99 protein-coding genes (1 of these 99 only partly in view) are annotated in these 115343 nt (G+C 34.0%); 58 read left to right on the top strand and 41 right to left on the bottom strand.

Annotated features, from left to right (window positions below):
- Nucleotides 1–19: 19 nt before the first annotated feature.
- The 6 genes from AC2DGP_RS09250 (at nucleotide 20) to AC2DGP_RS09275 (ending at nucleotide 5223) form a co-directional block, all read left to right on the top strand.
- Nucleotides 20–346: a nucleotide pyrophosphohydrolase gene (locus AC2DGP_RS09250; RefSeq protein WP_484489774.1), complete on the top strand. Its 327-nt coding sequence runs from the start codon at nucleotides 20–22 to the stop codon at nucleotides 344–346.
- Nucleotides 347–348: 2 nt separating this feature from the next.
- A complete protein-coding gene (locus AC2DGP_RS09255) occupies nucleotides 349–609 on the top strand; it encodes a hypothetical protein (RefSeq protein ID WP_484489775.1) in 261 nt (86 codons plus the stop codon).
- A gap of 1 nt (nucleotide 610) precedes the next feature.
- Complete coding sequence (locus AC2DGP_RS09260) at nucleotides 611–1822, top strand: 3-phosphoshikimate 1-carboxyvinyltransferase (RefSeq protein ID WP_484489776.1); 1212 nt, start codon at nucleotides 611–613, stop codon at nucleotides 1820–1822.
- Nucleotides 1823–1970: 148 nt separating this feature from the next.
- Nucleotides 1971–3020: a tRNA preQ1(34) S-adenosylmethionine ribosyltransferase-isomerase QueA gene (queA, locus tag AC2DGP_RS09265; protein WP_484489777.1), complete on the top strand. Its 1050-nt coding sequence runs from the start codon at nucleotides 1971–1973 to the stop codon at nucleotides 3018–3020.
- Between the two features lie 107 nt (nucleotides 3021–3127).
- On the top strand, nucleotides 3128–4177 hold the full coding sequence (gene rlmN, locus AC2DGP_RS09270; protein ID WP_484489778.1) for a dual-specificity RNA methyltransferase RlmN: 1050 nt from the start codon (nucleotides 3128–3130) through the stop codon (nucleotides 4175–4177).
- A 68-nt stretch (nucleotides 4178–4245) separates the two neighbouring features.
- A complete protein-coding gene (locus AC2DGP_RS09275; RefSeq protein ID WP_484489779.1) occupies nucleotides 4246–5223 on the top strand; it encodes a polyprenyl synthetase family protein in 978 nt (325 codons plus the stop codon).
- Between the two features lie 11 nt (nucleotides 5224–5234).
- On the opposite strand, the gene AC2DGP_RS09280 is transcribed toward AC2DGP_RS09275, so the two are convergent.
- Nucleotides 5235–6407: a carboxypeptidase-like regulatory domain-containing protein gene (locus AC2DGP_RS09280; RefSeq protein ID WP_484489780.1), complete on the bottom strand. Its 1173-nt coding sequence runs from the start codon at nucleotides 6405–6407 to the stop codon at nucleotides 5235–5237.
- Nucleotides 6408–6456: 49 nt separating this feature from the next.
- Complete coding sequence (locus tag AC2DGP_RS09285; protein WP_484489781.1) at nucleotides 6457–7995, bottom strand: GH3 auxin-responsive promoter family protein; 1539 nt, start codon at nucleotides 7993–7995, stop codon at nucleotides 6457–6459.
- Between the two features lie 202 nt (nucleotides 7996–8197).
- Here AC2DGP_RS09285 and AC2DGP_RS09290 point away from each other — a divergent pair, with 202 nt between their 5' ends.
- The 3 genes from AC2DGP_RS09290 to AC2DGP_RS09300 are packed head-to-tail and all read left to right on the top strand — an operon-like array spanning nucleotide 8198 to nucleotide 10354.
- On the top strand, nucleotides 8198–8992 hold the full coding sequence (locus tag AC2DGP_RS09290) for a DUF2797 domain-containing protein (protein WP_484489782.1): 795 nt from the start codon (nucleotides 8198–8200) through the stop codon (nucleotides 8990–8992).
- Between the two features lie 5 nt (nucleotides 8993–8997).
- Nucleotides 8998–9945 (top strand): GSCFA domain-containing protein, encoded by a 948-nt coding sequence (locus AC2DGP_RS09295; RefSeq protein WP_484489783.1) that lies wholly within the window; start codon nucleotides 8998–9000, stop codon nucleotides 9943–9945.
- A 58-nt stretch (nucleotides 9946–10003) separates the two neighbouring features.
- A complete protein-coding gene (locus AC2DGP_RS09300) occupies nucleotides 10004–10354 on the top strand; it encodes a hypothetical protein (RefSeq protein ID WP_484489784.1) in 351 nt (116 codons plus the stop codon).
- Between the two features lie 47 nt (nucleotides 10355–10401).
- Here AC2DGP_RS09300 and AC2DGP_RS09305 read toward each other — a convergent pair whose 3' ends face one another.
- Nucleotides 10402–10689 carry a rhodanese-like domain-containing protein gene (locus tag AC2DGP_RS09305; RefSeq protein WP_484489785.1) on the bottom strand — a complete coding sequence of 96 codons (288 nt, stop codon included), beginning with the start codon at nucleotides 10687–10689 and terminating at the stop codon, nucleotides 10402–10404.
- Nucleotides 10690–10878: 189 nt separating this feature from the next.
- Between AC2DGP_RS09305 and gpmI the strand changes: the two genes are divergently transcribed.
- From gpmI to AC2DGP_RS09320, 3 genes are all read left to right on the top strand, one after another.
- Nucleotides 10879–12396, top strand: coding sequence for a 2,3-bisphosphoglycerate-independent phosphoglycerate mutase (gene gpmI, locus AC2DGP_RS09310; RefSeq protein ID WP_484489786.1), 1518 nt, complete (start codon nucleotides 10879–10881; stop codon nucleotides 12394–12396).
- A 177-nt stretch (nucleotides 12397–12573) separates the two neighbouring features.
- Nucleotides 12574–13041, top strand: coding sequence for a hypothetical protein (locus tag AC2DGP_RS09315; RefSeq protein ID WP_484489787.1), 468 nt, complete (start codon nucleotides 12574–12576; stop codon nucleotides 13039–13041).
- Nucleotides 13041–14315 carry a YHYH protein gene (locus tag AC2DGP_RS09320; RefSeq protein WP_484489788.1) on the top strand — a complete coding sequence of 425 codons (1275 nt, stop codon included), beginning with the start codon at nucleotides 13041–13043 and terminating at the stop codon, nucleotides 14313–14315. Before AC2DGP_RS09315 ends, AC2DGP_RS09320 begins: the two co-directional genes overlap by 1 nt.
- 112 nt (nucleotides 14316–14427) lie before the next feature.
- Here the strand turns inward: AC2DGP_RS09320 and AC2DGP_RS09325 are convergent, their stop codons facing one another.
- Nucleotides 14428–15141 (bottom strand): T9SS type A sorting domain-containing protein, encoded by a 714-nt coding sequence (locus tag AC2DGP_RS09325; RefSeq protein WP_484489789.1) that lies wholly within the window; start codon nucleotides 15139–15141, stop codon nucleotides 14428–14430.
- 225 nt (nucleotides 15142–15366) lie between these two features.
- Here AC2DGP_RS09325 and AC2DGP_RS09330 point away from each other — a divergent pair, with 225 nt between their 5' ends.
- From AC2DGP_RS09330 to AC2DGP_RS09340, 3 genes are all read left to right on the top strand, one after another.
- A complete protein-coding gene (locus tag AC2DGP_RS09330) occupies nucleotides 15367–15774 on the top strand; it encodes a BT0820 family HAD-type phosphatase (RefSeq protein WP_484489790.1) in 408 nt (135 codons plus the stop codon).
- Between the two features lie 86 nt (nucleotides 15775–15860).
- Entirely contained in the window at nucleotides 15861–16679 is an 819-nt protein-coding gene (map, locus tag AC2DGP_RS09335) for a type I methionyl aminopeptidase (protein ID WP_484489791.1), read from the top strand.
- 12 nt (nucleotides 16680–16691) lie between these two features.
- Nucleotides 16692–17453, top strand: coding sequence for a class I SAM-dependent methyltransferase (locus AC2DGP_RS09340; protein WP_484489792.1), 762 nt, complete (start codon nucleotides 16692–16694; stop codon nucleotides 17451–17453).
- Nucleotides 17454–17664: 211 nt separating this feature from the next.
- Here the strand turns inward: AC2DGP_RS09340 and AC2DGP_RS09345 are convergent, their stop codons facing one another.
- Both AC2DGP_RS09345 and AC2DGP_RS09350 read right to left on the bottom strand, forming a co-directional pair.
- Nucleotides 17665–17976 carry a hypothetical protein gene (locus AC2DGP_RS09345; RefSeq protein ID WP_484489793.1) on the bottom strand — a complete coding sequence of 104 codons (312 nt, stop codon included), beginning with the start codon at nucleotides 17974–17976 and terminating at the stop codon, nucleotides 17665–17667.
- Nucleotides 17977–18199: 223 nt separating this feature from the next.
- A complete protein-coding gene (locus AC2DGP_RS09350; RefSeq protein WP_484489794.1) occupies nucleotides 18200–19201 on the bottom strand; it encodes an FAD:protein FMN transferase in 1002 nt (333 codons plus the stop codon).
- A gap of 104 nt (nucleotides 19202–19305) precedes the next feature.
- Between AC2DGP_RS09350 and AC2DGP_RS09355 the strand changes: the two genes are divergently transcribed.
- The gene (locus AC2DGP_RS09355) at nucleotides 19306–20151 is read left to right on the top strand and encodes an OmpA/MotB family protein (protein ID WP_484489795.1); all 846 of its coding nucleotides are present in this window, start codon (nucleotides 19306–19308) and stop codon (nucleotides 20149–20151) included.
- A 76-nt stretch (nucleotides 20152–20227) separates the two neighbouring features.
- Here the strand turns inward: AC2DGP_RS09355 and AC2DGP_RS09360 are convergent, their stop codons facing one another.
- The 4 genes from AC2DGP_RS09360 to AC2DGP_RS09375 all read right to left on the bottom strand — a co-directional run bounded on the left by AC2DGP_RS09360 (nucleotide 20228) and on the right by AC2DGP_RS09375 (nucleotide 25162).
- On the bottom strand, nucleotides 20228–20809 hold the full coding sequence (locus AC2DGP_RS09360) for a MiaE family protein (protein ID WP_484492494.1): 582 nt from the start codon (nucleotides 20807–20809) through the stop codon (nucleotides 20228–20230).
- A gap of 91 nt (nucleotides 20810–20900) precedes the next feature.
- Nucleotides 20901–22355 (bottom strand): sulfatase-like hydrolase/transferase, encoded by a 1455-nt coding sequence (locus AC2DGP_RS09365; RefSeq protein WP_484489796.1) that lies wholly within the window; start codon nucleotides 22353–22355, stop codon nucleotides 20901–20903.
- A 168-nt stretch (nucleotides 22356–22523) separates the two neighbouring features.
- Nucleotides 22524–23579 (bottom strand): 3-isopropylmalate dehydrogenase, encoded by a 1056-nt coding sequence (gene leuB, locus AC2DGP_RS09370; protein WP_484489797.1) that lies wholly within the window; start codon nucleotides 23577–23579, stop codon nucleotides 22524–22526.
- Nucleotides 23580–23632: 53 nt separating this feature from the next.
- Nucleotides 23633–25162 carry an alpha-isopropylmalate synthase regulatory domain-containing protein gene (locus AC2DGP_RS09375; RefSeq protein WP_484489798.1) on the bottom strand — a complete coding sequence of 510 codons (1530 nt, stop codon included), beginning with the start codon at nucleotides 25160–25162 and terminating at the stop codon, nucleotides 23633–23635.
- A 300-nt stretch (nucleotides 25163–25462) separates the two neighbouring features.
- Here AC2DGP_RS09375 and AC2DGP_RS09380 point away from each other — a divergent pair, with 300 nt between their 5' ends.
- Nucleotides 25463–25723 (top strand): hypothetical protein, encoded by a 261-nt coding sequence (locus AC2DGP_RS09380; RefSeq protein ID WP_484489799.1) that lies wholly within the window; start codon nucleotides 25463–25465, stop codon nucleotides 25721–25723.
- A gap of 132 nt (nucleotides 25724–25855) precedes the next feature.
- On the opposite strand, the gene AC2DGP_RS09385 is transcribed toward AC2DGP_RS09380, so the two are convergent.
- The 3 genes from AC2DGP_RS09385 to leuC all read right to left on the bottom strand — a co-directional run bounded on the left by AC2DGP_RS09385 (nucleotide 25856) and on the right by leuC (nucleotide 28494).
- Nucleotides 25856–26395 carry a hypothetical protein gene (locus AC2DGP_RS09385; RefSeq protein WP_484489800.1) on the bottom strand — a complete coding sequence of 180 codons (540 nt, stop codon included), beginning with the start codon at nucleotides 26393–26395 and terminating at the stop codon, nucleotides 25856–25858.
- An 86-nt stretch (nucleotides 26396–26481) separates the two neighbouring features.
- Entirely contained in the window at nucleotides 26482–27081 is a 600-nt protein-coding gene (gene leuD, locus AC2DGP_RS09390; RefSeq protein WP_484489801.1) for a 3-isopropylmalate dehydratase small subunit, read from the bottom strand.
- A gap of 12 nt (nucleotides 27082–27093) precedes the next feature.
- Nucleotides 27094–28494: a 3-isopropylmalate dehydratase large subunit gene (gene leuC, locus AC2DGP_RS09395; RefSeq protein ID WP_484489802.1), complete on the bottom strand. Its 1401-nt coding sequence runs from the start codon at nucleotides 28492–28494 to the stop codon at nucleotides 27094–27096.
- A gap of 472 nt (nucleotides 28495–28966) precedes the next feature.
- Between leuC and AC2DGP_RS09400 the strand changes: the two genes are divergently transcribed.
- From AC2DGP_RS09400 to AC2DGP_RS09480, 17 genes are all read left to right on the top strand, one after another.
- Nucleotides 28967–29977 carry a T9SS type A sorting domain-containing protein gene (locus AC2DGP_RS09400; RefSeq protein ID WP_484489803.1) on the top strand — a complete coding sequence of 337 codons (1011 nt, stop codon included), beginning with the start codon at nucleotides 28967–28969 and terminating at the stop codon, nucleotides 29975–29977.
- Between the two features lie 221 nt (nucleotides 29978–30198).
- A complete protein-coding gene (locus AC2DGP_RS09405; protein WP_484489804.1) occupies nucleotides 30199–32466 on the top strand; it encodes an alginate lyase family protein in 2268 nt (755 codons plus the stop codon).
- Between the two features lie 2 nt (nucleotides 32467–32468).
- Entirely contained in the window at nucleotides 32469–32843 is a 375-nt protein-coding gene (locus tag AC2DGP_RS09410) for a cupin domain-containing protein (protein ID WP_484489805.1), read from the top strand.
- A gap of 439 nt (nucleotides 32844–33282) precedes the next feature.
- Nucleotides 33283–36342 carry a SusC/RagA family TonB-linked outer membrane protein gene (locus AC2DGP_RS09415; protein WP_484489806.1) on the top strand — a complete coding sequence of 1020 codons (3060 nt, stop codon included), beginning with the start codon at nucleotides 33283–33285 and terminating at the stop codon, nucleotides 36340–36342.
- Between the two features lie 22 nt (nucleotides 36343–36364).
- Nucleotides 36365–37897 carry a RagB/SusD family nutrient uptake outer membrane protein gene (locus AC2DGP_RS09420; protein WP_484489807.1) on the top strand — a complete coding sequence of 511 codons (1533 nt, stop codon included), beginning with the start codon at nucleotides 36365–36367 and terminating at the stop codon, nucleotides 37895–37897.
- A gap of 159 nt (nucleotides 37898–38056) precedes the next feature.
- A complete protein-coding gene (locus tag AC2DGP_RS09425) occupies nucleotides 38057–38872 on the top strand; it encodes a cupin domain-containing protein (RefSeq protein WP_484489808.1) in 816 nt (271 codons plus the stop codon).
- Between the two features lie 351 nt (nucleotides 38873–39223).
- Nucleotides 39224–42352: a SusC/RagA family TonB-linked outer membrane protein gene (locus AC2DGP_RS09430; protein WP_484489809.1), complete on the top strand. Its 3129-nt coding sequence runs from the start codon at nucleotides 39224–39226 to the stop codon at nucleotides 42350–42352.
- A 12-nt stretch (nucleotides 42353–42364) separates the two neighbouring features.
- Nucleotides 42365–43810 (top strand): RagB/SusD family nutrient uptake outer membrane protein, encoded by a 1446-nt coding sequence (locus AC2DGP_RS09435; RefSeq protein WP_484489810.1) that lies wholly within the window; start codon nucleotides 42365–42367, stop codon nucleotides 43808–43810.
- Between the two features lie 42 nt (nucleotides 43811–43852).
- Nucleotides 43853–44776 carry a PKD domain-containing protein gene (locus AC2DGP_RS09440; protein ID WP_484489811.1) on the top strand — a complete coding sequence of 308 codons (924 nt, stop codon included), beginning with the start codon at nucleotides 43853–43855 and terminating at the stop codon, nucleotides 44774–44776.
- An 18-nt stretch (nucleotides 44777–44794) separates the two neighbouring features.
- Nucleotides 44795–46030, top strand: coding sequence for a PKD domain-containing protein (locus tag AC2DGP_RS09445; RefSeq protein ID WP_484489812.1), 1236 nt, complete (start codon nucleotides 44795–44797; stop codon nucleotides 46028–46030).
- A 97-nt stretch (nucleotides 46031–46127) separates the two neighbouring features.
- On the top strand, nucleotides 46128–47051 hold the full coding sequence (locus AC2DGP_RS09450; protein WP_484489813.1) for a polysaccharide lyase family 7 protein: 924 nt from the start codon (nucleotides 46128–46130) through the stop codon (nucleotides 47049–47051).
- A gap of 20 nt (nucleotides 47052–47071) precedes the next feature.
- A complete protein-coding gene (locus tag AC2DGP_RS09455; protein WP_484492495.1) occupies nucleotides 47072–47992 on the top strand; it encodes a polysaccharide lyase family 7 protein in 921 nt (306 codons plus the stop codon).
- 181 nt (nucleotides 47993–48173) lie between these two features.
- Nucleotides 48174–48878 carry a FadR/GntR family transcriptional regulator gene (locus AC2DGP_RS09460; RefSeq protein ID WP_484489814.1) on the top strand — a complete coding sequence of 235 codons (705 nt, stop codon included), beginning with the start codon at nucleotides 48174–48176 and terminating at the stop codon, nucleotides 48876–48878.
- 269 nt (nucleotides 48879–49147) lie between these two features.
- A complete protein-coding gene (locus AC2DGP_RS09465; protein ID WP_484489815.1) occupies nucleotides 49148–50443 on the top strand; it encodes an MFS transporter in 1296 nt (431 codons plus the stop codon).
- 40 nt (nucleotides 50444–50483) lie between these two features.
- Nucleotides 50484–51248, top strand: coding sequence for an SDR family NAD(P)-dependent oxidoreductase (locus tag AC2DGP_RS09470; RefSeq protein ID WP_300325496.1), 765 nt, complete (start codon nucleotides 50484–50486; stop codon nucleotides 51246–51248).
- Between the two features lie 161 nt (nucleotides 51249–51409).
- The gene (locus tag AC2DGP_RS09475; protein ID WP_484489816.1) at nucleotides 51410–52627 is read left to right on the top strand and encodes a 6-phosphofructokinase; all 1218 of its coding nucleotides are present in this window, start codon (nucleotides 51410–51412) and stop codon (nucleotides 52625–52627) included.
- Nucleotides 52628–52649: 22 nt separating this feature from the next.
- Entirely contained in the window at nucleotides 52650–54953 is a 2304-nt protein-coding gene (locus AC2DGP_RS09480) for a chondroitinase-B domain-containing protein (protein WP_484489817.1), read from the top strand.
- Between the two features lie 58 nt (nucleotides 54954–55011).
- On the opposite strand, the gene AC2DGP_RS09485 is transcribed toward AC2DGP_RS09480, so the two are convergent.
- Together AC2DGP_RS09485 and AC2DGP_RS09490 are read right to left on the bottom strand one after the other, a co-directional pair.
- Complete coding sequence (locus tag AC2DGP_RS09485) at nucleotides 55012–55185, bottom strand: hypothetical protein (protein WP_484489818.1); 174 nt, start codon at nucleotides 55183–55185, stop codon at nucleotides 55012–55014.
- 168 nt (nucleotides 55186–55353) lie between these two features.
- Nucleotides 55354–56091: a metallophosphoesterase family protein gene (locus AC2DGP_RS09490; protein WP_484489819.1), complete on the bottom strand. Its 738-nt coding sequence runs from the start codon at nucleotides 56089–56091 to the stop codon at nucleotides 55354–55356.
- A gap of 128 nt (nucleotides 56092–56219) precedes the next feature.
- Here AC2DGP_RS09490 and AC2DGP_RS09495 point away from each other — a divergent pair, with 128 nt between their 5' ends.
- Nucleotides 56220–56756, top strand: a complete 537-nt coding sequence (locus AC2DGP_RS09495) for an RNA methyltransferase (protein WP_484492496.1) — start codon at nucleotides 56220–56222, stop codon at nucleotides 56754–56756.
- Here the strand turns inward: AC2DGP_RS09495 and mgtE are convergent.
- The 5 genes from mgtE to AC2DGP_RS09520 all read right to left on the bottom strand — a co-directional run bounded on the left by mgtE (nucleotide 56745) and on the right by AC2DGP_RS09520 (nucleotide 61712).
- Entirely contained in the window at nucleotides 56745–58097 is a 1353-nt protein-coding gene (mgtE, locus tag AC2DGP_RS09500) for a magnesium transporter (RefSeq protein WP_484489820.1), read from the bottom strand. The genes AC2DGP_RS09495 and mgtE overlap by 12 nt on opposite strands.
- Nucleotides 58084–58857 (bottom strand): 16S rRNA (adenine(1518)-N(6)/adenine(1519)-N(6))-dimethyltransferase RsmA, encoded by a 774-nt coding sequence (gene rsmA / locus AC2DGP_RS09505; protein WP_484489821.1) that lies wholly within the window; start codon nucleotides 58855–58857, stop codon nucleotides 58084–58086. Before rsmA ends, mgtE begins: the two co-directional genes overlap by 14 nt.
- 64 nt (nucleotides 58858–58921) lie before the next feature.
- Entirely contained in the window at nucleotides 58922–59248 is a 327-nt protein-coding gene (locus tag AC2DGP_RS09510) for a DUF4286 family protein (protein WP_484489822.1), read from the bottom strand.
- Nucleotides 59249–59397: 149 nt separating this feature from the next.
- On the bottom strand, nucleotides 59398–60672 hold the full coding sequence (gene serS, locus AC2DGP_RS09515) for a serine--tRNA ligase (protein WP_484489823.1): 1275 nt from the start codon (nucleotides 60670–60672) through the stop codon (nucleotides 59398–59400).
- A 113-nt stretch (nucleotides 60673–60785) separates the two neighbouring features.
- Entirely contained in the window at nucleotides 60786–61712 is a 927-nt protein-coding gene (locus AC2DGP_RS09520; RefSeq protein WP_484489824.1) for a bifunctional riboflavin kinase/FAD synthetase, read from the bottom strand.
- A 178-nt stretch (nucleotides 61713–61890) separates the two neighbouring features.
- Between AC2DGP_RS09520 and AC2DGP_RS09525 the strand changes: the two genes are divergently transcribed.
- The 4 genes from AC2DGP_RS09525 to AC2DGP_RS09540 all read left to right on the top strand — a co-directional run bounded on the left by AC2DGP_RS09525 (nucleotide 61891) and on the right by AC2DGP_RS09540 (nucleotide 70451).
- On the top strand, nucleotides 61891–65220 hold the full coding sequence (locus tag AC2DGP_RS09525) for a reprolysin-like metallopeptidase (RefSeq protein WP_484489825.1): 3330 nt from the start codon (nucleotides 61891–61893) through the stop codon (nucleotides 65218–65220).
- Nucleotides 65221–65322: 102 nt separating this feature from the next.
- Nucleotides 65323–68223 carry a TonB-dependent receptor gene (locus AC2DGP_RS09530; RefSeq protein ID WP_484489826.1) on the top strand — a complete coding sequence of 967 codons (2901 nt, stop codon included), beginning with the start codon at nucleotides 65323–65325 and terminating at the stop codon, nucleotides 68221–68223.
- Nucleotides 68224–68556: 333 nt separating this feature from the next.
- Nucleotides 68557–70068 carry a F0F1 ATP synthase subunit beta gene (gene atpD / locus AC2DGP_RS09535; protein WP_484489827.1) on the top strand — a complete coding sequence of 504 codons (1512 nt, stop codon included), beginning with the start codon at nucleotides 68557–68559 and terminating at the stop codon, nucleotides 70066–70068.
- An 89-nt stretch (nucleotides 70069–70157) separates the two neighbouring features.
- Nucleotides 70158–70451, top strand: coding sequence for a FoF1 ATP synthase subunit delta/epsilon (locus AC2DGP_RS09540; RefSeq protein WP_484489828.1), 294 nt, complete (start codon nucleotides 70158–70160; stop codon nucleotides 70449–70451).
- Nucleotides 70452–70507: 56 nt separating this feature from the next.
- Here the strand turns inward: AC2DGP_RS09540 and AC2DGP_RS09545 are convergent, their stop codons facing one another.
- A complete protein-coding gene (locus tag AC2DGP_RS09545) occupies nucleotides 70508–72127 on the bottom strand; it encodes a DUF1501 domain-containing protein (RefSeq protein WP_484489829.1) in 1620 nt (539 codons plus the stop codon).
- 11 nt (nucleotides 72128–72138) lie between these two features.
- Nucleotides 72139–73842, bottom strand: a complete 1704-nt coding sequence (locus AC2DGP_RS09550) for a DUF1800 domain-containing protein (protein ID WP_484489830.1) — start codon at nucleotides 73840–73842, stop codon at nucleotides 72139–72141.
- 221 nt (nucleotides 73843–74063) lie between these two features.
- On the opposite strand from AC2DGP_RS09550, the gene AC2DGP_RS09555 reads away from it, so the two are divergent.
- The 7 genes from AC2DGP_RS09555 (at nucleotide 74064) to AC2DGP_RS09585 (ending at nucleotide 81878) form a co-directional block, all read left to right on the top strand.
- On the top strand, nucleotides 74064–75188 hold the full coding sequence (locus AC2DGP_RS09555; RefSeq protein WP_484489831.1) for an aminotransferase class I/II-fold pyridoxal phosphate-dependent enzyme: 1125 nt from the start codon (nucleotides 74064–74066) through the stop codon (nucleotides 75186–75188).
- 1 nt (nucleotide 75189) lies between these two features.
- Complete coding sequence (gene bioD / locus AC2DGP_RS09560) at nucleotides 75190–75807, top strand: dethiobiotin synthase (RefSeq protein ID WP_484489832.1); 618 nt, start codon at nucleotides 75190–75192, stop codon at nucleotides 75805–75807.
- A 69-nt stretch (nucleotides 75808–75876) separates the two neighbouring features.
- Nucleotides 75877–77142, top strand: a complete 1266-nt coding sequence (gene bioA, locus AC2DGP_RS09565) for an adenosylmethionine--8-amino-7-oxononanoate transaminase (RefSeq protein WP_484489833.1) — start codon at nucleotides 75877–75879, stop codon at nucleotides 77140–77142.
- A gap of 206 nt (nucleotides 77143–77348) precedes the next feature.
- The gene (locus tag AC2DGP_RS09570) at nucleotides 77349–78272 is read left to right on the top strand and encodes a T9SS type A sorting domain-containing protein (protein ID WP_484489834.1); all 924 of its coding nucleotides are present in this window, start codon (nucleotides 77349–77351) and stop codon (nucleotides 78270–78272) included.
- Nucleotides 78273–78383: 111 nt separating this feature from the next.
- Nucleotides 78384–79394 (top strand): recombinase RecA, encoded by a 1011-nt coding sequence (recA, locus tag AC2DGP_RS09575; protein ID WP_300323799.1) that lies wholly within the window; start codon nucleotides 78384–78386, stop codon nucleotides 79392–79394.
- A 142-nt stretch (nucleotides 79395–79536) separates the two neighbouring features.
- On the top strand, nucleotides 79537–80904 hold the full coding sequence (gene rimK / locus AC2DGP_RS09580) for a 30S ribosomal protein S6--L-glutamate ligase (RefSeq protein WP_484489835.1): 1368 nt from the start codon (nucleotides 79537–79539) through the stop codon (nucleotides 80902–80904).
- Nucleotides 80905–80909: 5 nt separating this feature from the next.
- Entirely contained in the window at nucleotides 80910–81878 is a 969-nt protein-coding gene (locus AC2DGP_RS09585) for an ABC transporter ATP-binding protein (protein ID WP_484489836.1), read from the top strand.
- On the opposite strand, the gene AC2DGP_RS09590 is transcribed toward AC2DGP_RS09585, so the two are convergent.
- From AC2DGP_RS09590 to AC2DGP_RS09600, 3 genes are read right to left on the bottom strand one after another with little or no spacing between them, the layout of a single operon-like run.
- Complete coding sequence (locus tag AC2DGP_RS09590; protein WP_484489837.1) at nucleotides 81875–83164, bottom strand: APC family permease; 1290 nt, start codon at nucleotides 83162–83164, stop codon at nucleotides 81875–81877. The genes AC2DGP_RS09585 and AC2DGP_RS09590 overlap by 4 nt on opposite strands.
- Before the next feature lie 58 nt (nucleotides 83165–83222).
- Nucleotides 83223–83894 carry a tRNA (guanosine(46)-N7)-methyltransferase TrmB gene (trmB, locus tag AC2DGP_RS09595; RefSeq protein ID WP_484489838.1) on the bottom strand — a complete coding sequence of 224 codons (672 nt, stop codon included), beginning with the start codon at nucleotides 83892–83894 and terminating at the stop codon, nucleotides 83223–83225.
- Nucleotides 83895–83903: 9 nt separating this feature from the next.
- Nucleotides 83904–84113, bottom strand: coding sequence for a DUF6341 family protein (locus AC2DGP_RS09600; RefSeq protein WP_484489839.1), 210 nt, complete (start codon nucleotides 84111–84113; stop codon nucleotides 83904–83906).
- A gap of 42 nt (nucleotides 84114–84155) precedes the next feature.
- Here AC2DGP_RS09600 and AC2DGP_RS09605 point away from each other — a divergent pair, with 42 nt between their 5' ends.
- Nucleotides 84156–85085: a DUF6427 family protein gene (locus AC2DGP_RS09605; RefSeq protein WP_484489840.1), complete on the top strand. Its 930-nt coding sequence runs from the start codon at nucleotides 84156–84158 to the stop codon at nucleotides 85083–85085.
- Between the two features lie 49 nt (nucleotides 85086–85134).
- Here AC2DGP_RS09605 and AC2DGP_RS09610 read toward each other — a convergent pair whose 3' ends face one another.
- The 3 genes from AC2DGP_RS09610 to AC2DGP_RS09620 form a co-directional block, all read right to left on the bottom strand.
- Nucleotides 85135–85962, bottom strand: coding sequence for a DUF6263 family protein (locus tag AC2DGP_RS09610; RefSeq protein ID WP_484489841.1), 828 nt, complete (start codon nucleotides 85960–85962; stop codon nucleotides 85135–85137).
- 106 nt (nucleotides 85963–86068) lie between these two features.
- Nucleotides 86069–87613 carry a glycine--tRNA ligase gene (locus AC2DGP_RS09615; RefSeq protein WP_484489842.1) on the bottom strand — a complete coding sequence of 515 codons (1545 nt, stop codon included), beginning with the start codon at nucleotides 87611–87613 and terminating at the stop codon, nucleotides 86069–86071.
- A gap of 142 nt (nucleotides 87614–87755) precedes the next feature.
- Nucleotides 87756–88631, bottom strand: coding sequence for a hypothetical protein (locus tag AC2DGP_RS09620; RefSeq protein WP_484489843.1), 876 nt, complete (start codon nucleotides 88629–88631; stop codon nucleotides 87756–87758).
- Nucleotides 88632–88763: 132 nt separating this feature from the next.
- Between AC2DGP_RS09620 and AC2DGP_RS09625 the strand changes: the two genes are divergently transcribed.
- Together AC2DGP_RS09625 and AC2DGP_RS09630 are read left to right on the top strand one after the other, a co-directional pair.
- Complete coding sequence (locus tag AC2DGP_RS09625) at nucleotides 88764–89465, top strand: ComF family protein (RefSeq protein ID WP_484489844.1); 702 nt, start codon at nucleotides 88764–88766, stop codon at nucleotides 89463–89465.
- A gap of 66 nt (nucleotides 89466–89531) precedes the next feature.
- Complete coding sequence (locus tag AC2DGP_RS09630; RefSeq protein ID WP_484489845.1) at nucleotides 89532–91145, top strand: Ig-like domain-containing domain; 1614 nt, start codon at nucleotides 89532–89534, stop codon at nucleotides 91143–91145.
- Here the strand turns inward: AC2DGP_RS09630 and AC2DGP_RS09635 are convergent.
- Nucleotides 91142–91597 (bottom strand): DinB family protein, encoded by a 456-nt coding sequence (locus tag AC2DGP_RS09635; RefSeq protein WP_484489846.1) that lies wholly within the window; start codon nucleotides 91595–91597, stop codon nucleotides 91142–91144. The two genes, AC2DGP_RS09630 and AC2DGP_RS09635, sit on opposite strands and share 4 nt — an antisense overlap.
- 104 nt (nucleotides 91598–91701) lie before the next feature.
- Between AC2DGP_RS09635 and AC2DGP_RS09640 the strand changes: the two genes are divergently transcribed.
- Nucleotides 91702–92049, top strand: a complete 348-nt coding sequence (locus AC2DGP_RS09640) for an arsenate reductase family protein (RefSeq protein WP_484489847.1) — start codon at nucleotides 91702–91704, stop codon at nucleotides 92047–92049.
- Between the two features lie 51 nt (nucleotides 92050–92100).
- Here the strand turns inward: AC2DGP_RS09640 and AC2DGP_RS09645 are convergent, their stop codons facing one another.
- Both AC2DGP_RS09645 and AC2DGP_RS09650 read right to left on the bottom strand, forming a co-directional pair.
- A complete protein-coding gene (locus tag AC2DGP_RS09645; protein ID WP_484489848.1) occupies nucleotides 92101–92703 on the bottom strand; it encodes a DUF4254 domain-containing protein in 603 nt (200 codons plus the stop codon).
- A gap of 23 nt (nucleotides 92704–92726) precedes the next feature.
- Nucleotides 92727–93575, bottom strand: a complete 849-nt coding sequence (locus AC2DGP_RS09650; protein WP_484489849.1) for a hypothetical protein — start codon at nucleotides 93573–93575, stop codon at nucleotides 92727–92729.
- Between the two features lie 102 nt (nucleotides 93576–93677).
- On the opposite strand from AC2DGP_RS09650, the gene AC2DGP_RS09655 reads away from it, so the two are divergent.
- The 3 genes from AC2DGP_RS09655 (at nucleotide 93678) to AC2DGP_RS09665 (ending at nucleotide 96716) form a co-directional block, all read left to right on the top strand.
- Entirely contained in the window at nucleotides 93678–94265 is a 588-nt protein-coding gene (locus tag AC2DGP_RS09655; RefSeq protein WP_484489850.1) for a thymidine kinase, read from the top strand.
- 6 nt (nucleotides 94266–94271) lie between these two features.
- The gene (alr, locus tag AC2DGP_RS09660; protein ID WP_484489851.1) at nucleotides 94272–95393 is read left to right on the top strand and encodes an alanine racemase; all 1122 of its coding nucleotides are present in this window, start codon (nucleotides 94272–94274) and stop codon (nucleotides 95391–95393) included.
- A 75-nt stretch (nucleotides 95394–95468) separates the two neighbouring features.
- Entirely contained in the window at nucleotides 95469–96716 is a 1248-nt protein-coding gene (locus AC2DGP_RS09665; RefSeq protein WP_484489852.1) for a porin, read from the top strand.
- A gap of 28 nt (nucleotides 96717–96744) precedes the next feature.
- On the opposite strand, the gene AC2DGP_RS09670 is transcribed toward AC2DGP_RS09665, so the two are convergent.
- From AC2DGP_RS09670 to AC2DGP_RS09690, 5 genes are all read right to left on the bottom strand, one after another.
- Complete coding sequence (locus tag AC2DGP_RS09670; RefSeq protein ID WP_484489853.1) at nucleotides 96745–97734, bottom strand: MBL fold metallo-hydrolase; 990 nt, start codon at nucleotides 97732–97734, stop codon at nucleotides 96745–96747.
- 57 nt (nucleotides 97735–97791) lie between these two features.
- Entirely contained in the window at nucleotides 97792–99120 is a 1329-nt protein-coding gene (locus tag AC2DGP_RS09675) for a sulfatase-like hydrolase/transferase (protein ID WP_484489854.1), read from the bottom strand.
- A complete protein-coding gene (locus tag AC2DGP_RS09680; protein WP_484489855.1) occupies nucleotides 99092–100312 on the bottom strand; it encodes a cytochrome-c peroxidase in 1221 nt (406 codons plus the stop codon). Before AC2DGP_RS09680 ends, AC2DGP_RS09675 begins: the two co-directional genes overlap by 29 nt.
- 146 nt (nucleotides 100313–100458) lie before the next feature.
- A complete protein-coding gene (gene rsmI, locus AC2DGP_RS09685; protein ID WP_484489856.1) occupies nucleotides 100459–101133 on the bottom strand; it encodes a 16S rRNA (cytidine(1402)-2'-O)-methyltransferase in 675 nt (224 codons plus the stop codon).
- 69 nt (nucleotides 101134–101202) lie between these two features.
- Nucleotides 101203–102213 (bottom strand): Gfo/Idh/MocA family oxidoreductase, encoded by a 1011-nt coding sequence (locus AC2DGP_RS09690; RefSeq protein ID WP_484489857.1) that lies wholly within the window; start codon nucleotides 102211–102213, stop codon nucleotides 101203–101205.
- Nucleotides 102214–102381: 168 nt separating this feature from the next.
- Here AC2DGP_RS09690 and aspS point away from each other — a divergent pair, with 168 nt between their 5' ends.
- The 3 genes from aspS to AC2DGP_RS09705 are packed head-to-tail and all read left to right on the top strand — an operon-like array spanning nucleotide 102382 to nucleotide 106213.
- A complete protein-coding gene (aspS, locus tag AC2DGP_RS09695) occupies nucleotides 102382–104157 on the top strand; it encodes an aspartate--tRNA ligase (protein WP_484489858.1) in 1776 nt (591 codons plus the stop codon).
- Between the two features lie 48 nt (nucleotides 104158–104205).
- Entirely contained in the window at nucleotides 104206–105978 is a 1773-nt protein-coding gene (locus tag AC2DGP_RS09700; protein WP_484489859.1) for a chloride channel protein, read from the top strand.
- A 1-nt stretch (nucleotide 105979) separates the two neighbouring features.
- Nucleotides 105980–106213, top strand: coding sequence for a hypothetical protein (locus tag AC2DGP_RS09705; RefSeq protein WP_484489860.1), 234 nt, complete (start codon nucleotides 105980–105982; stop codon nucleotides 106211–106213).
- A gap of 5 nt (nucleotides 106214–106218) precedes the next feature.
- On the opposite strand, the gene AC2DGP_RS09710 is transcribed toward AC2DGP_RS09705, so the two are convergent.
- Both AC2DGP_RS09710 and AC2DGP_RS09715 read right to left on the bottom strand, forming a co-directional pair.
- Nucleotides 106219–106551, bottom strand: a complete 333-nt coding sequence (locus tag AC2DGP_RS09710; protein ID WP_484489861.1) for a DUF3291 domain-containing protein — start codon at nucleotides 106549–106551, stop codon at nucleotides 106219–106221.
- A gap of 1 nt (nucleotide 106552) precedes the next feature.
- The gene (locus tag AC2DGP_RS09715) at nucleotides 106553–107002 is read right to left on the bottom strand and encodes a nucleoside deaminase (RefSeq protein WP_484489862.1); all 450 of its coding nucleotides are present in this window, start codon (nucleotides 107000–107002) and stop codon (nucleotides 106553–106555) included.
- A gap of 113 nt (nucleotides 107003–107115) precedes the next feature.
- On the opposite strand from AC2DGP_RS09715, the gene dxs reads away from it, so the two are divergent.
- Complete coding sequence (gene dxs / locus AC2DGP_RS09720; RefSeq protein WP_484489863.1) at nucleotides 107116–108900, top strand: 1-deoxy-D-xylulose-5-phosphate synthase; 1785 nt, start codon at nucleotides 107116–107118, stop codon at nucleotides 108898–108900.
- A 41-nt stretch (nucleotides 108901–108941) separates the two neighbouring features.
- Nucleotides 108942–109844, top strand: a complete 903-nt coding sequence (locus AC2DGP_RS09725) for a DUF3078 domain-containing protein (protein WP_484489864.1) — start codon at nucleotides 108942–108944, stop codon at nucleotides 109842–109844.
- Between the two features lies 1 nt (nucleotide 109845).
- Here AC2DGP_RS09725 and AC2DGP_RS09730 read toward each other — a convergent pair whose 3' ends face one another.
- The 3 genes in view from AC2DGP_RS09730 to AC2DGP_RS09740 are tightly spaced (at most 10 nt apart) and all read right to left on the bottom strand, a layout consistent with a single transcriptional unit that may run on beyond the window.
- Complete coding sequence (locus AC2DGP_RS09730) at nucleotides 109846–110730, bottom strand: PorP/SprF family type IX secretion system membrane protein (protein WP_484489865.1); 885 nt, start codon at nucleotides 110728–110730, stop codon at nucleotides 109846–109848.
- Between the two features lie 10 nt (nucleotides 110731–110740).
- Complete coding sequence (locus tag AC2DGP_RS09735) at nucleotides 110741–114178, bottom strand: T9SS type B sorting domain-containing protein (RefSeq protein WP_484489866.1); 3438 nt, start codon at nucleotides 114176–114178, stop codon at nucleotides 110741–110743.
- Between the two features lie 10 nt (nucleotides 114179–114188).
- Nucleotides 114189–115343, bottom strand: the 3' portion of a protein-coding gene (locus AC2DGP_RS09740; protein ID WP_484489867.1) for a deoxyguanosinetriphosphate triphosphohydrolase. It continues 180 nt past the right edge of the window; 1155 of the gene's 1335 nt are visible here — the last part of the coding sequence; its start codon lies beyond the right edge, outside the window; it ends in the stop codon at nucleotides 114189–114191.

Below are 115343 nucleotides of genomic sequence, written 5' to 3' on the forward strand. Positions count from 1 at the left end.
GCTTTAAAGAATCAAGACCATGGACATAAAAAATGCTCAATTAGCTGTTGATAATTGGATTAAAGAACACGGAGTTCGTTATTTCAATGAACTTACTAATATGGCACAATTAACTGAAGAAGTTGGTGAAGTTGCTAGGATTATTGCTCGTCGATACGGAGAACAATCCGAGAAGGAAAGCGATAAAAACAAAGACTTAGGTGAAGAATTGGCTGATGTAATTTTCGTAGTCCTATGCTTGGCTAATCAAACAGGAATTGACCTGCAAAAATCTTTTGACAAAAAATTGGACTTCAAAACAAAAAGAGACCATGATCGCCATCACAACAACGAAAAATTAAAATAAAAATGAAAGAACACAATATTTTAAAAGTTCCTTTTTGGAAAGTAGCCCTACGATTTACCTTAAGTTTTTTGGTATTACTAGGTATCGTCTTATCCGCAGCCGCATATTTCAGAAATGGTAACATGGATGCAATGAATGAGGCTATGTTAGATGGTTCTTGGGTAAAATTTGTTTTAATTAGAGTTGCAATCGGAATCGTTTATGGAGTTGCTATGGCATACTTCTCAAGAAATAAAGCTAAAAAACTTCAAGGATTAAAATAGTATGGATAGTTTAAAATTACACCACTTCACAGGAGAAGTAAACAAAGAGATTCAAATTACAGGATCTAAAAGTGAAACAAATAGATTGTTAATTTTACAATCTTTGTACCCAAATTTGGAGATTGCAAACATCTCTAATTCTGACGACAGTAAATTGATGATGGCAGCTTTGGCAAACAAAGGTGAAGAAATCAATATTGGTCATGCCGGTACTACCATGCGTTTTTTAACTAGTTTTTTATCTATCAAAGAAGGGTCTGATGTTATTTTAACAGGTTCTGGGAGAATGAAAGAAAGACCTATTGGAATTCTTGTTGATGCTTTAAAAACACTTGGAGCGGATATTACTTATGTAGAAAATGAAGGTTTTGCTCCCCTAAGAATAAAAGGAACGAAACTAAAAGGAGCTAAAGTAACCATTAATGGAAATGTGAGTAGTCAATACATATCATCATTACTATTAATTGCGGCAAGTTTAGAAAAAGGTATCGAATTAGAATTTGAAGGAGCTATAACCTCCGTTCCTTATATTCAAATGACTCTAGGTTTGCTTAACGAAGTAGGTATTGAAACTTCTTTTGAGGGACAGTTTATTAAAATTTCTCCAAGATCAAGTATAGAAAATCATAAAATCACAGTAGAATCTGATTGGAGCTCTGCTTCCTATTACTACAGTTTGGTTGCCTTAAGCAACAATGGTAAAATAAAGCTGAACTCTTACAAAGAGAAAAGTTTACAAGGTGATAGCGTACTTTCTGAAATTTATAAAAGTTTTGGAGTACAAACTACATTTGGAGAAAACAGCATTACTTTAGAAAAAATAGAAGGATTTAAAAATCCAGAAAAAGTAAACTTTGATTTAATCAAAGCACCAGATATTGCCCAAACAATTGCTGTAACGGCATTTGGAATGGGGATTGCTTGTGACCTAACTGGCTTACATACTTTAAAAATTAAAGAAACAGATCGCCTGGTTGCATTGGATGTAGAACTTTCAAAACTTGGGGCAGATATTTCTGTAACTAATGATAGTTTGCACCTTAACAAAGCAACAACAATACAAAGCGATGTGGCCATTGATACCTACCAAGATCATAGAATGGCTATGGCATTTACTCCACTATTACTAAAAACTTCAATTATCATAAACGAAGCGGCAGTAGTATCTAAATCTTACCCAACATTCTGGGAAGATTTTTCTAACTTTCAATAGTTAGCAACTCATAAAACAATCAAAAGCCTAGCCTATAATTTTATAAGCTAGGCTTTTATTTGTCAATTAATTAAAATTAAATCGGCAAACACTTGACAACCCCTATCTTGATATCGTATATTTGCCAACTATTTTCTAAAACACACAAATGAAATTATCTGCATTTAACTTTGAGTTACCTGATGACTTATTAGCTGAATACCCTGCTGAGCACAGAGACGAGTCTCGTCTAATGGTATTAAACAGAAAAGAACAAACTATAGAGCACAAACAATTTAAAGACCTGATCAACTATTTTGATGATGGTGATTTAATGCTGCTAAACGATACAAAAGTATTTCCAGCTCGTTTATTTGGGAACAAAGAAAAAACTGGAGCAAGAATTGAAGTTTTCTTATTGAGAGAATTAAACGCTGAAAACAGACTTTGGGATGTTTTAGTAGATCCTGCTCGTAAAATAAGAATTGGAAACAAATTATTTTTTGGAGACGATGATAGCCTAGTAGCTGAAGTTATTGACAATACGACTTCTAGAGGACGTACTTTACGTTTCTTATTTGACGGATCTTACGAAGAATTTAGAGATAAATTGACTTCATTAGGAGAAACACCTATTCCGAAATACATCAGAAGAGATGTTGAAGAAAGTGACGCAGAACGTTACCAAACGATTTACGCTAAAAACGAAGGAGCCGTTGCTGCGCCTACGGCAGGTTTACACTTTTCTAAACATTTAATGAAGCGTTTGGAAATAAAAGGTGTTGATTTTGAAGCTTTAACCCTACACGTTGGTTTAGGTACTTTTAGTGCTGTAGAAGTTGAAGACTTATCAAAACACAAAATGGATTCTGAACAGGTTATCATTTCTGAAGAATCAGCAGCAAAAGTTAATGACACTATCAAACGTAAGAAAAGAATTTGTGCGGTAGGAACTACTGTAATGAGAGCTATTGAATCTTCAGTTTCTCCAACAGGAAGTTTAAATCCTTATGATGGATGGACACATAAGTTTATTTTCCCTCCTCATGATTTTAGTATTGCAAATGCAATGATTACTAACTTCCACACTCCTAAGTCTACTTTAATGATGATGACAGCTGCATTCGCTGGTTATGATTTCTTGATGAAAGCTTATGATGAGGCAGTAAAAGAAGGATATCAATTCTATTCTTATGGTGATGCTATGTTAATCATCTAAGAAATATATCACAATAAATAAAAATCTCGTATCTATTATAGGTACGAGATTTTTTTATAAATAAGAAGTATCTTTGCACACGGAACACCACAAGATTTTTACACCTTATGACAGTTAAGAAAAAAGACATTAGAGCCTTGACAAAGGAACAGCTCAGAGCATTTTTTGTTGAGAATGGAGACAAGGCTTTTCGAGGAAACCAAGTTTATGAATGGCTTTGGTCTAAATCAGCTCATAAGTTTGAAGACATGACAAATGTTTCTTTGAGCACCAGAGAAATGTTAGAAGAAAATTTTGTAATCAATCACATTCAAGTTGATGATATGCAAAGGAGTTCTGATGGTACGGTTAAAAACGCCGTAAGATTACATGATGGTCTTATCGTAGAATCCGTTTTAATTCCAACTGATACGAGAACTACTGCTTGTGTATCTAGTCAGGTTGGGTGCAGTCTTGACTGTAAATTTTGCGCTACCGCTCGATTAAAACGTATGAGAAACTTAAATCCAGATGAGATTTATGATCAAGTTTCTGCAATCAATCAAGAGAGTTTGTTATACTTCAATCACAAACTATCGAATATAGTATTTATGGGAATGGGAGAACCGCTTATGAATTACAACAATGTTCTTGCCTCGATAGAAAAAATAACATCACCAGAAGGCTTAGGAATGTCTCCGAAAAGAATTACCGTTTCAACTTCTGGAGTTCCAAAAATGATCAAAAAATTGGCAGATGATAACGTTAAGTTTAACCTAGCGGTATCTTTACACTCTGCTATTGATGAAGTAAGGACACTGATCATGCCATTTAATGAAAAATTTCCCTTAAAAGATTTGAAAGAAGCTTTGGAATATTGGTATGCAAAAACCAAAAGAGCTGTTACATATGAGTATGTTGTTTGGGACGGAATCAACGACAACAAAGAAGCTATTAGGGCATTGGTTAAATTTTGTAAATATATCCCCTCTAAAGTAAACATCATTGAATACAACCCTATTGATGATGGGGAGTTTCAGCAAGCAAGTAAAAAATCTATCACTGATTACGTAAGTGTTTTAGAAATGAACGACATAACTGTAAACGTAAGAAGAAGTCGTGGGAAGGATATAGACGCGGCTTGTGGCCAATTAGCAAATAAAAGTACAAAAGCATAAAATTTAAAGGAGAATGTTTTAAGTTTACACCTCCTTAATTTAACCCCTTTAGAGAACAACTTTCATCAATGAAAGCAGTAGAGCAAATTAAATTTCCGATTACAAAAGAGATGGAACTTTTTGAAGAAAAGTTCAAAGATGCTATGCTCTCTAAAGTTCCATTATTAAACAGAATTACCTATTATATTGTCAGACGAAAAGGGAAGCAAATGCGTCCTATGTTTGTTTTTCTAGTGGCAAAAATGGTTTCTAATGGAAAATTTTCAGAACGTACCTATCGTGGTGCCTCCGTTATTGAATTGATACACACGGCAACACTGGTACATGATGATGTTGTAGATGACAGTAATAGAAGAAGAGGATTTTTCTCTATCAATGCTCTATGGAAAAATAAAATTGCCGTATTAGTAGGTGATTTTCTACTATCAAAAGGTCTATTGTTATCTATTGACAATGACGATTTTGATATCTTAAAATTGATCTCCGTAGCGGTTAGGGAAATGAGTGAAGGAGAACTTTTACAAATTGAAAAAGCGAGAAGACTTGACATTACCGAAGATGTTTATTTTGAAATTATCCGACAAAAAACGGCTACTTTAATTGCTGCATGTTGCGCTATCGGAGCTGCCTCTGTAGGAGCCAATGAGGAAGAAATAAAAAAAATGCACGAATTTGGTGAATTGATAGGTATTGCTTTTCAAATTAAAGATGATCTATTTGACTATTCAGAAAGCAACATCGGTAAACCTACTGGAATAGATATCAAGGAACAAAAAATGACTTTGCCCCTTATCTATACCATAAACAATTGCTCTGATAAGGACAAAAAGTGGTTGATCAATTCTGTTAAAAAGCACAACAAAGACAAACAACGTGTTAAAGAAGTAATTAGCTTTGTAAAAGAAAATGGAGGTATCGAATACACGGTTAGTAAAATGAAAACCTATCAAAACAAGGCCCTTTCTATACTGAATACCTACCCAGAATCTGAATACAAAGAATCTCTAAAAACAATGATTAACTACGTTGTTGACAGAAAAAAATAATTCCGAAACTATTATTTATTCACAATTTTGAATTGGGTTTCTAAGGGAACACCATACAATCCTTCAATATCAGATTTTATTTTCTTGTAGAAATTAGTATCTGGTGGTAAACTTAAATTTGCCCAAAACTCCGAATGATAAGGTAAATCCAACAATCCCATATCTTTATCGATTCCGTAATCTTTTATTCTCATTTTAGACTTATCAGTTTCTACTGAATACAATGTGGCCTCCGCCTTATAAGAGGTTCTACTAGCGATAGTATTTCTGTATTTTTCAGGAATTCTTTCATCTTGCAACACCCATTCGTGATTGAAATAACTCAACACTAATTTTCCACTTTTATGAGTTTTGTACAAATACATTGTTCTACCTCGTTCAATTCTATAAACTTTATAGGTATCTATACCAATATATAAGGTAATTCTTTCCCAATCAATTTTAGGATTTTGTCCTTGAATAATTAATACATCTTCTCCTTCATAAGAAGAACTTCCTGTTTTTTTCCAATCAAATTTTTTCAAGTTTCTTCTGTGCTGAGAATCAACTTTACTATGTAAAGGATTTAACTGAATCATCCCATTTATCCAATGATTCCAATCTTTGGATTTCCACACTCTATAGTCAGCCGATTTTCTAGCCTCTATAACTTGTAATCGTCCTATTCCGTATGCTGGCCCCCTATCGATATATTTAATATAGTTTTCTACAAAAAATTTAGAGGTACCGCCTTCAGTTGTAGCACGACGAAATAACATTTCCGACATATGTGTGGAACTCAAAGTATTAGTTTTTAGGTTTTTTAAGGCATTCAAAACATACGTTTTATCACTCAACAAAACCACATCATCCATAAGAATTGCACTCTCCGATAAAATAATTTTTTTGTCTTTAGTCGCTAAAAAATCTGCAACAGTAATATTAACTGAATTAAAACCTAAAGAAGAAATCGTAAGGGTATCCTTCAACTCATCTTCCGAAACGTACAGAGAAAACTCCCCTTCATCGGTACTAGAGGTTCCTTTACTTTTTGCAACAATACTGATGGAAGCATAAGGAATGGTAACATCAGTTTCATCTAAAATCACACCTTTTACTTCAATATTTTTATTCTGTGCCGATACATTGAGAAATGAAAATACAACCCCAAAAATGAAGCTATTGATAATAAGTTTAATATTCATAAGTTTAGTTAAAGATTCGGATTTATTCTCAAAACCCATTGGTTATTGTTCAGGTATACAATATACAATTTTGTTTTTTATTTAAAACCAGCAACTCTTCTAACAATTTTCTATTATTAGAAAGCCTTGGTATTTTGTGTTGTCCTCCCAACTTATTTTTAGATTTCAACCAATCGTAAAATAAATTTTCTCTTGAGAAATTTATTTTCGGAAAACTAAGTGTCATATTTTTATAACGTTTTGCCTCATAGTCAGAATTAACATTTTGCAAGGCTATATCTAAATACTCACTAAATTTTGTTCTACAAGCCGGCTCCTTTTTAAATTCAATCATCCATTCATGAGCTCCCTTTTCTTTACCTTCCATAAAAATTGGTGCAACGGTATAATCTAATATTTCAGCACCACTTTGTTTACAGGCTATCTCAAGTGCGTGTTCGGTATTTTCAATAATCAACTCTTCTCCAAACACATTAATAAAATGCTTTGTCCTACCTGTTATTTGAATTCTATAAGGTGTAAGACTTGTAAACTTTACGGTATCTCCAATCAAATAGCGCCACAAACCAGAATTAGTTGTAATTACTATGGCATAGTTAACTCCCATCCTAACCTCATCCAATGGAATCGCCTTAGAATCTTCTCCATTATAATCAGACATCGGAATAAATTCATAAAATATCCCATAATCTAGCATCAATAACAACTCATCAGAATTATTCTGATCCTGAATGGCAAAAAAACCTTCTGAGGCATTATAGGTTTCACAATATCGAAACGATTCGCTTGGTATTATTTTTTTGTATTGCTCTCTATAAGGCGTAAAATTTACACCACCATGAAAGTAAACTTGCAAGTTAGGCCAAACTTCTAAAATATTATCTTTTCCCGTAACCTCTAAAACTTTATTGAGCAATACTAGCATCCAAGAAGGGACTCCTGCCAAACTCGTAATATCTTCTTGAATTGTCTCTTGAACAATGGCATTCATTTTTTCTTCCCACTCGCTCATCAAAGCCGTTTTTTGCTTTGGAGCACTACTAAAGTCCGCCCAAAAAGGCATATTCTCAATAATTATTGCCGAAAGGTCACCAAAATAAGTATTGTTATCCTCATATACAGCACTACTACCGCCAAGTCTTAAACTTTTACCCGAAAATAAATCAGCCTCTGGATTGTTATTTAAAAAAAGACATAACATATCTTTTCCGGCGTTCATATGACAATACTCAATAGCCTCATCACTTACCGGAATATATTTGCTATTTGCACTGGTGGTACCACTAGATTTGGCAAACCATTTAATGTGAGAGGGCCAGAAAATATTTTGTTCTCCCCTCCTAGTCCTTTCAAGCATTTCTTCAATACTTTCATATTTCTGAATGGGAACTATCTTAGAAAAATCATTGTATGAAGAAATTTTTTTAAACCCATAATTCTTTCCAATTTCGGTATTTCTAGCCGTTTTCAAAAGGTTTAATAAAAGTTCATTTTGCACTTCCACCGGATACTTGATAAAAAGATCAAGTTGATGCTTCCTTTTTTTTAAAAACCATGAAAGAATGGAACTAACAAATAAAAATTTCATAACAATTAAAGTATCTAAACATTGATTTTATTCTCAATTAATTCAAATCTGATAGAGCTATTTGAGCCCATAAAAAATAAGCATTTTAAAATTTTAAATTTTCAAGATTTAAAATACATACCTATCTTTATCAAGTTAAATTTAGTGTTTTTTTTTAAAGTACAAACACTAAAATAAATTTCACATCAACAACATTCCACAAATGAAATACCAAGGAGTTTTAAAAAAAATGAATACAGAATATTCTGATACTATAGAATATTATTTAGAAATGGGTGATGATTTTTTAAACCTCAATCAACTACTAGACAGAAAAGTAGAGCTTCAATTTGAAAACTATCAATGTTTAAGTTGTGGAAAACAAAAAAAAATATTCCGACAAGGTTTTTGTTATGATTGTTTTTACGAACAGCCATCGGCCGGTGATTGGATCATGAAACCTGAATTGAGTAAGGCACATTTAGGTATAGAAGATCGAGATTTAGAGTACGAAAAATCTGTGCAATTAAAACCACATATCGTTTACCTTGCTTTGTCTAGTGAAATTAAAGTTGGTGTAACCAGAAAAACACAAGTACCAACGCGTTGGATAGATCAAGGAGCCAGCAAAGCCTTGTCCATATTAGAAGTACCCAACCGATATCTCGCAGGTATTGCAGAGGTTGCTTTAAAACAATATGTAAGTGATAAAACAAGTTGGCAAAAAATGCTAAAGAATGATGTTTTTGATGGAGATCTAAAACTAAAAAAAGAAGAACTAATTCAATATCTACCTGAAGAAGTACATCCCTATATTTTAGATGCGTCTGAAAACATTCTTGATTTAAATTATCCTGTGAACCAATACCCTACAAAAATTAAAAGTTTGAACATCATCAAATCCAATTCTTACGAAGGAGTTTTGAAAGGCGTAAAAGGTCAATATTTAATTTTTGAAGACGGAACTGTGTTTAACGTTAGGAACAATGAAGGCTTGGTAGTTTCATTAAATATTTAAGCGCAATGACGGATTCCACATTCAGAACGCAATTCAAAATAAAACAAGAAGAAAACACCATAAATTACAATTCAAATATTTTATTATTTGGTTCATGTTTTTCTGAGAATATTGGAGCAAAATTTGAATATCTAAAATTTAGGTCATCTACCAATCCGTATGGAATTTTATTCAACCCCGTAGCCGTTGAAAAAGCAATTTCTGAATGTATCAAAGGAATCCAATACACTGAAAATAAACTCATTTCTCATAATGATCTTTGGCATAGCTTCAATCATCATTCAGATTTTTCGGGTCCTAATAAAAATGCTGTTCTTAAAAAGATCAACAAAACAATCTTAGAAACTCAAAAAAAAATAAAATCTGCATCACATATCATCATCACCTTAGGGACAAGTTGGGTGTATCAGGAAAGGGAGACAAAGCAAACAGTTGCCAACTGCCATAAAATTCCACAAAGAGATTTTGAGAAAAAACTATTGAGCATTTCGGAAATAGAAAACAGCATTGAAACGATAAAAAAAGATATTTTGAACTGCAACAAAGAGGTTCAAATTATTTTTACCTTGAGTCCAGTAAGGCATCAAAAAGATGGCATGGTGCAAAATACAATTAGCAAGTCTCATTTAATTTCCGCCATACATAATTCTTTGGATGCGAATACAAAATATTTTCCTGCCTATGAGCTTATGATGGATGATTTAAGAGATTATAGATTTTATAAAGATGACCTTTTGCATCCAAACCAACTTGCTGTTGATTATATCTGGGAACAATTTAAAAAAACATGGATCTCTGAGGACACAGTAAAACTTCAAGAAACTATTGAAACAATTCAAAAAGGCCTAGCTCACAAACCTTTCAACCCTGAATCAGATCAACATAAAAAGTTCAAAATCAACCTAGCACAGAAAATTATAGATTTAAAAAATAATTTCAATATTTCTTTCTAGTCGCGATTAAATAAAAATCACATATTTTTTTTTAGTATATTTACTTATATACAAAAAAATGAAAAAGATTAGTATTGGAATTATCACTGGAGCCCTGCTTGGAATGTTAATAAGCAGCTATTTTGTGCATGATTACACTTTTGAAAAAGTAATCTACACAAAAATTACGCTTAGCACTTTATTGGTTGGCCTATTTTGTGGGAGTTATGCTAACCTACATATCAAACCATTCAATTTATTTATGGGATGCTTAGTTATTGGTATTGTAGTTTTTTATGCAAAATTTTTAATAACTGGTCATCATTTCGACCCTATCAATATGGGTACCTTTACAGGGGCAATGATCGGATCCTTATTTTATGTTTTAGAAAAAATAAAACTGCACAAAAGACCTGACTATAGGTTATAAAAAAAGCGACTAAAAATTTAGTCGCTTTTTTTATTGTTTAAATATTTTTACATGTATTGATCTACATTTTCCCATGGACCACCATTGATAATATCAATACCGTGTTGCTTTAAAAAATCAGTAGCCTGACCGCTTCTAGCACCACTTCTACAAACAGCAATTACTTGTTTCCCTAAGTCTTTTACTGTAGAAATATTTCCAGGTATTCTATCTAACACGATATGTTCAGATCCTGAAACATGCCCTTCAGCATATTCAGCGTCAGTTCTTACATCCAATACAACTGCCCCATTTTTCAAGTATTCTTGAATTTTTTCATTATCAAAATTTGCCATTTTTTTTATTTTAGTTTGTTCGCTAACAAAATTAATAAATAAGAAAATAAATTAACTATAAATTTAGATCAAATCTTAAGCACCTAAATTATTTTATCTAACAAACTCAAACGAATTCGTTAATATTTACTGCTATTCAAATATTATTCATAAATCATTTTTATCTTTGGGCAATTAAATTTTTACAACATGGATAAGAAAGTAATCTTGATGATATTAGACGGTTGGGGTGTTACACAAGACCCTAAAGTCTCTGCTGTTTTTAATGCAAAAACTTCATATATAGACGGTCTATATAACAAATTCCCAAATGCTACATTGCGTACAGATGGAGAACATGTTGGATTGCCAGAAGGCCAAATGGGAAATTCTGAGGTTGGACATATGAACCTTGGAGCTGGTAGAATTGTATACCAAAACCTAGCACGTATCAACAAAGCTGTTAAAGAAAAAACATTAGGTAAAGAAAAAGTACTTTTAGATACTTTGAATTACGCTAAAGAAAACAATAAAAATATTCATTTATTAGGACTTGTTTCTAATGGAGGAATTCATGCACATATTGATCATTTAAAAGGAATTTTAGATGTAGCCAAAGAGAATGAAGTAGAGAATGTATTCTTACATGCCTTTACTGACGGACGTGATTGCGATCCTAAGTCTGCTCCTTACTTTTTAAATGAAGTTCAAGAGCATATGAATATTTCTACTGGAGAAATTGCGACAGTAACTGGTCGTTACTATGCAATGGATAGAGATAATCGTTGGGAAAGAGTTAAAGCGGCCTATGATGGATTGGTGCATGCTGAAGGAAAGAAAACTACAGACATCATTAGTGCAATTAATGAAAACTACGCGGAAGGTATTACAGATGAATTCCACAAACCGATTGTAGTAACAAATGAAGATGGTACTCCGAAAACACAAATTAAAGAAGGAGATGTCGTTCTATTCTTTAACTATAGAACTGATAGAGGTAGAGAATTAACAAATGCATTATCTCAAAATGACTTCCCTGATTTTGGAATGAAAAAATTAGATTTATACTACACAACCATCACTTTATATGATGAGAGTTTTGAAGGAATAAATGTAATTTACAATACAGACAATATCAAAAATACCATTGGTGAAGTACTTTCTGCAGCAGGGAAAAAACAAATCCGTATTGCAGAAACAGAAAAGTACCCTCATGTTACTTTCTTCTTCTCAGGCGGACAAGAAACTCCTTTTGAAGGGGAATCAAGAATCTTAAGAAACTCTCCTAAAGTTGCCACTTATGATCTTAAACCTGAAATGAGTGCTTACGAATTAAAAGAAGCTCTTTGTGAAGATTTAGAGAAAGGTGAAGCTGATTTTGTATGCTTAAATTTTGCAAATGGTGATATGGTTGGTCATACGGGAATGATGGATGCAGCAATTAAAGCTTGTGAAGCTGTTGATGAATGTGCGCAAGCTGTTATTGAAACAGGTTTGGCTAACGGGTATTCAACATTACTTATCGCTGATCATGGTAACTGTGAAACAATGATGAATCCTGACGGAAGCCCTCATACTGCACATACTACCAACCCAGTTCCTATGATCCTAATAGACAAAGATTTGAAATCTATTAAAGATGGTGTACTAGGTGATGTAGCCCCAACAATATTAGAATTAATGGGAGTAAAACAACCAGAAGAAATGACATGTCACTCTTTGTTATAAAGAGATTTTTTAAATAATCAGAAAGCCCAATACAAATTGTATCGGGCTTTTTTTATAGCCTTTATTTGAGTAGCTTTCTTAAAGTCTCTTCCCGTACATCTACATTTATAATCAAAAATATTTAACAATTGACCTAGGGTTTTCTATTTGTATCTTGTTATTAATTAAAAAAACAACATGAGAAAAATTATTTTATTAGCTCTCTATTTTGTGCTATGTTCTTTAACATTGCATGTACAAAGTATTGGAATCTGCACTGTTAAAGAAACAAAAAATGCATTGGAATATAGTTTTGTATTTCCAAAAGAAAACATCCCTAAACTTCATAGTTCATTAAAAAACTACAATGATGAGCTCAAAGATTTATTGATGCTACAAAATCTAATTCACGAAAATATTGGTATTAGCATCAATGATAAAACAGTCCCTTTGGTATACAACACTACCATTTCGGAAGCGAAATTCATAACCCTCAAATTCAAAACCACTAAAGACAAAAAAATAAACTCGTTAAATATCAAAAATAAAGGACTTACTTTCCTAAATGACCACCATACTTCTTTTGATTTTTGGTTATACCTTCAAAACAAAAAACGTCTTTTCAAACTCAACGAAGATCACAACTCTATAAACGCTACCTACTAATGAAAACTTTACAACTAATTTTTTGCTCAATAATATTTATAAGTTCCTCTAGCTATGCTCAATGCGATTCTGCCGCCATTTTTGCCGAAGAATCGGAAAATGCAGTATGCACAGAGATCTCCGGAAACGTAAAATATGTATATGCTAACTCTATACCAAATCATGCAGCTGGTGGTCTCAATGGGGGGTTTAGTGTTTTAGGTCAAGATGACACCTGGACTATGTGTGCCTACCCAACCTTAGGAGCAAGCACTACACAATTGTATGGAGATGATGAAGCTCAGGGATGTAATACTGATGGATCCTATAAATTTGGTGTAGCCGAAAACGGTGTACTATACGCGCCAAGCTCTACTGAATATTTTGAAATTTTAGATTCAGAAACTGGCATTGCAACCGGCGAATATAACTACGATTGGAATATTGAAGCCGTAAAAGCTTTTGGTATGAACTCTCAGGGCGCACATTTGAATGCGAAAGGCGAATACCATTACCATTCCATTGCTACTGATTACTTCACAAAAACCACCGGTGTAAACTTAGGAATTGATGGAACTGCATTCTCTCCTATAGTAGGATATGCGGCAGATGGCTATCCGGTTTATTACAAATACGCATACACAAACGCAAACGATAGTAATAGCCCTATTATAGCGTTTGATTCTGGGTGGCAACTAAAATCTGGGAATCGACCAGGAGATGGCTTTTCCGCCCCAGGAGGAGCCTATGATGACGAACCAAATGATGATAATGGAGATGATGGTTTGTATATTGAAGATTATGAATTTGTTCAAGCCAATACTGACTTAGATGAATGCAATGGTCGATACGGAGTTACACCTGATTACCCACAAGGTACGTATTACTATATACTTACTGATAGTTGGCCATATATACCTAGATGTTTTAAAGGAGCACATGTAGATGAGTCCTTTTTGATAGGTCCCTCTAACGTATGCCCAGATTCATCCGCAGACACAAGTTGCTCGGCGAGTCCATCTTTAGCTGTACAAAAATTAGATTTTGTAAACAAAATTAAAGTATACCCTACGGTCGTAACTACCTCTTTCAAAATCCTAACACCAACCACCATCCCTGAGGGAGTTTACCAAGCTGAGTTATTCAATAGTATGGGAACGTTAATTTTGAGTAAAGAGAACCTGAAAGAGCAAAATGTAATTGGTTTAACGTATGGAATATATTATCTAAAAATCTCAATAGCAAGTACCAGTGTGATCAAAAAAATTATCATTAATAAGCAAAATAATCTTTAAAAGAAAGTGGGCACATAAGCTACATATTACCTTCAACATCATGGTAAATAGTATGACAAAAAAAGCCTAAGAGATATTTCTCCTAGGCTTTTTGTAAAATAAAAATTTCAATCTAATTTTTAATTACCTGAATAATACCAAAATCCGTTTTCACAGAGTATATTCCAGAAGGCAAAAATGTTACATCAATTGACTTTCCTCCAGCAGGGGAAGCAACCAATCTACCTGTTACATCAAAAACAGAAAAGACAGAACTTTCTTTTCCAAAATTTACAATTCCTTGTGTTGGATTAGGATAAGCACCAATAGATGGAGACTGCTCAAAATCTTCTATACTTAACAAATCAATTTCCGCTTGAGACTTAACTGAAATCAATTGGTTATCACTAGCTCCTGCTCCTCCAAAAACTTGCATATCTGTGTCACCTCCTTTGTAATAAGCTAAATAGATCAAAACTCGGTAAGACTTAGTTTCATCAGAGGATAAATCTTGAGAACCAGGGATGGTAATTGTCCCTGTAGGATCCGCATAGGAAGGCCCAGCACCATCCACAGTAGTCCAATCGCTACCTAGATTTGCATCCGCAGCAGCATCATATGCTTTTTCTTGAAAAGCTACTAACGTAAACCATTTTGTATCGGGAACACCATCAGTTGATCCTAAAGTATAATCAATAGTGTAACTCAACACATCACCTGGTTTCACAACATACTCTCCTGATAGTAAATAATCTGATTTATTGGTCCATGTAAATGTTGGAGGAACGATTTGTGCATAGCTTAACATACCAGAAATCAAAGCAATAATGAGTGTAATTTTTTTCATAATTTAAATTAAGTTTTAGTTATTCTTCTAAAATAACACATGCTTAAATCCGCTCAAAACCAAAAGCCCAAATGTGAAGATCAAGTCTATTAAATACCTTAAAATAATAACACTAGTCAACTACCTCCTAGACAATTAACTGCCTAAACTAGACAACTAGACAGTTTTTAAAATAGGTTATAAGCAACAAAAATTGTAATTTGCTAACTCTTAACCCCTAAACCTATGGCACTTCACAAGCACATTATTATTGGAGTTGATTTTGATGGTACCATCGTTGAAGACAACTACCCAAAAATTGGAAAAGAACAACTATTTGCTTTTTCAACTTTAAAAAAACTTCAAAGTGCAGGGCATCGATTAATTTTATGGACCGTTAGACATGGAGAGAAATTAGACGAAGCTGTGGAATTTTGTAGCGCAAACGGAATTGAATTTTACGCTATTAACAAAAACTATCCTGAAGAAATTCAGGATGGCAAAATCTCTCCTAAAATCTATGCTGACTTGTTTATTGATGATCGAAATGTTGGTGGCTTTATTGGTTGGGGTAAAGTACATCAAATATTTTTCGAAGATACACCTCAATTGAAAAAGAAAAACAAAGGTTTTTTCTCCTTTCTGAAAAAATAGAACTTCTTACATCATAATAATTTTTAATTTTCCGATTAAAAATATTTTATTTAAAGTAACTTTGCGCTCAGAAAAACATAGCCTTTATGATAACTATAAAAACGTTAGAAGAAATTGAATTGATGCGCGAAAGTGCACTCATTGTATCTAAAACATTAGGAATGCTTGCTACTGAGGTTAAACCAGGCGTTAGCACTTTACATCTAGATACTTTAGCAGAAGCTTTTATTAGGGATCATGGAGCAGAACCTGGGTTTTTAGGCTTGTATGATTTTCCAAACACGCTTTGTATGAGTCCCAATGCTCAAGTAGTTCACGGAATTCCAAATAAAGATCCTTTAGTTGAAGGAGATATTATTTCAATTGATTGTGGTGCCTTGAAAAATGGTTTTTATGGAGATCATGCTTATACCTTTGAAGTAGGAGAAATTGATCCTGAAACTAAAAAACTTTTGGAAGTAACGAAACAAAGTTTGTACGAAGGTGTTCGTCAATTCAAAGCAGGTAATCGTGTTGGAGATGTAGGTTATGCGATTCAAAAATACACAGAAGACCGTGGTTATGGAGTTGTAAGAGAATTAGTAGGTCATGGATTGGGTCGTGTGATGCACGAGGACCCTGAAATGCCAAACTACGGAAAAAGAGGACGCGGAAAAAAATTCACCGAAGGAATGGTTGTTGCCATAGAGCCGATGATAAACATGGGTACTAAAAGCATCAATCAGTTAAATGATGGATGGACCATTTTAACTAAAGATGGCAAACCTTCTGCTCATTTTGAGCATGATGTTGCGATAGTAAACGGAAAACCAGAATTACTTTCTACCTTTAAATACATTGACGAAGCTTTAGGTATAGAAACCAATGCGGAAGATGAATTCAGAAGTGTACCACTTGTACTATAAATATGCTCCTGAATGTCGCTTTTTAAACTTATTTTAAATACCATTCCTAGACCATTTTTAATAAAGATGAGTTATTTAGCTCAACCTTTTGTAAGTTTTTACCTTAAGGGGGATAACTTTACAGATCCAATAGACGGCAAGTCATTTAGAAAATTTCTTCCCTATGGATACGGCATACAACGAGAAAATGTACTTGCACCTGGAACGCTTTCTTTAGAAAGACACCGCCTATTATGGTTGTACTTGAAAAGCACTAATTTTTTCTCAAAAAATCAAAAGGTATTACATGTAGCTCCAGAGCAATGTTTTTATAAGCTTTTTAAAAAACAAAAAAATCTAGACTACCTTACCACAGATTTATATTCTCCTTTGGCAGATGTAAAAGCAGATATTTGTGCGCTCCCTTTTAAAGATGATTCTTATGATATAATTTTTTGCAATCATGTCCTAGAACACATCAACGATGATAAAAAAGCAATGCAAGAATTATTTAGAGTGTTAAAACCAGGAGGAATGGGAATTTTTCAAGTCCCTCAAGAATTGGACAGAGAAAAGACCTATGAAGACTTTTCTATTACAGACCCGGAAGATCGCAAAATTCATTTCGGACAATACGACCATGTAAGAATATACGGAAAGGATTATTTTAACAAACTTAGAAACATTGGCTTTCAGGTATCAGAAATAAAATCTTCCGACCTCGCTAGCAACGAAGAAATTGAGAAATTTAGATTAGCCCCTTCTGAAATTTTACCCGTTTGTATCAAACCCTAATGAGATTTTAAAAACTCATCTAAGCTTACTAAAGAAGTACCTTTTTTTATAATTTCATTTTTCTCATTCACAAACTGATATGTTGAGTTACTCTTAACAAGTACAGTTGTACTTTGATAAATTCCATTTTAATTTATTGTTTTTTGGATAGCACCACCTACAGTAAAAAACCGAATAAGATTCCATCTTGATTATAATGGCACTGAACCAACTAAATCACCACCAAGACTGACATTTCCGATGATTTTTGATACCACAATATTGTCAAGGAATCAATCCTACGCTCCTCTTTTTTCCTTAATAATTCAGCCGCCAGAAGCTCCGCTTTTATTTTGTTCTCTGCTTCAATTTTTTCTTCAATATCTACGTATAAATAGAGTACCTTATTATATCGTTCTGAACCTTTATCTGTATTGAGATTAAAATATTTCTTAGCATGCTCCTTAGCTACTGGGTAATTTTCTAATTGAAAATAAATCATTGCCCCAATTTCTTCCATTTTAGCGTTAGATTCATTACCCAATAAATTCTTCGTTTTATCAAAATAAACCAAGGCCTTAGACAGCTCTTTGTTTTACAATTGCTATTCAGATTTTACCAAATATATCTCTGCACTAGATTGCCCATAAAACTGAGAAGAAAAAAAATAATAAAAGAAAGAGAATTCTGTACATATAATTTGAAGTAAAAGTCAGTTAATAAAAAAATACCGATCTTAATTTACTAAAAAAACACTAGCACAAAAGTTACTCGTTTAGTGTGAAATTCGAAAACTCTTGAGTTTCTCCGCTCTTGTCCGAATAAATAAGGAATACTTTTAATTCCTTGTGATGTTTTATAAACTTTTTAGTTTCTTCATAGCCCATAGCCATAAAAGCGGTAGCATAACCATCTACATCAGCACAGTCCAAATCAGCAATGACAGTGGCACTTAACAAATCTCTTTTCGCGGTATAGCCTGTTTCGGTATCAATTGTATGTACATATTTTTCACCTGTAAGTGAATCGATCTTAAACTTTCTATAATTTCCGGAAGTAGCCATTGCTTCATTCTTTAATGACACTATTTGTTGAAGCGATCTTGAACCATCAAAATTTGGTTTTTCAATACCTATTCTCCAAAACTTTCCAGAAAAACTTCTCCCTTTGGCACGGACCTCTCCTCCAATCTCTACCAAATAATCTTTAATTTTTTTCTCATCAAGAAACCTAGCAACAATATCTACACCATATCCCTTTGCAATTGCATTAAAATCCAAATAAATTTTTGGATCCTTCTTTGTAACGCAACATTCCGTTAACTGAACCTTATCAAAACCTACTAACTCAAGGAGTCCCTTAATCTTTGAATCCTTGATTTCTCTCATTCCTTTTTCTGGCCCAAAGCCCCATGCATTTACTAAAACACCTATTGTCGGATCAAAAACCCCATCTGTCTCCAGATAAATTCTATTAGCTTTGTGATAAACTTCTTTAAAATAGGTATCTACTTGAACATTCTCTTCTCCAGAATTTATTCTAGAAATATCAGATGTTCCATCGTAAGTTGATAAAGACGCATTCACTAATTTGAATAGGCTATCAATACGAATTGCATAATTCTCACCGTGCTCAGACAAATAAGTAATATGAAAACTTGTACCGAAAACATTTCCCTCTAATTTATACTCTTTTGGCTTGATTTTTGCACATGAACTGCAAATCATTAGGATTAACAAACCATTTATTAACATTTTAAATTTCATCATCTTGTGTAAATCAATTAATTATATCTTTGAATATTGAACTTTTAAGTTCTTTTATATAGATATTTTAATATATTTGCACAAATTAAATCATTTTACTCAAAACCATGAAAAAACTTATAGCATTATCTACAATCTGCGTATTATTATTGTCTTCTTGTGTTTCTAAGAAAAAATACACTGACTTACAAAACGCAAACAATGATACAAACCAAGAATTAGCAGCGGCTAAGACTGATTTGAACGCTTCTTCTAATGAATTAGAAAAAGAGCAAGCTAAGAATGCTGCTTTAGAAGATAAAATCGATTACTTGTTAAAAGGAAACGAAAAAACATTAGAATTTGTAGATAACTTAACTGTTATTTCTAAGTCTGCTTCAGATAACGTAAAAGAAACTTTAGAGCAATTAGGAAAAAAAGATGAGTACATCAAACATATCCAAAATGCAAACTCTAAAAGAGATTCTATCAATTTAGCGGTAGCTTTCAACTTAAAGAAAGTTTTAGACGAAGGTTTAAACGACGAAGATATTCAAGTTAATATCGAGAAAACTGTTGTTTATATCTCTATCAACGATAAATTATTATTCAACTCTGGATCTTACACTGTATCAAACAGAGCTAAGAAAGTTTTACAAAAAGTTGCTGATGTAATCAACGAAAGACCGGAAATGGACGTTATGGTTGAAGGACATACAGATTCAAGAACTATCAACACTGAAATCTTAGAAGATAACTGGGATTTATCTGTAAAGCGTGCAACTTCAGTTGTTAGAACTTTGCAAAAGAACTACAAAGTAGCACCTGAAAGATTGATCGCAGCTGGTAGAAGTAGTTATGATCCTTTAGTAGAAAACAATTCTGCTGCAAACAGATCTAAAAACAGAAGAACTAAAATTATTATCCAACCTAAATTGGATCAGTTCTTAGAATTATTAGAAGAAAAGAACTAAGAATTTATAATTCTTATCAGAATAAAAAAAAGCTCCTTCAGATGAAGGAGCTTTTTTTTATACCGATATATAAGATTTAACCATGAATTGTTTCGCTCTTACCATACTTAGAAATAATATCATTTTCAAAAGCCAACCACTCTTTCCATCTTTTATCAACATCCGTTCTACCACCATATTTTCTGGCATAACCAATAAAAGTAGTATAATGCCCAGCTTCACTTATCATCAATTCTCTATAAAAAGAAGACAACTCTTTATCCTTTATATTTTCTGACAACACTCTAAAGCGCTCACAGCTTCTAGCTTCAATCAAAGCAGAGAACAATAACCTATCAACCAAAGCATCTTCTCGAGTTCCACCCTTTTTCATAAATTGATACAACTCCCCTACATAGGGATCCTTGCGCTCTCTTCCTAAAACACCTCCTCGCTTTTTGATAATTTCGTGCACCATTTCAAAATGCTCAATTTCCTCCTTAGCAAGTGCTAACATATCAGAAACCAAATCCGTTAAATTTGGATTAAAAGTAATAATGGTAATCGCATTGGTAGCAGCTTTTTGCTCACACCATGCATGATCCGTTAGAATTTCATCAATATTCTTTTCTACTATATGTACCCACCTTGGATCTGTAGGTAATTCTAAGTGTAACATTTTTCCGTCCTTCATATTGCAAAGATATTATTCTAAAAACAAAAAGAGGATGTTTTTCAACATCCCCTTTTTTAATCGAATAAATTAATTCTTATTTCTTTTTAGTAATATCTTTCTTATAATAACTCGGAACGGCGTTTTCATAAAATTGATCTCTTAACTTATGATAGCCTTTATAGCCGATCATTTTCCCAGGAATATTCTCTTTATTCCATGTTTCCCATGACAAACGTAAAGATTTAGCTTTCTTACTATTTTTGGCAGCCATGTCATTTTCTTCTGAAACATCTTTTCTTAAATAAAACAATTCCGGTTTTTTACTGTCATGATCTTTTACATGTTTTACACCATCAGCATCTAAAACCGACCACTGTTTCCCGTTAGACCCACGCCAATAAATTGCTTCGTGTGGGGCTTGCTGTCTTTTAGACGTTGTAAATGGTATTAAATTCACACCTTCCATCTTATTTCCAGCCAATGCATCACCTCCTGCTACTTCCACGGCGGTTCTACCAATATCCAAGGAATTTACAGGATAATCGAACACAAGTCCTGCCGGTATTTTATTTGGCCAACAAGCCATAAAAGGCACATGTACTCCTCCATCATACAAATTACCTTTTCCTCCTCTAAACGGAGCATTGCTCGAACCATTCCCTTTTGTCGGACTTTTTTCAGATGACTGAGGTCCACCATTATCACTCAAAAAGAAGATCAACGTGTTTTCAAAAATTCCATTTTCCTTAAGAGCACCAACAACCTCACCAATCCCTCTATCCATCACATCAACCATTGCTGCATAAACACGACGCTTTTTATCCTTTATATGAGAATACCTCGCCACATCTTCTTTTGGAGCTTGCAAAGGCATATGAGGGGCATTGTAAGCCACGTACAAAAAGAAAGGATCCTCTTTATTATCATTTACAAATTTCACCGCATCTTTACTCAAAGCAGTTGTTAAATAGCCTTCAAAATCAGCAGGCCTTTTATTTCTCTGCAAACCTTGAAGATAAGCCTCCCAAACTCTTTTGGTCAAATCAATTCTAAAATAATCATGACCACCTCCAAGAAAACCATAGAAATAATCAAAACCTCTATTATTAGGATGAAATTGTTCTGCAGTTCCTAAATGCCATTTTCCAATAGCACCTGTAGTATACCCAACTTCTTGCAATCTTTTAGGAAACAATACTTCATTCTTATCGATTCCCATCATAGGGTTTGCGGGATCGTAAGCTGGATTTGTTTCAAACCCAAAGCGATAGGGATATCTACCAGAGAGTATAGCAGCTCTACTTGGGCCACAAAAAGGATGATTCGCATACCCTTGTTTAAAAACAACACCCGATTTTGCCAAAACATCTAAGTTTGGGGTTAAGATATCTTTTGCTCCAGTAAAGCCTGCATCTTGATAACCCATATCATCTGCCATAAACACAATAATATTGGGTTTATCTGATTTTCTTTGCGCATTTATACCATAACATAATACGAATACTACAATTAATATATAATTCCTTTTAAATTGATTTAAACAAGTCATCTGTTATCATTTATATTAGATTGCAATTTAACTCAACATGAATACATAGTACAAATCAAATGTTTATTTTACTACCACTCAAGTTCAAATTCAGAAAATAAAGGGTTAAAATTTGACATAAAAAAAGGAGATGTTTTTCAACATCCCCTTTTCTAATCTTATTATCGCTTAGATACTTTTTGCTAAGAAATCTCCTACTTCTATCGTTCCATAAGCTTTAGCTCCATTTGCTAAATCTTCAGTAACAACTCCTTCAGACAATGCTTTATTTACTGCATCTCTAATAGCTTTACCTTCTTCTTGTAAACCAAAGTTTTCAAACATCATGGCAGCAGACAAAACTGTAGCCATTGGATTTGCAATATTCAAACCAGTAGCTTGTGGATAAGATCCATGAATAGGCTCAAACAATGCAATATCAGCTCCCATAGAAGCAGATGGCATTAATCCCATAGATCCAGATATAACAGAAGCTTCATCCGTTAAAATATCTCCAAACAAGTTTTCTGTAATCAATACATCGTAAGAGTTTGGCCATTGAACCAAACGCATCGCTACAGCATCAACAAATTCATAAGCAACTTCAACCTCTGGGTATTCTGCTTCTAAACCTTGCACTGTTTCTCTCCATAAACGAGAAGTTTCTAAAACATTTGCTTTATCAACACAACATAATTTTTTTGAACGAGTCATTGCCAATTCAAATCCTTTTCTTGCCAAACGAGTTACTTCTTCTTTTGTGTAAACACAGTTGTCAAAAGCAGTATCTCCACCGTCTCTTCTTCCTTTTTCTCCGAAGTAAATACCTCCTGTCAATTCACGTAAAAAAACCAAATCAGTTCCTTCGATACGCTCTTGTTTCAATGGTGATTTATCTAATAAAGATGGGAATGTAAAAGTTGGACGCACGTTAGCGAACAAACCTAATGCTTTACGCATTTTCAATAATCCCTGCTCTGGACGAACTTTTGCAGAAGGATCATTATCAAAACGAGGATGACCAATTGCTCCAAATAAAACAGCATCAGAAGATTTACAAATCTCATGCGTTGCATCTGGATAAGGTTCTCCAACTGCATCAATTGCAGCTGCTCCAGTTAAAGCTGGCTTCCAAGTAATCTCATGACCGAATTTACTTGCTACAGCATCTGATACTTTTACTGCCTGATCAATTACTTCAGGTCCGATACCGTCTCCGGCTAAAAGGGCAATGTTTAATTTCATTTTCTTATTATTTAATTATTTTGTTAGTGACTAACACTAAAACATTTTATTTATTATGACATTTCAAGAATGTTCAACATTTTTTGAGTTGCTTTGATGGCAGACACTGTCTGGTCTACATCCAAACCACGAGTAATGAATTCTTTTTTACGATTTTTCCAAGTTATGATCGTCTCGCAAAGAGCATCAGAATTTGATCCTGGAGGAATCCTTACGGCATAATCGGTTAGTGTAGGAACCGTTTTGTCAGTATGCTCTGCATAAACTTTTCTCAAAGCATTCATAAAAGCATCAAATTGTCCATCACCACTCGCATTTGCTTCAAACAACTTCCCGTTAATTCTAAGCGAAACCGTTGTTGATGGTTTCAACCCTTTTGCATGCGTCAACACATATCCTTCTACCACCACATTTTCTTCCCTAGAACTGCTGTCTAAAACATCCGAAATGATATAGGGTAAATCCTCCTGTGTTACCAACTCTTTTTTATCCCCGAGCTCAATGATTCTCTGAGTGACTTTTTTCAAATCATCATCATTCAACTGCAAACCTAAATCCTGTAAGTTTTTCTGGATATTCGCTTTTCCCGAAGTTTTACCTAAGGCATATTTACGTTTTCTACCAAAACGCTCTGGCAATAAATCGTTAAAATACAGGTTCTTTTTATTATCTCCATCTGCATGAATTCCAGCAGTTTGCGTAAATACATTTGCTCCCACAACTGGCTTGCTAACCGGAATTCTGAATCCAGAAAAGTTTTCAACCAGCTTACTCACTTTGTTCAAAGAAGATTCATTTACCGCAATCTCAACATCCGGCATAAAATCATTCACCACAGCAACAACAGAAGCCAAAGGAGCATTTCCTGCTCTTTCCCCCATTCCGTTTACTGTTAAATGCAATCCGTTTGCTCCGGCATCGATGGCCTCCATAACATTGGCCACACTCAAGTCGTAATCATTATGAGCATGAAAGTCAAAATGCATCTCTGGATAGGCTTCTCTTAACTCTTTCACAAAAGAAAAAGACTCTTTCGGTGTAAGCACTCCTAAAGTATCTGGTAACAAAACACGCTCTATTTGTTGTGTAGAAAGGAATGTTAAAAACTCAAATACATATTCTTTAGAACTTCGCATTCCATTACTCCAATCCTCTAAATACACATTGGTTTGAATCCCATGTGAAGCAGCTAAACTGATAGAAGATTCAATATCTGAAAAATGTTGTTCTGGAGTTTTCTTTAGTTGATGCGTAAGGTGATTCATAGATCCCTTAGTCAATAAATTTTGCACTTTAGATCCAGATTCTAGCATCCATTCTATGGACTTACCTCCATCTACAAAGGTCAATACCTCAACCTTATTCAAATAATTATTCTCAGAAGCCCATTTAGAAATTTCTTGAACCGCTTCTAACTCACCCTTAGAAACGCGAGCTGATGCTATCTCAATCCGATCTACCTTTAATTCTTCAAGTAATAATTTTGCTATGGTTAATTTTTCAGAAACAGAAAATGACACTCCAGAGGTTTGTTCACCATCTCGAAGTGTAGTATCCATGATTTCAATTTTTCTTCTGCTCATTATTTTGAAAAATTTTTATTATTATTTTTTCATGATTGCTTAAAAATCAAGAGTGCAAAGATAAAAAAAGGGATTTAGAATTTAGCATTTCAGAAATAGAAATATGCCTCAACCTATATATAGGACAATATCTCCGTCTAATCAAATTAGAACCTAAGAATACTTTATTTTTTGTACTAGCAGAAGCCGATAAACCGTCGTAATTCCCTAAAATATTTTACACACAAATGAGTCATTTGAATATAATTTACTCCTAAATGAGTTAATAAAGAATATTCTAAACATGAAAAGAATCGATTTTTGAAAAAAAAATTAAATATAAAAAACTACAGTTGCTTACTCGCATTACCAATTTTACTCTTTTTATTATTTTCATGTTCCGAAGAGACGACAGAAGAAATTATTACAACTGATGAACTAACAAATTTCAATTTTGATAAAACATATCTTTTTATAGATAAAACTGCAAATCTATTGCTTTACAATATTGAAAATGCACCAATTACACAAGTTATTGCCGCTAACATTACAATTACTAAAGTTAAGACGTTTCCAGCATAATTATTGATTAGAGAAGAACATGGTCTAGTGAATACTATTACCTAAAACGAAAATGTAATTACATCAAAAAAAGCGTTTCTCAATTTAGATAAACGCTTTTACAATTACACGTAGAGTAATAGATTTTACAATCTATTCAATAATCTCATCATTAATAAATGGATAGTCATGATATTCAGGGATATTTTTCAAAATATCTGAGGTTATATTTTCATTTGAGAAATAAACAATTGAGGCATCATACCCCTCATCAACATCTACACAAGCCTTTCCACATGAATCACAATATCCTTCTGAATCGTAATCGGCAGAATACGTAAAATACTTATTATCTCCTTCCTCAATCATCAAACAAAAATCTGTATTGTAAGAAATATTTATCCCTTCATAAAAATTAATATCTCCATAATAACCACTAATTTTCTCACTCCATTTAGCTGATTTTGAAATATTTATTTCACTGCCTTTTAGAACATTATGAATCTCTGTCTCCAAAACCTCTAAAGTTTCTGAATAAATTTTTACAACAGAAATTTTAACATCTATTTCCTCTTTATCTGTATTATTTACGAATGTAAACCCGACCTCATACTCTTCGCAATCCAACAAATCTTCAATGATACCACACTGGACCAAAAGGAAACCAAACAAAATTAACACAATTCTTTTCATAGCTTTTTTTATCAAATTTATATAAAAAAAAACGACTTGGCTATATATATAGCCAAGTCGTTTAAATTATTAAAACTTGTACTTTCTTAGAAAGGACGAGTTTCTGCAAATGCTGAAATTTCTCCTTCGATATTTTTTAAATAATCGATATCATCAAAACCATTCAACATATTTCCTTTTTTATATCCATTGATCACAAAAGATTCAGACTCTCCTGTAGCAACCAAAGTTACTGTTTGCTTTGGTAAATCAACTGTAATTTCTGTTTTTGGATCTGCTTCAATTGCAACAAATAACTTGTCTGCGAATTCAGCTGAAACTTGAACTGGTAATACACCAACATTCAAACAGTTATTTTTAAAGATATCTGCAAAGGCAGAGGAAATCACGCATCTCAATCCGAAATCGTATACAGACCATGCGGCATGTTCTCTAGAAGAACCAGAACCGAAGTTTCTACCTCCTACTAAAATTTTAGACCCTGCATATTTTTCTTGATTTAAAGGAAAATCAGCCTTAGGTGTTCCATCTGCATTGTATCTCCAGTCACGGAAAAAGTTAATGTCAAAATCTTTACGCTCTGTTGCTTTTAAGAAACGAGCAGGAATGATTTGATCTGTATCCACATTCTCAGTTGGTAATGGATAAGCTGTACTTGTTAATACTTCAAATTTATCGTAAGCCATTGTATTCTATTTTTAAGCGTTTAAGATTGTTCTTGGGTCAGTTACTACACCTTCAACAGCAGAAGCCGCAGCTACTAATGGAGAAGCTAATAAAGTTCTTGATCCAGGTCCTTGACGACCTTCAAAGTTTCTGTTTGATGTAGAAACTGATAATTTCCCTGCAGGAATTTTATCATCATTCATTGCCAAACAAGCAGAACATCCTGGCTCTCTTAAAACGAAACCAGCGTCTGTAATCACTTTATCTAAACCTTCTTCTTTTATTTGATCTACTACTTTATGTGATCCAGGAACCAACCAAGCAGTAACATTTGCCGCTTTTTGACGTCCTTTTACAATTGAACAGAAAGCTCTAAAGTCTTCAATACGACCATTAGTACAAGATCCAAGAAACACAAAATCAATCTCTTTTCCGATCATAGAATCTCCTTCATTGAAGTCCATGTATCCTAGAGATTTTTTGTAAGTTTCAACACCACCCTCTACATTTTCAGCATTTGGAATATCTTGCGTTACTCCGATACCCATTCCAGGGTTTGTTCCGTAAGTAATCATTGGCTCAATATCAGAAGCGTTGTAATTGAATTCAACGTCAAACTCAGCACCTTCATCAGTACTTAAAGTTTCCCAATATTTCATTGCTTTGTCCCAATCAGCTCCCTTTGGAGTCTGAGCACGACCAGCTATATAATCAAATGTTTTTTGATCCGGAGCAATCATACCACCACGAGCACCCATCTCAATAGATAAGTTACACACAGTCATACGCCCTTCCATAGTCATATCTTCAAAAACATCTCCTGCATATTCTACAAAATAACCTGTAGCTCCAGAAGTAGTTTGTTTTGCGATGATATATAATGCAACATCTTTTGGAGTAACTCCTAAACCTAATTTCCCATTTACGTTGATACGCATTTTTTTAGGTTTCGGTTGCATGATACATTGAGTAGACAATACCATTTCAACCTCAGAAGTTCCAATTCCAAAAGCAATAGCACCAAAAGCACCGTGCGTTGAAGTATGTGAATCTCCACAAACAATTGTAGCACCTGGTAATGTAATTCCATTTTCAGGACCCACAACGTGTACAATACCATTATTAACATCACCTAATCCCCAGTGAGAAATACCATGCTTTTTTGCATTGTTTTCTAAGGCTTGTAATTGATTTGCTGATAAAGCATCTTCAACAGGTAAGTGTTGGTTAATTGTAGGTGTATTATGATCTGCAGTTGCAAATGTACGACCTGGATATACAACACTGTTTCCTCTACTCTCTAATCCTAAAAATGCTACTGGACTAGTTACCTCATGGATAAAATGACGATCGATAAAGAATACATCTGGTCCGTCTTCAACGCGACGAACAACATGTGAATCCCATACTTTGTCAAATAATGTTTTTGCCATTTTTATGTTCTTTTTATTTATAAGTTTTCAAAAATACTATTGTTATCTTTTTTTATCGGATAAATGTTTAATTCTTTACTGTATCCATTCTTAAAAAAAATCGACACAAATCCATATAAAACAAAGACTTAAGCCCTTCTTCATTACGATGTCTAATCTCAAAATGATTTGATTTTAAGCTTCTAAGACAAAGAAGGACGGCAAATTTACGAATTCCTTATTACTATGACGAAGTTTCTTGACTTTTGTTTTAAATCACCTCAATAGAAAAAAAACTTAAAATGCCATAACATCAATATTAACATAGGCTAATGAATAGTTTCCTACCCCTATTTACATCATTTCCAAATAATTAATTTTTACTTTTTTTTTTATTTCTGAAAATTTCTATTACTTTTGGTAAACCAAATTGGATATCCAGTTTGGATTCCCAATTTGGAAAACCAAAAAAACAACCTTTAAATCCAATATTATGAAGAAAAAATTACTTTTAATAAGTCAACTTTTACCAATTTTACTTGTAGCATTCTGTTTTCAATACGGAACAAGTCAAACAAACCTTGTTTTAAATGGAACTGGAGATGAATTCCAAAACGAAACTTCTGATAATGCAGATTCATTCGACATGACCCCAAATAGCACTGTAAAATTAGATGCTGATGCAGGAGCTACTTCTGCCAGCCCTTACCGTGCGTTATGGAACAATTCTACTTTGGAGACATATATTGAAAATACCTACACAACAGATCCAGGAGATGCCTTTGGGGTAGACGAACAACCTGGTTCTTCAAGTGATGGATCATACGTAGATGGTATCAAAACCAGAGGTGTAAAACTATATGATGATGCAGATTCTGCGCCTATTATAACTACCTCAACTCGTCGACTATATCAAAAAGTCGCTGTAACACCAGGGTCAAATTACACTTTCTCTATTGATTCTCGTTCAGAAAGCGCTGGGGTACCATCAGAGGTCTTTATGTTAAATGAGGAAATCACTACTGAAGCAGGTCTTGACAACGGCGCTGCAGATTCAAGAGTTGATGCTTATTTAGAAATCACAAACGATGAAAACTCAAGCAAAGGTTCTGCCTCAACAAATACTTTCACAACAAATAGTTTCAGTTTCACAGCTTCAGGATCTTTTGTAGTAATTTATGTTAGAGCATTAAATGCGATAAGTAAATCCACAGAAGTATTTTATGACAATATCTCACTAATTGAAAATGCTGGTGCTTCAGTAGAAGATGTATTCGCTGCTAATTTCTCAGTATATCCTAACCCAGCAAACGATGTCTTAAATTTTACATCAGAAAACAACATTGATCAAATTCAATTGATCGATCTTACTGGTAAGGTGGTAATTGCTGCATCAAACCTTAGCACTAACTCTATAAATATATCTTCTATATCAAACGGAATTTATGTTTTAAAAATTACAAGTGGTAACATTACAGGAACTACAAAAATTGTCAAGCAATAAGTTTACATAGATTAGATTTAAAACTTCCTAGATTAACTCAATTTGAGATAGTCTAGGATTTTTTATATCTTCTATCATAAATAACTCCCCCCACAATTCTAATTTCAAAAGAATATTTGCTTTGAATAAAAATAAAGAGTATTTTTGGTAAACCAATTTGGATAACCAATTGTTGTTTTACGATTATCTTACAAAACCATTACAAATTAAACACAACTACGATGAAATACATTTGTACCCTACTGATTACCCTCATAACTCTCATAGCTTGTAATGGAAAAGACAACAAAGAACACACTACGCAAGAAAACACTGAGCACCCTCGTTTAATTTTAACGAAACAAGGGGTAAAACAAATAAGACAGCAATTAGGTCAAATACAAATTTTTGACAATTCACTAAAGAAAGTAAAAGCAGAAGTTGATGCAGAGATTAAAGCGGGTATTGATACACCAATTCCAAAAGACTATTCTGGTGGGTATACGCACTCTAGACATAAACAAAACTGGTTTGTTTTACAGAAAGCAGGGCTTTTGTATCAAATTCTAGAGGATGAAAAATATGCCAAATATGTAAAAGACATGTTAATGCAATATGAGCAATTGTATAAAACATTGCCTTTGCACCCAAAAACAAGATCCTACGCCAGAGGGAAATTATTTTGGCAAGCACTGAATGATGCAAACTGGTTAGTTTATGTGAGTCAAGCCTACGATTGCATATACGATTACTTAACAGAAGAAGAGCGTAACAAACTTGAAACAAACTTATTCAGACCTTTTGCCGACCATATTTCTGTCGACAGCCCACAATTTTATCAAAGAGTTCACAATCATAGCACATGGGGAAATGCTGCGGTTGGGATGATCGGATTGGTTATGGATGATGATCTTCTAATTCAACGCGCTTTATACGGTATCAAAGGAAAACAAATGGACAAAACTGCTAAAGATGATGATGGCGGTTTTATCAATAAAGACGGAAAAGCAGGATTTTTAGCAAATATAGAAGAACCATTTTCTCCCGATGGATACTACAATGAAGGCCCCTATTATCAAAGATATGCGATGTATCCGTTTTTAATCTTTGCGACAGGGTTACAAAATGTAAAACCAGAATTAAAAATTTTTGAGTACAAGGAGGGAGTACTCTTAAAATCTATCAATGCGCTTTTAAATTTATCAGATGCAGATGGTGATTTCTTCCCATTGAACGACGGTCAAAAAGGAATGTCATATTACACAGAAGCACTTGTGACTGCCGTAGATATTTCATACAAATATGGGAACAAAGATCCAGGTTTGTTAAGTATTGCCAAAAAACAAAATAGCGTTTTGTTGGACGACTCAGGTTTGGCTGTAGCTTTAGATATTAAAAATGGAAAAGCGAAACCCTTTGAAAAAAATTCCATCAATCTATCGGATGGCCCAAAGGGAAAACAAGGTGGTGTTGCAATTTTAAGGAATCAAAATATAGAACTGGTATTCAAATATGCTTCTCAAGGTTCTAGCCATGGACATTATGATAAATTATCCTACTCACTATATGAAAATGGAGAGGAAGTAATTCAGGATTATGGACTATCACGTTACGTAAACATCGAACAAAAAGGGGGGGGGAATTATCTAAAAGAAAACAAAACTTGGGCAAAACAAACAATTGCTCACAACACGGTTACTCAAAATGAAACTTCTCATTACAAAGGTAAATATGAAATAGGAAGTCAGAACCATCCAAACCTATCCTATTTTGCTATAGACAACACAGAAATACAAGCGGTTAGTTCAAAAGTATCAAATACATATAAAGGTACAGAAATGTTAAGAACAATGGCCTTGATAAAAGACAAGGATTTTGAAAAGCCTTTTGTCATTGATATTCTGAAGGTATCCTCTGAGACAACCAATAAATACGATCTTCCCATTTACTATTTTGGTCAAGTATTAAGTACTAACTTCAAATACACAACACATAAAAACTTACAACCATTAGGTAGTAAAAACGGTTATCAACATTTATTTGTTGAAGGCATCGGAAAAGCCGAAAACGAAAACAGCAAGTTTTCGTGGTTTCACAATAACAAATTTTACACATTAACAACTGAAACAACTTCTAAAGATCAATTACTTTTCACTAGAATAGGTGCTAACGATCCGAACTTTAATTTACGTAGAGATCCTTCTTTTATGCTTAGAAGAGACAATACCCAAAACACAATTTTTGTTTCGGCTATTGAATCACATGGGAGCTACAGCCCCGTCACAGAATCGGCTATTAACTCAAAAAGTAATATCCAAACCATAAAAACAATTTTTAACTCAGATGACTACACGGCTATTTTAATAAATACAGTATCTGGTGAATCAAAATTATTTATCACAGTAAATTCAAATACCTCTCATCTAGAAACACATAGTTTAAAAATATTAAACAAAAATTACACATGGACTGGTCCATATTATTACGATAAATTAACTCAAATTAAATAAAAATGAAAAGACTAAGTGAAAAATACATCGACACAAAAGAAATAGAATGGGAGCAACTTGGTGGAGGAGTCGCTAGAAAATTCTTGGGGTATGATAACCAAATAATGATGGTAAGAGTAAAATTTGAAAAAGGTGCCTTGGGAGCTCCACATCAACATTTTCATACGCAAGCAACCTTTTGCGCCTCAGGTAAATTTGAATTCGAAATAGACGGAGAAAAGAAGATCGTAGAAGCCGGTGACGGAGTTTACATTGAACCAAACTTATGGCACAGTGCTGTATGTTTAGAAGAAGGAGAACTAATCGATACTTTCAGTCCTGTTAGGGAAGATTTTTTAAGTGGTGATGGAGTCTCTTATTTTGGGGATAAATCTTAGGGTATACAATTGTGTTACTGTTAATTTTGATAATTAAACAAAACTTATTAACTTCAATATCATAAAGTAAACACGACTTACAAGTTTATTCATATAAATATTTGTTAATTTTTTTTGATATACGATTATATTATTCTATATTTGGTAAACCAAATTGGTTCTCCAGTTTGGGGAACCACAAAAACAAAACTAATCTAAACCAACATAAATGAATAAACCTTAAACAAAAAAAGGATGGGTGCACGCCCATCCTCTTATTAGGACACTTCTTTGGAGGGAAGTAAATCCGATTACATGTTATCATTATACACAACAACATCTTACAAAAGTACAAAATTCCTTTTGTATACGGTAATTTTATTGTGTAAAGTGAAAGATAGTAGATGTAAATCTTATTAACTAAATAGTACTAAAGTACTACCAAACTAACACTTTAAACATGAAAAACACACTTAATTTTTGTAAAACAAAATTGCTGTTTACAGCTTTTCTGTTAACCAACATTGCATTAATTGCCCAGACTAACCAAGAAATTTCAGGGACAATTACATCATCAACTGATGGAGCAGCCATTCCAGGAGTAAACGTATTAGTCGTGGGAACCTCGAATGGTACCACCACAGACTTTGACGGAAACTATCAGATTAGCGCGCCTCAAGGAAGTAAAATTTCATTTTCTTTTTTAGGTTTCGTTACGAAAACGATTTCGGTATCAAATCAAACAACTGTTAATATTTCATTAGAAGAAGATTCTAATGAATTAGATGAAGTTGTTGTAGTCGGTTATGGAGCCAGAAAAAAGAGCGACATTACCGGATCTGTTTCTTCTGTAAAATCTGAAGAATTAAATGCCTTTCCAGTAGCAGACGCTTCACAAGCTCTGCAAGGTCGAGCAGCAGGGGTTGTTGTACAATCTAACAATGGTGGTGAGCCAGGTGCACCTATTAGTATTAAGATTAGAGGTAATACTTCAATCTCTGCTAGTAGTACTCCTCTTGTGGTTGTTGATGGTTTCGTTGGAGGTTCAATGCCTCAAGCAGCGGATATCCAATCTATGGAAGTATTAAAAGATGCCTCAGCTACCGCTATTTATGGATCCAGAGGATCTAATGGAGTAATTTTAGTTACTACTAAAAAAGGTAGGCAAGGTAAAATTACAGTTGAATTAAACAGTTCTTATTCTGTACAAAATACTGCTAATAAATTAGATTTATTGAATGCTGAAGACTTTGTAACATACCAACAACAAATTAGAACCAACAATGGTAACAATACTCCTTATAACGACGGTGGATTTGATACTGATTGGCAAGATTTAATTTATCGCACTGGTAATACGCAAAACCATACATTGTCTTTTTCTGGTGGAACTGACAAATCTAACTTCTATGCCTCTGGAAATTACTACAAACAAGATGGTGTTTTAATCAACTCTGGTTTTGAAAAAGCAACATTCTTAAGCAACCTTGATGCGCAAGTGACTAGCAAATTAAAATTAGGATTGAATCTATACGGAAGTAAATCAACTAAAAAAGGAGTTGCAACTCAATCTACTGGTAACAATGGTGTTGGTGGTGGTGGTGATGATGCGATTTCATTAGCCATGAGATTTGACCCTACAAAAGACATCAAAGATGCAGACGGAAATTTCTCAACAAATGATCAAATTGGTGACCCAGTTGACAATCCATATGCAGTAGCATCTCAAAGAACTGACAATACGAAAGAAGATGAGTTTAGAGCAAATGCATATTTAGAATATGAGATAATTGAAGATCTTACCTTCAAAACGACGTTTGGTTTAAGTACAAGAAACACAATGCAAGGAATTTATGTTCCATCTACATTGATTGTTTCAGCTTCAGCCGTAAGCGGAAGAGCTAGCGTTGAAAACTGGAAACGTTCTACAGCATTAACTGAAAACTACTTAACATATAATAAAGAAATCGGAAAAGGTAAACTTACTGCATTAGCAGGTTTCTCTTACCAAAGAAATTTAACAGAGCGCTTATTAGCTCAAGGAACAGGGTTTATTTCTGATTCATTCTTATACTATGGACTAGAAAGTTCTACTGGATTTTTACAACCTGAATCTCAATATACTGAAGTAGAAATCCAATCAGTATTTGGTAGGATAAACTATGACCTGAACGATAAGTATTTAATTACAGCAACGTTAAGACGTGATGGTGCATCAAACTTTTCTAAGAACTATAAATATGCAAATTTCCCTTCTGCCGCTTTAGGGTGGAAAATTTCTAATGAAGAGTTCCTAATGGAAAACAAAACAATATCTAACTTAAAATTAAGAGCTAGTTATGGTTTAACAGGTAACCCTTCTATTGCCGCTTATCAATCATTAGCATTGTTATCAACGTTATATGCTTCTAGTGAAGGTGCAACTGTTCCTGCAGTTACTGCGGAGCAACCAGCAAACGAAAACTTGAAATGGGAGACTTCTTATCAAACTAACGTGGGTGTAGATTTCGGCTTCCTAAACAACAATATTAACTTATCTGTTGACTACTATAATATTGATACAAAAGATTTGATTTTACCTAATACTGGTATCCCAGGATACGCAGGATACTTAAATGATGAAATTCTTGGAAACTTAGGAGAGATCAACAACTCAGGATTTGAAATTTCTATCAATACTAGAAATATTTCTAATGAAAACTTTAGATGGACAACAGATTTTAATATCTCTGCTAACAAAAGTAAAGTAGTGAAACTAGCAAATGATGCAGATTTCTTTGATGACGGAACTCCAAGTTACTTTAGTCATGACAGAAGTACTATAATGAGAGTAGGTGAAGAAGTTGGATTATTTTGGGGACTTGAATATGCAGGTGTAAAAAACGGAGCTACTCCAGCTGGTATGGCAGGTAGAACCGGTACTACTGTTGACGGAGATCCTTTATTTGTTGATATTGATGGAGATGGTGCTATTACCGATGAAGACAGAACAATTATCGGTAATCCTAATGCCGACTTTAACTGGGGTTTCACAAACAATTTTGTGTATAAAGATTTTGATTTGAATATCTTTTTCCAAGGGTCTTCAGGTGGTGAAATTATGAACTTAACAAACGTACAGTTAACAAACGGTGACTCAAATACTACACAAGACTATTTCAAAAATGCTTGGACTCCAACCAATACAAACACAGATCAACCACGTGTTGGAAACAATAGTAACAGAGAAATTTCTTCCCGTTTCGTAGAAGATGGAAGTTATGTTAGATTAAAAAATATAGCATTAGGATACAACCTTCCAAGAAATGTATACGAAAAAATCGGTATTGAAAATATTAGATTAGCAGTAAGTGCACAGAACATATTGACTTGGACTAAATATTCTGGATTAGATCCAGAGGTGAATTTCTTTGGTTCAGCTGGAAACAACAACATGTCCACGAACACTGTAAATGGCTTTGATTTCGGAAATTATCCAACGGTAAAATCTGTAACATTTAGCCTAAACTTGAAATTTTAATAACCCTATAAAACACATAGACATGAAAAAATATAAATATATATTATTATTGGTTGGATTATCGATAGTAGGGTGTACTGACCTGGTTGAAAAACCATTAGGAACACTGTCTCCTGATGGATTCTTTCAAACATCTCAAGATCTACAAACAGCAATAGAGGGATCTAAGACTGCTGCAATTAATGAGAAATTCTGGGGTAGAAAACTTTCTATCGCCTTGATGTTACGCTCAGATATGGTAAACCTTCAATCTACACAAGAAAGAAGAGTTGAAATGGATGAACTTACAACATTACCTACTAATGGAATGATCTCTGAGTATTGGATAAAAAGTTATCAGGGAATTACAGCGGCAAACTTTGCAATAAAAGGTGCTGAATCGTTAACAGATGCGGACAAAAACGAAGTAGTTGCTCAAGCATACTTTATGAGAGCCTTTTACTATTTTCATTTAGTAAGACAATTTGGAGCAATTCCATATTTAACGGAACCTGTTAGTGATATTGATGCAGCATTGTCAATTTCTAGCACGTCTGCTAGTGACGTGTATGCCGGAATTATCTCAGATTTAGAATTTGCAGAAGCTAATTTACCAGCTACAACAAATGCAGCTTCAATTCCTTCTGCCGGAGCAGCTTCTTCTTACTTAGCTTTGGTATATTTAACAAGAGCTGGAAATACTCCAAGCTCTCCAGATTTCACAACTGCATTAACATATGCTCAAAAGGTTATCAATTCTGGAAATTATTCTTTGGATACAAATTTCCAAAACTTATTTAATGCAGACGCTATCGATGCTTCCCCAGAACCAATTTTCGCATTAGATTACAACGGTGTTGAAGCATCTGATAACGCTTATGATCAAATCGCGCCAATGGCTGGTATTAGAGGAGATGATAGAAATGATGGTGGGGGATGGTCTGTAGCAGTTCCTACAGAAGAGGTGTTCGCATCTTTCGATCCTTTAGATTATAGAACCGAAGTAAGTTTTGATCAAGAAGCCAATATTGGTGGTGTAAAAGTTGATTATACCAACTTCACTATTAGTGGACATGAGCATGCAAGAAACACTCCTTACATTGCCAAATATGCCCGTTATCCTGGTTTCTTTGCCCGTGGAAGTGGTAGAGCAACAAGCCATAATTATTCAATGATGCGTTATGCTGAAATTTTATTAATTGCCGCAGAAGCAGCCGTTGAAACAGGAGATGCAGCTACTGCAACGGGATATGTCAACCAAGTGAGAGCTAGAGCGAGATTAGGTGGAGCTTACAAAACTGGAGCAGATGAAGCAAAGACCTTTGCACCAAGTGCTGTTCCTGCTGATCTTGCTACAGTTACCGTTGCTGATGTAATTGAAGAGCGTAGAATTGAGCTAGCTTTTGAATGTAAAAGATGGTATACAATTGCAAGAAGACAATTAGGAGATCAAGTATTTTCTGCTTCTGGGTACGAAGGGGCGAAAGTAGGATGGGATGCATCTGTGGATTATCTTATGCCAATTCCTAATACAGAAATTGAGGCAAATCCTAACCTATCTCAAAACCCATACTAATCTATACTAAAATTCAAAAATCTTGGACTCTATTACCGAGTCCAAGTTTCAAACATCTGTTATATAATTTGTTTGAATTATTTCAATTTAAATTAGTTTCTGAAAACACGGGTCAATTATTACGATCCGTGTTTTTTTAGTTTAAAACCAATCCATATCATGAAATACATTTTCTTATTTACACTTCTGGTATCAACTACTTTCTCAATGAAAAGTCAAACCATCCCTTTAGAAAAACTACACATGGCTATAGACACTGATCAAAATTTTTATTCCAAGGTCATTCTTAAGGATGAAATAAAAGGGATCACGGTCAATCAAATTAATATTACCAACAAAACATTGAAAGAACAATTAATTGATAATTCTAAATTTATCTATCTTTTTATCAAAGGGACAGGAACAATTACCACCAAGAATAAAACATACACCCTAGAACCTGAATCCATTTTTTTACCAAATGCAATCTCTAACTTTAGCATTATAGCTGCAACAAATGACACTTTACATTATCTAAAAATAGAAAGTAAGTTAGCAGAACAAGACCTTTCAGATTTGAAAGAATTCCCAAAAGCCAATATCGAGAAAGTTTACTTTAAAAAATTTACGGAATGTGAAGCCTATACGGAACCCATAAAAAGTCCAAATACAATTAGCAGAACCATCTTACCTAATAAATATATTCCAAGAATAGCCATGGGTACCGTTCAAACAAAAGGACCAGATAAAGTTGGTGCCCACGAACATGGAATGCTCGAGCAACTATTTCTTGGTTTAAACAACAATCTTGTGACTGTTTTTGCAGACGATGCCCATATAAAATTCCCTGAATACGCATTGCTACATATTCCCTTAGGGTCAAGTCATTCCGTAACTGTAGATACGGATAAAGTAATGTATTATGTATGGATGGATTTTTTTAGAGATAAAAAAGGAGAAGACTGGCTGAAAACACATAACGCCGTATCTAAATAAGCAACCTCCAACCTCTGTTCACCTTATCTCGAATAAATATTCGTAATATTTCACTATCTTTTTTTAGATACTCACATTCAACTCTATATTTTTTGTTAAAATATTTTTTTTTAACATCATAAAACCTTATTTTTGGTAAACCAAATTGGTTTTCCAGTTTGGACAACCAAAAAAACCAATACCATATGACCAATTTTATACCCATCCCCTTTTAACAGTTTTCTAAAAGAACCTATCGAATACAACTCCATTGAGTAAATTTTATCAAGGTATTCTTTTTGATGCGAAAGCAAAAACATTATAACTTAATCAATACGCTTGTATTGTACCTCTTAAACTAACAATTTAAACATGAAAAAATCGATAAACAATTTAAAAACAAAACTAGTATTTTCAGTAGTTCTGTTGCTAAACATTGCGATATACGCTCAGGACAACACCATTACAGGGACCGTTTTATCTGCTACTGATAATGTTCCAATCCCTGGGATCAACGTAGTTGTTGTTAAATCAAACAAAGGAGTCACAACGGACTTTGATGGTGCTTTTGAAATCAAAGCAAAAACGGGTGATGTTTTACAATTCTCCTATGTGGGTTATGTATCTCAGACCGTAATTATTAATAATCAAACAACCTTAAATATTCTTTTGAAAGAAGATATTTCTACTTTAGATGAAGTTGTTGTTGTTGGATACGGAACACAAAAAAAATCTCATTTAACGGGTGCAATTTCACAAGTAAAAAATGAAACTTTAGATGAAATAGCGGTAGCCAGAGTTGATGACGCATTGATCGGACAGGTATCTGGTGTAAATATTCAAGCTACTGATGGTCAAGCAGGTGCACCACCAAGCATTACCATTCGTGGAACTGGTTCTATGGCAGGTGACTCTACTCCGTTAATTGTAGTGGATGGAATTATTGTAGATTCAGACTTCTTAGGTTCTCTAAACATGAACGATGTAGAATCTTTTGAGATCTTAAAAGATGCTGCTTCTTCTTCTATATTCGGTTCTAAAGGGTCAAATGGTATTATCATGATTACGATGAAATCAGGTATCTCAGGTAAAACTAGAATCAACTACTCTACTTTTACAGGAATAAAAACAGGTAGAAAAAGTGATGCTTATGGTCAAACGGTTGAGAGCTGGGCACAAAAGCAAAGAGATCTAGGATTGGAAATTTCTGATTACACAAAATTCGGACTTTCTACAGGTACTGACCGTAGCTGGCAAGATGTTTTTATCGGAAGTGGTGCTATTACAAACCATTCTCTTTCTATTAGAGGTGGAAATGATAACGTAAAATATGCGTCAAGTTTAAGTTATTCAAATGATGAGGGAGTATTGTTGCTTGATAACTATGAAAAATTTGGAGCCCGTTTAAAAGTAGATTTTAAAATCAATAAAAAATTATCTGCTGGAATGAACTTTACACCAAGTTATACGGTAAGAAAAAGATTTTCAGAAAACATTCATAACGTGGCACGACAAATGCCTTGGTTACCTATTTACCATACAGAACATACTTTAAATTACATTGATCCTAATGGTCAATTTGCAGATGTACAGGTAGGAGATTATGCTCAAATGCGTCATTTTGAATTCACGGACTTAGATGGTGATGGTATTTACCAAGAAGAATTAACAAGTAACCTAGGAAATTCTACAAATCAAAATCCATATGCAAGAGTTGCAGAAAGAGAAAGAACGGATAATAAATTTAAATTGTTCAGTAATGTATACGGACAATATAAAATCATGGATGGTTTAAAATTTAAATCTTCTTTGTCAGTTTCAATGCAAGACACGCAAAGAAAAGATTACTTAGGAACATTGGCTCGTAGAGAAACAACAGATGCCTATATTGATGAAATTACACAAAGAGACCAATATTTTATTTTCGACAATTTCTTCAACTACAACAAAACTTTTAACAAACATGATTTTGGAATTACCTTAGGAAACTCAATAGAAAAAAGAGACTATTTCTTTTCTTCTATTAGAGGTATCGGAATTGTAAATGATAAAATACAACAATTATCGAATGCACCTATCCCATCAAATGCACAAGGTTTTGAATGGACCAAAAGAGGAATCTCTTTTATCTCTAGATTCAATTATGCATTCGACAACAAATATTTAGTTAGTTTGAGTTTAAGAAGAGACGGAAGTTCAATTTTTGGATCTCAATATAAATACGGAAACTTCCCTGCAGCTTCTGTAGGTTGGAATATTGACAAAGAAGACTTTTTAGAAGATACTGATGTAATCTCAAGATTAAAAGTTAGAGCTAGTTACGGGGTTACAGGAAATGACAGATTGAACACTGGAAGTGTTGACCCAGATGCACAAGGAAGTACTTCTCAATTAAGTACAGGTAATATTTTAGTTGACTACTACCCTAGTTTAGATTTAGTATCAAATGTAAGTTATACGGAAGAAGGAAGTATCAAATCAGGATACTCTCCCGTGAACATTGGTAATCCTGAATTAAAATGGGAACGTTTGATCGAAATAAATCCAGGAGTAGATTTTGGCTTGTTTAGAAACAGAATTACTGGTTCTATTGACTGGTACCAAAGAACAAGTGATCAATTACTATTAAACAATCCAATTTCAGCAACTTCAGGTTACTCAAATACATTGGATAACATTGGAAAAGTAAAAAACCAAGGATGGGAGTTTGAATTAAGAACGAAAAACATCAGAACAGAAAAATTTAGTTGGAATTCAACGGTTCTTTTAACAACAAACAAAAACACTTTGGTTGATTTTGCATCTTCTAATGGTCAAATTACAACAATCGATAACAAGAGACCAACAGAGTGGATCAACTCAGAAGGACAACCAATTTCTTCTTTCTATGGTTATGTTGTAGACAGAGAAGTTCCTTTAGATGAATTCAGTTCTTCTAACTTCTTTAGACATGTTGGACAAGAAACAGGAGTGGTATATGTTAAAGATTTAAATGGTGATGGTGTTTTAGATGAAGAAGATAAAACTGAATTAGGGAATCCTTATCCAGAGTTTATTTGGAGTTTCTCAAATGAGTTCAGCTATGGTAACTTAAGTTTTGCTTTTATGTTTCAAGGAAGTCATGGAGCAGAAGTGAGAAATATTGCAGACCAATATTTATTCAACCATACTGCTTTTGACCAAATTAAAAATACGGTAGATAGTGAGTTCATCGTTGAGAAAATCTACACAAACAGCATCATTCAAGATGCCTCATATATAGCCTTACGAAATATTAATATTGGATACAACTTACCTCAAAGTCTTTTGGCTAAAATGGGTAGTATCTCTAATCTTAAACTATATGCTACAGGTCAAAACCTGTTATACTTTACTGCTGATGATTACACAGGTTGGAACCCAGAAGCGTTAGACAAAACAAGTCCAACACAGTACGGATACCAACGAGGTGGTTCTCCGATTGCTCGTACAATTTCTTTAGGTGTTAATATTGATTTTTAAAAAAAACAAACAATGAAATATTCAAAATATATAACAATCGTATTTTTCGCTTTTCTGCTTAATTCATGTTCAGATTTTCTAGATCCAGATCCAGATTCTGCCATTAAAACAGAAAACTTTTATCAGACACCTGAAGAACTAGAGCTTGGTTTAATTGCCATCTATGATGCACTTCAAGGAGTAAACTCAAATCAATTGAACGACAATAGAGGTGTTCAAGTTGAGTTTTATGTTACAGAAATGTTATCTGACAATAGTAACACAAGATCTCCAGATGCAAATGATTCTGCGGATGCCGGACAATTTGAGAACTTTTCTGTTCAAGCAAACAACGGAATTTCTGCAAACTACTACTCTAGCTTGTATCGTGTAATTTACCTTGCAAATGTAGTGTTAGATGCAATGAAAACTTTAGAACCTGAAGCTTCTTTCGAAAGAGTTGAAGCAGAAGCTAAATTTTTAAGAGCCTATGCTTACTTCAATTTAATTCGTATGTATGGAGAAGATGTGGAAAATTTGGGACTGCCATTAGTAGATCATGTATTAACTGAAGATGAAAAAGCAATTCAATTTACTAGAGTTTCAGAGAATAAAATCTATGACTTTATTATTGAAGATTTCATCAAAGCTACTGAAGGATTAGACGACACTTTTAAATCAAGAGCCTCTAAAAGTTCAGCCCATGCAATGTTAGCTAAAGTATATATGACTTTAGACAACCCTGATTACGCGCAGGCACTTGTTCACCTAGACCAAGTTTCATCAGAGTATGCCTTATTAGACAATTACATAGATATTTTCGATCCTACAAACGAATTAAATGATGAAATCATGTTTGCCATTGGATTCTCTAATGATGCCGCAAACGATAGTCAAAATTATTCAGCAGAATTTGCTGCTACAGGAAATTCAAGTGGTTTGAATTATTTAACGACAGACCTACACGCAAAATTGACAAATTTTGGGGGTACAAACCGTGCACTATTTGATATCGATAGTAACGATTCAGAAGACAAATATCAAACAGCTAAACACTATACTACGAGCTCTGATGATGAACAGGCAGGTACTGATTTTATCGTATTGAGATATGCTGATGTTGTGATGATGTACGCAGAAGCAAACCTTGCAGGAGGTAGTGAAGTTTCTGTATCGGGTACTTGGGGTGATAACTATAACAAAATTAGAACCCGCGCGGGACTTACAGCTGTAACTACAATATCTAAAGACGACCTAATTCAAGAAAGAAGATTTGAATTCTTTTCTGAAAACCAAAGAATGTTTGATTTGAAACGTTTTGGAGTTGCTACAGAAGTGTTGACTGCTTTTGCAGAAGCAAATGGATATAACTTTAACGCTTTTGATGTTACCTTACCTATTCCATTGAGAGAAATCAACTTAAGTCCACTAAATACAAACGGTGAACCTGCATTGATTCAAAATATAAATTGGAGATAGAAACTAATTCTTGAAGCTAACGAATAATTAAATTTCAAAAAAATGAAAAACTTAAAAAATATAAAAATGAGAGTTTTGAAAAAACTACCAGCCGTAGCTTTATCAATAGTAGCATTGGCAGCTACCTCTTGTGATTTCTCATATGATTTGGCAGGAGAAAACTCTAAAGAAGACAAAACGCCTCCTACCGCGTTTTTTGGAGCCGTAACTGGAGAAGGTGATCAATGGAATAAAGCAACCTTTGCAAATGAATCCATTAGCGCAAGTAATTTTGTATGGGATTTTGGTGATGGAAGTGAGCCGTCAACAGATTTTGAGCCAAAAGAACATTCATACCCTCCTATTACAGCAAGTTATGATGTTACCTTGTCAGTATCTGATAATAACGGACTAACAGATGTCTATACTAATTCAGTATCAATAATTGACAATGGTGAGCCTTTAGGAGACTTGAACTTGTTTTTCGACTTGATCAATACTGGTGATGCAGGAGAACCCGTAACGGTTCATAGCTTTTCATCATATCAAGTAGAGAAAGACGCATTTGCTTCAAATACTTTGGATAAAAATGCCGGAACTCGTTGGACTGCACAAGATGATGCTGAACTTATTGAAGGTAGCGTTAGATCCGATGGTGAATACATCATTTATGATCTAGCCAGTATTCTAGATTTAAGAGTAATCCAATTTACTACAGATGTAAAATCAGACCCTTATGGTTATCAAATTTGGACATCAAGCACAGGAACTGATGATGCTGATTTTACTAAAGTTATTCCAGAGGAAGGAGATTTTATGTTATCTGAATCTGCAACTTCAGAATTTCAAGTAAAAATCTTCCCTACTTCCATCAATTGTAGATACGTTAAGCTAATTGGTTTTGGTCGATTTGACGAAACAGGAGCTACTCGTAAAAGTCAATGGATGAATTTTACTCAAATAGAATTTTTTAAAGATAAAGAATAAGATATTATGATGAAGACAATGAAATATTTACAAAATAAAGGAATCATTAATTTTTCTTTTCTCGTTTCAATAGCACTTATATTCTCTTGTACGGAAGACATAGAAGGGGAAGATACAATAGTCATTTCACCTGCTCCTATCGCAGCCTTTACAGAAGTAGTGGATGTAACAGACTATAAAACATATATATTTACAGATAGATCTACCAATGCTTCAACATATGCATGGGATTTTGGTGAAGGTAATAGCTCCACTGAAGAGGAACCAACTCATACTTTCGGACAAGCAGGTTACTACAATGTAGTTCTTACCGTGTCAAACGGTACTGAAACAACAGACAGAGTTGAAAAAACTATAGTTGTTACAAACCCTGAAGCTCCTGTTGTTGGATTTACTTTTCTTCAAGACCCAAATAATTGGCAAGTATATACATTTACGAATACCTCTACGAATGCGATTAGCTATTCTTGGGACTTTGGAGATAACACAACCTCAACCGAAGAATCTCCAACAAAAACTTTTTCTACCGAAGGTGATTTCGTAGTTACATTAACAGCTACAAATGATTCAGGAGACACTTCTGAAATGGAACAAACGGTTTCAGTTGTAAATCCTGATGCTACTGTTACACCTACCTTTAAAGCTATTGTTCAAAACGGTACAGGAGACGATCATTTAACAGGAAGTACTAGTGATAATGCAGATGCATGGGACATGACACCTAACAGTACCGTTATTGATGATGTATTGGGTGAAATTCCAAGTCCATATAAGGCATTATGGAGTAATTCTGACTTAAATGCTTATATCGATGCTACTTACTGTACTAATGAGCAACCTGGATCTGCAAGTGATGGTTCTTACGTGAATGGATCCAAGACACGCTCTATTAAGATTTATCAAGCATGTAGACGACTTTATCAAAAACTAGCGGTTGAAGCTGGTGTAGAATACACCTTTACAATCGATTCAAGATCTGAAGCTGAAGGAATCAACTCTGATGTATATATTTTAAATACAGATATAACAACTGAGGTAGGAATAGAAAATTTTGCAGATAAACATTTCGAAATTACAAACGATTTCAATTCATCTAAAGGATCTGCAACTGATAATACTTTTACTACAAACACTTTTACTTTCATCCCAACTACAGATTGGATAGTAATCTACATAAAAGCTCCATTATCAGTTGATAGCAGCACAGAAGTATTTTATGATAACATTGACATCATTACTCCAGGTTTTGAATAAATTAATTCAACTCCAGTAGTATCTAATAAAACATGGAGATACCGTTAAATTTCAAACAAGATTTTATAACTGTATCTCCATCATAAAACACAATCACATGAATTGTAAAACGACATCTTTAACATTTTTTATCGCCCTATTTTTATCACTTGGCGCATATTCTCAAACACAAGAGACAGGTGTTAATGAGTCCGACGTTAAAATTGAAAAAAAGGAGAAGAAGAAAAAAAAGAAGAAAAGAAAAAAAACAAAACTTCCTAAAATTGATTTAAGTCACTGGAAAGTAACCTTACCAGTTGCAGGAGAAAATGGAAAACCTATTGAAATTGGTCCTCCAGAAATCAACAACTTTGCCAATATTGAAGTAGCAAAACCGTACATGTACATCGATTCAACAAAGGGTGCAATCGTGTTTCATTCCATGCCAACGAATTCAAAAACCCGTAATACAAAATATACGAGATCTGAATTACGAGAGCAAATGGTGCCAGGAGAAAACAATATCAACTGGACTTTCAAACAAGGGGGATACATGAAAGGAAAACTTGCCATGGAAGAAACTACCAAAGATTCGAATGGTAAATATCATAGAACGATTATTATGCAAATCCATGGTCGTTTGACAAATGAGCAAAGAGATTTAATTGGTGAAGATGACAACAACGCTCCTCCTATTTTAAAAATATATTGGGATCAGGGAAAAGTCAGAGTCAAGACTAAAGTATTGAAAAACCCAAATGCAACCTACGAAGAACTTTTACATGAAGATGCATGGGGAGATGATGATGGTTTTAATTTTAAAGAAGAAGTTGGATTTAGAAAATTCACTTTGGAAGTAAAAGTCTCTGAAGGGAAAATGGTGATTGTCCTTAATGGAAGTGAATTTAAAGTATACAAAGGAATTCACATGGAAAAATGGGGCGTATTTGAAAATTATTTCAAAGCAGGAAATTATTTCCAATCAAGAGACAAAGGAGCCTATTCTAAAATAAAATATTACGAATTAGAAGTTAAACATTAAATAAATACCACTTGAAAAAAATATTCTCATACAATCAATATCTTTTGACAAGTTTTTTGTCGATCTGCATTGTAACTTTAGCTACAAGTTGCCAGGGTACTTACGAGAATACGATAGTACTATCAAGTGACGAACCAGAAATACCTGAAGAACCAACAAATGGTGAAATACCAAATAAAGACTATCAAATTCCAAATATTGATCTTCAAAATTGGAAAGTGACATTACCCATAGGTAAGCCCGATGAAATTGAACCACCAGAAATTTTAGGTTATGGTACAATTGATAAATTGAAACCATTTTTTTACAACGACTCCATAAATGGTGCTCTTGTATTTCATACGTATCCCGGAGCTTCTACAGCAAACTCAAGTTACTCAAGAACTGAGTTAAGAGAACAAATGGTTCCTGGAAGTAACAACACCAACTGGACCTTTAAAGAGGGAGGTAGAATGAAAGGTACCCTTTCTATGGAAAAAATTTCTAAAAAAAGTGATGGAGAATATGATAAAACCATCATTATGCAAATCCATGGCAGATTGACGAATGAACAAAGAGACTTAATTGGTCAAAAAGACAACAATGCCCCTCCCATGTTAAAAATTTATTGGCAAAACGGTCTAGTGAGGGTTAAAACAAAAGTTTTAAACAATCTGAATGCCAGCAGTACAGAAATTTTAGAAACAGATGCCTGGGGCAACGATGATGGCTATAATTTCCCAGTAGAAGTAGGTTTTGACAAATTTACTTTAGAAGTGATTGTTTCAGAAGGAAAAATGGAAATAATCTTAAATGAAACCTATTCAAAAGTATATCAAGATATACATATGGAAAAATGGGGTGTATTTGAAAATTATTTTAAAGCAGGAAATTATTTAGGATCGACAGATCCAAATGCATATGCAACAGTAAAATATTACAATTTAACAGTGACACATTAAAATTATTTGGTTGAGTTAGTGAAAGAATTTTATCGGGATTTATCCCGGTAAGATTCCTTCCAAACACCCGAGAAACAAACAAAAAAATTAACTTTAAAAATATTTTTTATACAGGAAAATAATCTATACATTTACACCAACCAATCTGGTTAACCAATCTGGTTGGAAATACAACGACGATATGAAATTAGAAGTACTTACAAAAAACGAAAATAAAGATATACAAAATTCGATCATCTCTAAAATTAGAGATCTCATCAACTATAAGAATTTGGAGCCTGGTGATAAGTTACCATCAGAGCGAATGCTGTCTGATAAGTTTGAGGTAAGTAGAAGTAACGTAAGAGAAGCCATTCAAAAATTAGAATTTTATGGTTTGTTAAACTCTATTCCACAAAGTGGAACCTTTGTTGCAAATATCGGTGTTGTAGCACTTAATGGTATGATTGAAGATATTCTTCGTTTAGAAAAGCAAGATTTTAAATCTCTTGTAGAAACGAGAATTCTTTTGGAGCTAAAAACGGCTTCTTTGGCAGCAATTAGAAGAACAGACGAAGATTTAGAACAGATAAAGGAAGCTTTAGATGCCTATCAAGAGAAAGCTTTGAGCGGACAAGATGCAGTACAAGAAGATCTTCTTTTTCATCTTGCAATAGCAAAGGCTAGCAAAAATAGTTCTATAAATACATTCATGTTGATTATTACGCCAGAAATAATCATAAATATTGAAAAGTATCATGTATGTGCAGACGGATTAGCTATTTCTGGTATAAAAGATCATCAAGATATTTATGAAGCAATCAAAGATCAAGACCCTGCTTTAGCGAAAGAAAAAATGAAAATACACTTTAAAACATTATACGAGTATTGCGCAAACAACGAATAAAAATGACAAATTCTGATTTACAGGATGCACGACCTGTTTGTTAGATATATAATTTGGAGGGACGTAAATTTAAATCTTCTCGATTCTTTTTCTAAGAATCTGGGTAAAGTGGCAAATACCGCTTAACCATTTAAGTTTACACATATTAGTTTTAATAAAAACAAATTATTCTGGACCATTGGTGTAGAATAAAAAGGAATACTTTGTCTTTACAACAACAAAGACAAAGAAAGTAAACATAACAAAATCAAAAACTTAACTCAAACAATATGAAAGTAAAAGGACTCAGATGGTGGGTAATTGCATTGATCGCACTAGCCACCGTAATCAATTACATTGACAGGCAGGCTCTTGTTGTTTTATGGCCAAGTATTTCAGAAGATTTATATCCGGATAAAACAATGACGGAGAGAAAAGAGATCTATGCATTGATCTCTGTGGTTTTCATGTTCTCTTATGCATTTGGACAATCAATTTTTGGAAAAATATTTGACAAACTAGGAACAAGAATTGGATTTGTATTATCTATTGGATTCTGGTCAATTTCAACGGCATTACATGCTTTAGCAAGTGGGGTCTTAAGTTTTGCTTTTTTCAGATCTATCTTAGGTATCTCAGAAGCAGGGAACTGGCCTGGTGCTGCAAAAGGAAATGCTGAATGGTTTCCAGCAACAGAAAGAGCTTTTGCACAAGGGTTGTTTAACTCAGGGGCTGCTATTGGCGGAATCGTTGCCATACCAACCATTGCATTTTTAACAGTCTACTTTAGTTGGCAAATGATTTTCATTATCATTGGTCTTGTTGGTTTGTTATGGTTAGTACCATGGTTAATTATTGTCAAAGCACCACCAAAAAAACATCCTTGGCTAACTGAAATTGAAAGAGAATATATCTTATCTGGTCAAGAAGAAACGGCAGAATCAAAAGAAACAATAGAAGAGTACAACCCTGAAGTTAAAGAACTACTAGGTCGTAAACAAAGCTGGGGGGTTATCATCGCATCTGCAGCAATAGACCCGATATGGTGGCTATTTGTATTTTGGATTCCAATTTACTTATCGGAAGTATATAACATGGATGTCAAAGCCATAGGAATATACGGATGGGTCCCTTATGTAGGAGCTATGTTAGGAGCTTGGTTTGGTGGATTATTAGCTCAAAACCGATTAAAATCGGGATGGAATGTAAACAAAACCAGAAAAATGGTAATTACACTTGGTTGTTTAATTATGCTACCTGCATTATTGGCACTATCCAACCCAGGTTCTCCAGTAGCAGCAGTATTGATCATGGCCGCAGTACTTTTTGGATTTCAAACTGCCATAGGAAATGTACAAACCCTGCCAAGTGATTTATATGGACAGAAAACAGTTGGTACCCTTTCAGGTTTCTCAGGAACAGCGGCAAAACTAACAGGAGCTGGACTAGTAGCTCTTGTACCAATGCTTACTACCGGTGGAAATTATACCCCTGCCTTTGTGATTGGTGCATCTCTTGCCTTTATTGTAATGGCCAGTGTATGGGTGCTAATTCCAAAAGTAGAACCATTGAAAAAAAAGAGATAAAATCGAATAAAATTTAACACACACATAAACAAACATAATTATGAGCAAAACAGAAGGAAAAGTAGCAGTTATTACTGGAGCTACGGGAGGAATAGGATTTCAAGTAGCTAAAAGATTAGGAAAAGATGGTTATACCGTTGTTTTAAACGGTATCGATGATGAAGCTGGTGTAAAAAGAGTTGAAGAACTTGCCGCAGAAGGAATTACAGCAGAATATTACGGATTTGATGTAACGAAAGACGAAGTTGTTACAGAGAACATCACAAAAATTGGAGAAAAATATGGTCGTATTGACGTGCTTGTAAACAATGCAGGTGGTCTTGGAGGAAGATCTCGTTTTGAAGAAATGACAACAGAATTTTACAGATTTGTAATGGCTTTAAATCTTGATTCAACTTTCTTTGCTTCAAGAGCAGCTATACCATTTCTTAAAAAAGGAGAAAATGCAACTATCATCAACTATACATCTAACGCTGGATGGAATGCTGGTGGACCAGGTGCTGGAATCTATGGTACTTCAAAAGCAGGTGTACACGCAATTACTAGAGCGTTAGCAAAAGACTTAGCTGAATATGGTATTCGTGTAAATGCAGTTTCTCCAGGAACTATTGATACTCCATTTCATGCACAGATCAAATCTACAAAACCAGAAGTTTTCGCTTCTTGGAAAAATAACATTATGTTAGGTAGATTAGGTCAACCTGAAGAAGTTGCTTCTGTAGTATCTTTCTTAGCAAGTGATGATGCAGCATTTATTACAGCTGAAACTATCCAAATTGGTGGTGGTCAAGCTTTAGGTATCTAATAAACCCCTGATTCAATGCAAAACATAAAAGATCAGTTTCATGATCTTTTATGTTTTAATAATCTAGTAAATATCAAGTATTCCAATAAATATTTAGCACTATTTATAAGATAGAGACTAATTAATGGACATAAATTTACTCGATTAAAAAAAAATTAAACATGAAACAATCAATTGCAATTATTTGTGGTGGTGGTCCAGCTCCAGGAATCAACACAGTTATTAGTACGCTTGCAAAAACTTTTATCAAAGATGGTTATGATGTACTAGGTGTACATCATGGATACAAAGGATTATTCTCTGAAGAACCTGCCATAAAAAAATTCAATTTTCATAGAGCAGATAGAATTTACAGTAGAGGTGGTTCCACTCTTATCATGAGTAGGCATAAACCCAAGGACTCTGAATTTAAACCTGACTTTTTCGAAAAGCACAATGTTAAATTATTAGTTACCATAGGGGGCGATGATACCGCATCAACAGGAAGTCGACTTTCTAAATATTTAGAAACTCAAAAATTAGATGTGGCACATATTCATGTTCCAAAAACTATTGATAATGATTTACCATTGCCAGATAGAAATCCAACTTTTGGTTTCCATACCGCTAAGGATGAAGGAGTCAGAATTGGTAATACAGTTTATGAAGACGCTCGAACTAGTGAAAATTGGTTCGTTGTTTCTGCAATGGGTAGATCAGCAGGACATCTAGCATTTGGAATAGCCTCTGCTTGTCACTTTCCAATGATGATCATACCTGAAATGTTTAATAAAACCAAAATCACATTTGATAAAATTATCAATATGATTATTTCCTCTATTATTAAGAGTAAAATTAGAGGTATCGAATATGGTGTAGTGATGGTAAGTGAGGGGGTTTTCCATTTTATGGATGAAGAAGAGATTCTTAATTCAGGAATTAACTTCACCTACGATGATCACGGTCACCCTGAGCTTGGGAATGTAAGTAAATCGCACATTTTTAATTATCTTTTACAAACCAAATTAAAAGAAATTAATTTAGATATTAAATCTAGACCTGTTGAAATTGGATATGAATTGCGTTGTTCAAATCCTATTGCTTTTGACCTTACATTATGTACCCTATTAGGAATTGGTGTAAAAAAATTGTTTGACGAAGGAAACACTGGCTGTATCGTAAGTGCAAACTCTAGAGGAGATGTAACCCCTCTTTATCTAAAAGATTTTGAGGATGAAAATGGAAAAGTCCCTCCTAGACTAGTAGATATTGATTCAGAAATGGCTCAATTATTTATTAATCATTTAATTTATATCAGAGAACGTGATTACGAGGAGGCAAAAAAATATATAGATAATCCAGAAGACTATGATGTCAAAAAAATATTGAACTGGATTTAGTAACTTAAAAAATATAATTCCCATGTTTAAACATTTATTTCTATCTGTAGTTTTTCTTGTTACTGTTGCTTGTGCAACAAATTCAAAAGAGCAATCTATTCTTGTTAAAGATAATGCCGAACTTAAAACTGCCATTGAAAACGCACTACCCGGTGCTAATATTATCATGCAAAATGGTATTTGGAAAAATGTAGAAATTGTTTTTACGGGAAATGGTACCGCACAACAACCAATATCAATTAAAGCAGAAACTCCAGGAAAGGTATTTATTGAAGGTATTTCTAGTTTGTCATTGGCAGGAAATTATTTACATGTGGAAGGATTGTTTTTTCGCAAAGGATATGCGCCTAAAAAAAATGTAATTGCCTTTAGAGTTAGCGAAAATGAAGTTGCTAATAATTGTAGTATCACAAATTGTGTCATCCTAGATTTTAACAAACCGGAAAGAGATCAAGATGATCTGTGGGTTCAATTTTATGGAAGACATAATAGCCTAAAGAATTGTTATTTAGCTGGGAAAACAAATGGTGGACCAACACTACGTGTTGATTTAAAAGGAAACCAAAGCATTAACAACTACCATCAAATAGTTAACAATCATTTTGGACCGAGACCAAGAAAAGGTGGTGCTAGAGGAGAAACTATTCAACTTGGTAGTAGTTTTACTTCAATGTGTCCTAGTTACACAACTATAGCAAATAATCTTTTTGAAGAATGTAATGGAGAAGTTGAAATCATCTCCAGCAAAACCAACTTTAATAAAATAACTAATAATGTATTTTATAAAAGTGAAGGTTCTGTTGTTACCAGACATGGTAATTATTGCAGTATAGATGGAAATTATTTTATTGGGGATGGAATCAATAAAAATTTTGGAGGAATCAGGATTGTAAATACGGGTCATTGGATTACAAATAATTATTTTTTCAACATCATCGGAGAGAATTTTCGTAGTCCTTTAGCTGTTATGAATGGAATTCCTAAATCACCCTTAAATAGATACAATCAAGTTACAGATGTTGTTGTTGCTTACAACACTTATGTAAATTGCAAATCACCTTGGCAATTTGGAGTTGGAACGAACATTGCACAAAAAGATGTATTACCTAAATCTGAAATTCGTTCTGCTAGACCTTTGAGAACTGTTGTCGCTAACAATGTTATTTACAGTGAAAAAGGAGACCCTCAACCTATCATAGAGCATGATAAAGCAGATGGGGTTACCTTTAAAAACAACCTCATCAATAACAACGGTGTCGATTATAAGCATTCGGATCAAATTGAAAAATCAAATTTTCAAATCACAAAGGCATCCGAATATTTATACTTTCCTAATGTACAAGGAAACACTGTTTATAATGGATTTGGTTTTGAAACCATTAAAACAGATCTTTTAGGCAATTCAAGAGCCTCTAAAAATTCAATTGGAGCAACCGTTTCTTATGAAACAAAAGTACCTTCTATTTTGGATAAATCATTATATGGTACTACATGGTATTCTAACATAGTACCACAAACTAAACCAAACCTTATACAAGTATCACCTAAGGAACTTTCTAATAAAATATGCGCAGCAAAGCCAGGCGATATTTTAATATTAGAACCAGGGAAATATTCAATTTCGAAATCACTTGAAATTTCAAAGAAAATCACCATAAAGGCCAAAACAGAAAACACCGTTACTATCAAGTATTCCGGTACGGCGAACAGTTCGCTCTTTGAATTACATCCCTACGGAAATCTGATTATTGAAAATATTTCTTTAGCAGGTAACCAAACACAACAGGCGTTCTCTAACCTTAAGAAAAATATGTCTAACCATTATGGCTTAACTGTTATAGGATGTTCAGTTCAAAATTTCAACTATATCTTAAAAGTTTATAAACAAACTTTTGCCGAAGAAATTATTTTCAAGGACAGTAAATTTATCGATTGTACCAATGGAATAGAACTATCTGAAGAAACTAATGACCGTGGTGATTATAACGTTGAATTTTTAACCATTAACAATTGTCAATTTCATAATGTTCAGCAAAACGTTGTTGATTATTATAGAGGTGGCTATGATGAATCTACCATTGGTGGAAACCTAATGATAAGTAACTCAAGTTTTTCTAATTGCGGATCTAAAGAAAAAAACAAGATTCTTTTAAACACCAGAGGAATTGTTAATGTAAGAATTGAAAATAATCTATTTAAAAATAATAAAATTGACTTGATTGCTTTATTGTGGGGTGCAAAAAATAATACCGAAGGAGACAATAAAATAGTTAATTCAGGAAAATTTCATACCGAAGAAAACCTAGCTCAAAAACTAATGTATTAAACAAAAAAGCCTGAGAAAGTTTTTACTTCCTCAGGCTTTATATATGCATAAAGTATCTCTATTTAATAATAGATGTACTTGCCAATTCAATTTCAGTTCCCTTTATGAGCTTACTTGTTACACGGCTTTTATCCTCTTGAACTTTTAAGACAAATAATAAAATAAAAAGGACAAAAGTTACAGCTATTGCTACAACATTTTCATTGGGTTTTTTGAACAATTCAATTTTCATAACTTACAATTTACAATTCATACTTACATGAGAAATTCATCTCCTGCAACTTCACAACATGTCAAACAGTTGCTACTGAAAAAATAGTTTCGTAAATCATTAGGGGGTGTAAATATACAAAAAATATACATATGTTAAGTTATTTACAAAATTTTAACGTCAGACACGTTAATTTCGCCCTTTCTCGTCAGGGTACAATTTGTATACTGCATCACTCTGCCAGAATTCTTTCGTATCCACATCCATTATTGTAAGTGCATTTTTATGGGCTGCACCGGTATCAACATTCCATACGTTTGCTGCATTTACAGGTGTATCTTTGCCAATTCTAGAAAGTGCCGTGTGGCCGATAAATATTTCTTTGTAGTGAGACAAACGCTTAGGATAAAATTGATCACCCTTTTTTAAAGTCTTATCCATGGCTAAAACCATTTCCCACAAAGATCTATCCCAATAAAACATTCTATCAAAATATTCATGCGCAACACCATTATGATTCGTAAAACCAGCATGTACAAACAATCTATCTTGATCATCTAGATAATAATCCCGCAAATTTTCTAAAAAATGAATATGTATACTTCTAAAGTTATAAGGTATCTTTTCATAGGCAGCTACCGTGGATTGCCCGCCATGAATGAGCCAAGTTTCATTACTTTCTCCATGCTTTAACCATCGATAACAAAGATCATCATGATTCCCTCTCATAAATATACAATTATGACTTTGCTTTAATTGAATCAAATAATTAATCACTTCAGGTGATTGACTCCACCCATCCACATAGTCACCTAAAAAAATAAGCAAATCATTTTCTTTGACTTTTGCTCTTTCCAATACTTGAATCAAAGCTTTTAAAGCACCATGTATATCTCCAATAACTAAAGTTCTTCCTGATAAATTCATAGGCTCAAATCTAAAATAATTCTTTAAAACAACCACATAATTCTATCGAAGATAACACAAGTTTTACAATCAAATAAATTTGTAGGAGCTCAGAAAACTCGTTAATTTTGAATCCCTAAAACGGAATGATGCGTAAACTAAAAAACAGTGAACTTAACAGACTAGAAGTGGATGAATTCAAACAAACTGAAAAAATTCCGTTGGTAGTTATCTTAGACAATATTAGAAGTCTGAATAATATTGGTTCTGTTTTTAGAACAAGTGATGCGTTTGTTGTTGAGAAAATTTATTTATGTGGGATCACTGCAACACCTCCTAATAAGGATATCCATAAAACGGCTTTAGGAGCTACAGAAACAGTTGGATGGGAGTATGTAGAAAACACGATAGAGATTGTTCATAAATTACAATCAGAGGGCTATACAGTGGCTTCTATTGAGCAAGCAGATAATGCTACTATGCTAGAGAATTTTGAGATTTCAATAGATCACAAATATGCTATTGTAATGGGGAACGAAGTCAAAGGAGTACAACAAGAAGTTGTTTCTGCTTCTGATCATTGCATTGAAATACCACAATTTGGGACGAAACATTCCTTGAATATTTCTGTAACCACTGGAATTGTGTTATGGAATTTTTTGGAAAAACTAAGATTAAAAGCCTAGCATAAACTTGGCAATCATAAAATAAATTAAAATTCCAAAAATATCGTTACTGGTAGTTATAAACGGACCGGTTGCAAGTGCGGGATCAATACCATTTCTATCTAAAAGAATCGGAATAAAAGTTCCAATAACGGCTGCTATCGTAATAACGATCATCAAGGCTAATGCTATCACAAAAGTAATGGTGCTATTATCTATTTGAAAAAAACCATAAATTGATACTAGTAGCGCTAAAGCTAAACCATTTAACAGAGTAAGTCCCACTTCCTTTAACAATCTACTTACCACACTACCCTTAATGTTATTATTGGCCAAACCTTGCACCATAATAGCACTTGATTGAACCCCAACATTTCCAGCCATCGCGGCAATCAAAGGAGTAAAGAAAAATAGTTTTGGATAATTTTTTAAAGCCTCTTCAAATCCCCCCATAATCGAGCCTGCTCCCAAACCTCCTAACAGTCCTAGTACAAGCCATGGTAGCCTTGCTTTTGTCAGTTGTAAGATACTATCATCGGCTTCAACATCTTCCGTAATACCGGCTGCCATTTGATAATCCTTATCTGCCTCATCCCTAATTACATCTACAACATCATCCAAGGTAATTTGTCCTATTAATCTGTTCATTTCATCCACCACGGGAACCACAAACAAATCATACTTCTGCATAGTTTTGGCAACATCTTCATCATTTTCATCAGCTCTTACAAAAGTGATTTTCGGATTGAAAACATCCTTTACAGGAGTTTTTGTTGAAGTAGTCAGTAAACTTTTTAAAGAAAGCCTACCTTTCAGAACATCATTATCATCCACCACATAAATGGTGTGTACCTTATCATAATCCTCGGCCTGCTTTCGCATTTCTTTCACACATCGAAGATTGGTCCAGTTTTCATTAACCTTAATCAATTCCTTCCCCATCAGTCCTCCAGCAGTATCCTCGTCATAACGCAAAAGATCCACAATATCTTTGGCATGCTCAACATCCTCTAACTGAGAAATCACCTCATTTTTTTGCTCATCAGGTAACTCACCAATAATATCAGCTGCATCATCAGAATCCAGTTCTCCTATTTCCTTCGCAATCTCTTCTGAAGACAACTCTTGTAAGATTTTCTCACGAGTATCTTCATCCAATTCCGTAAGAATATCGGCTGTTTTTTCTGTATCCAACAAACGGATAATAAACACGGCTTCATCAAAACTTAGCTCTTCTAAAACCTCAGCTAAATCAGCATGATGCATCTCTTCAAAAAGGGAAGACAATGCTAGATTATCTCCTTTTCCTATAAGCTCTTTAACATCACTTAAAAAATCCTTATTAATTTCAATGGGTGTCATTCTCTATCAATGAAGTAAGATTAATAAATGCTTCTACAGACAATTGTTCTGGTCTCTTGGTAAATAATTCTGAATCTCTTAATGATTCGGATAAATTTAAAGCTTTTAAACTACTTCTCAGCATTTTTCTTCTTTGACCAAAAGCAGTTTTCACAACTCTAAAAAACATTTTCTCGTCAACTGGTAAGGTGAAATTTTCCTTTCGGATCATTCTAATCACACCAGAATCTACTTTTGGAGGTGGGTTAAAAACTGTGGGAGGTACAGTAAACAAATACTCAACATCATAAAATGCTTGGGCAAGTACAGATAATATACCGTATTTCTTACTTCCTTCTTTTTCTGCTATTCTTTCCGCTACTTCTTTTTGAAACATCCCTGAAAATTCAGGAATTTGATTCCTAAACTCTAAGGTTTTGAAAACTATCTGCGTAGAAATATTATATGGAAAGTTACCAACTATCGCGAACTGTCCTTCAAAAAAATCAGACAAGTTCATTTTCAAAAAATCCTGAGAAATAATTCTAGGTGCTAATTTCAAATAAGTGTTTTGCAAATATTCAACAGACTCAGTATCTATTTCAACAACATGAGTTGTATAGTTTTTTTCTAACAAATACTTTGTCATTACTCCCATTCCGGGACCAATTTCTAAAACAGTGTCATATCCTTTCTCTGTAAGACTATTTGCAATATCACTAGCAAATTTTTCATCTTTCAAAAAATGTTGTCCTAAATGTTTTTTGGCTCTTACTGTCATTACGTTTTCGTATTTGGCGCACATTTGCTTAGAACATTAGTTACAGGCAAATAACAATTAAATTTTAATTTTTTGATGCGAACTGCTTATCGATCAATTTCATTTCGGTTTCAAAAAAAACAAATTTCCCAGCATATTTTGCGTTCATTTTGTTTTTTAGATTCACAGAATCTTCAGCATAAAATACTTCAAGAGCTTCTTTTGTTTCTACCGTATATTGTACGCTATAAGTAACACCTCCCATTTCTTCCTCTACCAAAACTTTACACATCTTTGCAGAGATAAATTTTCCGGTTTCTAAAGTCTCAGGAATGTGAGTTTCTTGCATCCACAATAACCACTCTTGCTCACAATCACCTTCAATATTTGTAGTAATATTATATACGTACATCTTCTAATTTCTTTTATTTTTTCAGAGTTCAAAGATAGTTAGAATAATATTGCTACCCAATTAGAATAGAATAGGTTTAACAGAACCCAATTTAAATGCAAAAAGCCCTTTACAAGTTGTAAAGGGCTTTTTTCGTATTACTTTATTTTTTAATTGATCATATCAAAACCTGTATAAGGAACCAATACTTCTGGTATTTTTATCCCTTCAGGAGTTTGATTATTCTCTAACAAAGAAGCCAAAACTCTTGGCAATGCCAAAGCACTTCCGTTTAAAGTATGTGCCAATTGCTTTTTCCCTTCTTCATTTTTGTATCTCAATTTCAAACGATTTGCCTGAAATGTTTCAAAATTAGAAACAGAACTAATTTCTAACCATTTTCCTTGTGACGTTGAGTAAGCTTCAAAGTCATATGTCAATGCTGATGTAAAACCTAAATCTCCTCCGCATAGTTTTAAAATTCTATATGGCAGTCCTAGATCACGCAACAAACCTTGCACATGCTCAACCATACCATCCAATGCTTTATATGAATTCTCTGGTTTTTCTATTCTAACAATTTCTACCTTGTCAAACTGATGCAATCTATTCAAACCACGAACATGTGCTCCATAAGATCCTGCTTCTCTTCTAAAACATGGAGAATATGCTGTATTTAAAACAGGAAATTCCTCTGATTTTAAAATCACATCTCTATAAATATTCGTCACAGGAACCTCCCCTGTAGGAATCAAATACAAATCATCTTTAGCATCATGATACATTTGTCCTTCTTTATCCGGTAATTGACCCGTTGCAATACCAGAAGCTTCATTTACCAAATAAGGTGGCTGAACTTCTTGGTATCCAGCTTCCGAATTTTTATCCAAAAAGTAGTTAATCAATGCACGTTGCAATCTAGCTCCTTTACCCTTATACACAGGAAAACCAGCCGCTGTAATTTTATTACCCAATTCAAAATCGATAATATCATATTTCTTAACGAGTTCCCAATGCGGTAAAGCTCCTTCATGAAGCGTTGGAATTTCTCCTTCTTCAAAAACAGTTTCATTATCTTCCTCACTAGTTCCGGCAGGTACGATTCCATTAGGAACATTCGGAATTGTATATAGCAATTCTTGTAAAGAAACATTTACAGCTGCTAACTTGTCTGTCAATGCTTTTGACTCTTCTTTTAAAGCACCTGTTTTTTCTTTTAATGCATTTGCTTTTTGAGGCTCACCAGACTTAAATAAAATTCCAATTTCCTTGGATATTTTATTAGACTCAGCCAAAATGGCATCCAATGCTGCTTGTGTAGATTTCCTATCTTCATCTGCCTGTAATACAGCATCTATAGTACTTTCAGCATTTTTAAAGTTACGTTTTGCCAATCCGGCTAATACCGTTTCTTTATTGTCTTTTATGTAGTGAACTTGTAACATTTTATCATCTATTTTAAAAAGGCAAATTTATAAAAATAGATTTTCAAAAAGCCCATAAAAACAGAATAGTTTAAGCTATACTACAGAGTGCTACTCTTCATAGAGTACAGCTCTTAATTTTCTATCAGCTCTAATGATTTCTTTTTATCCAAAGCAAGTTGCTCCTTTAAAGCTTCAATTGATTGAAATTTTTGTTCTTCTCTTAAAAACTCAATTAATTTAATTTGCAAATTTTGCTCATATAAGTCACCTTCAAAATCAAAAAAATGAGTTTCTATAGTTTGAGACTCTCCCTGAACGGTTGGCCTCACGCCAATATTCATCATCCCGTAAAACTCCTGTTGATTGATTATAGACTTTACCAAATAAACTCCTTTTTTGGGAATGAGTTTGTAAGATTCCTTAATCTCTAAATTAGCTGTTGGATACCCTATAGTATTCCCCAACCTTTTACCGGACACAACTTTTCCTGAAAGTGTAAAACAATGTCCTAAATATTTTGATACTTTTTGTATTTCTCCTTCAGCCAAAGCTCTTCGGATTTTGGTAGAGCTAACAGAAATTGCATTGATATCTTGTGCTGGAATTTCTTGTACTAAAAAATCGTACATCTCTCCATACTCTTCTAATTGCTCAAAATCACCTTCTCTATTTCTACCAAAACGATGATCATACCCTATAACCAGCTGCGCAGTATTTAAATGATTTACTAAAATATCCCTCACAAAATCAAAAGCAGTTAATCTAGAAAAATCTTTATCAAAAGGATGAATGATTAAATAATCTAATCCTGTTTTTTCTAAAATTTCAATACGCTCTTCAATAGTATTGATCAACTTAATACTATTATCTTTTTGCAGCACCATTCTAGGGTGTGGAAAAAAAGTAAGCAATACAGAATTGGCATTATTTTTTTTCGCCGTTGCTACCAACTGAGCTATAATTTCTTGATGACCAATATGCACACCATCAAAAGTCCCAATGGTTACAATAGATTTTTTGGTTTCGGTAAAATTCTTGTAATTTTCAATTACTTTCAACGGGACAAAATTAAATTTTAGTACAGCTGCAAATTTACACCCATTTTTTATTTAACTTCAAAAATCCTCCTTTTTTTTAAAAATTCAATGAGGTTTTAACAATTAGAATTCAACTTCTATCAATTTTATCTACAACTCTAATTTATTTTAAATAAGTTTGTGATACAAGCACTTTTTTATGGACAATATTACTAATCAACTCAAATACTTTATTTTACTGTCTTTTTTTGCAACCTCGTTCGGGTTTTCTCAAAATGAAGATTTATGGACAGAAGAATCCTCTACGAGTCTATTATTGTTTCAAAAAAATGCAAAAATCACCCAATTAGAAAAAGAAAAAATTTACAGACTGGATATAGATCGTTTAAAAACACTTCTAAAAAACACAAAGCTTGCAAAGAAAATAAATAAATCCAATCTAGAAATTCCTTTCCCAAATAAACAAGGAGCACTTACAACATATACCATTACAGAAGTTTCAACCTTGGCTCCAGAACTTCAAAAAAAATATCCAAATATAAAATCTTACTTAGGAGTCTCAAAAAACACTCCTAACAACACCATTAGATTTAGTGTTAGTAATATTGGATTGCACTCTATGAAATTAAGAGAAAATGGAAATACTGAATTTATTGACCCTTATACTAAAGATGCGTTAACTTATAAAGTGTATGACAAAAACGATATTGATTTTGACAACATGAATTATGAGTGTAAAGTAACTGATGAAGCTACCTCCATTGCTAAAAACAAAAAAAACTCCGAACAAAAAACAAGCGCCAATGATGGTAAATCAAGAATTTTCAGACTAGCGCTATCTTGTACTGGTGAATATGCTCAATACCACTTGACAGACCAAGGAATCCCAGTTTCTGCAACAGACACAGAAAAGAAAGAAGCCATACTTGCTGCCATGAATGTTTCCATGACACGGATCAACGGAGTTTTTGAAAAAGAACTTGCACTAACCATGCAATTGGTTGCAAACAATGACGATTTGATTTTTCTAGATCCAGAAACAGATGGATACACAAGTTCTGATGACACTATAATGATTGAGGAAGTTCAAAGCAAATGTGATGTTATTATTGGTTCTGCTAATTATGATATCGGACATTTATTCAATACCGGGTTTTCTGGCTTAGCTGAATTAGCATCTCCATGTACTAGTAAAAAAGCACAAGGTGTTTCCGGTAGAACCCCTGCTAAAGGAGATTCTTTTGATATTGATTTTGTAGCGCATGAAATGGGACATCAATTTGGAGCAACACATACATTCAATAATTCTTGTGGTGGTAATATTTCTAATAGCAGTTCCGTAGAACCCGGAAGTGGCTCAACTATCATGGGGTATGCAGGTATTTGTAGCCCTAATGTGCAAAGTAACAGCAATGACTATTTTCATGGAATTAGTTTAGAACAGATGTATAATAATATTGTATTTGGAAACAGTACTTGTGCACAACAGAATGACATTACAGAAGCAGCACCTACCGCAAATGCAGGATTAAATTACAACATCCCTGCTTCCACTCCATTTGTACTAACAGGTACCGGAACTTCTGGTACAGGAGCGCTTCATTATACTTGGGAGCAAATGGATAAAGAAACTGCGCAAATGCCTCCTCAAGCAGATAGCAGCACGGGTCCTTTATTTAGATCTTTAGAAGGAAGTACTACTGCTGAAAGATATTTCCCTGCTATAGAAACTGTTTTAACAGGTAGCACAGGTACAACCTGGGAACAGCTACCTTCTGTTTCTAGAAATTTAAAATTCAGATTAACTACAAGAGATAATGGATCTCCCTATGGTCAATTTGATACCGATGACATTACAATCACTGTAGAAAACACAAACGCATCTTTTGCGGTTACTTCTCACACCACTACAGAAACTCTTTACGCAGGTGAATCTACTAATGTTACCTGGGAAGTGGCAGACACTAATTTAACGCCAATTAATGCGGATTTTGTAAACATCCTAATTTCAGAAGACGGAGGAATGACATTTCCAATTACAGCAGCTTCCAACGTATTGAACAATGGAAGTCATAATATTATTATCCCTCAGGTTTCTACATCAAATGCAAGAATAAAAGTAGAAGCTGTAGATAATATTTTCTATAACATCAATGCCACAGACCTCATAATAGAATCTTCCAAGTTTATCATGAGTCTTACTGAAAGTTCTATAAAAACTTGTGCGCCAAACGATGCCGTATATTCTTTTGAATACAATACATTCCAAGGTTTTAATGGAACAACCACTTTTTCAATGTCCAATCTACCAGAAGGAACTTCTGCTACATTTTCTCCAGAAACAGCGACTACAGATGGTACTATGGTTGAAGTGACTATATCAAATACATCCAACGAACTCGTCGGAACCTACCAACCACAGCTTACGGGTACTGCAACTACAGAGACCAATACAGTAGAATTATCACTTACAATTGATACTGAGATCACCACAGTTCCTTATTTACAATACCCTCAGAACAATATTACTAGCTTAGAAACAGCGATAGAGTTTACCTGGACCAAAGAAACGCAATTCAATGCTTACTATATTGAAATAGCTACAGATTTAGACTTCACCAATATTATTGAGTCTAGCAACACCGATTTAAAAAAATATGCTGCAAACAACCTAGTTGAAAACAACACTTATTATTGGAGAGTAAGAGAGACCAACAGCTGTAACACGGGTACTTTTTCTCAAATTTATAAATTTACCACCGGAACTATTGAAGAATTTAATTTCACCAACAATAAAACCATATCTATTCCTGATAATACTCCAGATGGAATCACCTCAGAAATAAATATTACCGACAATATTTACATATCAGAAGTTCTTGTTACGATTGATATATCACACACTTATGTGGGCGATCTTGAGATTTATTTAACAAATCCTGATAACGAAAAGGTATTACTTGTAACACATAGTGACGACGAAGGAACCAACTATGATAATACTATTTTTAACGACAATGCCTCGATTTCAATAACTCAAGGAACCGCTCCATACACAGGCTCTTATAGACCTTTGGAACCTCTATCTTTATTTTCAAAAAAACAAAGTCTGGGGATCTGGACCTTAAGTATTTCCGACAATGCCGCTGATGATGAAGGAACTTTAAACGATTGGAAAATAACAATCAATGGAATTGACCAAAATGCATTAAGCTCAGGAAACTTCCCTGAGGATGATTCTCCTGCTGCCGTTAAAGCATTTTCTCCTAATGGAGATGGAATCAATGATTATTGGACCATAGAAAACATAAACACAACAAATTTTGAGCATCCAACCTTACCAAACGCAAATGTGAGAATATTTAATTTACAAGGACAAATAATATTCTCTTCCAGCAATTACAAAAATGATTGGGATGGAACAGGAAACAACGGTTCTAAACTTCCTATTGGGACCTATATTTATGAGATTAGCTTTTCTGATCCAAAGTTCAAAACACAAAAAGGTTGGCTTTATCTGAAATACTAAACACCTCATTTAAGCCTATTCAAACGACAAGGAATATGATTGGTTAGTTTTTTTTTGTGAAAAAAAATTGTATTTTCATAGAAACTAACCAACTATACACCTATGAAAAACCATTTATTGATTATTTCGTTCGTTCTTTTTAGTGCTGTTTCATTTGCTCAAACTACCCTTTCGGGTAAAGTAATTGATTCAAAAACAAATGAACCTATCCCAGGAGCCAGTGTCACAATAAAAGGCACTACAATCGGAACTTCTACCGATTTTGATGGAAATTTTACTTTAGAAACAAGTAAAACACCACCTTTTATACTACAAGCAAGTAGTGTTGGTTTTAACAAAGAGACTAAAACCATTAATGCTAGCAGCCAATCAATCAATTTTAACCTGCACGAAGGAACTGTTCTTGATGAAGTAGTTGTTTCTGCTTCCAGGACACCTGAGAGAATTTTTGAATCTCCGGTGACTATTGAGAGAATGGGAATCAAAGAGATCCAAAACACTTCTTCAGCATCTTACTACGACGGACTTGAAAACTTGAAAGGAGTTGATGTCAATACAAGTAGTTTAACTTTTAAATCGGTTAATACAAGAGGGTTTGCTGCTTTCTCAAATACACGTTTCTTACAACTGGTAGACGGAATGGATAATGCCTCTCCTGCTTTGAACTTCCCTGTAGGAAATTTATTGGGAATTTCAGAATTAGACATACAAGGTGTTGAATTGCTTCCAGGTGCTTCTTCTGCCTTATACGGAGCCAATGCCTTTAACGGTATCTTATTTATGAATAGTAAAAACCCTTTTGACCACGAAGGAGTCAGTGCTTATTTAAAATCTGGTGTAACCATTCAAGAAGCCAACGGAACCAATGAATTTATAGATGCCGGTGTAAGAGTTGCGAAAAAGTTCAACGATAAATTTGCTGCAAAAGCAACGCTTTCCTTTTTAGACGGAACTGACTGGGCTGCCACCGATTACAAACAATATGTTGACCAGGGAGCAGGGAAACCAGATCAAATAATCCCAGAAATAACAGGTCCTGCATTTGACCAGGCAAATGTATATGGTGATGAAGTTCAAGCAAATATCAACGAAGTTGCACAAGTTTTAGAGTCTCAAGGACTAATTCCAGGTGGTGCTTCAAATTTAGTACCATCAGAAGATGTGAGTAGAACAGGTTATAGAGAAACAGATTTAACTGACTATAAAGCGAGAAGTTTCAAAGCGGATGTTGGACTGTATTACAGACCTACGGGTGGCGATTTAGAAATCAGTTACAATGGAAAATATGGAACCGGTAATACTGTTTATCAAGGAGCCAATAGATACTACCTTAAAAACTTTGTGATGCAACAACATAAATTAGAGGTACGTAACAATCATTTCTTTTGGAGAGCGTATATGACCGCAGAAGATGCCGGAGATTCTTATGACATGTTTTTTACCGGGGTAAACATGAACAAAGGAAATGCAGAGCCTTGGTTTGGAACTTATACCGGAGCATATTTACAAGCAGTTCAAGGGGGAGCAACTTCTGAGCAAGCCCATGGTATTGCAAGAACATCTGCTGATGCACTTTTAACCCCTCAACCAGGAACTCCTGAATTTGAGGAATTATTCAACAAAACAATTTCTGACGGAGATTTAAATACTGGATCAAAATTTGTAGATAAATCAAAAATCTACCATTCAGATATCAATTACAATTTTAAAGACAAAATTTCTTTCGCAGAAATCCAATTGGGAGGATCGGCAAGAAGGTATTCCTTAAACTCTAGCGGAACTATTTTTACAGATGCAGATGGTCCAATCGACTATGATGAATTTGGAGCTTATGTACAAGGACAAAAATGGCTGGCTGAGGAAAAATTAAAACTAACCGCCTCTGTACGTTATGATAAATCACAAAATTTTGATGGATTTTTCTCTCCTAGAGTATCGTTGGTTTACAATGCCGATGAAGCAAAAAAACACAATTTCAGAATCTCATACCAAACTGGATTTAGAAACCCAACCACACAAGATCAATATATTGGACTTGATTTAGGACGCGCGATTCTAGTGGGATCTGCACCAGACAATTTAGATCGATATGAATCTAGACCTAAAGAAGTTAGTGATAATGGGGCAGCTCTTCCAGGAGTACCAGACTCTGTAACTCTTTCCGGTCGCGACGCCTATGAAAACTCATTCACACTAAATTCCTTAACTATCTTTGGTGACGAAGTAGAAAAAACGGTTATCGAAAGCGGTGGGGCAATTACACCTGAACAAGCAGCTGCACTTCATGCAGGATTATTAGAACAATCACAAGTCGACTTTGTCAAACCAGAACAAGTAACTGCTTTTGAATTGGGATACCGTGGTGTTGTTAAAAAATGGGTAATCGACTTTAGTACTTATTATAATATATACAAAAACTTCATTGGGAATAAAACTGTTGTAACTCCATTTTATGGAGATGTTTCTACAATAGATCCAGATAACGTCGCTACTGACCCAAATACACAATATTTATTAGCCGCTATTGGAAACGAGGATTACCAAGCATTTCAAACCTATACCAATTCCAAAGCAGACATCTCTTCTTACGGAGCCGCAATTGGTTTGAGTACAAAAGTTTTTGGAAACTATGATCTAGGTTTCAATTATACTTGGGCTAAATTTGATTTTGACCAAAGCACGGATCCAGATTATGAAGCAGGGTTTAACACCCCAGAACATAAGGTAAAAGTTTCTTTCGGGAACAATAACATTGGACATAATGTTGGATTCCGATTGGATGCTAGATGGAACGATGCCTATTTGTGGGAATCTACATTTATAGACGCTATATTACCAGCAAGAACTACGGTGGATGCACAGGTAACATATGCTATGCCAAAAGTTAAATCCGTTCTAAAAATTGGAGCAGCCAATTTATTAGGACATGAATACCAAAGTGCTCCTGGAGCGGGTACCATAGGAAGTCAAGTTTATGCATCTTGGACTGTTCGAGGATTCTAAAAACAACCAGAAAATCAAGCAGAAAAAACCACCTTCAAAAAAAGGTGGTTTTTTATTGCAAAAATGATTTCAAAAAAAACTAAAATTCTTTTTGAATAAAACCTACACAGCAAACATTTGAAAGAAGTCTAAATCTTCAATAGATCACTAAATACAAGGCTATTAAGCATTCCATTTAACTTTATAAAAATCGTTTTAAAAAAAATACTTTTTGGGACTATAAAAAACCCAAAAACATATTTTTATTTCAAATTAAAACTTCTATATTTGCACCCTGAAAAACGAGGTAAAACTCACATAGAAAAATAGAACTAACAATTAATAGTTACAACAATGTCTAAATTAACAGGTAAAGTTGCTCAAATTATTGGACCAGTAATTGATGTCGCATTTACAACAGGAGAAGGTCTTCCAAAAATTTTCGATTCATTAGAAATCGCAAGGGATAACGGATCTAAACTAGTTTTAGAGGTAGAACAGCACATCGGTGAAGATACTGTAAGATGTATCGCAATGGATTCAACAGATGGTTTGAGTAGAGGTGTAGAAGCAGTTGCTACTGGAAGCCCAATTAAAGTGCCAGTAGGTGATAACATCTACGGTCGTTTATTCAATGTAAATGGAGATCCTATTGATGGGTTACAATCTTTACCAAAGGACGGAGATAAGGGGATGTCTATTCACCGTGATGCTCCTAAATTTGAAGACTTGTCTGTATCTACAGAAGTTTTATTTACAGGAATTAAAGTAATTGACTTAATTGAGCCTTACTCAAAAGGAGGTAAAATTGGATTATTTGGTGGAGCCGGAGTAGGTAAAACTGTATTGATCCAAGAGTTGATCAACAATATTGCAAAAGGACATGGTGGACTTTCTGTATTCGCAGGAGTAGGAGAAAGAACACGTGAAGGAAATGACTTGATGCGTGAAATGATTGAAGCTGGAATTATCCAATACGGAGAAGAATTTGAGCATTCAATGGAAGAAGGTGGATGGGATCTTGAAAAGATCGACCACGAGAAAATGAAAGATTCTAAAGTAACTTTCGTATTCGGACAAATGAATGAGCCACCTGGAGCACGTGCACGTGTTGCCTTATCTGGTTTGACTATTGCTGAATATTTCCGTGATGGAGCTGGAGACCCTACACAAGGTAAAGATGTATTATTCTTCGTAGATAACATTTTCCGTTTTACACAAGCAGGATCTGAGGTATCTGCCTTATTAGGACGTATGCCTTCTGCCGTAGGTTACCAACCAACATTGGCAACTGAGATGGGAGCTATGCAAGAGCGTATTACTTCTACAAAAACTGGTTCTATTACATCTGTACAAGCGGTATACGTACCAGCGGATGATTTAACGGATCCAGCACCGGCAACTACATTTGCCCATTTAGATGCAACTACGGTATTATCTCGTAAGATTTCTGAGTTAGGTATTTACCCAGCGGTAGATCCATTGGATTCTACTTCTCGTATCTTAACAGAAGAAATTTTAGGAAAAGAACACTATGACTGTGCTCAAAATGTAAAAGAATTATTACAACGTTACAAAGAATTGCAAGATATTATTGCAATCTTAGGTATGGAGGAGTTATCTGAAGATGATAAATTAATCGTACACAGAGCACGTCGTGCACAACGTTTCTTATCTCAACCTTTCCATGTTGCTGAGCAATTTACAGGAATCCCAGGTGTATTGGTAGATATCAAAGACACTATCAAAGGATTTAACATGATTATGAATGGTGAATTAGACAAATACCCTGAAGCTGCATTTAACCTAAGAGGTTCTATCCAAGACGCAATTGACGCTGGAGAGAAAATGTTAGCTGAAGCTTAAAAATAAGTTTTGAGTTCTTAGTCTTTAATTTGAGTTTTTAACAACCCCTATTAAAGACTAAGAACTAAAAACGAAAAACTAAAGAAAATATGTTTTTAGAAATAGTATCACCAGAAGCTACGATTTTTAGCGACCAAGTTGACTCTGTATCTGTTCCAGGTGTAGATGGTAACTTTCAAATGTTAGAAAATCACGCTGCAATTGTATCTGTTTTACAAGAAGGAATTGTAAAAGTTCACGTTCATACTAAGGAGCATTTAGAATTTGACCAATTAAGTGGTCTTTTTGAAACTCATATAGATGATGATAAAATTCTTACACTAAAGATTACTTCAGGTACTGTTGAAATGAAAGACAACAAAGTAGTTATCTTAGTAGGCTAATTACTTTTCAAATAAAAAAAAACTCCGAGTATTAATTTACTCGGAGTTTTTTTTGTTTATACCTTAACCAAGCGCTGCTTCGCCATGGTTTTATTAAAACTATCCTTTATTGCTAAAATATAATGACCTGCTTCAAAATTACGCATGTCAATCGAAGGCAAAATATTAACCCCAAAATCAAAATCGTAAGGCATCGTAAAAGTTACAGCTCCAGAGATATTATATAACACTAAATAACCCCTGTAAGACATCTTACTATCATATTTCAACACAAAATTTTCTTGAACCGGATTTGGATAAACGGTCATTTGATTTTTCGGTACCTGAATGCGATCTGTACTCAAAGCCTTTTGACTTGCTCCAATAAGATCTAATTTTTTATCTCCATCATATTCAGAAAATTCAGTTCCAGAAATTACATCACTAGAGGCCCCGAGGAAATCTCCTATTAAGGTTGTAAACACTTGCCTATAATCATGCTGCATCTGACCTTCGTCAAAATGTTTCACTATCGAAGAAAGATCTAAATTGGTTCCAGTAACACCCGGATTCACAGCACTACCTATCACAAACATAGGCCCTAAATTCCCATGATCCGTACCAAAATTCCCATTTTCTAAAGGCTTCCTACCAAACTCGGTAAATGTAGCAGAAACAACCTTTTCATCAATACCCATAGCCTCTATATCATCATGAAATGCCTTTACTGAATCACCCAATTCTTTTAACAATTCAGCATGCTCACCAGTATGGCTACTTCCAGATTCTACTTGATTAGCATGCGTATCATAACCATTTGCTGTAACTAAAAATATTTTTGTCTTTGAGCCACCTTTAATCATTCTGGCCACTGTTTTCAATTGATCTGCCAAGTCATAATCCGGATATACAACAGAACTATTGCTACCTGCATCAAAAACCTCACTTATTCTTTCTGAATAAGAATTGGTTGCTGCTTCGGTTTGTGAAATAAAACTAATATTGTCTCCAAATTCTGAATTTGGAATAGCACTTGGCTCTGGATTTCCTATATTCGAAATCACACTATAATAACCCGAAACATCTTGACCTGTTAAATTAACATCCACTTTATGCTCATGTTCTGAATGAAAACCTAATGATGGCTTTTTACTTCCTAATTGAATCCCTAACGGATCACTATAATCTTGATAATTATATCCTGAATGCAAATAGCGAGCCATCCAACCAGAGGTTTTGTTTGCATTTTCAACCGTTCCATCTCCCCCATTCAACATCAATGCACGCGCAGCAAAATGTGATTTATTAATTACTGGATACCCAACACTATTGATAACATTTAACTTACCTGCATCATATAAACTTTTAAAGCCTGTTAACGCAGGATGTAAAAGCATTTGATCTTCTAAAGGCAGTGTGCTATCTAAATTAATAGCAGCATTGACACCAGAATTGGCTAACTTTAAAGTAGGTCGTAAATTTGCATAATCGTCGTATTGATCCAACGGAATCAAGGTATTCAATCCATCATTACCTCCTAACAACTGAATCATCACTAAAGATCTTCCTTCAATGATGGCTGCCGGGATATTATTTAATAGTGCAGTTTTGGAAAACGCACTTACTTTGTGGCCATTTAAAATTAATGCACTTGCAGAACTTAAAGCCGATAGTTGTAAAAATTTTCTTCTTTTCATGTTCTGAAATTTTAATTATTTTGAAATTCTTGTGCCCATGTCAATGCTCTAAACAATGGTTTTAAGACACTTTCAACCCCAGCATTATTTCCTGAGTTTTTGTATATATTCCATTCGTCCGCCCACATTTGAGGAGTTGTTTCACCCCCCTCTAATAGAATATCATTTACAAAATAATTCAACCTATCCGCATCAATAGCCTCTGGAAACATAATCTCAACCAATTCAGTAACCAACGTAGTAGGATTGAAAGGATCGCTTACAGTATTTTCTACAAAAGTGGTTACATAAAATGTAGTTTTGGTTTTCCCAGCATTCAACAATATATCAGCCATATTATAACGTGGAATTATTGTGGAAGAATTGAACCAAAATTTATCAAAATCTGGACTTTCATAATTAGGCGGAAATCCTGCCACTGATGGTGGAAAAAAAGGATTTTGACTTGCTGGTTCCAAAATTGACAAAACAATCTGCCAATAATAAAAATTTAGATAATGATGTTGCCCATGCGTAATTGGATCCGGTACAGGGTAATCCGTTATTGTTAACGTTTGCAATACCAAGTCTAAGGGAGATTTTATCAATCCTCCAATAATTTCGTCCGTACTGTTTGCATCATCAAGATCGTAAAAATGCTTACTCAACAACAATTGATCTATCACTTCTTGCAAATTATAATTCGCCCTAAACGTAACCGCTAAAGGCTCAATAATATCACTTTCTATTTCAGTAGTTATGGTTCTGGACACGAAAAAACGATATAGTTTTCGACAAATAAATTTAGCCGTTTCATCTTTGCTTAATATCAAATCGATGAACTCTCTGAGCTCTGCCTCCATCCTAGCATCCTTTTGCTCATTGGTAGTTCCTGATTTGTCCCAAGCTTCAATTACATAATTATCAAAACGATGACTGAATTCTTTTCTATCATAATCATGCTGCCATCTAGAAGGATACCCACAAGGAATATCACCAAATTCAGCGCCATTTGTTACTCGATATCTATCTTTATCCGGATCTTTTGCAGTATTTACGTAATAATATTTCCAACCGGTTAAAACTCTTGCAGCCTCTTCAACATCACTTTCTGTATAATTTGTGTAATCTCCAACACCTGCTTGAGCCCCTTTCCCAATAGTAAACAATTCCAACAATTCACGAGCATAATTCTCATTTGGGTTGTCTACAGTATTTTGGTTGTTATTCAAATAATTCAACATCTGGGGATTCTTAGTCATCTGAAAAATAAATTCCCTCCAATCGCCTAAACAATGTCTCTCTAACAAATGTAAATAATCATAAAACGTACCATACTGGCCATTTAAATTCGCACTAGCGGCAGTAAAATCAGTATATAAAAAATAGGCCATTTTTGATCGATAGGAAGTATCTCTTTTCGCTTCATCCAACCACCATCCGACAACAAAATACCTAAGTTTTGAACCTCCACTCCCATTGTTTACATTCACAGCTCCATAGGTCGGATCATCATCGATCCAAGGAGATGGCTGTGTTAATTCTCCATCTACATAATGAATAGGTTGTGTTAAATTTTTATCAGGAATGATTGCTAGTTTCGCAATTGCCTGTGCAGGAGTATAAGCACTAAATTCATCTATTCTGTCTTTAGAAATATTGAATGTAGCCCTTCTTAGTAAATGTTTGGCTAATCTTTTACCAAGGGTACCTGTATAAGGGGTTAATGATGCCATTGTTTTATTTTTTGATTAAGTTTATATACACACTCTTCAGAACTTGGTTAATAGTCTCAAATAGTGATTCTTACAAATTTACAAAATTATTACAAAGTGTTATAACACAAATGTGATATTCACTATAACAAATAGTTTTTATCAGTTTATTTTTAAAAATTTATATTCTAAAAAAGTTCATTAATTTCGCAGTGTATTTTGAAATATACAAATGTCTAAATATGTCTATTTTCCCTAATCATCTTGAGAAAAAACTAAACGAAAGAATAAACAACAATTCGTTTCGTGTTCTTACAAACGACAAAAATAAAATTGATTTTTCTTCAAATGACTATTTGGGATTTTCTCAAAACATAGCAATTAGTAAAAAATCAAATGAGCTGTGTAATTCTCAAATCTTTAAAAATGGAAGTACCGGCTCTAGACTCGTTTCAGGTACACATGACATTCATCTAGAAACTGAAAACCTTATTGCTGATTTTCATAATGCTGAAAGTGGCTTGTTATTCAACTCTGGTTATGATGCTAATATTGGTTTGTTCTCTTGTATTGCACAAAAAGGAGATACCATAATTTTTGATGAATTAATTCATGCGTCTATAAGAGATGGCATTCGGTTAAGTAATGCTAAATCATTTAAATTCAAGCATAACAACACAGAAGATCTCGAAAAAAAAATTAAAAAAGCTGAGGGAACTGTTTATATAGCAATTGAAACCATCTATTCTATGGATGGTGATAGCGCACCTCTCCAATCAATTGTAAATTTATGCAACCATTATCAATGCCTCTTAATTGTAGACGAAGCCCATTCTAATGGTGTTTTTGGAGAACAAGGAAAAGGAACTGTGCAACAATTAGGATTGGAGCATCAAATTTTTGCAAGAGTTCATACTTTTGGAAAAGCTCTAGGTTGTCATGGAGCTATAATTCTTGGCAGCAATGAGTTAAGAAACTATTTGATAAATTTTTCTAGATCTTTTATTTATACAACCGCAGCAGCTGCTCATAGTATTGCAACCATACAAGCTGCATATCTAGAATTACAAACCACACCCGAATTAAAAAAATTACAAGGCAATATCGCCTATTTCAAAAAAGGAGTTTCTGAAAAAAAATTAGACGCTAAATTTGTTGCAAGCAACAGTGCTATACATTGTTGTATTATTCCGGGCAATGACATTGTAAAAGCATTTGCTCAAAAACTGCAACAAAACGAATTTGATATTAAAGCCATTCTTTCACCTACTGTTTCAAAAGGTCAAGAAAGATTAAGAATCTGCATCCATAGCTATAATACACAGCAAGAAATAGATGCATTATTAACAGCGTTAGCAACTTTATAACATGAAAAAAATATTTATCACCGGAATTTCAACAGAGGTAGGAAAAACTGTAGCCTCTGCAATTGTTACAGAAGCCTTAAAGGCAGATTATTGGAAACCAATACAAGCTGGTGAATTGGATTATTCTGACACACACAAAGTAAAAAACTTAATATCCAATACGATTTCTAAATTTCATAAAAACAGCTATGCCCTGGAAACTCCAATGAGTCCCCATGCCGCAGCTGCAATTGAAAATATCAATATCAAACTGAGCAATATCAACTGTCCATCTACAGAGAACACTCTTGTAATTGAGGGTGCTGGTGGATTATTAGTCCCATTAAATGACACTCATACCATCCTTGATATCATACAACCAAACTACAAAGTAATTTTGGTTTCTCGTCATTATTTAGGTAGCATCAATCATACATTACTGTCCGTAAAAATGCTACAAGAAAAAGGCTTTGAGGTTTCCATAATCTTCAGTGGTTCAGAGAACAAAGAAACAGAATCTATCATCTTAAAAATGACAGGGGCTAATGTTATTGGTAGGATTGATGAAGAACAAACTATTGATCAGGCTACAACGCTTAAGTATGCAAATTTATTCAGAGAAAACCTCTTAAAGTTATAATTAAAAAACCTAAGCCTCACTTACATTATAGAATTGTACATTTGAATTTTCTTAAGAAATAGCACTAAAATGAACTTACAAGAACGTGACCAAAAACATTTGTGGCATCCACTAACACAACACAAACTACACCCAAATCATTTGGCAATAGTAAAAGCCAAGGGTGCATTGCTTTATGATGAAGATGGCAATACTTATATTGACGGAATCGCCTCTTGGTATACTTGTATGTATGGTCATTGTAATGAATACATCATCAATAAAGTTACAACCCAATTAGGAACATTAGATCAAGTTGTTTTTAGCGGATTTACACATCCGCCTGCTGTTGAAATGTCAGAAAAACTAATGAGTATTTTACCTAAAAATCAACAGAAAATATTTTTTTCAGACAATGGATCTACTTCTGTTGATGTGGCCATTAAAATGGCACTTCAATTTCATTTCAACCAAGGTGAAAAACGAAATAGAATCATTGCCCTAGAAGATGCTTTTCACGGAGACACTTTTGGATCGATGTCCGTATCCGGACTTTCTGTTTACAATGGTCCGTTTGAAGATTTCTTATTAACGATAGATCGTATTGAAGTACCCAAACAAGAAAACTTCGATAAAGTTAAAGAAAGTTTTACTCAATTGATTGCTACCGGTGAAATTGCTGCGTTTATTTTTGAACCACTTGTACAAGGTGCAGCTGCCATGAAAATGTACCCTGCAGCATTATTGAGTGATTTGATTGCAATTGCACAGCAAAAAAACGTTGTGTGTATTGCAGACGAAGTAATGACCGGATTTGGAAAAACTGGAAAATATTTTGCCTCAGACTATTTAGAAAACAAACCAGATGTTATGTGTTTGTCTAAATCACTTACGGGAGGAATTGTACCGATGGCGCTCACTACCTGTTCTCAAAAAGTGTATGATGCTTTTTATGATAATGAGATTTCTAAAGGTTTTTTTCATGGACATACCTACTCTGCTAATCCGCTTGGTTGCACCGCAATTTCAGCAGGAATTGATCTTCTTATTTCTAAAGAAATGAAAGAGAACAGTATTAGAATTCAAGAGAAACATGCTGCATTTAATGAAAAGATAAAGAATCATCCAAGGGTAAAAACTACAAGACAAACAGGGGTCATATTTGCCTTAGATTTGAATATTGAGATGCAACGTTATGGAAATCTAAGAGATCAACTATTTAATTTTTTCATGAAAAATGGAGTTTGTTTGCGTCCTTTAGGAAACACAATCTATATTTTACCTCCCTTTATTACTACAAATAAAGAATTAGAAAAAATTTATACGGTGATTGAAAGTGTACTAGAAACCTTCTAAATTAACCTATGTTAATACACAGGTTTTACTAAATTCTCTGCGCCAATTTTTCTTTTTAAAAAAACCTTTCTTAACTTAAATAAGCTATGAAAGGAATTCTTATTCCTCTAATGAAAATTTCAAATTACTATCTTGAGATAGTAATTTGACACGTGCAACCACAAGGTTTTCACATAGCTTTTTAAATGACAACTAAAATAAATGCTATGAGAAAACAATTATCAATTTTACTGATTTTAACAACACAACTTATTTCTTTTGCCCAAGTGCAAAACAATTCTATCTCCGAATCCGGAGATATTGTTATTGTTGCTTATCATGATAATCCTGATGGATTTTCATTTTTACTTTTAGACGACTGCCCTAACAACACTACCATTAAATTTATCGATGAAGAATGGACAGGTAACTCTTTTGCATCAACAACTACGGAAGGGGAAGTAACCTGGGTAAACAGCACTGGAGAAATCATATCTCAAGGGACAGTCGTTCATATAGAAAATGCAAATGACAACAGTCCTGGTATACAGGCTTCCATTGGAACTGCTACAGAAAGCGATGGGGGCTTCTCTTTAGATTTAACCGATGATGAAATAATTGCAATCACTGGAACAAGAGCTTCTTATGGAACATTCTTAAGTTACTTTGGTGATTCAGACTCACCCGGGAGTACTTTATCCGGAACAACACTAGTAGATGGCGAGAAAGCTATCTATCAACCAACTGTTACGGAGGGATATTATAACGGTCCCGACACTTGCAGCAATTTAAGTATTTCAGATTGCGCCAAACAATTCACCAATATCTCCAACTGGAATTTCGGAAGCTACAACTACCCTGAAGATGTTATTGGTACTATTCAAATTTCAGGGGTCTTAAAATCAGATTACACAAAGGATTCTATCAACTTCTCTATATACCCAAACCCTGTGCAAAATTATCTATCTATTAGAAGTAAAGGGATAATTTATGCAATTTCTATTTATGATATCATGGGGCAGTTGGTCTTTTCACAAACGACTAGTGAAACTGAAATAAGTATAAAACTATCACACTTGCCAAGAGGCTATTATATCTTAAAAACTGATACAGAACATAAAAATTTCATTTATAAATTTCAAAAAAAATAGTTTTTTTAAAATTGTTGAAAACTCCTTTTCGAAGGCTCATTTCGAAGGAAAAAAACATAATATTTTTACTATTTTTACTTTCTAATTATAAATTTCAGAAGCGAAGCAAATATGGCAAATGATACTAAAGAAAAAGATGCTAAATTAAAAGCATTACAAATGACCCTTGATAAGTTAGACAAAACTTATGGTAAGGGAGCTGTTATGAAAATGGGTGATGTTGCTCATGTAGATGTGGAATCTATATCTTCTGGATCTTTAGGATTGGATCTTGCTTTAGGAGTAGGTGGATACCCAAAAGGTAGAATTATTGAAATTTACGGACCAGAATCTTCTGGTAAAACAACACTTACAATCCATGCAATCGCAGAAGCTCAAAAAGCTGGAGGGATTGCTGCATTTATTGATGCAGAACATGCCTTTGATAGATATTATGCAGAAAACCTAGGTGTTGATATTGACAACTTAATTATCTCTCAACCTGACAATGGAGAACAAGCTTTAGAAATTGCTGAAAACCTGATCCGCTCTGGTGCAATTGACATCGTTGTAATTGACTCTGTTGCTGCATTAACTCCTAAAAGTGAAATTGAAGGAGAAATGGGAGATTCTAAAATGGGATTACATGCACGTTTGATGTCTCAAGCTTTGCGTAAATTAACAGGTACCATTTCTAAAACGAACTGTACTGTTATTTTCATTAACCAGTTGCGTGAAAAAATTGGTGTTATGTTCGGAAACCCAGAAACAACAACTGGTGGTAATGCCTTAAAATTTTATGCATCGGTACGTTTAGATATCCGTAGAAGAACTCAAATTAAAGATGGAGACCAAGTAATTGGAAACAGTACCAAAGTAAAAGTGGTGAAAAATAAAGTTGCCCCTCCTTTCCAACAAGCAGAATTTGATATTATGTACGGAAAAGGTGTATCTAAAGTTGGTGAGATTTTAGATATCGGGGTAAATTATGGAATTATCAAAAAGAGTGGTTCTTGGTTTAGCTATGGAGATACAAAATTAGGACAGGGTCGTGATGCAGTTAAAAACTTAATCAAAGACAACCCAGAATTAGCAGAAGAATTGGAAGCAAAAATCAAAGAAGCAATCGAAAATCAAGAATAGATTTTAATCGCTTTAACGATAAAAGAAAAAGAGGAAATGCAATTGTGTTTCCTCTTTTTTTTTATGTTTAAAAACATATTTTTAATTTAACCTTTGAAACTATTTATATAATATATTTGTTAAAAACAATTGAATATATCTCATGGAAAAAAAAATAATTGGAAGTGAGGAATGGTGCGTATTACCAAACCTTCAAATACCGGCAATAAAAGCTAGAATTGACTCTGGAGCCAAAACCTCGTCTATACATGCACTTAATATAGTCCCCTTTAAAAAGAGAGGAGAAAAATGGGTGCGATATGAAGTATTTCCTTTGCAATCTAACCCAAGTGTAAGCATCCATTGCGAATCAAAAATATCTGGTACAAGATATGTTAAAAGCTCAACAGGAGTTAGTGAAAAGAGATACGTTATCCTTACAGATCTTATCATCGGTACAGATCAGTATGAAATTGAAATTACATTGGCCAATAGAGATTCTATGGGCTTTAGGATGTTATTAGGTAGAGAAGCAATGATTGATCGATTAATTATCGATCCTTCTCAAGAAGATTGTCTTACAACCTTTACACCAGAACAAATAGACTCTTATTACAAAAGAAGTAAAACTACAGAAAATGGACTAAAAATTGGGGTGCTTGCAAGTAACCCTGAATTATATAGTAACAAAAGAATTATGGAAGCGGGTGAGCAAGAAGGACATCAAATGTTCTTTTTAAATGCTCAGCAATGTTATATGAAAATGGATGCCGACAATCCAGAAATTCATTATCGTGGTGGAAACGTATTGGATAGTTTTGATGCTATTATCCCTAGAATTAAACCTAGTATGACTTTTTATGGTTGTGCCTTAATTCGTCAATTCGATTCTATAGGAACGTTCATTCAAAATGGAGCCTCTGCAATTGCAGAATCAAGAGATAAATTATTCTCTTCTCAATTATTCTCTAAACATGGAATTCATATTCCAACCACAGGATTTGCCAATTCTCCTTTAGAGACCAAGGAATTAATTGAAATGGTAAATGGAGCTCCGTTAATTATAAAATTACTAGAAAGCACACAAGGTAAAGGGGTTGTTTTAGCAGAAACGAACAAAGCCGCAGAGAGTGTAATAAACGCCTTTAAGAGTCTTAAAACAAACATATTAGTACAAGAGTTCATCAAAGAAGCAGACGGAAGAGATTTACGATGTTTCGTAATAGATGGTAAAGTTGTTGCCTCCATAGAACGTGTTGCAGTAAAAGGAGAGTTTAGAGCAAACATTCATCAAGGTGGTACTGCCAGAATTGTAAAAATCTCTCAAGAAGAAAAGAAACTTGCCATTAAAGCGGCAAAAGTTTTAGGTCTTGATGTAGCTGGTGTAGATTTGATTCGTTCTAACAAAGGTCCATTATTATTAGAAGTAAATTCTTCTCCAGGACTTGAAGGAATAGAAAAAGCAACAGGAAAAGATATTGCAAAAATGATGATTTCGGCTATCGAAAGAAAACTAAAATTCAAAAAATAACAGCTTTGTTAGAATTAAAAAACGTATCATTCGCCTATGATAAAACAGAGGTTGTGAAAAACATATCTTTCTCAGCTAAACCAGGAGAATACCTGGCTATTATAGGTGAAAGTGGATGCGGAAAAAGTACCCTGTTAGAAATCATTTATGGATTGCTTCATATTGACAAAGGAACTGTTTCTTACCATGATGAAAAATTATTGGGCCCGAATTATTATTTAGTTCCAGGAGAGCCTTTTATGAAATATCTATCGCAGGATTTTGACTTGATGCCATTTACCTCAGCAGCAGAAAACATTGGGAAATTTTTACCGAACAGATTTCCTAAAGAAAAAAAAGCAAGAACTGCGGAACTATTGGAAGTGGTGGATATGGTTGATTTTGCACATGTAAAAGTAAAAAACTTAAGTGGCGGCCAAAAACAAAGAGTTGCCCTGGCAAGAGTTTTAGCAAAAGAACCTGAGGTATTATTACTAGACGAGCCCTTTAGTCACATCGACAATTTTAGAAAAAACAACTTGCGAAGGAAATTATTCAACTATTTAAGTAAAAAGAATATTACCTGTATTGTAGCAACCCACGATAGTACTGATGCGCTTTCTTTTGCTGACAACATACTTGTCATGAAAGAAGGACAATTAGTGGCAGAAAACACCCCAAACAACCTATACAGCAATCCTCCCTCTAAATATGTAGCTTCTTTCTTTGGTGATGTAAACGAAATAGCACTTAACAAAATAATCGAAACCAACTCAAACAAAACCATTTTACTCTATCCACAAGATATTGAGATAGATGCCAACTCCGAGCATAAAGCCATCATAAAAGAAACCTATTTTATAGAAGGAAATTATTTAATTGAGGTTGTGTTTAAAGATCAAACACTTTTTATTCAGCATAATACTCCGTTAGAACTAAATAAAACGGTTGGGATTAAATTTTCTGAGAATTGTATCAAATTAAGAAACAGTTAATCACTCTGTTTGACATCAAAATAATGCTTGTAAATATATTCACCAATAAAACAGACACTAATAATAGAAAGAGCCACCACAACACTCAGAAAATTACTTTTTAATTGTTGTAGCACTAACACTACAAGGGCAACCAAACACAAAATAAATCCACTGAAAGAAATCCATTTATTTCCATTAATTTTTTCAGACAGTTTATAAGCTACAAAATTCACAATACCAAAAATCAGTAAAAACCCAATACTTCCGGCAGTAGATATACTTTCTAACTCTAATGCAATGGTCACTAAAACTGTAATAACGGCAGTAATAAGTAAACCAATGGGTTGATTCCACAATTTGCTCGTCAGTTCATGAGGCAATTCATCATCCTCAGCAATTTCATAACTCACCCTACTTCCCCCATACAAAGAAGCATTAATGGCAGAAAATGTTGAAATCAAAGCTGCAATAGTAATAATGGTAAACCCAACCTGACCTAACATGGGTTTAGCTGCTTCTGCGAGCACATAATCCTCTGCTGTAGCAATTTCACTAAAAGGCAGTGAGCCAACAGTTACCGCAGCAATAATCACATACAAAAGAATTACAAAAATTACGGAATACTTATAGGCTTTGGGTATATTCTTTTTGGGATTTTCAATATCAGGCGCTGCATTAGCAATCAATTCAAATCCTTCATAAGCCACAAAAATCACCATTCCACCAGCTAATATTTTCACAGAACTCACCCAATTATCTACCCCAAGCTGACTTAAATTAGGATTACCGATTAAACCATATGCTCCAATACCAATAAAAGAAATTAAAATAATTAGTTTTATTACTACAGCATACGACTCAATTTTACCCACAACCGAGATACTATAATAATTGATACCAGTTGCCAAAACAATAATTCCTGTAGTATACAGATGTGAATCCATGGCTAGGTTTCCTGTAATAGACATCAGATTTGGTGCATAAGAACCAAAAGCCGAAGCATATAGCGCAAGCATTATAATATAACTAACCCATAGTAAATTATTAATAGCACCACTAAAAACAGATGTACCAAAGCCTTCATTGATAAACCGAACAGTTCCTCCTTTATCAGGAAATTTCATAGAAAGTTTAGCATAAGCATAAGAGGTAACCAAAGCTAATATTCCAGCAACTAAAAATGAAATATAGGTTGCACCTTTAGCTATAGAAACCGCTAAACCAAGAACAGCAAAAATACCTCCACCAACCATTCCACCAATACCGATAGAAATAGCTTCTTTTAAACTAATATTATTTTTCATGCATCCCTTTTCAAACAAATATAATTATTTGTTTAGTAAGAATACAGCACTTAATAATTTAGTATTTAAGTCTAAACTTAATATAAGTAATTGCTTTTTTTACTTCTAAATACTGCTTTTCGTAGAATGTTTGCGTATTTAAAACATCTTCAGGCGCATGTGGGTTGGTATATATGTCATGATGCGCATATAACACTTCTTGACCTTGACCATGTAATAAACCTAAAGTATAACCATGCATAAACTCACTATCCGTTTTTAAATGCATGATTCCATCTTCATTTAGAATATGATGGTATTTTTTTAAGAACTCTGCATTTGTCAAACGATGCTTTGTTCTTTTATATTTAATTTGTGGATCTGGAAAAGTAATCCAAATCTCACTCACTTCATTTTCCGCAAAGCAAAAATCTACCAACTCAATTTGAGTACGAATAAAGGCAACGTTTGGCAAATCTTCTTCCAAAGCAGTTTTAGCACCTCTCCAAAATCGAGCCCCCTTTATATCTATTCCGATATAATTGATGTTCGGATTTTTTTCTGCTAAAGCGATTGTGTATTCACCCTTACCACATCCTAATTCTAGAATAATAGGATTGTCGTTTTTAAAGAACTCATTCCATTTTCCTTTATGTGGAAAATCAGTAGTTACCTCATCACGAGTTGGCTGAATAACGTTAGAAAAAGTTTCGTTTTCGTTGAAACGTTTTAATTTGTTTTTACTTCCCAAAAGAAAACTCTATTTAGGTAAATCTTCTGTACCTTCTTTCTTAAATCTGATCGATTCTTTCATCCAATATGCTAATAACACAAAAAAGACTCCGATAAAAAGAAAATTGATAATATTAGATGTCCACCAGTTTTTATCGCTTCTAATTAAATCAAAAGGAATAAAAAGACCTTCTGTGAACAATTCTCCGATGATTCTAAATATATTGTTTGCTATCATAACTTAAATTATCTTTACGCTGCAAAAATATAAAAACTAAACATGCTAGCCAATTTTTTTGACAAAACTAAACCCATTAATAGTATTGTCCTTTCAGTTTTGTTTTTTCTCCTTTTTACAACACATTTTTTTTTAAGAAAAGAAGCTCCAACAGACTATAATCATTGGGGTTTAGCACTTTTTTCTCTGCTGTTAAACATTGCATTTATCTTTTTAAACTCTTATTATTTTATAAAAAATAAAGTTTCAAATGAAAATTTACATAATACATTTGCTTTGATCCTGCTTTATGGCTTGTTTCCGAGTGCTTTTTTAGAAATTAAATTTTTAATTGTTTCCTTGTTATACCTTTTAATTTATAAAAATATTGCGCAACTAAAATCCAAAGAAAAAAAACAATCTACTTTATTTGATACTGGAATTTATGCCGGAATTTCGTTTCTGATTTTTTATGGAGCTGTAGTATTTCTACCTTTTATTTTTTTCGGAATTATTTTGTCTAAAAAAATAAAATTAAAAAATATTTTAAGTCCAATTCTTGGTTTCGCAACCACATTAATTCTTTTTTTTAGTTATTGCTTTTTCACAAATAACCTAGCATTCTTTTTTGAGAAAACAGCTTTCAACTCCATCTTGAATTATAATTTTCATTTTCAAAATTATCTAGCGACTCCCCTTATTATTCTTGCAGCAGTAACAGCAATAAGCATTCTTGCCTCCCTAACACAAGTTCTTTCCATAAATAGCCCTTATCGGTTTCAATATGGGCTTGCCATTTCAATGCTGTTTTTTGGAACTCTCGCTATGTGTTCAAGCGGTTTCGAAAATGGAGCCGCAGTAATCCTAATTTTTACACCCTCAAGTATTCTTATCGGAAGATTCATAAAAAGCTTTTCAGGAAACACTATCAAAGATTTATTTCTAACAGGCTTTAGTATTTGTTCCTTATACTTCTTAATAAAAAACTCATAAAAAAAGCCCTAAGAAAATTCTTAGGACTTTAGATATACTTTTTATTTAATTACAGTTGCGTAGCTTTTATTCCAATTTCAGCTTTCATATTCATGTCCATTGTATTTCCTTGAGCCTCCATTTGCATATCCATATCCATAACAATATTCGACTTTAGAGTTTCACCTGTTTTTCTATCTAAGGTAACGTCTCCTGAAATATTTGCGGTTAGCATTTTTACCGTTTGACTCTCACTTTCTAACATTTTTCCTGAAAGCGTTAACAACAATCTATCTTTTTCAATTCCTACTAAGGTGTAGGTATACTCTAAATTCCCCACCTGATTCATAGTAGTTGACATGGTCCAACTCTCTCCAATTTTAACTTTATTCTCTGGAAATTGAATAAATTGATTGGACATTTGTTCCTTCAATTCATTAGCTTTTGAAGCTGGTATTTGCGGAAATATTTTTTCAATTTCTATAGGTTCTGAAAAACTTCCTTGAGCATTTATTTTCATAGGAACTGGTTTATTTAAAACCCCTTTAAAACTTTCCGCTATCTTTAATGCAAAAGGATCTGTTTCCTCTTTATTATCTGAATTGTAAGAACCAGACATCATCGGGTTATTAATGTCCATTGTGATTTTTTCAAAAACCATATCAATAGCATTCACATCTTTTTTTCTAGACTTCGTATGATAAGACATATCAAATCCCATCGTCATTTTTGTTACGATATTTTGATCTCCTGCTTTGATGGTAATATTCATATCGGCATCCATATTATTCATTAAGGTACTTCCAACCTTAGGTTGATAACGAATAAGCACTGATTTCTGAGCAAAAGTGATGGTACTAATAAATAAAGCTAGGAATAAAAATTTATAATTTCTCATATTTGGTTTTTCCCCAAATGTAATAATTAATCTCATTAAAATTTCATGAAATAAAAAAAGCCTTTGAGTAATTCTCAAAGGCTTTTAAATTATAGATCCATTTAGGTTACTTTATTTTTTGCAACCACTCAGACATATTTACTTCTTTATTGATAATTGATTTTAATTCTGAAATCAATACTCTTTTTTGTTCCATTGTATCTCTATGACGGATTGTTACAGATTTATCATTCAATGAATCGTGATCTACAGTAATACAAAATGGTGTACCAGCTGCATCCTGTCTTCTATAACGTTTACCTACAGCATCTTTTTCATCATAAATAACATTGAAATCAAATTTCAAATCATTCACAATTTCTTTTGCTACTTCTGGCAATCCATCTTTTTTAACTAATGGGAAAATAGCCGCTTTTGTTGGCGCTAATACCGCTGGCAACTTCAATACGGTACGTGAAGTTCCATTTTCCAACGCTTCCTCTTGCAAAGAGTTAGAGAAAATCGAAAGGAACAAACGATCTAACCCTACAGAAGTTTCAACCACGTATGGTACATAACTCTCCCCTAATTCAGGATCAAAATATTGTAATTTCTTCCCAGAGTGCTCCTCATGAGCTTTTAAGTCAAAATCTGTTCTTGAGTGAATTCCCTCTAATTCTTTAAAACCAAACGGGAACCTAAACTCTATATCTGCAGCTGCATCTGCATAATGAGCTAACTTATCATGATCGTGAAAACGGTAATTTTCTTCACCTAAACCTAAAGATAAATGCCAATTCAATCGTGTTTGTTTCCATGTGTCATACCATTCTTTTTGTGTACCAGGGCGCACAAAAAACTGCATTTCCATTTGTTCAAATTCACGCATTCTAAAGATAAACTGACGTGCTACAATCTCATTTCGAAACGCTTTTCCTGTTTGCGCTATTCCAAAAGGAATCTTCATTCTTCCGGTTTTTTGCACATTCAAAAAATTCACAAAAATACCTTGAGCTGTTTCAGGACGTAAATACAAATCCATTGCGGAATCTGCTGAAGCCCCTAATTTTGTACCAAACATTAGGTTGAATTGCTTTACCTCTGTCCAGTTCTTAGAACCTGATAAAGGACAACCAATACCTAACTCTTCGATCAAAGCTTTGACATCTGCCAAATCCTCTTTTTCTAAAGATTGCCCCATTCTTTTAAGAATAGCATCACCTTTTTCTTTGTAACCTAAAACACGTCCATTAGTTGCTAGAAATTCTTCTTTATTAAAAGCATCTCCAAAACGTTTTGCAGCTTTAGCGACTTCTTTTTCAATTTTAGCATCCAATTTACCTACATAGTCTTCTATCAAAACATCTGCACGGTAACGTTTTTTGGAATCTTTATTATCAATTAATGGATCGTTAAATGCATCCACGTGACCAGATGCTTTCCAGGTTGTTGGGTGCATAAAAATTGCTGAATCTAAACCAACAATATTATCATGCATTTGCACCATAGATTTCCACCAGTACTCTCTAATATTTTTCTTTAATTCAATACCGTTTTGAGCATAATCATATACTGCACTCAAACCGTCATAAATTTCACTAGATTGAAATACATATCCGTATTCTTTTGCATGTGAAACTACTTTTTTAAATTGATCTTCTTGCTTTGCCATGCTGCAAAAATAAGTATTTTCTTTATTTATAACTACTCAATATTCTTGTTTTTAAAAAGCCTATTTTTAAACAAAAAAAGAGCGAAGTTTTCACTTCGCTCTTTTACTTATTTCAATCATGAAATAATCATATTCTTCTAAATTACTTCAACGCAATTTTAGACTCTCCAATTGTTTTTCCATCCAAAATGGCAGCAATCGTATAGACTCCTTTCTTGTTTTCTTTTCTAACTACATCAGTTATTACAATAACATCAGTTGCTATATTTTGGTAATTGATCGTTGTTGTATCAGAATAGTAAACTTCCTCCTCGGCAATTTCAACCTTACCTTTTGGTGCAACAACTGCTCCTTCCGGACCTGTTATAATGATATAAGCAACCTTATCTCCTCCCTCAGCAATTACGTTCTCTCCAATTTTAAATGAAACTCTAAAAGCATCTGTGTATTTCGCTTTTGTAGTTGCTTTTAAAGATCCTGAAGATTTTTTCTTCATCGAAGCAACTGTCAATCCATCTACAGCTAATTCAGAAGCAATAGCAACTTTCCCTGCAAGCTCTTCATTTTTAGCGGCCAATTCAGCTCCTTCAGCTTCTTTCGTTTCAATAATTGCTTTTGCAGCAATTACTTCTTCGTTTAATTTTTCATTTTGAGCAGTCAAATCTTCAACCTGAGTAAACAATTCTTTGTTTTTCTTTTGCAAAGAATAAACTCTGTTTTTGTATCTCTTGATCGTTGAATAACTCGCTTTCTTTTCAGATTCTAAAGAATCTCTATAAGTAACAATGTCTTCTCTTGCAGCTGATAACTTAGCACTCATTGTTGTGTTTTCCGCAATTTTTGCGTCATACTTTACAACTAAATCATCTAGTTCTGCTTTGATTTCTGCTTTTTCAGCTTCTAGCTCTGCTTGTAAAGCAGTATGCTGAGAATTTGAATAGAAAGCAAATACTACTGCAACTAATAATAATACCCCTAATACTATTGTTGTCAACTTACTTGGCTGTTTATTTTCCATTTTTAATTTTTCGGTTAATTTTTAAGCAGCCAAATTTAATACTAATAATTTTAAATACACAGTTATACCTCCCATAATTACAGATAAATATGTCCCTTATCTAAGTTTTTCGTTATCTTTAAGTAAAAAGGAATGATGTTTTTAGAACAACTCAATGATACCCTAGATTTATTTTACCCAAATACCTGCATTGGCTGTTCACAACATTTGCAAAAAAACTACAATAACCTATGTGCTCATTGTTTTCATGATTTGCCTTACGCCTACTACAGCAATCAAAAAAATAATCCTCTTGATCAAATATTTTTCGGAAGAATCCCATACAATTTAGCTTCCTCGTTGTTGCTCTTCCAACCTAAAAGCATTACTCAAAATCTAATTCATGAATTAAAATATAATAACAATCAAAAGATAGGCACTCTCCTTGGAGCACTACTTGCGCAAGATTTAAGAAAAATTAAAAACCTAAAACCCATTGATTACATAATCCCTGTACCGCTGCATACCAAAAAACTAAAATCAAGAGGCTACAACCAACTCACCAGCATTGGTAACGCTCTTTCACAATATCTAAATGCTCCTATGCTTGAGAATGTTTTGGTTAAAATAAACTCAACTGAAACCCAAACGAAAAAAAACAAACTTGCTCGTTGGGAAAATGCAAAACATAATTTCAAACTTCAAAATCAAACGAAACTCATTGGCAAACATATTTTATTATTTGATGATGTTATTACCACTGGAGCAACTATGGAAAACTGCGCAAAAGAACTACTCAAAACCCAAAATATCTCCTTAACCATTACGTCTGTAGCGCACACAATCAACTTTTAAATTTTAATTAAAAAATTCCCTAAATAAATTGTTACTTTGTAGCTTATAATTTAATTTTTTTCGATTTTGAAAAAGCTATTTTCTCTAAGTCTATTTTCGCTGCTTGTCTGTATAATTACAACAAATTGTGCCAGAAAAGGAAGTCCTTCAGGAGGTCCTAAAGATAGCATTGCTCCTGTAATGGTTACCGCAACACCGGAATATGAAGCGATCAATTTTAATTCTAAAAAAATTAAGTTACAGTTTGATGAATACGTAAAATTTAAAGACCTCAACAAACAACTTATCGTTTCGCCCCCTTTAAAACATCAATCTGACATTACACCCGTTGGGACTGCTAGCAAAAAAATTACTATCAAAATTAACGACACTCTTAAAGAAAACACTACCTATTCATTCAATTTTGGAAATAGTATTGTGGACAACAATGAAGGAAACCCTTTGGGTAGTTTCAAATATGTATTCTCTACAGGTAGTTATGTGGATTCTTTAGAAATATATGGGATTGTTAAGGATTCTTATGAAAGAGTATTTGACACCGAAATCTCTGTATTATTATTTGAGGTTACAGAAATGTATAACGATTCTATCATCTATAACGAGAAACCAAGTTATATGACAAATACATTGGACTCCATTGTATTTGACATCACCAACATTAAAGAAGGGAAATACCAACTTATTGCCTTAAAAGATTACAACAACAATTATCAGTTTGATCCTAAAGATGATAAAATTGCCTTTTCACAAAATTATATACAAATCCCAACAGATTCTTTTTTCTCCTTAAACTTATTTAAAGAAAAGTCAGCATTTAAATTAAAAAGACCCCTTGAAAAACGAGTTGGAAAAATAATTTTCGGTTACGAAGGGGAACGAAAAGGATTAGATATCAAACTACTAACAGAAACGCCTGAAAACTTCAAAAGTTTTATTGCTAAAGAAAAAGACAAGGATACCTTGAATTTTTGGTTCACTCCATTTGAAGCAGACTCACTTCAATTCTTGGTTAAAAAAGATACTTTAGAAAAAAAATACACCGTAAAACTTAGAACAAAAAAACTAGATTCTTTAGAAATCACAGCTCCTATCAGTGGAAATTTACATCCTAAAGACACCTTTTATTTAGAGTCTAATTTCCCTTTTGCTTCTGTAGACCCGGAAAATATCTATGTTACTGATCAAGATACTTTAGCGGTAAACTTTAAACCAAGTTTTAATAAAGAAAAATCAAAACTATATATTGATTTTGAAAGAATCAGAAATGGAAGTTACCAAATAGACGTATTACCAAATGCTTTTCAAAGCTTCCATGGCAAAACAAATGACACGTTGCAATACATTCTAAAAACACAAGACATTGAAGATTTTGCCATATTAGAATTGGGAGTAAACAACCCAAGCAACAAAAATTTAATTGTTGAACTTTTATCTGGTAAAGATGATTTTGTAGTAGAAAAAAGAACTACTTCTAAAAGTGAAAATTACGAATTTGTAGACTTAAAACCTGCCACATACCTTGTTAGAATTATATTTGACGACAACAACAACAAGATATGGGACACAGGGAATTTCCTAAATAAAATTCAGCCTGAAAAGGTTTATTATTTTGAAACCGAACTAAAGCTAAAAGCCAACTGGACGGTTAACGAATCTATTGATATAGAAAGTATTCCTTAAACTAATTTTCGAAGGCCTAACACCGCTCCCAAATGAATTCCTTCATGAAATAAGTTAAATGTAGCTGCTGATTTTATATCTGTCAAAGTAACATTCACACTTGTTGTGTACGAAGAATATTCTTGAAAAATTCTTTTCTTATAATCCTCTTCAAACTTTAAAGGCAATGAAATAAATAAAGATTTTATTTCATCAAATTCTTCTTTGGTAACGCCTTTTGTAGGTGCCGTTCCTTTTCTGTATAGATCTATCATCTCATCAGAAACTAAACAAGGTAACCCAGAGAGTTTGTAACATAATAATTGCTGCGTCACAACTAAATGCGCAATATTCCATGCTATATTATTTTTAGAACCTTCAGGTATTTTATTTAATTGTTCTATCGAAAGTCCATCTATCAATTTTAACATCAAAACTCTCCCTTTGCTTAAACTATCAAAAATATGCTCCATAAATACAACTATAATTTTATTAAAAAATTTTGCTAAAAGTAGCTAATTTTAGGTTCAAAACATATTATTTTTGAGGGAATCAAAAGACCTGTCAAATTCCAAAGATGAAAAAATTATATTATTTAAAAACTTGCGATACTTGTAAACGAATTCTAAAAGAATTGAATCTAGAGGGAGTTACCTTGCAAGAAATAAAAACTGAAAACATTACAGAATCTCAATTAGAAGAAATGTATGCCTTAAGTGGTAGTTATGAAGATTTGTTCAGTAAAAGAGCTCAGCTATACAAGTCTAGAGGCTTAAAAGACAAAAACCTTTCTGAGCAAGATTTCAAAAATTTAATTTTAGAAAATTATACTTTTTTGAAACGCCCGGTAGCAATTATAAATGATCAAATTTTTATTGGAAACAGTAAAAAAAATATACAAGCACTTTCTGAAGCCTTGGTGTAAAAAACAGAATCCATAAAAAAAGTGAGAGGAAAACCTCTCACTTTTTTTATTTTATTTTTTTGCTCTTAACATCGGATTCAACTCATCGTCATTATACATTTTCATTTGCTTGTAAACTTTCATGTATTTATCTCCACTCTCAATATCCTGAATTAAATCATCAATAGCTGTAGACAAATCAATACGTTGTTCTAACAAAATATTTAATTTCGTTTGACATGCCGATTTGTGTTCTGAAGAAGCACTTTCTCTTGTGGCTTCCTCTCTCATATGATAAATCTTCAAAGCTAGAATAGACAATCTATCAATAGCCCATGCTGGACTTTCTGAATTAATTGTTGCAGTTTGTTTTTCAACTACATTCTCGTATTTTTTCAAAAAATAGCTATCAATATATTCAACCATATCCGTCCTATCTTGGTTAGATGCGTCAATTTTTCTTTTCAACTCTAACGCCTCAACTGGATTGATATCTGGTAATCTAATTATATCTTCAAAATGCCATTGAACCGTATCAATCCAACATTTTCTATATAACAAATGTTCCAATGTCGCTGAATCATATATATTTTCAAAAGGTTGGTCTACTGAATCAACCACATGATATGTTGCAATTACACTGTCAAAAATTTTATTGTAATCCGATGCCTTCATCTATTCTATCTTATAATTTATAATTATGCAAACTTACGAGTAATTAATGTAATAAATCGCTCTTCATATTCTTCTTTTCCACTCCAGTCATAATCAGATTTCACCATCTTCGTAACAAACTTAATAGCTTCTTTTTCTGCCTTAAACGAATTTAATTGAGACACTACTCTATTAAAATCTTCCTGACTTCCGTCAAACAAATGCTTCACAAACGCAATCCTATCATTCAAACCAATCTGTAAATTCTTGTGCACCAAAACATCATTTAATGATTTTTTAGCAGTTTCTACCCTTACAGCGTTTTCAAATAAATCAGTGGTCACATCCAAAGAAATCGTTCCTTCCAATTCTTTTTCTAGTGTATTTTTTTTCAACACCGGCTCCTTTTCTTCTAGTCTTGTAGAAAATAAATCTTCAACTACGGGAGTTTCTTTCACTTCCACTGGCTGCTCTATTTCAACAGACTTTGCTTCCGCCACAGGAGCAACCTCATTTTCCTCTTCCACAACTTCTTCCAAAGTTATTTCCTCTTCCTGTTTTTGTAACTCCTCAGAGTCCACAACAGCTTCAGTAACAATTTTAGAACCCTCCTTTTCCTCAAATACAATTTCTTGTTCAACTACTGGCTCTTCCAATTCAGCAACTACCGATTTAGCCTCCTTATCCAATTCCAACAAAGCAGCTTTTTCAAGAATTTCTTCTTTTGAAGAACCAGGTGTAGCGGCTACATATCTATCTACAAAAGCAAGTACCGAAAGTTTCTCATAAAGTTCTCCCGCCTTTGCTTTCAAAGCTAAAACATCCTCTTTATTTTTCATTTGTAAAATACTATGAGCTAAACTCACCAACTCCGATTCTATCTTTTTATGCATAATTTGATTCTTTTTGAAGACCTTTACTTATTTTATTTTGATAAATTTGTCGAACAAAGACTGAAACCTCAGTCGGAATGATTCAAGTTTTAAAATTACAAAATGTTTCTCGAAAATACAGTAAATCATACAGAACAATTTGGATGGATAGAAGTAATATGTGGTTCTATGTTTTCTGGAAAAACCGAAGAATTAATCAGAAGACTTAGACGTGCAAAAATCGCCAAACAAAAGGTTGAAATCTTTAAACCTACCACAGATTCAAGGTATGATGAAGAAATGGTTGTTTCTCATGATGCCAATGAAATAAGGTCCACACCTGTTCCTGCTGCCTCAAACATCCGTCTATTAGTAAATGATGTTGATGTTGTTGGAATTGATGAAGCTCAGTTTTTCGACGAAGAAATTGTATCCGTCTGTAATGATCTTGCCAATAGAGGTATTAGAGTTATTGTTGCCGGTTTAGATATGGATTTTGAGGGAAAACCCTTTGGTCCGATGCCCAACCTAATGGCAACTGCAGAGTACGTTACAAAAGTACATGCAGTATGCACAGAAACAGGGAACCTTGCACATTTTAGCCATCGTACCACAGAAGATAAAAAACTAGTTGTTCTAGGTGAAACTGAAAACTATGAACCTTTAAGCAGAGCAGCTTATTTTAAAGCAATACAAAAAGACAAAAAATAATTCATCTTGAAGAGTATAGAAAATAATCATGTTAGCGTTCTAGAATTAGACATGAATGCCTTAGCGCATAATATTGCCTATTTCAAAAACAAATTACAACCCACTATTAAATTATTAGCAGTAGTAAAAGCATATGCTTATGGCCATGATGCCGCTCAAATTAGTCTTGTTTTAGAAAAGAACAATGTAGATTATCTTGCTGTTGCCTATACTCATGAAGGAATTTCTCTCAGAAAAGCAGGAGTGAAATTGCCTATTTTAGTGCTACATGCTCAAATTCAAAATTATGCACTTTTAACAGAATACAAACTAGAGCCAAACATATACTCTAATGCAACGCTAACTGCATTTATTGAATTTGCCCAAAAAAACAAATTTGAGAACTATCCGGTGCATTTAAAATTCAACACGGGGTTGAATCGACTTGGATTTACTCCAAATGACGTGGATACTATTATAGAAGTATTTCAACACAACAAAAGTTTGAAACTACAATCTGTTTTTTCTCATCTGGCAGTGAGTGAAGATTTAAATGAAAGACAATTCACCAATAAACAGATTGACAAATTTAAAGACATAAGAGATAAAATCACTACGGCTTTCTCGCATCCAATAGATTTTCATCTAAGCAATACTTCTGGTATCATAAATTACCCTGAGGCTCATCATACCATGGTACGACTCGGAATAGGGATGTATGGTTTTGGAAACACTCCTGAAGAAACGTCCCAATTAAAAAATGTAGGATCCTTAAAAACTATTATCTCTCAAATCCATCATATTTTACCCGGAGAATCATTGGGATACAACAGAGCTTTTATCGCAGAAAAAGAAACCAAAACAGCAACTTTACCTATAGGACATGCTGATGGAATTTCTAGAGAATTAGGTAACGGAAAAGGAGCGGTAATCATCAACAACACTCTTTGCAAAATCATTGGAAACGTATGTATGGACATGATTATGGTAGATATTACCGGGGTTGAATGCAAGGAAAGAGATCAAGTTATTGTTTTCGACAATCAAAATATGGTTAATGAACTAGCACAAAATTCGAACACTATATCTTATGAAATTATCACCGGGATTTCACAAAGAATCGCCAGAAAAATAATCTCATTCGAGTAAGATCATTTTTTCACCTAGGTTAGATTCTAATCCTAAAAACTATTGTTTATCTTTAGAACAACTAAATCAGTTGTGATGAAGAAAATTTTCTGGTCTATCAGTTTTATTGTTTTTAACAGTCTTTTCATAAATGCTCAACAAACAGAAAACAAAACAACACCTCCCGAAGTAAATTGGTATCAAAAAGTTAAAATAGGAGGCTACTTACAAGCCAGATACAATGACCTATACAAGACCAATCCAGAAATGGAAAGTCCACAAGGAGACAGAACCTATGGAGGATATCATGGTTTTTCTCTTCGTCGTATGCGATTAAAAATTTCTGGTCAGATTCACCCAAGGGTCTATTTTTATTTTCAAGCCGACTTCGCTTCAGACGGAAAAAATCTTGGACAATTAAGAGATGCATATTTTGATTATAGTATAGACAAAGCGGGTACTTTTAAATTCCGAGGTGGACAAAGTAAAATACCTTTTGGATTTGAAAATCTACAATCTTCTCAAAATAGAATTGGCTTAGATAGAAATGATCCTCTAAACAGTGCAGTAAAAGATGAACGTGATCTGAGTTTTGGAATTCATTGGGCAACACTCAACAAAAGGGCAATATTAAAAGAGCTTGTTTCTAAAGGACTTAAAGGTAGTGGCGATTATGGAATGGCATATTTAATGTTGTACAACGGACAAAAAGCAAACACCTTAGTCCCTGATGTCAATAAATTAAAGCACATCGCCTTGCGATTCACCTATCCTATTAAATTAAAATCTGGCCAGTTTCTAGAAGCAGGAATTAGCGGCTATACTGGAGAATATGTAACAACTGAAGTAAACTCAGGAGTTAAATTAAGAACCGAAGATGGTACCATTACAGATATTGATGCACAAGACCAAACCTTTAGAGACCAAAGAATTGCAGCTCATTTCATATATTATCCACAGCCTTTTGGTTTTCAAGCTGAATATAATTTGGGAAAGGGACCTGAATATGCTTATGACAGTTCCAACCTTACTACACCACACACCATAGGAATTGAATCTTTACATGGCGGTTATGCTCAGTTTATGTATATGATTAGAAAAAAAGAGCATATCATCACCCCATTTGCAAGATACATGAGATACCAAGGTGGGAAAAAATTTGAAATAGACGCAAGAAGTTATGACATGCAGGAATTAGAAATTGGAGTAGAATGGCAACTCAATAAAGCATTCGAATTTACCGCAAACTACACAATTGCAGATCGAAGATATGAAAGCTCCTTAGATCCAGTAAACAGGCAAAAGGGACAACTCATTAGAATGCAATTTCAGGTAAATTATTAAAGAAAACCTTTAACTTTGTATCTTTTTTTCAGAACCAATCAGCACCAGTATCGTTGGGACCAATTGCTGCAGGAAGTGACCATAATAATCCTGCTTCCATATAATTTGGAAATAAAATTTGCAACTCATCAATGACATCTTGATTTGTTGTTGCCTTTACACCACCAGTAATATTTTGAGTCCCTTTAATAATTCCTTTTGCGTTTTGAAGATAATCTATATTTTCTTCAATCACCGTTGCAATCTCCGAACGGGATCCGTTATGGCCAGAAAAAATATGATTGTAATTCGAAAAATGGTTTTTAAGAAAATTCAAACCAGCAATCCAATTTTCAATTTCGTCTTCACCAGTGTTCGGAGTGTATTCTCTTAAAAACGGATGACACAAATTATATATTAAATCTCCAGCAAACAAAGCTTTATGCCTTTCATTATAGAGGTAACCATTTTCCCCTGTCTCAGCATTTGAAACCTTATCAAACACCCAAATTAAATCACCTATTTCCCTTGAATTGGGAACCCCAAAAACCCCTTTCGAATACAATCCTCCAAATTTACTACTTGTGTTCAACTGAATGGCAACATCACTTTGTGCGTAGAAATCAAAATCAGAAAAACTCTCAGCTCCGCTATAATGATCGCTATGATTGTGAGTAATAATTACAGCTCCTGGTTTAGCAATTGCATCAAAATACGTCCTTAATTGACTTCCTGCTACTGTTCCAGGCCCCAAATCAACAATTACCACAGTATTTTCGGTTTCAACCATAGTAACAGTATAAGGCTTATCAGAAATATTTATGATATGATACCGCACTGTATTTTCCGTAATTACTTCAACGGTACCAGATGAAATCAACGAACTGGAAGGAGCATTTGCAAATCCTTCAAAAACTGAAGGAGTTTCAATTTCAGTTTCAGATGAAGCTTCAGGTTCTTGTCCCTCATTACTTGAACAGGAAAAAAGAGCGATGGAAGCAAATAATATTAAGATTAAATCATTTAAACACTTTTTCATTTTATTCTATTTGAGTTAATTGATACTAGAAAACGTTTTCACTTAGCGTTCTTTTTTCTAGTTTCTAATAGTTGATAATTCAGTTTCTAAATCTATTTTAGCAGCAGTTTCTGCAGTTGTCAAAGCTCTATCCAAAAGATTGGTTTGTTCATAGGGATCATCCAAAAGATGAAAAAACGCTTCCTCTCCATTTGCATTTTTAATAAGTTTATAGGCCCCATTGCTTATCGCCCACAAGTTATTCAAACCATCATCTTTTTCAGCATATTGATACTTGCGTGCTTCGTTTACACCAGATGCTGTCAACAATGATTTAAAACTTTTACTATCATTAATTTCATCTACAGAAACGCCAGCTATGTCTGCAATTGTAGCAAACAAATCTGTACTCGAAATCAAGCTTGAATTAGTACTTGTATTGGAAATCCCTTTTCCAGAAATAAACATCGGAACATTTACTCCACCTTGATTTAAAGAGCCTTTTGCAGTAAAAAAATTATAAGGACTTTGTGCTACTTCATTCGGAGATCCATTATCTCCAATAAAAATAATTATAGTATTCTCTTTTGTTTCTTGTGTCATAGCTCCCAACAATCGACCAATTTCATAGTCCATGGCCTCTATTGCAGCTAAATAATAGGGCATCTCATCCATTCCTTCCGAGAAAACAGGAAGATCGCCTTGCGTGTGTAAACCATTCGGTGGAACATGAAACGGAGTATGTGGGGCATTATATGCTAGCCACATAAACCAAGATTTTTCTTGGGTTTCTATCCAATCAATTGCTAAATCCGTAAGTGCTGATGTAATATATGTTGTCATATTTGTACTTGCACCATTCTCGTACAATTGCCAATTGGTATAACTCTTAGGCTGACCTCGAATGAGACCTGCGAAATAATCTAATCCAAATGATTCTGGATTGACTGAAGTATCTCCGCCAGATAAATGCCATTTACCAACAATAGCTGAAGTATATGTGTTTGAAGTTTGCTCAGCTATATATTTTTGCAATATTTTTTCAGAAGGATCTAATGCATCATTTGCCCATTTTACATTTGTTCTATAACCATATTTCCCTGTGATAATGGTTGCTCTAGTCGGCGAACAAGTTGGATATGACCAAAAATTCTCAAACGAAATCCCTGAAGTTCTAATTGCATCTAAATTAGGGGTCGTTGGTTTGATGCTTCCTTCTGAAAATCCATTGATTGCATCTTTTCCTAAATCGTCAGCAATAATGAATAAAATATTAGGTGCAGTCCCTTCTGCTGGAGGTATCTCATTTTGAATTTCGACCTCCGAAGAACAACTGACAACAGTTAAAATTAGGATAAAATATAACACGTGCTTCATATCATTCAAAGGGATTACTATATTTCTCATCAGTCAACATATCATCATCTGTTAACGTTTCTAAGAACGCAACCAATGCCTCTTTCTCGTCTTGAGTAAAATTAAACTGGCCGACTTCTCCAGCAGAATTTACCAAAGGTGAAATTAGATTCGCGTGATTTTTAATTCCAGAACTATAATGCTCAATAACCTCATTCAAAGTCGCAAATCTTCCATCATGCATATATGGCGGTCTAATGGCGATATTTTTCAAAGAAGGAATCTTAAATTTCCCTATATCAGCTGCATTTTTTGTAGTTTCATTGACCCCCAAATCAGTGGTAGATACTGCATCTAATCCATTGGTTGTTGTAAAAGTTGTTAAAGGCCCCAAACTTGTACGCGAAGGACCGATAAAAGCTTCTGTCTGATGACATCCAACACAATTTCCATTGACACCATTTGAAAGTGGTCTTGGCAGATAAAATAGTCTTTTCCCCTGATTTTCAATATCTGTAAAACCAGGAAAGTCAACAATCGCAGAAGTCACTTCACTTCTAGCTTTGTCATATTTCGAAGTTGTACTTACCATACTTCTAATGAATTGCGCCAAAGCTTTTGAAATTCTATCGCTTGAAATCGTTTGATCTCCAAAAGCATCTTCAAACAATATTCGATAGTAATCTTGATTTTGAACAATCTGAACCAATTCATTTAGAGTCAACCCCATTTCTACATCATCCTGAAAAGGCATCAGTACTTGGTCTTCTAAAGTTGCTGCCCTTTCATCCCAAAAAAACTTTCCACCTGCATTGAATCTGGCATTTACAATCGCCATAGAATGTCTACGTGTTAACCCGCCTTCAAACCCAACACTCAAAACTTCAGGGTCAGAAAAGCCATGCGCAGCATCATGACATGAAGCACAAGCAATGGTTCCATTTCCACTTAATTTTTTATCGTAAAATAAAACTCTACCCAAGGTTGCACCAGCGTTGGTTATTTGATTGTCATTTGGAGTATTGTCAATCTCGGTAACCGCCTGGAATTGAAATAGCTCAGGAAATCCATTCGAAGTTATATGGTTCGGCAATGCAATGTTTGCATAATTAAAATATTCATCTGGTAAATTTAATTCCGCAAAAGGATCACCTTGAATTTCACTATCTGTTGTATCCTCTTTTGAACAGGATGCGAATAAAACAATCGCACTTAAAAGAATTCTTAGGGGTGTTTTTTTCATTGTATCTTGATTAGTGGTTTTTTATTTCGACCCCTATCAATGAAAAAGGTTTAATTTTTTTTTAAAAAAAATCAAACCCAACCTACAATAAACAAGAAAACATCTAAATATCAGTGCTTTAAAAATAGCTTTATTTTCAAATGAATCTATTTTTTACCGTCCACCACAACAACAATTTCTCCTTTTAAGGTGTTTTTTGAAAAGTGTTCTATTACTTCAGCTACTGTTCCTCGTTTTGTTTCTTCAAACATTTTTGTCAATTCTCTAGAAACAGAAACTTGTCTTTCTGAGCCAAAATATTCGGAAAAATGACCTAAAGTTTTCAAAAGTTTGTGAGGTGACTCATAAAAAATCATAGTTCGAGTTTCCTCGGCTAACAATAATAATCTTGTTTGCCTTCCTTTTTTAACGGGTAAAAAACCTTCAAATACAAATTTATCATTTGGCAGTCCGCTATTCACCAAAGCCGGTACAAAAGCCGTTGCCCCGGGTAAACATTCAATAGATACTCCCGCTTTAACGCAAGCTCTAGATAATAAAAAACCTGGATCAGAAATAGCTGGAGTACCAGCATCGGAAATCAAAGCAACTGCCTCTCCTGATTGTATTCTTTGCACAATTCTATCCACCATCTTATGCTCATTATGCATATGATGACTCATCATCTGAGTTCCGATCTCAAAATGTTTCAATAATTTTCCTGAAGTACGTGTGTCTTCAGCTAAAATCAAATCGACTTCTTTTAATGTTTTTATCGCTCGGAAAGTGATGTCTTCCAAATTTCCAATCGGTGTAGGTACTAAATATAGCTTTGCTTCCAAGGAGTTTTATTTTACTGCAAAGTTAACAAACATTTTTAAGCACAATGAGAAAGCGCTACTTAGAATTAGCTAACCTTCTAAAATTTCAATTTGTTTTAAAATTTGCTCTTGGGTAACAATAAATTCTTCTTCATTTCTAATAGCATTGGAAACAGCATCAAAAAAGGCTAAATAATTAGAAGCCTCTGCAGATACTTTTTCTGATTTCTTCACACCATTTTCAACAATCGTTACAACACCTTCAGAGCCGGCAACCTCAACTCCAAATCCCTTATCCTTTGGACTCATTTTTCTTTTCAATTGATCCTCTTGTACATCTGTTCTATCTTTTACAAAAGATCCTTTTTTACCATGAATCACAAAAGATTTCTGCGCATCAGCCACCAACAAACTTACTGTTAAAAAAACCTGAAGCCCACTTTTATATTGCAAATGAAAAGCGCCATAGTCGTCAATTTCAGTATGAGGTCTTATTTTGTTCTTTACTTTCGACCATTTCTCTGGAACACCAAACAAAGCAATAGCAGCATCAATAACATGCGGTCCAAGATTATACAAAACGCCGCTTGCAGGTGTGCCTGTCTCTTTTGTTTTATTATCTGAAATTAAAATATTATATCGATCATATCTAAAATGCACCTCTATCAAATCCCCTATAACTCCCGAGTTAACAACGTTTTTAACTGACAGAAAATCACTATCAAAGCGTCTATTCTGAAATGGGAAGATTCTACAATTATTTCTCTGAGCTTCTTGCAATAATAATTTTGCTTCTTCTACGGTAGCTGTAAATGGCTTTTCCACAAGAACATGTTTTCTTGCTTTCAAGGCTTTCATTGCAAATTCAAAATGAGTAGAACTCGGCGTGTTAACAACTATCAACTCTACATCATCACTGGCTAACATAGCATCTACAGAATCAAAACTAATTATTTGAGGATATTCAAGATTCGCTTTTTTCTTTGACCTCTCCACAATACTGTGCAATTCAAAATGTTCATGGATATTCAAAAAAGGGCAATGAAACAAGCTCCCAGACATACCGAAAGACAAGACTCCTGTTTTAATTTTATTTGTCATAACTAAATATTATAGAACTCAATGAGACGATTCTAACAAACTTATAAAAACAATTGATAATCTTAAGCTTATTTCTAGTAAATCCTTAAATTTGCACAGCCCAAATGGGAAACAAATTTTAAACGCATTTAGATAGGAAACTACCTATCTTTCTAAATAAATTAATAGATGTATAGAAGTCATACGAACGGTGAATTAAATATTTCAAATGTTGGACAAGAAGTAACCTTATCTGGTTGGGTACAAAAAATACGCGACAAAGGTTTTATGATTTGGCTAGATTTACGTGATCGTTATGGAATTACGCAGCTAATTTTTGATGCCGATCGTACAGACAAAGCAATTATTGAACAAGCCAAAACTCTTGGTAGAGAATTTGTTATTCAAGTAAAAGGATCTGTAATTGAACGTCAGTCTAAAAATGACAAAATTGCCACTGGAGAGATAGAAATTTTGGTTTCTGAATTGACTATTTTAAACGAAGCGAACCTTCCTCCTTTTACCATTGAAGATGAAACTGATGGTGGAGAAGAATTGCGTATGAAATATCGTTATTTAGATATCAGAAGAAACCCTGTAAAAGACAGTTTGATTTTCAGATCTAAAGTAACTCAAGAAGTTCGTAACTTTTTATCGAATGAAGAATTCATTGAAGTTGAAACTCCATACTTGATCAAGTCTACTCCAGAAGGAGCTAGAGATTTTGTAGTACCTTCTAGAATGAATGAAGGTCAGTTTTATGCCTTACCTCAATCTCCTCAAACATTCAAACAATTGTTGATGGTTGGTGGAATGGATAAATATTTCCAAATCGTAAAATGCTTTAGAGATGAAGATCTACGTGCGGACAGACAACCAGAGTTCACACAAATTGACTGTGAAATGGCCTTTGTTGAACAAGAGGATGTTTTAAATATTTTTGAAGGATTGACACGTCATTTGTTGAAAAAAATAAACAATGTTGAAATAGGAGATTTCCCAAGAATGACTTTTGATCATGCCATGAAAACTTATGGTAATGACAAACCGGATATTCGTTTTGGAATGGAGTTTGGAGAATTAAACGAAATTTCAAAACACAGAGAATTTAAAATATTTGACGACGCTGAACTTGTTGTTGGTATTGCCGTTCCTGGTGGTGGCGCATATACAAGAAAAGAAATAGACAAATTAATCAAATGGGTTAAGCGACCTCAAGTAGGAGCAACCGGAATGATTTATGCTAAATACAATGAAGATGGTTCTTTCAAATCTTCTGTTGATAAATTTTTCAATCAAGAAGACTTGGCTGCATGGGCTGCAAAAACAGGAGCTAAACCTGGTGATTTGATCTGTGTACTATGTGGAGATACCAATAAAGTTAGAGCTCAATTAAGTGCTTTACGTATGGAATTAGCAGAACGTTTAGGATTAAGACAACCGGAAGAATTTGCTCCATTATGGGTGATTGATTTCCCATTATTAGAACTAGATGAAGAAACAGGACATTACCATGCAATGCATCACCCTTTCACATCACCTAAACCTGGTCAATTGGAATTATTAGATTCAGACCCTGGTGCCGTTAAAGCAAACGCATACGATTTAGTATTAAACGGTAATGAAATAGGAGGAGGATCTATTAGAATTCATGACAAAGCTACACAAGCAATCATGTTGAAACATTTAGGATTCTCAGAAGAAGAAGCGGCAGCACAATTCGGTTTCTTAATGGATGCTTTTGAATATGGTGCTCCACCTCATGGTGGTTTGGCTTTCGGTTTGGATAGATTGGTAGCCATCCTTGCAGGTAAAGAAACCATTAGAGATTTCATTGCCTTCCCAAAAAACAACTCAGGAAGAGACGTAATGATTGACGCACCGGCGGCTTTAGACGATGCTCAACTTACGGAACTGAGCTTGAAATTAAACATTATAGAAAAAGAAAACAACGAGCAAGCATAAACATAACATCCCACTTTTCTAAGTGGGATTTTTGATTGATAATAGTATATGTCACCACAGAAAAAAAACCTGATTACCAAATTTTTAATTTGGAAATACAAACATCTAACAAGCCAACAATTTATCTACATTGTTAGTATAATTATTGGTTTGCTTTCTGGTTTAGCTGCCGTGACACTAAAAAACTTAACCCACCTTATTCAAGAGGAGGTTCATAATTATCAATCTGTTTTTTACATCTTTCCAATCATCGGTCTGTTATTAACCCTTCTGATGATTAAACATGTAATTAAACATAGAGTATCTCATGGAATCCCATCAACTTTACATGCGATATCTAAAAAGAAAGGTCTTATGGAACGTTATAAAATGTATAGTTCTATACTTACGGCCCCAATAACTGTTGGGTTCGGTGGATCTGTGGGACTAGAGGGACCTACTGTAGCAACTAGTGCTGCCATTGGTTCTAATGTATCTAGACTTTTTCATCTGAACAGAAGTACACGTACCTTGTTAATTGGAGCAGCAGCTGCGGCAGCCATGTCTTCCATCTTTAAAGCCCCAATTGCGGCCATCGTATTTGCAATTGAAATTTTTAGTTTAGACCTCACCTTAGTTTCACTAATACCATTATTATTATCTTCAATTTCAGCGATTCTAACCTCTTACTTTTTTTTAGGTGACAACTCCATATTAAGATTTGAACTTACTGATAAATTCACACTGATTGATACTATTTATTATGTGGCCTTAGGTGTGAGTTGTGGATTGATTTCTGTATACTTCAGTAAAATATATTTTATCATTGGAGACTTTTTCGCTAAAGTTACAAACCCGTACAAAAGATTATTAATTGGTGGTATCGGATTGGGTATCATCGTTTATTTTATACCTCCATTATTTGGTGAGGGTTTTAAAACCATCAATAACCTATTAAACAATAACGTAACAGGAGTTTTCGGACAAAATTATTTTGAAATAGTGACTGAAAACAACTGGTGGATTATTATCTTTTTATTAGGTCTTGTTGTTTTTAAAATTGTTGCAACATCTATTACTTTTGGTGCTGGAGGTGTTGGGGGAGTTTTCGCCCCTACTTTATTTACAGGAAGTGTAACCGGTTTTGTTTTTGCATTGTTTTTTAACACTTTAAACATCTCTTCTCATCAATTATCAACCGGAAATTTTGCCCTAGTTGGTATGGCAGGATTGATGGCAGGAGTACTTCATGCACCACTTACAGCAATTTTCCTGATTGCCGAAATTACTAGTGGACATGAATTATTTATTCCACTTATGATCACTGCTGCCATTTCATATCTGATCACTAAAAAATACATTCCTTTTAATATATACGCTGCCGAACTAGCAAAAAAAGGAGAGCTGATGACTCATGATAAAGATAAAAACGTATTGATGTTGATGGATATTGACAAGGTTATCGAAACTAATTTCATCTCTCTGTTACCTGAAATGAAACTTGGGTATGTTGTTAAGGAGGCAGTTGCAAAATCATCAAGAAACAACTTCCCTGTAGTCAATGAAAAAAATCAATATCTTGGTGTTGTTTTATTGGATGATATTAGAGGAATTATGTTTGATCAGACTCTTTATGAAACTGTTACCGTACAAGAATTGATGCAAAATTCTAAAGGTATTATTGACTACGAAAAAAATACCATGAAAGAAATCATGAAAAAATTTCAAGATAGTGGTGCGTGGAATTTACCCGTTGTAAAAAATGGAATCTATATGGGATTCATTTCTAAATCTAGATTACTAACAGCTTATAGAAGAAAATTAATTGAAGTAACAAACTAAGATGAAGGTAGTACTAAAACTTATATTATTAATTGTTCTCGGCTTAATTGGTAGCGGACTTTATATGCAAAGTATCCAAGCAGAAAAAGCAGAATTTTTCATTGGAATAGGTGTTTTGGTCTTAGCATTTGTATTACTTCCGCTATTCATTTACATAGGATATAAAGGAAAAGACTTAACCCGATATTCATTTAAAAATATGCAAGGACCAGAAGAAAAAAAAGAAGATTCCTAATGCTACTACCTTAAAATATTCTTCTGATTCGTTACTCTGTTTTTTGCCTCTTTCCAAGGAAGAAACCTATCACTATCAATTGTTAAAACTTTTATTTCTTTCGCTATTTTTGAACTATTTTTCATAGCTTCAAGATGGGCGCCGCTCCTAACAAATTCTTTCATAGAATCTTCATCTTCCCATAAGGACATAGTATAATGCTTGTTCCAAAAACCAAGGTTTTTATTCTTTTTACAAGACGTTGATTTTAACTGTTTCACAATTTTCATGGCTTGCAAAGACAATGAAAAAAAATATATCGGACGTTTAAGTTCTATGTAAGTAATACTAAGTTTCATATCAGTTCAAATTTCTCTTTTCTATAAAAAATCGCTTCAATATTAAAGAACATTCTTCTTCCAAAACACCCTTCGTAACGGTTGTTTTAGGGTGCAATACCGTTTTACATTTCTCAAAACCTCTTACACCATCCGATGCACCAAAAACAATTCTTCCTATCTGAGTCCAGTAACTGGCACCAGCACACATTTGACAAGGTTCTAACGTAACATACAAAGTACAATCCTTTAAATACTTACCTCCTAAGAAATCAGAAGCAGCCGTAAAAGCCTGCATCTCTGCATGTGCAGTTACATCATTTAAGGCCTCTGTTAAATTATGTCCTCTTGCAATTATTTTATCTTGACTTACAATAACGGCTCCTACGGGAACTTCATCTTTATCAAAAGCCAATTGAGCCTCTTGCAAAGCACGTTTCATAAAATAAGTATCATCAAAAGGATTTAACATAGTCCCAAGTATATTTTAATTAATGCAGATAAAAATAAAGAATTCCTTTAAGTTATAGCAAGTTCTAAGAATAAAACTGTATTAAATTATAGTATCTTTGTTTCGCTCAAATTATGACAAAAAAATTACTAAATACCATAACAAACCCTAACGATTTAAGGCAAATTCACATTAGTGAATTACCCATAGTTGCCAAAGAGTTACGAGAAGCAATTATTGATTTTGTTGCCACTAAAGAAGGACATTTGGGGGCAAGTTTGGGGGTTATAGAATTGACCATCGCATTGCACTATGTTTTCAATACACCAAAAGATTCTTTAATATGGGATGTTGGACATCAAGCCTATGCTCACAAAATTTTAACTGAAAGAAAAACAAAATTTCACACCAATCGCCAATTCAATGGCTTGAGCGGATTTCCAAATAGAAAAGAAAGCAAGTATGATTCCTTTGGAACAGGGCATTCCTCAACTTCTATTTCCGCAGCATTGGGAATGGCAATGGCTTCTAAAATTAAGGGAGATCTAGAAACACAACATATAGCTGTTATTGGTGATGCTTCTATTGCGTCAGGTATGGCTTTTGAAGGGTTAAATCATGCCGGAGTTACAGATGCTAACTTACTTGTAATTTTAAACGATAACGCAATGGGAATTGACCCTAGCGTTGGCGCATTAAAAGAGTACTTGATGAAAGCAAAAATCGGTCAAAAGGCTCCTAAAGGAAATATGATTGAAGCCCTAAACTTTAATTATTCTGGACCTATTGACGGACACAATTTAAATGGACTTTTAACTGAACTTGAAAGATTAAAAAAAATAAAGGGTCCTAAATTTCTTCATATCGTTACCACAAAAGGAAAAGGACTCAAACAAGCTGAACAAGAACAAATAAAATATCATGCTCCTGGTAAATTCGACAAGCGCACAGGAGAAATTTTACCAAAACAAAACCATAATAATACTCCCAAGTACCAAGATGTTTTTGGGCTGACTTTATTAGAATTGGCCAAACAGAATAAGAACATTGTAGGTATTACCCCAGCAATGCCAACTGGAAGCTCTTTAAAATACATGATTGAAGCCTTACCCGAAAGAGCTTTTGACGTAGGTATCGCGGAGCAACATGCAGTTACCTTAGCAGCTGGTATGGCTACTCAGGGACTAATTCCTTATTGCACCATTTATTCTACTTTTCTGCAACGAGCCTATGACCAGATTATTCATGATGTAGCCATTCAAAACCTTCCAGTAATCTTCTGTGTCGATAGAGCAGGTTTGGTAGGACAAGATGGAGCAACACACCATGGCGTATTTGACATCAGTTATCTGAGATGTATTCCAAACCTGATCCTTTTTGCACCGCAAAATGAAATTGATTTGAGAAACATTTTATATACGGTACAATTAGGACATCTAAAAAACCCGATTGCAATTAGATACCCACGAGGAAAAGGAAACATTGAAAATTGGCAAGTCCCTTTCGAAGAAATTCCTATTGGAAAGGGACGCATTTTAAAAGAGGGAAGCACTCTAGCAATTCTTTCTATCGGAACTGTTGGAACCAGAATCTCAGAAGTTATCAACGATTTCTCCGAATCAGAAGAGCAAAAAATAGCCCATTACAATATGCTATTTATAAAACCGTTGGATAAATCACTTTTGATAAAGATATTCAACCAATTTGATCGTATTCTGACTATTGAAAACAATGCCGTTAAAGGAGGGTTTGGAAGTGCAATTATTGAATTTTCTCAAGAAAACAATTATCACAACAAAAGAATTAAAACACTCGGAATTCCGGATGAGTTTATAGAACATGGATCCACAACTGAACTTCTCAAATCAATACATTTAGATAATGAAAGTATTAAAACTGAGATCAAATTAAATTTATAACTATTTGGCACTTTTTTTGATATCTTAGACTTTTCTAAACCATGAAACAAGCCCTATTTACAACAATATTTCTGCTTTTTACCGCAACGGTTTCTGCACATGTTGAAATAGACTCTCTTACGCCTGTAAAAAAAGAAAAAATCACGAGTACGCAATGGGCATTCAAGAAGACTTTGGGGTTATTAATGACGCAAACAGCCTTTGTTAACTGGAGTGCCGGTGGTGAAAATTCCATTGCTGGTATTACTACTGTTGATTTTGAATTCAACTATAAAAGAGATCGTTTATTTTGGAACAATCATTTTAAAAGTCGCTATGGTTTGAATAAAGAAAATGGCCAAGACACTAGAAAAACCGATGATGTTTTGGAGTTTATCTCTAATTTTGGGTATCGAAAAACGGCTACTTCAAACTGGTACAATTCGGCAAGATTTAATTTTAGAACGCAATATGCACCCGGATATAAATATCCGAATAGAGAAGATTATATTTCAAAATTCTTTGCTCCTGCCTATATCTTTCTTGGGGTAGGTTCACAATACACCTCTCCTGATAAAGCCTTTAAACTTTACCTTTCTCCTCTGACCAATAAAACAACACTTGTGTATGATGAAATACTCTCCAACCAAGGAGCTTTTGGTGTAAATAAAGGAGAAAGATCAAAAATAGAATTTGGAATCTTAACCACTGGAGAATGGAAACATGATCTTATGGAAAATATCGTGATGAACAATAAACTTATTCTCTACACAGATTATTTAAATGACTTTTCCAATATCGATGTGGATTGGGAACTAAAACTGCAACTCATCGTTAATAAATTTGTCAAAGCAAACATTGGTACCCATATAGTATTTGATAACGATGTAGTTGATAAAGAAACAGGAAAACCAGAAATACAATTGAAACAACTTTTGGGTGTTGGGGTTGTATATTCCTTCTAAATTACCACACGAACCTTACTACAAACTCATGAGTTCCTGAAGAAACAGCGCTAAAATCAGAGGTTACAGACTCATAAGCATATCCAAAAGATGTATTTTTTACAACTTTCAACATAATCGAACCAATCACAGAAGTATCTAATCTATAAGTCAATCCTGCTTCAATTTTTTCAGAAAAATCGGCAACGGCAGAAATATCTAAAAGCATCTCTTCATCTGTTACTAATCTAGAAAAGACAGAAGGTGTCAAATCAATATTTTCATTTAAAGAGAAAGTATAACCAGCACCTAAATACACATGTAGTCTTTCTTCAACACTTTCAGATATAATAGACCCAGTATTGTCCAATTTCGGACTTTGAATTTCTGATAAAATTAGATTTGGGGAAGAAAGATGAATAAAATACTTTTCTCCTTTTAAATAGGCTCCTGCCCCAACTTGTGGGCTAAAAGTACTTTCATTACTACTAAACAAAGGGTCATTCACTCCAAGAGAATTATAATCTACACTATGAAAAGCTCCACCAGCTTTCAAACCAAAATACAAATTGGTTACAGCATCCATTTGTAACTTATAAGATAAATCTACCACAATACTAGTTACCTTTGTAATAAACACCTTATCATTAATCAAAGAAGCGCCGATACCCAAATTCTTTTTTAAAGGAGTGGAAAAGGAAGCATATTGCGTTATAGCTGCATCATCAAAATCTGTAGCCTGTTTTCTAAAACCTAACCCAACCTCTGAATTTTCAGACACCCCAGCATAAGCAGGATTTAAAATATTCATATTGTATCGGTACAATAAATAATTAGGCGCATTTTCTTGTGCATATAATACACCTGCAAAAAGCATAAAAACAAGTAGTAGTTTTATTTTATTCATCTCTTTCTCTTTAATATTTTATATACATCCAACCTTTTTTAACATATGCCTCTGGATAAAAATCCGCAATAGGATCCCCTGATTTTAAAATATACATATAAGAACCTACCGGTAATTTTTGCATATTCCCTGAGGTATTTGATACTCCGGAAAATTCATTTTTATATGGCTGAGCTTTATAAACCAACTGGCCAGATCTATTATAAATTTCCAAAGTATTATCTGGATACATCTCCTCTATTTTTTCTATAACCCAATTGTCATTAATTCCATCATTATTAGGTGTGAACCCTTTTGGCTGAATTGGATCAATCTCAATAGAATCATCACAAATATCACCAATAGTATCTTCGTCCACATCTAGTTGATCTGGGTTGAAAACTAATGGACAGTTATCTTCCACATCTAAAACATCATCATTGTCATCATCAGTATCACTAGCATCTCCTTCTCCATCACTATCAGTATCTAGTTGACCTGGATTGGAAACTAATGGTGAGTTATCATTAAAATCTAAAACACCATCATTATCATCATCATCATCACATACATCTCCAATTCCGTCATTATCATTATCCGTTTGATCAGGATTAGCAACATCGATACAATTATCATCTTTTGCATCAATTCCATCATTGTCGATGTCTAAATCTACCTCTAGCAAAAAGCCTATCGTTTTGGTTTCAGCTGATGAAGTTACTGATACTTCTAAAGAGTAAGTTCTTGTTTCATACTCATCGGAAGGAGTAACCGTAAATTCAAAAGAACCATTTGAATTCATTGAAATTGGTGAATTTGGATTAATCGTTACTGATGAACCTGTCGGATTTCCTGAAACCAGCACGGATACTTCTTCATCAAACCCAGCAAAAACCTGATAAGCAACCTGAAAAGTCACTGGTTTTGTTTCTATAATTTTTAAAGAACTTTCTGAAGCAGACAAAGCAAATGTTGGAGAAGTAGCGCCAAAAACACCAGAGAACAAGCCTCTTCCATATGTTGCCGCCATAACTGCATACCCATCTTTCCTATATTCAAAATCTGTAACCTTCACATCACTCATTCCGTTGTAAGACTGCACCCAATTCGGGTTTTCATCATTCCAATTAGTAGTCTTCCAAACTCCTAATTCAGTTCCAATAATAACCTCGCTCGATTCTATCGGATTAGACAAAATTGCTTTTACAGGAAGATCAGGTAAATCCCCTTCTTTTTCCGACCATGTAGTTCCTCCATCTTTAGAATACCAAATACTAGAAACGCCATAATTATGAAAAGTAACAAAGATTTCATTTTCATTATTACCAAATTCAACATCGGAAATACTTCCTAAAAAATTAGAATCGGAAATATCTGTCCATTCCGGATCTGTATTTGCATTTGTAACTCTCAATAATTCTCCTGTTTCAGTTCCTACTAACAAAGTAGAACTTGTGGTGGTATAATTAGAGACCGTAATTGCAGTAGGTGAACTCATTAATAACGGATCTGTTAATGATCGTTTAAGAGCTGAACCGTTAGACGAAATATTTAAAAGATTAGAATACCTATAAAGTTTAGAAGTGCCCCCTGAGGAACCATTCGTATATAAAATATCTAAATTCGAATCCAAAGCCGCTTGATTAATAAAGTCACCATCGTTTTCAGAATCACTATTTATCGTTCTCCATTCATTTAAAATAAAATTATACAATCTGTAAGCATTATTATAAAGATATGAGACGATCATATAGGACTCACCTACTTGATCTACAAAACATGCGGCTCCATCTCCGCCAAAAATATCTTCTGAATTTTGACTATTAGGATTTCCAAAAAAAGGTGTTCCATTGTCTTGCGTTCCTCCTAAAAAGTATTCATTGTCCGCCGTTGGTGCTAGTGCTGTATAATAGAACTGTGTAACATTAAAATCAGAATTCACCGAATTTGTAGTAGCGCTTGTTGTATTTGCCGTAGCAAGCGATGAACAATAATAAACACCACCATCATTTCCAAAAACAGCCTCATTTGATGCTTCAGGTCTAAAAGTCATTGCATGTTGATCTGCATGTACCACCGGAAAACTTCCCGTTATGCCACTGCGCCATTTTGAAATTTGGTCCCAATTTTGAGCACCATCCGTAGATCTAAACAAATTAATACCACCAACATATAGAATATCATCGTCATTTGGATCCACTTCAATCATTAAGTCATAGAAATCTTGGCCTCGCGTAAAATCGTTATCAGGAATACCAGGATCAGCATCATTCGGTTTTGACAATTCTGTAACTGTACTAAAACCATCGGTTGTTCCAAATACATGAGGACCGCTAGAAGTAGTCCCCTGAGTTAGAGCATATAGTTTATTAGCATCAGAATTTGACACCGCCAATTCAACTCTATTGGAATTGGCTAACGTTGTTACTAAATCCCATGTTTCTCCGTCCGAAGACTTAAAAACAGTACCCGCTCCAGTTGTTCCAAATCCAGGAGTTGCAATTCCCCCCATCCATAATTTATTATCAGCACCAATTTCAATATCATTTGGTATGAAATAAAAAGTAAAACTACCTACGGAATAAGATAAAGAAGAATCCGTAACACGATTCCATGAAACACCATCGTTTGTAGATCTATATAAACCCGCCGATTGTGGTCCCAAAATATTACCAGGATCATTAGCGTCATTATAGTAATGCCCTCCTACACCAACAAATAATTCTGTACTTGAACCATTGTCCCATGCTACGATATCATTTATATAGTACACACCGTCTAACAATTCAATCCCAACCCCAGATAAATCCCCTGGTCCATCAGTAACAATATTTAATTGCTGCCAATTCGCTCCTCCGTCGATGGTTTTGTAAACACCATTTCCTACCGCAGCACCAAAGGTATATTGCTCACCCGTTCCTACATACCAAGTATTACTATTCCTAGGATCTACGGTAATACATGAAACGTTCATATTACTAGGCACACCCAAAACTGGCGTCCATTTAGAATCTTCATCTGTAATATCCTGATTTACCCAAAGGCCACCGCTTACCGCACCAGCATAAACTTTTTTATGTGTTGCATCATTAGGATCAAACAATAAGACTCTCGTTCTACCTCCAACATTATTCGGACCTCTTTCTACCCATTTATTATCCAATGCATCTCCAGGAACCTTTTGCAAAGGACCTCTTTCGAGAATTTTTTGCTGTAATTTTAAAACTTTTTCAGGCTCAGGTTTACCGGTAGCAGGGTTCATTGACAATTCCCATTCCCGTTCAAAATATTTATTTGGTGGTAAACCTTGTGCTTTTCTCTCCTTCTTTGATAACTTTAGTGTATTTTTAAATGGAGAATTCTCCAAATACGCTATATGTTTTAATTTCGGATCTTTTATGTAATTTTTAAATTGAAAAATTACATAAACCAACAACAACGCACCAGCAATACTTAATATCCTTTTCATAGCTATTCTATTAAATTGCGGTTCCGCTAATTTTTTTGTGTAACAATATAGCATAACCATCTGACATACCAGCTATATAGCTACAAATCATCATAATTCTATCATAAATTGAATCAGAAAGGTTCCTATAACTTTCCGGAAGTAATTTAAAAATAAGTTTATCATAGTTAGAGGCCTCTCCCTCGTACATATTATTTGTCGCCGAAATAAAAACTTCTAACAGATCTGCTATTATTTTATACCCTGCCACTTCCTTCTCAACAACATTATTGCTATTGTATACTTTATCAATACTGATTTGAATAATATCATTTATTTGCGCTTCATATTTACATTTATCTAATAACGAAACACCATATTCTCCTTTTAAAATAGCCTCTTCATTTTCTATAAAAACACGCACTGCCTCTTGAATCAATGTTCCAATTGCCAAAGCCCTAAGGTAACTAACGCGTTCTTTTTTAAATTGTAATGAATTGTATTTTTTTATATCGATGGTATCTTTCACAAGTTTTATTAGATACTCAAGAGCAAACTCTTCTTCAATTAGACCTAAATTGATTCCATCTTCAAAATCAATAATCGTATAACAAATATCATCCGCAGCTTCCACTAAAAAAGACAGTGGATGTCTATTATAAGCAAGATCTTCCCCTATTCTCAAAGGCTTTAATCCCAAGTCTTGCACTACATCTTTAAAAAACTCTTTTTGAGATTGAAAAAAGCCGTATTTTTTATCTACAATATGTTTTGTTGGTTTCTTTGGAAGCGACTCTTTGGGATACTTCATAAATGCACCTAACGTGGCGTAAGAAAGTCTCAATCCTGAGTCTGCGTTTCCTTCTGATAATATTTTAAAACCATTGGCATTCCCTTCAAAATCAACAAAATCCTGCCATTCTTTAGAGGTCAACTGAGATTTATATTGTTTCCCTTTTCCAGATTTAAAATATTCTCCAATAGCCTTTTCTCCACTATGACCAAAAGGAGGGTTTCCAATATCGTGACTTAAAGCAGCAGCAGCGACAATAGCACCAAAATCATTAAAAGTATAGCCCAATTCTTTTAAATGGGGATATTTTTCAATTACTTTCTGTCCTACAATTCTCCCTAAAGATCTTCCTACAACGGAAACCTCCATACTATGAGTTAATCTGGTATGTAC

Source organism: Flavicella sp. IMCC45537 (genome assembly GCF_057197705.1).

Excerpts from the sequence above, each read along its gene's own strand:
- AC2DGP_RS09250 (WP_484489774.1), top strand. The coding sequence starts at position 20 with ATGGACATAAAAAATGCTCAATTAGCTGTTGATAATTGGATTAAAGAA.
- AC2DGP_RS09255 (WP_484489775.1), top strand. The coding sequence starts at position 349 with ATGAAAGAACACAATATTTTAAAAGTTCCTTTTTGGAAAGTAGCCCTA.
- AC2DGP_RS09260 (WP_484489776.1), top strand. The coding sequence starts at position 611 with ATGGATAGTTTAAAATTACACCACTTCACAGGAGAAGTAAACAAAGAG.
- queA (WP_484489777.1), top strand. The coding sequence starts at position 1,971 with ATGAAATTATCTGCATTTAACTTTGAGTTACCTGATGACTTATTAGCT.
- rlmN (WP_484489778.1), top strand. The coding sequence starts at position 3,128 with ATGACAGTTAAGAAAAAAGACATTAGAGCCTTGACAAAGGAACAGCTC.
- AC2DGP_RS09275 (WP_484489779.1), top strand. The coding sequence starts at position 4,246 with ATGAAAGCAGTAGAGCAAATTAAATTTCCGATTACAAAAGAGATGGAA.
- AC2DGP_RS09280 (WP_484489780.1), bottom strand. The coding sequence starts at position 6,407 with ATGAATATTAAACTTATTATCAATAGCTTCATTTTTGGGGTTGTATTT.
- AC2DGP_RS09285 (WP_484489781.1), bottom strand. The coding sequence starts at position 7,995 with ATGAAATTTTTATTTGTTAGTTCCATTCTTTCATGGTTTTTAAAAAAA.
- AC2DGP_RS09290 (WP_484489782.1), top strand. The coding sequence starts at position 8,198 with ATGAAATACCAAGGAGTTTTAAAAAAAATGAATACAGAATATTCTGAT.
- AC2DGP_RS09295 (WP_484489783.1), top strand. The coding sequence starts at position 8,998 with ATGACGGATTCCACATTCAGAACGCAATTCAAAATAAAACAAGAAGAA.
- AC2DGP_RS09300 (WP_484489784.1), top strand. The coding sequence starts at position 10,004 with ATGAAAAAGATTAGTATTGGAATTATCACTGGAGCCCTGCTTGGAATG.
- AC2DGP_RS09305 (WP_484489785.1), bottom strand. The coding sequence starts at position 10,689 with ATGGCAAATTTTGATAATGAAAAAATTCAAGAATACTTGAAAAATGGG.
- gpmI (WP_484489786.1), top strand. The coding sequence starts at position 10,879 with ATGGATAAGAAAGTAATCTTGATGATATTAGACGGTTGGGGTGTTACA.
- AC2DGP_RS09315 (WP_484489787.1), top strand. The coding sequence starts at position 12,574 with ATGAGAAAAATTATTTTATTAGCTCTCTATTTTGTGCTATGTTCTTTA.
- AC2DGP_RS09320 (WP_484489788.1), top strand. The coding sequence starts at position 13,041 with ATGAAAACTTTACAACTAATTTTTTGCTCAATAATATTTATAAGTTCC.
- AC2DGP_RS09325 (WP_484489789.1), bottom strand. The coding sequence starts at position 15,141 with ATGAAAAAAATTACACTCATTATTGCTTTGATTTCTGGTATGTTAAGC.
- AC2DGP_RS09330 (WP_484489790.1), top strand. The coding sequence starts at position 15,367 with ATGGCACTTCACAAGCACATTATTATTGGAGTTGATTTTGATGGTACC.
- map (WP_484489791.1), top strand. The coding sequence starts at position 15,861 with ATGATAACTATAAAAACGTTAGAAGAAATTGAATTGATGCGCGAAAGT.
- AC2DGP_RS09340 (WP_484489792.1), top strand. The coding sequence starts at position 16,692 with ATGTCGCTTTTTAAACTTATTTTAAATACCATTCCTAGACCATTTTTA.
- AC2DGP_RS09350 (WP_484489794.1), bottom strand. The coding sequence starts at position 19,201 with ATGATGAAATTTAAAATGTTAATAAATGGTTTGTTAATCCTAATGATT.
- AC2DGP_RS09355 (WP_484489795.1), top strand. The coding sequence starts at position 19,306 with ATGAAAAAACTTATAGCATTATCTACAATCTGCGTATTATTATTGTCT.
- AC2DGP_RS09360 (WP_484492494.1), bottom strand. The coding sequence starts at position 20,809 with ATGTTACACTTAGAATTACCTACAGATCCAAGGTGGGTACATATAGTA.
- AC2DGP_RS09365 (WP_484489796.1), bottom strand. The coding sequence starts at position 22,355 with ATGACTTGTTTAAATCAATTTAAAAGGAATTATATATTAATTGTAGTA.
- leuB (WP_484489797.1), bottom strand. The coding sequence starts at position 23,579 with ATGAAATTAAACATTGCCCTTTTAGCCGGAGACGGTATCGGACCTGAA.
- AC2DGP_RS09375 (WP_484489798.1), bottom strand. The coding sequence starts at position 25,162 with ATGAGCAGAAGAAAAATTGAAATCATGGATACTACACTTCGAGATGGT.
- AC2DGP_RS09385 (WP_484489800.1), bottom strand. The coding sequence starts at position 26,395 with ATGAAAAGAATTGTGTTAATTTTGTTTGGTTTCCTTTTGGTCCAGTGT.
- leuD (WP_484489801.1), bottom strand. The coding sequence starts at position 27,081 with ATGGCTTACGATAAATTTGAAGTATTAACAAGTACAGCTTATCCATTA.
- leuC (WP_484489802.1), bottom strand. The coding sequence starts at position 28,494 with ATGGCAAAAACATTATTTGACAAAGTATGGGATTCACATGTTGTTCGT.
- AC2DGP_RS09400 (WP_484489803.1), top strand. The coding sequence starts at position 28,967 with ATGAAGAAAAAATTACTTTTAATAAGTCAACTTTTACCAATTTTACTT.
- AC2DGP_RS09405 (WP_484489804.1), top strand. The coding sequence starts at position 30,199 with ATGAAATACATTTGTACCCTACTGATTACCCTCATAACTCTCATAGCT.
- AC2DGP_RS09410 (WP_484489805.1), top strand. The coding sequence starts at position 32,469 with ATGAAAAGACTAAGTGAAAAATACATCGACACAAAAGAAATAGAATGG.
- AC2DGP_RS09415 (WP_484489806.1), top strand. The coding sequence starts at position 33,283 with ATGAAAAACACACTTAATTTTTGTAAAACAAAATTGCTGTTTACAGCT.
- AC2DGP_RS09420 (WP_484489807.1), top strand. The coding sequence starts at position 36,365 with ATGAAAAAATATAAATATATATTATTATTGGTTGGATTATCGATAGTA.
- AC2DGP_RS09425 (WP_484489808.1), top strand. The coding sequence starts at position 38,057 with ATGAAATACATTTTCTTATTTACACTTCTGGTATCAACTACTTTCTCA.
- AC2DGP_RS09430 (WP_484489809.1), top strand. The coding sequence starts at position 39,224 with ATGAAAAAATCGATAAACAATTTAAAAACAAAACTAGTATTTTCAGTA.
- AC2DGP_RS09435 (WP_484489810.1), top strand. The coding sequence starts at position 42,365 with ATGAAATATTCAAAATATATAACAATCGTATTTTTCGCTTTTCTGCTT.
- AC2DGP_RS09440 (WP_484489811.1), top strand. The coding sequence starts at position 43,853 with ATGAAAAACTTAAAAAATATAAAAATGAGAGTTTTGAAAAAACTACCA.
- AC2DGP_RS09445 (WP_484489812.1), top strand. The coding sequence starts at position 44,795 with ATGAAATATTTACAAAATAAAGGAATCATTAATTTTTCTTTTCTCGTT.
- AC2DGP_RS09450 (WP_484489813.1), top strand. The coding sequence starts at position 46,128 with ATGAATTGTAAAACGACATCTTTAACATTTTTTATCGCCCTATTTTTA.
- AC2DGP_RS09460 (WP_484489814.1), top strand. The coding sequence starts at position 48,174 with ATGAAATTAGAAGTACTTACAAAAAACGAAAATAAAGATATACAAAAT.
- AC2DGP_RS09465 (WP_484489815.1), top strand. The coding sequence starts at position 49,148 with ATGAAAGTAAAAGGACTCAGATGGTGGGTAATTGCATTGATCGCACTA.
- AC2DGP_RS09470 (WP_300325496.1), top strand. The coding sequence starts at position 50,484 with ATGAGCAAAACAGAAGGAAAAGTAGCAGTTATTACTGGAGCTACGGGA.
- AC2DGP_RS09475 (WP_484489816.1), top strand. The coding sequence starts at position 51,410 with ATGAAACAATCAATTGCAATTATTTGTGGTGGTGGTCCAGCTCCAGGA.
- AC2DGP_RS09480 (WP_484489817.1), top strand. The coding sequence starts at position 52,650 with ATGTTTAAACATTTATTTCTATCTGTAGTTTTTCTTGTTACTGTTGCT.
- AC2DGP_RS09485 (WP_484489818.1), bottom strand. The coding sequence starts at position 55,185 with ATGAAAATTGAATTGTTCAAAAAACCCAATGAAAATGTTGTAGCAATA.
- AC2DGP_RS09490 (WP_484489819.1), bottom strand. The coding sequence starts at position 56,091 with ATGAATTTATCAGGAAGAACTTTAGTTATTGGAGATATACATGGTGCT.
- AC2DGP_RS09495 (WP_484492496.1), top strand. The coding sequence starts at position 56,220 with ATGCGTAAACTAAAAAACAGTGAACTTAACAGACTAGAAGTGGATGAA.
- mgtE (WP_484489820.1), bottom strand. The coding sequence starts at position 58,097 with ATGACACCCATTGAAATTAATAAGGATTTTTTAAGTGATGTTAAAGAG.
- rsmA (WP_484489821.1), bottom strand. The coding sequence starts at position 58,857 with ATGACAGTAAGAGCCAAAAAACATTTAGGACAACATTTTTTGAAAGAT.
- AC2DGP_RS09510 (WP_484489822.1), bottom strand. The coding sequence starts at position 59,248 with ATGTACGTATATAATATTACTACAAATATTGAAGGTGATTGTGAGCAA.
- serS (WP_484489823.1), bottom strand. The coding sequence starts at position 60,672 with ATGTTACAAGTTCACTACATAAAAGACAATAAAGAAACGGTATTAGCC.
- AC2DGP_RS09525 (WP_484489825.1), top strand. The coding sequence starts at position 61,891 with ATGGACAATATTACTAATCAACTCAAATACTTTATTTTACTGTCTTTT.
- AC2DGP_RS09530 (WP_484489826.1), top strand. The coding sequence starts at position 65,323 with ATGAAAAACCATTTATTGATTATTTCGTTCGTTCTTTTTAGTGCTGTT.
- atpD (WP_484489827.1), top strand. The coding sequence starts at position 68,557 with ATGTCTAAATTAACAGGTAAAGTTGCTCAAATTATTGGACCAGTAATT.
- AC2DGP_RS09540 (WP_484489828.1), top strand. The coding sequence starts at position 70,158 with ATGTTTTTAGAAATAGTATCACCAGAAGCTACGATTTTTAGCGACCAA.
- AC2DGP_RS09545 (WP_484489829.1), bottom strand. The coding sequence starts at position 72,127 with ATGAAAAGAAGAAAATTTTTACAACTATCGGCTTTAAGTTCTGCAAGT.
- AC2DGP_RS09550 (WP_484489830.1), bottom strand. The coding sequence starts at position 73,842 with ATGGCATCATTAACCCCTTATACAGGTACCCTTGGTAAAAGATTAGCC.
- AC2DGP_RS09555 (WP_484489831.1), top strand. The coding sequence starts at position 74,064 with ATGTCTATTTTCCCTAATCATCTTGAGAAAAAACTAAACGAAAGAATA.
- bioD (WP_484489832.1), top strand. The coding sequence starts at position 75,190 with ATGAAAAAAATATTTATCACCGGAATTTCAACAGAGGTAGGAAAAACT.
- bioA (WP_484489833.1), top strand. The coding sequence starts at position 75,877 with ATGAACTTACAAGAACGTGACCAAAAACATTTGTGGCATCCACTAACA.
- AC2DGP_RS09570 (WP_484489834.1), top strand. The coding sequence starts at position 77,349 with ATGAGAAAACAATTATCAATTTTACTGATTTTAACAACACAACTTATT.
- recA (WP_300323799.1), top strand. The coding sequence starts at position 78,384 with ATGGCAAATGATACTAAAGAAAAAGATGCTAAATTAAAAGCATTACAA.
- rimK (WP_484489835.1), top strand. The coding sequence starts at position 79,537 with ATGGAAAAAAAAATAATTGGAAGTGAGGAATGGTGCGTATTACCAAAC.
- AC2DGP_RS09590 (WP_484489837.1), bottom strand. The coding sequence starts at position 83,164 with ATGAAAAATAATATTAGTTTAAAAGAAGCTATTTCTATCGGTATTGGT.
- AC2DGP_RS09600 (WP_484489839.1), bottom strand. The coding sequence starts at position 84,113 with ATGATAGCAAACAATATATTTAGAATCATCGGAGAATTGTTCACAGAA.
- AC2DGP_RS09605 (WP_484489840.1), top strand. The coding sequence starts at position 84,156 with ATGCTAGCCAATTTTTTTGACAAAACTAAACCCATTAATAGTATTGTC.
- AC2DGP_RS09610 (WP_484489841.1), bottom strand. The coding sequence starts at position 85,962 with ATGAGAAATTATAAATTTTTATTCCTAGCTTTATTTATTAGTACCATC.
- AC2DGP_RS09615 (WP_484489842.1), bottom strand. The coding sequence starts at position 87,613 with ATGGCAAAGCAAGAAGATCAATTTAAAAAAGTAGTTTCACATGCAAAA.
- AC2DGP_RS09620 (WP_484489843.1), bottom strand. The coding sequence starts at position 88,631 with ATGGAAAATAAACAGCCAAGTAAGTTGACAACAATAGTATTAGGGGTA.
- AC2DGP_RS09625 (WP_484489844.1), top strand. The coding sequence starts at position 88,764 with ATGATGTTTTTAGAACAACTCAATGATACCCTAGATTTATTTTACCCA.
- AC2DGP_RS09635 (WP_484489846.1), bottom strand. The coding sequence starts at position 91,597 with ATGGAGCATATTTTTGATAGTTTAAGCAAAGGGAGAGTTTTGATGTTA.
- AC2DGP_RS09640 (WP_484489847.1), top strand. The coding sequence starts at position 91,702 with ATGAAAAAATTATATTATTTAAAAACTTGCGATACTTGTAAACGAATT.
- AC2DGP_RS09645 (WP_484489848.1), bottom strand. The coding sequence starts at position 92,703 with ATGAAGGCATCGGATTACAATAAAATTTTTGACAGTGTAATTGCAACA.
- AC2DGP_RS09650 (WP_484489849.1), bottom strand. The coding sequence starts at position 93,575 with ATGCATAAAAAGATAGAATCGGAGTTGGTGAGTTTAGCTCATAGTATT.
- AC2DGP_RS09655 (WP_484489850.1), top strand. The coding sequence starts at position 93,678 with ATGTTTCTCGAAAATACAGTAAATCATACAGAACAATTTGGATGGATA.
- AC2DGP_RS09665 (WP_484489852.1), top strand. The coding sequence starts at position 95,469 with ATGAAGAAAATTTTCTGGTCTATCAGTTTTATTGTTTTTAACAGTCTT.
- AC2DGP_RS09670 (WP_484489853.1), bottom strand. The coding sequence starts at position 97,734 with ATGAAAAAGTGTTTAAATGATTTAATCTTAATATTATTTGCTTCCATC.
- AC2DGP_RS09675 (WP_484489854.1), bottom strand. The coding sequence starts at position 99,120 with ATGAGAAATATAGTAATCCCTTTGAATGATATGAAGCACGTGTTATAT.
- AC2DGP_RS09680 (WP_484489855.1), bottom strand. The coding sequence starts at position 100,312 with ATGAAAAAAACACCCCTAAGAATTCTTTTAAGTGCGATTGTTTTATTC.
- AC2DGP_RS09690 (WP_484489857.1), bottom strand. The coding sequence starts at position 102,213 with ATGACAAATAAAATTAAAACAGGAGTCTTGTCTTTCGGTATGTCTGGG.
- aspS (WP_484489858.1), top strand. The coding sequence starts at position 102,382 with ATGTATAGAAGTCATACGAACGGTGAATTAAATATTTCAAATGTTGGA.
- AC2DGP_RS09700 (WP_484489859.1), top strand. The coding sequence starts at position 104,206 with ATGTCACCACAGAAAAAAAACCTGATTACCAAATTTTTAATTTGGAAA.
- AC2DGP_RS09705 (WP_484489860.1), top strand. The coding sequence starts at position 105,980 with ATGAAGGTAGTACTAAAACTTATATTATTAATTGTTCTCGGCTTAATT.
- AC2DGP_RS09710 (WP_484489861.1), bottom strand. The coding sequence starts at position 106,551 with ATGAAACTTAGTATTACTTACATAGAACTTAAACGTCCGATATATTTT.
- AC2DGP_RS09715 (WP_484489862.1), bottom strand. The coding sequence starts at position 107,002 with ATGTTAAATCCTTTTGATGATACTTATTTTATGAAACGTGCTTTGCAA.
- dxs (WP_484489863.1), top strand. The coding sequence starts at position 107,116 with ATGACAAAAAAATTACTAAATACCATAACAAACCCTAACGATTTAAGG.
- AC2DGP_RS09725 (WP_484489864.1), top strand. The coding sequence starts at position 108,942 with ATGAAACAAGCCCTATTTACAACAATATTTCTGCTTTTTACCGCAACG.
- AC2DGP_RS09730 (WP_484489865.1), bottom strand. The coding sequence starts at position 110,730 with ATGAATAAAATAAAACTACTACTTGTTTTTATGCTTTTTGCAGGTGTA.
- AC2DGP_RS09735 (WP_484489866.1), bottom strand. The coding sequence starts at position 114,178 with ATGAAAAGGATATTAAGTATTGCTGGTGCGTTGTTGTTGGTTTATGTA.